The sequence below is a fragment of the Streptomyces sp. NPDC051320 genome, from assembly GCF_040682175.1.
Lineage (GTDB): Bacteria > Actinomycetota > Actinomycetes > Streptomycetales > Streptomycetaceae > Streptomyces.
The window spans coordinates 567,080-681,010 of sequence record NZ_JBFBAL010000001.1 but is presented as its reverse complement, the minus strand read 5'-3'; the positions used below and the strand labels follow the sequence as shown (position 1 = coordinate 681,010).

General features: G+C 70.3%; 102 protein-coding genes, 2 tRNA genes, 3 pseudogenes and 1 riboswitch (1 of these 108 running past the window's edge). Of the genes and pseudogenes, 72 read left to right on the top strand and 35 right to left on the bottom strand.

The features are described 5' to 3' along the window. The 10 genes from AB0M87_RS03265 to AB0M87_RS03220 all read left to right on the top strand — a co-directional run. Positions 1-263 carry the 3' portion of an ABC transporter substrate-binding protein gene (locus tag AB0M87_RS03265; protein ID WP_365849646.1) on the top strand. It extends 1,453 nt beyond the left edge of the window, so 263 of the gene's 1,716 nt are visible here — the last part of the coding sequence; its start codon lies off the left edge, out of view; its stop codon occupies positions 261-263. Between the two features lie 2 nt (positions 264-265). Then, positions 266-1,258: an ABC transporter permease gene (locus tag AB0M87_RS03260; RefSeq protein WP_365849644.1), complete on the top strand. Its 993-nt coding sequence runs from the start codon at positions 266-268 to the stop codon at positions 1,256-1,258. After that, positions 1,255-2,244, top strand: a complete 990-nt coding sequence (locus AB0M87_RS03255) for an ABC transporter permease (protein WP_365849643.1) — start codon at positions 1,255-1,257, stop codon at positions 2,242-2,244. Before AB0M87_RS03260 ends, AB0M87_RS03255 begins: the two co-directional genes overlap by 4 nt. Before the next feature lie 16 nt (positions 2,245-2,260). Then, positions 2,261-3,877 (top strand): ABC transporter ATP-binding protein, encoded by a 1,617-nt coding sequence (locus AB0M87_RS03250; RefSeq protein WP_365849641.1) that lies wholly within the window; start codon positions 2,261-2,263, stop codon positions 3,875-3,877. Between the two features lie 191 nt (positions 3,878-4,068). After that, positions 4,069-5,724: a DUF3492 domain-containing protein gene (locus AB0M87_RS03245; protein WP_365849639.1), complete on the top strand. Its 1,656-nt coding sequence runs from the start codon at positions 4,069-4,071 to the stop codon at positions 5,722-5,724. Beyond that, the gene (locus tag AB0M87_RS03240; RefSeq protein WP_365849638.1) at positions 5,721-6,779 is read left to right on the top strand and encodes a hypothetical protein; all 1,059 of its coding nucleotides are present in this window, start codon (positions 5,721-5,723) and stop codon (positions 6,777-6,779) included. Before AB0M87_RS03245 ends, AB0M87_RS03240 begins: the two co-directional genes overlap by 4 nt. Before the next feature lie 154 nt (positions 6,780-6,933). Beyond that, positions 6,934-7,896 carry an NAD-dependent epimerase/dehydratase family protein gene (locus AB0M87_RS03235; protein ID WP_365849637.1) on the top strand — a complete coding sequence of 321 codons (963 nt, stop codon included), beginning with the start codon at positions 6,934-6,936 and terminating at the stop codon, positions 7,894-7,896. Then, on the top strand, positions 7,884-8,723 hold the full coding sequence (locus AB0M87_RS03230; RefSeq protein ID WP_365849635.1) for a spherulation-specific family 4 protein: 840 nt from the start codon (positions 7,884-7,886) through the stop codon (positions 8,721-8,723). The genes AB0M87_RS03235 and AB0M87_RS03230 overlap by 13 nt, the downstream gene beginning before the upstream one ends. A 63-nt stretch (positions 8,724-8,786) precedes the next feature. After that, positions 8,787-9,965 (top strand): adenylyltransferase/sulfurtransferase MoeZ, encoded by a 1,179-nt coding sequence (moeZ, locus tag AB0M87_RS03225; protein WP_365849634.1) that lies wholly within the window; start codon positions 8,787-8,789, stop codon positions 9,963-9,965. A 219-nt stretch (positions 9,966-10,184) separates the two neighbouring features. Further along, on the top strand, positions 10,185-10,640 hold the full coding sequence (locus AB0M87_RS03220; RefSeq protein WP_365849633.1) for a hypothetical protein: 456 nt from the start codon (positions 10,185-10,187) through the stop codon (positions 10,638-10,640). A gap of 16 nt (positions 10,641-10,656) precedes the next feature. Here the strand turns inward: AB0M87_RS03220 and AB0M87_RS03215 are convergent, their stop codons facing one another. After that, on the bottom strand, positions 10,657-13,401 hold the full coding sequence (locus AB0M87_RS03215; RefSeq protein WP_365849894.1) for a lysylphosphatidylglycerol synthase transmembrane domain-containing protein: 2,745 nt from the start codon (positions 13,399-13,401) through the stop codon (positions 10,657-10,659). A 299-nt stretch (positions 13,402-13,700) separates the two neighbouring features. Here AB0M87_RS03215 and AB0M87_RS03210 point away from each other — a divergent pair, with 299 nt between their 5' ends. The 5 genes from AB0M87_RS03210 to nudC all read left to right on the top strand — a co-directional run bounded on the left by AB0M87_RS03210 (position 13,701) and on the right by nudC (position 23,443). Then, entirely contained in the window at positions 13,701-14,069 is a 369-nt protein-coding gene (locus AB0M87_RS03210; protein ID WP_365849632.1) for an MGMT family protein, read from the top strand. A 183-nt stretch (positions 14,070-14,252) separates the two neighbouring features. Next, on the top strand, positions 14,253-17,594 hold the full coding sequence (locus tag AB0M87_RS03205) for an ATP-dependent DNA helicase (RefSeq protein WP_365849893.1): 3,342 nt from the start codon (positions 14,253-14,255) through the stop codon (positions 17,592-17,594). Between the two features lie 73 nt (positions 17,595-17,667). Continuing rightward, positions 17,668-20,982, top strand: coding sequence for a UvrD-helicase domain-containing protein (locus AB0M87_RS03200; RefSeq protein ID WP_365849631.1), 3,315 nt, complete (start codon positions 17,668-17,670; stop codon positions 20,980-20,982). A 10-nt stretch (positions 20,983-20,992) separates the two neighbouring features. Continuing rightward, positions 20,993-22,396, top strand: a complete 1,404-nt coding sequence (locus AB0M87_RS03195; RefSeq protein ID WP_365849629.1) for a dipeptidase — start codon at positions 20,993-20,995, stop codon at positions 22,394-22,396. A gap of 141 nt (positions 22,397-22,537) precedes the next feature. After that, complete coding sequence (gene nudC, locus AB0M87_RS03190; protein ID WP_365849891.1) at positions 22,538-23,443, top strand: NAD(+) diphosphatase; 906 nt, start codon at positions 22,538-22,540, stop codon at positions 23,441-23,443. 105 nt (positions 23,444-23,548) lie between these two features. Here the strand turns inward: nudC and AB0M87_RS03185 are convergent, their stop codons facing one another. Continuing rightward, a complete protein-coding gene (locus tag AB0M87_RS03185; protein ID WP_365849628.1) occupies positions 23,549-23,887 on the bottom strand; it encodes a trypco2 family protein in 339 nt (112 codons plus the stop codon). A gap of 59 nt (positions 23,888-23,946) precedes the next feature. On the opposite strand from AB0M87_RS03185, the gene AB0M87_RS03180 reads away from it, so the two are divergent. The 5 genes from AB0M87_RS03180 to AB0M87_RS03160 are packed head-to-tail and all read left to right on the top strand — an operon-like array spanning position 23,947 to position 31,730. Then, positions 23,947-25,653: a serine protease gene (locus AB0M87_RS03180; protein ID WP_365849626.1), complete on the top strand. Its 1,707-nt coding sequence runs from the start codon at positions 23,947-23,949 to the stop codon at positions 25,651-25,653. Beyond that, on the top strand, positions 25,650-27,929 hold the full coding sequence (locus AB0M87_RS03175) for a tetratricopeptide repeat protein (RefSeq protein WP_365849624.1): 2,280 nt from the start codon (positions 25,650-25,652) through the stop codon (positions 27,927-27,929). Before AB0M87_RS03180 ends, AB0M87_RS03175 begins: the two co-directional genes overlap by 4 nt. Then, positions 27,863-29,257 (top strand): vWA domain-containing protein, encoded by a 1,395-nt coding sequence (locus tag AB0M87_RS03170; RefSeq protein WP_365849623.1) that lies wholly within the window; start codon positions 27,863-27,865, stop codon positions 29,255-29,257. The genes AB0M87_RS03175 and AB0M87_RS03170 overlap by 67 nt, the downstream gene beginning before the upstream one ends. Further along, positions 29,254-30,462 carry a hypothetical protein gene (locus tag AB0M87_RS03165; protein ID WP_365849621.1) on the top strand — a complete coding sequence of 403 codons (1,209 nt, stop codon included), beginning with the start codon at positions 29,254-29,256 and terminating at the stop codon, positions 30,460-30,462. The genes AB0M87_RS03170 and AB0M87_RS03165 overlap by 4 nt, the downstream gene beginning before the upstream one ends. Then, a complete protein-coding gene (locus AB0M87_RS03160) occupies positions 30,459-31,730 on the top strand; it encodes an extracellular solute-binding protein (protein WP_365849620.1) in 1,272 nt (423 codons plus the stop codon). The genes AB0M87_RS03165 and AB0M87_RS03160 overlap by 4 nt, the downstream gene beginning before the upstream one ends. A gap of 114 nt (positions 31,731-31,844) precedes the next feature. On the opposite strand, the gene AB0M87_RS03155 is transcribed toward AB0M87_RS03160, so the two are convergent. Then, on the bottom strand, positions 31,845-32,099 hold the full coding sequence (locus tag AB0M87_RS03155) for a glutaredoxin domain-containing protein (RefSeq protein WP_365849618.1): 255 nt from the start codon (positions 32,097-32,099) through the stop codon (positions 31,845-31,847). A gap of 147 nt (positions 32,100-32,246) precedes the next feature. Between AB0M87_RS03155 and AB0M87_RS03150 the strand changes: the two genes are divergently transcribed. The 4 genes from AB0M87_RS03150 to AB0M87_RS03135 all read left to right on the top strand — a co-directional run bounded on the left by AB0M87_RS03150 (position 32,247) and on the right by AB0M87_RS03135 (position 35,748). Continuing rightward, complete coding sequence (locus tag AB0M87_RS03150; RefSeq protein ID WP_365849617.1) at positions 32,247-34,442, top strand: ATP-dependent DNA helicase UvrD2; 2,196 nt, start codon at positions 32,247-32,249, stop codon at positions 34,440-34,442. 183 nt (positions 34,443-34,625) lie between these two features. Beyond that, a complete protein-coding gene (locus AB0M87_RS03145) occupies positions 34,626-34,922 on the top strand; it encodes a hypothetical protein (RefSeq protein ID WP_365849889.1) in 297 nt (98 codons plus the stop codon). A gap of 131 nt (positions 34,923-35,053) precedes the next feature. Beyond that, a complete protein-coding gene (locus AB0M87_RS03140) occupies positions 35,054-35,422 on the top strand; it encodes a WhiB family transcriptional regulator (protein WP_365849615.1) in 369 nt (122 codons plus the stop codon). Beyond that, positions 35,419-35,748: a hypothetical protein gene (locus tag AB0M87_RS03135; protein ID WP_365849614.1), complete on the top strand. Its 330-nt coding sequence runs from the start codon at positions 35,419-35,421 to the stop codon at positions 35,746-35,748. Before AB0M87_RS03140 ends, AB0M87_RS03135 begins: the two co-directional genes overlap by 4 nt. A gap of 107 nt (positions 35,749-35,855) precedes the next feature. Here the strand turns inward: AB0M87_RS03135 and AB0M87_RS03130 are convergent, their stop codons facing one another. Beyond that, entirely contained in the window at positions 35,856-37,247 is a 1,392-nt protein-coding gene (locus AB0M87_RS03130; protein WP_365849612.1) for an AarF/UbiB family protein, read from the bottom strand. A gap of 41 nt (positions 37,248-37,288) precedes the next feature. Continuing rightward, on the bottom strand, positions 37,289-38,443 hold the full coding sequence (locus AB0M87_RS03125; RefSeq protein WP_365849611.1) for a ThiF family adenylyltransferase: 1,155 nt from the start codon (positions 38,441-38,443) through the stop codon (positions 37,289-37,291). Between the two features lie 197 nt (positions 38,444-38,640). On the opposite strand from AB0M87_RS03125, the gene AB0M87_RS03120 reads away from it, so the two are divergent. The 4 genes from AB0M87_RS03120 (at position 38,641) to AB0M87_RS03105 (ending at position 42,425) form a co-directional block, all read left to right on the top strand. Next, a complete protein-coding gene (locus tag AB0M87_RS03120; RefSeq protein WP_365849609.1) occupies positions 38,641-39,237 on the top strand; it encodes a M48 family metallopeptidase in 597 nt (198 codons plus the stop codon). A 119-nt stretch (positions 39,238-39,356) separates the two neighbouring features. After that, positions 39,357-40,961, top strand: a complete 1,605-nt coding sequence (locus tag AB0M87_RS03115; protein WP_365849607.1) for a TerD family protein — start codon at positions 39,357-39,359, stop codon at positions 40,959-40,961. A gap of 11 nt (positions 40,962-40,972) precedes the next feature. After that, positions 40,973-41,653: an AIM24 family protein gene (locus AB0M87_RS03110; protein WP_365849606.1), complete on the top strand. Its 681-nt coding sequence runs from the start codon at positions 40,973-40,975 to the stop codon at positions 41,651-41,653. A gap of 16 nt (positions 41,654-41,669) precedes the next feature. After that, positions 41,670-42,425: an AIM24 family protein gene (locus AB0M87_RS03105; protein ID WP_365849604.1), complete on the top strand. Its 756-nt coding sequence runs from the start codon at positions 41,670-41,672 to the stop codon at positions 42,423-42,425. Between the two features lie 93 nt (positions 42,426-42,518). Here the strand turns inward: AB0M87_RS03105 and AB0M87_RS03100 are convergent, their stop codons facing one another. Both AB0M87_RS03100 and AB0M87_RS03095 read right to left on the bottom strand, forming a co-directional pair. Further along, the gene (locus tag AB0M87_RS03100) at positions 42,519-43,058 is read right to left on the bottom strand and encodes an NUDIX domain-containing protein (protein ID WP_365849603.1); all 540 of its coding nucleotides are present in this window, start codon (positions 43,056-43,058) and stop codon (positions 42,519-42,521) included. Further along, positions 43,055-44,512: a zinc-dependent metalloprotease gene (locus AB0M87_RS03095; protein WP_365849601.1), complete on the bottom strand. Its 1,458-nt coding sequence runs from the start codon at positions 44,510-44,512 to the stop codon at positions 43,055-43,057. The genes AB0M87_RS03100 and AB0M87_RS03095 overlap by 4 nt, the downstream gene beginning before the upstream one ends. Before the next feature lie 242 nt (positions 44,513-44,754). Between AB0M87_RS03095 and AB0M87_RS03090 the strand changes: the two genes are divergently transcribed. The 4 genes from AB0M87_RS03090 to AB0M87_RS03075 all read left to right on the top strand — a co-directional run bounded on the left by AB0M87_RS03090 (position 44,755) and on the right by AB0M87_RS03075 (position 47,978). Next, positions 44,755-45,867, top strand: coding sequence for an SDR family oxidoreductase (locus AB0M87_RS03090; RefSeq protein ID WP_365849600.1), 1,113 nt, complete (start codon positions 44,755-44,757; stop codon positions 45,865-45,867). 123 nt (positions 45,868-45,990) lie between these two features. After that, a complete protein-coding gene (locus tag AB0M87_RS03085) occupies positions 45,991-46,449 on the top strand; it encodes a molybdenum cofactor biosynthesis protein MoaE (RefSeq protein ID WP_365849599.1) in 459 nt (152 codons plus the stop codon). Between the two features lie 178 nt (positions 46,450-46,627). Beyond that, positions 46,628-46,798: a hypothetical protein gene (locus AB0M87_RS03080; RefSeq protein WP_365849597.1), complete on the top strand. Its 171-nt coding sequence runs from the start codon at positions 46,628-46,630 to the stop codon at positions 46,796-46,798. Positions 46,799-46,883: 85 nt separating this feature from the next. Beyond that, complete coding sequence (locus tag AB0M87_RS03075) at positions 46,884-47,978, top strand: PDZ domain-containing protein (RefSeq protein WP_365849596.1); 1,095 nt, start codon at positions 46,884-46,886, stop codon at positions 47,976-47,978. Positions 47,979-48,034: 56 nt separating this feature from the next. Here the strand turns inward: AB0M87_RS03075 and AB0M87_RS03070 are convergent, their stop codons facing one another. Beyond that, a complete protein-coding gene (locus AB0M87_RS03070) occupies positions 48,035-48,595 on the bottom strand; it encodes a PPA1309 family protein (RefSeq protein ID WP_365849594.1) in 561 nt (186 codons plus the stop codon). 136 nt (positions 48,596-48,731) lie between these two features. Here AB0M87_RS03070 and AB0M87_RS03065 point away from each other — a divergent pair, with 136 nt between their 5' ends. The 4 genes from AB0M87_RS03065 (at position 48,732) to AB0M87_RS03050 (ending at position 53,980) form a co-directional block, all read left to right on the top strand. Further along, a complete protein-coding gene (locus AB0M87_RS03065; protein WP_365849888.1) occupies positions 48,732-51,608 on the top strand; it encodes a UPF0182 family protein in 2,877 nt (958 codons plus the stop codon). Between the two features lie 95 nt (positions 51,609-51,703). Continuing rightward, positions 51,704-51,777, top strand: a tRNA-Met gene (locus AB0M87_RS03060). 246 nt (positions 51,778-52,023) lie between these two features. Continuing rightward, entirely contained in the window at positions 52,024-53,829 is a 1,806-nt protein-coding gene (locus AB0M87_RS03055) for a tetratricopeptide repeat protein (protein ID WP_365849592.1), read from the top strand. Between the two features lie 77 nt (positions 53,830-53,906). Then, positions 53,907-53,980: transfer RNA gene (locus tag AB0M87_RS03050), tRNA-Met, on the top strand. Between the two features lie 104 nt (positions 53,981-54,084). On the opposite strand, the gene AB0M87_RS03045 is transcribed toward AB0M87_RS03050, so the two are convergent. Next, complete coding sequence (locus AB0M87_RS03045; RefSeq protein WP_365849591.1) at positions 54,085-54,501, bottom strand: Fur family transcriptional regulator; 417 nt, start codon at positions 54,499-54,501, stop codon at positions 54,085-54,087. 143 nt (positions 54,502-54,644) lie between these two features. On the opposite strand from AB0M87_RS03045, the gene AB0M87_RS03040 reads away from it, so the two are divergent. Next, positions 54,645-56,096 (top strand): catalase, encoded by a 1,452-nt coding sequence (locus tag AB0M87_RS03040; protein WP_365849589.1) that lies wholly within the window; start codon positions 54,645-54,647, stop codon positions 56,094-56,096. 75 nt (positions 56,097-56,171) lie between these two features. Here the strand turns inward: AB0M87_RS03040 and AB0M87_RS03035 are convergent, their stop codons facing one another. Both AB0M87_RS03035 and hisN read right to left on the bottom strand, forming a co-directional pair. Next, positions 56,172-56,570 carry a CBS domain-containing protein gene (locus AB0M87_RS03035; RefSeq protein ID WP_365849588.1) on the bottom strand — a complete coding sequence of 133 codons (399 nt, stop codon included), beginning with the start codon at positions 56,568-56,570 and terminating at the stop codon, positions 56,172-56,174. A 152-nt stretch (positions 56,571-56,722) separates the two neighbouring features. Further along, positions 56,723-57,523, bottom strand: coding sequence for a histidinol-phosphatase (gene hisN / locus AB0M87_RS03030; protein WP_365849587.1), 801 nt, complete (start codon positions 57,521-57,523; stop codon positions 56,723-56,725). Between the two features lie 131 nt (positions 57,524-57,654). Between hisN and AB0M87_RS03025 the strand changes: the two genes are divergently transcribed. Then, complete coding sequence (locus AB0M87_RS03025; RefSeq protein ID WP_365849586.1) at positions 57,655-58,239, top strand: TetR/AcrR family transcriptional regulator; 585 nt, start codon at positions 57,655-57,657, stop codon at positions 58,237-58,239. Positions 58,240-58,266: 27 nt separating this feature from the next. Here AB0M87_RS03025 and AB0M87_RS03020 read toward each other — a convergent pair whose 3' ends face one another. From AB0M87_RS03020 to AB0M87_RS03005, 4 genes are all read right to left on the bottom strand, one after another. After that, positions 58,267-58,590, bottom strand: coding sequence for a multidrug efflux SMR transporter (locus AB0M87_RS03020; RefSeq protein ID WP_365849585.1), 324 nt, complete (start codon positions 58,588-58,590; stop codon positions 58,267-58,269). 86 nt (positions 58,591-58,676) lie between these two features. Continuing rightward, on the bottom strand, positions 58,677-59,687 hold the full coding sequence (gene rsgA, locus AB0M87_RS03015; protein WP_365849583.1) for a ribosome small subunit-dependent GTPase A: 1,011 nt from the start codon (positions 59,685-59,687) through the stop codon (positions 58,677-58,679). A 4-nt stretch (positions 59,688-59,691) separates the two neighbouring features. Next, a complete protein-coding gene (gene aroA / locus AB0M87_RS03010) occupies positions 59,692-61,050 on the bottom strand; it encodes a 3-phosphoshikimate 1-carboxyvinyltransferase (protein ID WP_365849582.1) in 1,359 nt (452 codons plus the stop codon). Positions 61,051-61,107: 57 nt separating this feature from the next. Next, positions 61,108-61,794 (bottom strand): M50 family metallopeptidase, encoded by a 687-nt coding sequence (locus AB0M87_RS03005; RefSeq protein ID WP_365849581.1) that lies wholly within the window; start codon positions 61,792-61,794, stop codon positions 61,108-61,110. Between the two features lie 76 nt (positions 61,795-61,870). Here AB0M87_RS03005 and AB0M87_RS03000 point away from each other — a divergent pair, with 76 nt between their 5' ends. The 8 genes from AB0M87_RS03000 to def all read left to right on the top strand — a co-directional run bounded on the left by AB0M87_RS03000 (position 61,871) and on the right by def (position 69,215). Continuing rightward, on the top strand, positions 61,871-62,692 hold the full coding sequence (locus tag AB0M87_RS03000) for an SOS response-associated peptidase (RefSeq protein ID WP_365849580.1): 822 nt from the start codon (positions 61,871-61,873) through the stop codon (positions 62,690-62,692). A 16-nt stretch (positions 62,693-62,708) separates the two neighbouring features. Beyond that, positions 62,709-63,350, top strand: coding sequence for an alpha/beta family hydrolase (locus tag AB0M87_RS02995; RefSeq protein WP_365849578.1), 642 nt, complete (start codon positions 62,709-62,711; stop codon positions 63,348-63,350). A gap of 230 nt (positions 63,351-63,580) precedes the next feature. Next, positions 63,581-64,237, top strand: a complete 657-nt coding sequence (locus AB0M87_RS02990; protein ID WP_250297961.1) for a sigma-70 family RNA polymerase sigma factor — start codon at positions 63,581-63,583, stop codon at positions 64,235-64,237. After that, positions 64,234-64,548 (top strand): mycothiol system anti-sigma-R factor, encoded by a 315-nt coding sequence (rsrA, locus tag AB0M87_RS02985; protein ID WP_365849576.1) that lies wholly within the window; start codon positions 64,234-64,236, stop codon positions 64,546-64,548. The genes AB0M87_RS02990 and rsrA overlap by 4 nt, the downstream gene beginning before the upstream one ends. Before the next feature lie 182 nt (positions 64,549-64,730). Further along, complete coding sequence (locus tag AB0M87_RS02980; RefSeq protein WP_365849574.1) at positions 64,731-66,065, top strand: HD-GYP domain-containing protein; 1,335 nt, start codon at positions 64,731-64,733, stop codon at positions 66,063-66,065. Positions 66,066-66,124: 59 nt separating this feature from the next. Next, complete coding sequence (locus AB0M87_RS02975; protein WP_365849886.1) at positions 66,125-67,345, top strand: HDOD domain-containing protein; 1,221 nt, start codon at positions 66,125-66,127, stop codon at positions 67,343-67,345. A gap of 163 nt (positions 67,346-67,508) precedes the next feature. Continuing rightward, positions 67,509-68,492 (top strand): hypothetical protein, encoded by a 984-nt coding sequence (locus tag AB0M87_RS02970; RefSeq protein ID WP_365849572.1) that lies wholly within the window; start codon positions 67,509-67,511, stop codon positions 68,490-68,492. Positions 68,493-68,585: 93 nt separating this feature from the next. After that, positions 68,586-69,215, top strand: a complete 630-nt coding sequence (gene def / locus AB0M87_RS02965) for a peptide deformylase (protein ID WP_365849571.1) — start codon at positions 68,586-68,588, stop codon at positions 69,213-69,215. Here def and AB0M87_RS02960 read toward each other — a convergent pair whose 3' ends face one another. Beyond that, positions 69,216-70,181 (bottom strand): helix-turn-helix domain-containing protein, encoded by a 966-nt coding sequence (locus AB0M87_RS02960; protein WP_365849570.1) that lies wholly within the window; start codon positions 70,179-70,181, stop codon positions 69,216-69,218. 82 nt (positions 70,182-70,263) lie between these two features. Between AB0M87_RS02960 and AB0M87_RS02955 the strand changes: the two genes are divergently transcribed. Continuing rightward, positions 70,264-70,458, top strand: coding sequence for a hypothetical protein (locus AB0M87_RS02955; protein WP_365849568.1), 195 nt, complete (start codon positions 70,264-70,266; stop codon positions 70,456-70,458). Positions 70,459-70,515: 57 nt separating this feature from the next. Continuing rightward, entirely contained in the window at positions 70,516-71,292 is a 777-nt protein-coding gene (locus AB0M87_RS02950) for a hypothetical protein (protein WP_365849566.1), read from the top strand. Positions 71,293-71,345: 53 nt separating this feature from the next. Here the strand turns inward: AB0M87_RS02950 and AB0M87_RS02945 are convergent, their stop codons facing one another. The 5 genes and pseudogenes from AB0M87_RS02945 to AB0M87_RS02925 form a co-directional block, all read right to left on the bottom strand. Next, positions 71,346-72,377: a ribonucleotide-diphosphate reductase subunit beta gene (locus AB0M87_RS02945; protein ID WP_365849564.1), complete on the bottom strand. Its 1,032-nt coding sequence runs from the start codon at positions 72,375-72,377 to the stop codon at positions 71,346-71,348. Beyond that, a complete protein-coding gene (locus tag AB0M87_RS02940) occupies positions 72,377-74,737 on the bottom strand; it encodes a ribonucleoside-diphosphate reductase subunit alpha (RefSeq protein ID WP_365849562.1) in 2,361 nt (786 codons plus the stop codon). The genes AB0M87_RS02945 and AB0M87_RS02940 overlap by 1 nt, the downstream gene beginning before the upstream one ends. 132 nt (positions 74,738-74,869) lie before the next feature. Then, positions 74,870-75,005, bottom strand: a riboswitch (cobalamin riboswitch). A gap of 56 nt (positions 75,006-75,061) precedes the next feature. Next, positions 75,062-75,561: pseudogene (locus AB0M87_RS02935) on the bottom strand (GNAT family N-acetyltransferase). A gap of 131 nt (positions 75,562-75,692) precedes the next feature. After that, positions 75,693-77,324 (bottom strand): monocarboxylate uptake permease MctP, encoded by a 1,632-nt coding sequence (gene mctP, locus AB0M87_RS02930; RefSeq protein WP_365849560.1) that lies wholly within the window; start codon positions 77,322-77,324, stop codon positions 75,693-75,695. Further along, on the bottom strand, positions 77,321-77,563 hold the full coding sequence (locus AB0M87_RS02925) for a DUF3311 domain-containing protein (protein WP_365849558.1): 243 nt from the start codon (positions 77,561-77,563) through the stop codon (positions 77,321-77,323). Before AB0M87_RS02925 ends, mctP begins: the two co-directional genes overlap by 4 nt. Before the next feature lie 586 nt (positions 77,564-78,149). On the opposite strand from AB0M87_RS02925, the gene AB0M87_RS02920 reads away from it, so the two are divergent. From AB0M87_RS02920 to AB0M87_RS02895, 6 genes are all read left to right on the top strand, one after another. Next, positions 78,150-79,214 carry a phytanoyl-CoA dioxygenase family protein gene (locus tag AB0M87_RS02920; protein ID WP_365849557.1) on the top strand — a complete coding sequence of 355 codons (1,065 nt, stop codon included), beginning with the start codon at positions 78,150-78,152 and terminating at the stop codon, positions 79,212-79,214. Then, positions 79,196-80,500, top strand: a complete 1,305-nt coding sequence (locus tag AB0M87_RS02915) for a DUF6271 family protein (RefSeq protein WP_365849555.1) — start codon at positions 79,196-79,198, stop codon at positions 80,498-80,500. The genes AB0M87_RS02920 and AB0M87_RS02915 overlap by 19 nt, the downstream gene beginning before the upstream one ends. An 8-nt stretch (positions 80,501-80,508) precedes the next feature. Next, positions 80,509-81,678, top strand: a complete 1,170-nt coding sequence (locus tag AB0M87_RS02910; protein ID WP_365849554.1) for a type III PLP-dependent enzyme — start codon at positions 80,509-80,511, stop codon at positions 81,676-81,678. Then, positions 81,679-82,176, top strand: a complete 498-nt coding sequence (locus AB0M87_RS02905) for a GNAT family N-acetyltransferase (protein WP_365849552.1) — start codon at positions 81,679-81,681, stop codon at positions 82,174-82,176. It begins immediately after the preceding gene. Beyond that, the gene (locus tag AB0M87_RS02900) at positions 82,173-83,357 is read left to right on the top strand and encodes an MFS transporter (RefSeq protein ID WP_365849551.1); all 1,185 of its coding nucleotides are present in this window, start codon (positions 82,173-82,175) and stop codon (positions 83,355-83,357) included. Before AB0M87_RS02905 ends, AB0M87_RS02900 begins: the two co-directional genes overlap by 4 nt. Positions 83,358-83,629: 272 nt before the next feature. Beyond that, positions 83,630-85,138: a glycoside hydrolase family 3 N-terminal domain-containing protein gene (locus tag AB0M87_RS02895; RefSeq protein WP_365849549.1), complete on the top strand. Its 1,509-nt coding sequence runs from the start codon at positions 83,630-83,632 to the stop codon at positions 85,136-85,138. A 32-nt stretch (positions 85,139-85,170) separates the two neighbouring features. Here AB0M87_RS02895 and AB0M87_RS02890 read toward each other — a convergent pair whose 3' ends face one another. Then, positions 85,171-85,935, bottom strand: a complete 765-nt coding sequence (locus AB0M87_RS02890) for a GntR family transcriptional regulator (protein WP_365849885.1) — start codon at positions 85,933-85,935, stop codon at positions 85,171-85,173. Between the two features lie 290 nt (positions 85,936-86,225). Between AB0M87_RS02890 and AB0M87_RS02885 the strand changes: the two genes are divergently transcribed. The 4 genes from AB0M87_RS02885 to AB0M87_RS02870 all read left to right on the top strand — a co-directional run bounded on the left by AB0M87_RS02885 (position 86,226) and on the right by AB0M87_RS02870 (position 90,951). Continuing rightward, positions 86,226-87,488 (top strand): extracellular solute-binding protein, encoded by a 1,263-nt coding sequence (locus AB0M87_RS02885; protein ID WP_365849547.1) that lies wholly within the window; start codon positions 86,226-86,228, stop codon positions 87,486-87,488. An 86-nt stretch (positions 87,489-87,574) separates the two neighbouring features. Next, a complete protein-coding gene (locus tag AB0M87_RS02880; protein WP_365849546.1) occupies positions 87,575-88,570 on the top strand; it encodes a sugar ABC transporter permease in 996 nt (331 codons plus the stop codon). Continuing rightward, on the top strand, positions 88,567-89,427 hold the full coding sequence (locus AB0M87_RS02875; RefSeq protein ID WP_365849544.1) for a carbohydrate ABC transporter permease: 861 nt from the start codon (positions 88,567-88,569) through the stop codon (positions 89,425-89,427). Before AB0M87_RS02880 ends, AB0M87_RS02875 begins: the two co-directional genes overlap by 4 nt. Before the next feature lie 9 nt (positions 89,428-89,436). Next, positions 89,437-90,951, top strand: coding sequence for a glycoside hydrolase family 3 protein (locus tag AB0M87_RS02870; RefSeq protein WP_365849542.1), 1,515 nt, complete (start codon positions 89,437-89,439; stop codon positions 90,949-90,951). A gap of 71 nt (positions 90,952-91,022) precedes the next feature. On the opposite strand, the gene nagB is transcribed toward AB0M87_RS02870, so the two are convergent. Further along, complete coding sequence (nagB, locus tag AB0M87_RS02865; RefSeq protein ID WP_365849541.1) at positions 91,023-91,808, bottom strand: glucosamine-6-phosphate deaminase; 786 nt, start codon at positions 91,806-91,808, stop codon at positions 91,023-91,025. Between the two features lie 435 nt (positions 91,809-92,243). Here nagB and AB0M87_RS02860 point away from each other — a divergent pair, with 435 nt between their 5' ends. Continuing rightward, positions 92,244-93,710 carry a histidine kinase N-terminal domain-containing protein gene (locus AB0M87_RS02860; protein ID WP_365849883.1) on the top strand — a complete coding sequence of 489 codons (1,467 nt, stop codon included), beginning with the start codon at positions 92,244-92,246 and terminating at the stop codon, positions 93,708-93,710. Positions 93,711-93,906: 196 nt separating this feature from the next. Here the strand turns inward: AB0M87_RS02860 and AB0M87_RS02855 are convergent, their stop codons facing one another. Both AB0M87_RS02855 and AB0M87_RS02850 read right to left on the bottom strand, forming a co-directional pair. Continuing rightward, complete coding sequence (locus AB0M87_RS02855) at positions 93,907-94,164, bottom strand: WhiB family transcriptional regulator (protein ID WP_004937597.1); 258 nt, start codon at positions 94,162-94,164, stop codon at positions 93,907-93,909. A 313-nt stretch (positions 94,165-94,477) separates the two neighbouring features. Then, on the bottom strand, positions 94,478-95,446 hold the full coding sequence (locus AB0M87_RS02850) for a diacylglycerol kinase family protein (protein ID WP_365849539.1): 969 nt from the start codon (positions 95,444-95,446) through the stop codon (positions 94,478-94,480). Positions 95,447-95,526: 80 nt separating this feature from the next. On the opposite strand from AB0M87_RS02850, the gene AB0M87_RS02845 reads away from it, so the two are divergent. Beyond that, on the top strand, positions 95,527-95,949 hold the full coding sequence (locus AB0M87_RS02845) for a hypothetical protein (RefSeq protein ID WP_365849537.1): 423 nt from the start codon (positions 95,527-95,529) through the stop codon (positions 95,947-95,949). 35 nt (positions 95,950-95,984) lie between these two features. Here the strand turns inward: AB0M87_RS02845 and AB0M87_RS02840 are convergent, their stop codons facing one another. From AB0M87_RS02840 to AB0M87_RS02830, 3 genes are all read right to left on the bottom strand, one after another. Continuing rightward, positions 95,985-96,890, bottom strand: a complete 906-nt coding sequence (locus tag AB0M87_RS02840) for an RNA polymerase sigma factor SigF (RefSeq protein WP_365849882.1) — start codon at positions 96,888-96,890, stop codon at positions 95,985-95,987. Between the two features lie 14 nt (positions 96,891-96,904). After that, the gene (locus AB0M87_RS02835; protein WP_365849536.1) at positions 96,905-97,318 is read right to left on the bottom strand and encodes an anti-sigma regulatory factor; all 414 of its coding nucleotides are present in this window, start codon (positions 97,316-97,318) and stop codon (positions 96,905-96,907) included. Positions 97,319-97,581: 263 nt separating this feature from the next. Then, on the bottom strand, positions 97,582-97,842 hold the full coding sequence (locus AB0M87_RS02830) for a UBP-type zinc finger domain-containing protein (protein WP_365849534.1): 261 nt from the start codon (positions 97,840-97,842) through the stop codon (positions 97,582-97,584). A 44-nt stretch (positions 97,843-97,886) separates the two neighbouring features. Between AB0M87_RS02830 and AB0M87_RS02825 the strand changes: the two genes are divergently transcribed. Further along, positions 97,887-99,482: a Na+/H+ antiporter gene (locus tag AB0M87_RS02825; RefSeq protein ID WP_365849533.1), complete on the top strand. Its 1,596-nt coding sequence runs from the start codon at positions 97,887-97,889 to the stop codon at positions 99,480-99,482. On the opposite strand, the gene AB0M87_RS02820 is transcribed toward AB0M87_RS02825, so the two are convergent. Both AB0M87_RS02820 and AB0M87_RS02815 read right to left on the bottom strand, forming a co-directional pair. Continuing rightward, positions 99,461-100,366 (bottom strand): pyridoxal-phosphate dependent enzyme, encoded by a 906-nt coding sequence (locus AB0M87_RS02820; RefSeq protein ID WP_365849531.1) that lies wholly within the window; start codon positions 100,364-100,366, stop codon positions 99,461-99,463. The genes AB0M87_RS02825 and AB0M87_RS02820 overlap by 22 nt on opposite strands. A 20-nt stretch (positions 100,367-100,386) precedes the next feature. Next, positions 100,387-100,971: pseudogene (locus AB0M87_RS02815) on the bottom strand (hemin transporter); the annotation flags it as partial. 136 nt (positions 100,972-101,107) lie between these two features. On the opposite strand from AB0M87_RS02815, the gene AB0M87_RS02810 reads away from it, so the two are divergent. The 4 genes from AB0M87_RS02810 (at position 101,108) to AB0M87_RS02795 (ending at position 104,914) form a co-directional block, all read left to right on the top strand. Beyond that, entirely contained in the window at positions 101,108-102,514 is a 1,407-nt protein-coding gene (locus AB0M87_RS02810) for a family 2B encapsulin nanocompartment shell protein (protein ID WP_365849530.1), read from the top strand. 127 nt (positions 102,515-102,641) lie between these two features. Next, positions 102,642-103,685 carry a family 2 encapsulin nanocompartment cargo protein polyprenyl transferase gene (locus tag AB0M87_RS02805; RefSeq protein WP_365849528.1) on the top strand — a complete coding sequence of 348 codons (1,044 nt, stop codon included), beginning with the start codon at positions 102,642-102,644 and terminating at the stop codon, positions 103,683-103,685. Between the two features lie 85 nt (positions 103,686-103,770). Next, the gene (locus AB0M87_RS02800) at positions 103,771-104,364 is read left to right on the top strand and encodes a GNAT family N-acetyltransferase (RefSeq protein ID WP_365849526.1); all 594 of its coding nucleotides are present in this window, start codon (positions 103,771-103,773) and stop codon (positions 104,362-104,364) included. Between the two features lie 121 nt (positions 104,365-104,485). Beyond that, entirely contained in the window at positions 104,486-104,914 is a 429-nt protein-coding gene (locus tag AB0M87_RS02795) for a DUF6304 family protein (RefSeq protein WP_365849524.1), read from the top strand. A 63-nt stretch (positions 104,915-104,977) separates the two neighbouring features. On the opposite strand, the gene AB0M87_RS02790 is transcribed toward AB0M87_RS02795, so the two are convergent. Both AB0M87_RS02790 and AB0M87_RS02785 read right to left on the bottom strand, forming a co-directional pair. After that, positions 104,978-105,322 carry a glyoxalase/bleomycin resistance/extradiol dioxygenase family protein gene (locus AB0M87_RS02790; RefSeq protein WP_365849522.1) on the bottom strand — a complete coding sequence of 115 codons (345 nt, stop codon included), beginning with the start codon at positions 105,320-105,322 and terminating at the stop codon, positions 104,978-104,980. Between the two features lie 141 nt (positions 105,323-105,463). Next, on the bottom strand, positions 105,464-105,835 hold the full coding sequence (locus AB0M87_RS02785; RefSeq protein ID WP_365849520.1) for a DUF2809 domain-containing protein: 372 nt from the start codon (positions 105,833-105,835) through the stop codon (positions 105,464-105,466). Between the two features lie 79 nt (positions 105,836-105,914). Here AB0M87_RS02785 and AB0M87_RS02780 point away from each other — a divergent pair, with 79 nt between their 5' ends. The 4 genes and pseudogenes from AB0M87_RS02780 to AB0M87_RS02765 all read left to right on the top strand — a co-directional run bounded on the left by AB0M87_RS02780 (position 105,915) and on the right by AB0M87_RS02765 (position 108,458). Then, the gene (locus AB0M87_RS02780; RefSeq protein ID WP_365849518.1) at positions 105,915-106,916 is read left to right on the top strand and encodes an NAD-dependent epimerase/dehydratase family protein; all 1,002 of its coding nucleotides are present in this window, start codon (positions 105,915-105,917) and stop codon (positions 106,914-106,916) included. A 206-nt stretch (positions 106,917-107,122) separates the two neighbouring features. Beyond that, complete coding sequence (locus tag AB0M87_RS02775; protein ID WP_365849880.1) at positions 107,123-107,521, top strand: carboxymuconolactone decarboxylase family protein; 399 nt, start codon at positions 107,123-107,125, stop codon at positions 107,519-107,521. 25 nt (positions 107,522-107,546) lie between these two features. After that, positions 107,547-107,870 (top strand): annotated as a pseudogene (locus AB0M87_RS02770) (DUF952 domain-containing protein); the annotation flags it as partial. After that, positions 107,862-108,458, top strand: coding sequence for a DUF1349 domain-containing protein (locus AB0M87_RS02765; protein ID WP_365849879.1), 597 nt, complete (start codon positions 107,862-107,864; stop codon positions 108,456-108,458). The pseudogene AB0M87_RS02770 and the gene AB0M87_RS02765, both read left to right, overlap by 9 nt. 17 nt (positions 108,459-108,475) lie before the next feature. Here AB0M87_RS02765 and AB0M87_RS02760 read toward each other — a convergent pair whose 3' ends face one another. Continuing rightward, positions 108,476-109,405, bottom strand: coding sequence for a LysR substrate-binding domain-containing protein (locus AB0M87_RS02760; RefSeq protein WP_365849516.1), 930 nt, complete (start codon positions 109,403-109,405; stop codon positions 108,476-108,478). A 39-nt stretch (positions 109,406-109,444) separates the two neighbouring features. Between AB0M87_RS02760 and AB0M87_RS02755 the strand changes: the two genes are divergently transcribed. Further along, the gene (locus tag AB0M87_RS02755) at positions 109,445-110,623 is read left to right on the top strand and encodes a putative sulfate exporter family transporter (RefSeq protein ID WP_365849514.1); all 1,179 of its coding nucleotides are present in this window, start codon (positions 109,445-109,447) and stop codon (positions 110,621-110,623) included. 225 nt (positions 110,624-110,848) lie between these two features. On the opposite strand, the gene AB0M87_RS02750 is transcribed toward AB0M87_RS02755, so the two are convergent. After that, entirely contained in the window at positions 110,849-111,451 is a 603-nt protein-coding gene (locus tag AB0M87_RS02750; protein ID WP_365849512.1) for a TetR/AcrR family transcriptional regulator, read from the bottom strand. A 78-nt stretch (positions 111,452-111,529) separates the two neighbouring features. Here AB0M87_RS02750 and AB0M87_RS02745 point away from each other — a divergent pair, with 78 nt between their 5' ends. Continuing rightward, on the top strand, positions 111,530-112,348 hold the full coding sequence (locus tag AB0M87_RS02745; RefSeq protein WP_365849510.1) for an NAD(P)H-binding protein: 819 nt from the start codon (positions 111,530-111,532) through the stop codon (positions 112,346-112,348). 97 nt (positions 112,349-112,445) lie between these two features. Here AB0M87_RS02745 and AB0M87_RS02740 read toward each other — a convergent pair whose 3' ends face one another. After that, on the bottom strand, positions 112,446-112,982 hold the full coding sequence (locus AB0M87_RS02740) for a hypothetical protein (RefSeq protein WP_365849508.1): 537 nt from the start codon (positions 112,980-112,982) through the stop codon (positions 112,446-112,448). A gap of 436 nt (positions 112,983-113,418) precedes the next feature. Here AB0M87_RS02740 and AB0M87_RS02735 point away from each other — a divergent pair, with 436 nt between their 5' ends. Then, positions 113,419-113,664 (top strand): helix-turn-helix transcriptional regulator, encoded by a 246-nt coding sequence (locus tag AB0M87_RS02735; RefSeq protein WP_365849507.1) that lies wholly within the window; start codon positions 113,419-113,421, stop codon positions 113,662-113,664. Positions 113,665-113,931: the final 267 nt, after the last annotated feature.

The window sequence follows — 113,931 nt, the reverse complement described above, 5'->3', positions numbered from 1 at the left end:
TCGTCAAGGACGGCGCCAACTTCAACACCGGTTTCCTGAACGACCCCTCGGTCAACCAGGAGATCGACGCGATCAACAAGCTGACCGATCTGAACGCCGCCGCACAGCGCTGGGGCGCGCTCGACAAGAAGATCGGTGCGCAGGCGCTGACCGTGCCGCTGTTCCACCCGGTCTACAAGCGGCTCTACGGCGCGGACATCAAGAATGTCGTGATCAGCGACTGGACCGGGGTGCTCGACGTCTCCCAGGTGGCGGTCAAGTAACCATGTCCGAAGCCTTGTTGGCCCAAGAGGCGGGGGCGGTCACGGCCGTGCCCGCCTCCGCGGGCCGTCAGTTCTGGCGGCGGCTGCGCGGACAGCGCGCCGCCGTCGTCGCGGCGTGCGTCGTCGCCCTGCTCGTCCTGATCGCACTCGGCGCGCCGCTGCTCACCGCGCTGGAGGGCCAGGACCCCAACGCCTACCACCCCGGCCTCATCGACTCCGCCCGCGGCGGCGTCCCGGTCGGCCGGTTCGGCGGGATGAGCGCCCACCACTGGCTGGGCCTCGAGCCGCAGACCGGCCGTGACCTCTTCGCCCGGCTGGTGTACGGGGCACGGGTCTCCCTCTCCGTCGCGTTCGCCGCGACACTCGTACAGGTGGCGCTCGGCGTCGCCTTCGGGGTGGCCGCCGCGCTCGGCAACAAACTCGTCGACAACGTGCTGAGCCGGATCACCGACGTGGTGGTCGCCCTGCCGCTGATGATCCTTTCGCTGGCGCTGATGGCGATCGTGCCGGACACCTTCCCGCGGCCGGTGCTCGTCGCGCTGGTCATCGGCCTGATCGCCTGGGGCGGTACCGCGAAGATCGTGCGCGCCCAGACCCTGAGCCTGAAGTCGCTCGACCATGTGGCGGCTGCTCGGCTCAGTGGCTGGGGCACCTGGAGCATCGCCCGGCGCGAGCTGCTGCCGGCGCTGGCCGCACCCGTCATCACCTATGCCGCACTGCTCTTCCCGGCCAACATCTCCACCGAGGCGGCGCTGTCCTTCCTCGGCGTCGGCGTGAAGCCGCCCACCCCGTCCTGGGGGCAGATGCTCACCGCGGCGGACGTCTGGTACCAAGCTGCGCCGCAGTACCTGCTGCTGCCGGCCGGGGCGCTGTTCGTCACGGTGCTCGCGCTGACCGTGCTGGGCGACGGGGTACGGACCGCGCTCGACCCGCGGGCCGCGTCCCGGCTGCGGATCGGCACCGGACGCAAGCGGGAGAAGAGGGCCGCGGCATGACCGGATTCCTGCTGCGCCGCCTCGTCGGCGCTGCCATCACCCTGCTCGCCATCTCGGTGATCATCTACGCGGTGTTCTACGTGGCGCCGGGCAACGTCGCGCAGATCACCTGCGGGCCGCGCTGCTCGCCGTTCCAGGTCAAGCAGGTCAGCGACCAACTGCAGCTCGGCGACCCCGTGTATGTGCAGTACTGGCACTTCCTGCAGGGCATCTTCGTGGGCCGCGACTTCTCCACCGGTACCTCGGTGGAGCACTGCGCCGCGCCCTGCCTCGGCCAGTCGTACCGAACCGACCAGCAGGTCACCGACCTGATCGTCGGCAAGCTGCCGGTGACCGCGTCGCTCGCGCTCGGCGCGATGGTGATGTGGCTGATCCTCGGGGTGGGCACCGGCGTGCTGTCCGCCTGGCGGCGCGGCCGGCCCACCGAGCGGGTGCTCACCGGCCTCACCCTGGCCGGCAACGCCACCCCCGTCTTCGTCATCGGCCTGGTGCTGATGATCGTGGTCTGCGGAACGCTGGGCTGGCTGCCCTACCCCCAGTACGTGCCGTTCTCCGACGATCCGCAGCAGTGGGCCTGGAACCTGCTGCTGCCCTGGCTGTCCCTCGCCCTGATCGAATCGGCCAAGTACGCCCGGCTGACCCGGGCCTCGATGCTGGAGACGCTCGCCGACGACCACGTGCGGACCTTCCGCGCGTACGGCGTGAGCGAGCGCGCCATCATCGGACGGCACGCGCTGCGCGGGGCGATCGCCCCGGTCATCGCGCTCAACGCCAACGACTTCGGGTCGATGTTCGGCGGGGCGGTACTCACCGAGTCGCTGTTCGGGCTTCCCGGGCTCGGCCGTGAACTCGTCCACGCGGTGACCGTCGTGGACCTGCCGGTGGTGGTGGGCATGGTGCTGGTCACCGGTTTCTTCGTGGTGCTCGCCAATGCCGTCGCGGACGTGCTGTACGCGGTGGCCGACCGACGGGTGGTCCTGTCATGAGTCCGGTGGTTCTGTCATGAGTCTGGTCGAGGTCAACGATCTGGCGATCACCTTCGACGGTTCGCTGCGGGCCGTCGACGGACTGTCCTTCGCCCTGGACGCCGGCGAGGCGCTCGGTATCGTCGGCGAGTCCGGTTCCGGCAAGAGCGCCTCCGCGAATGCCCTGCTGGGGCTGCACCGGGGGAGCGGCGCGCAGGTCAGCGGATCGGTCTCGGTGGCCGGGATGGACGTGCAGTCGGCGTCCGACGCGGAGTTGCGGCGGCTGCGGGGCGGACTGGCCGCGATCGTCTTCCAGGACCCGCTGTCCTCGCTGGACCCCTACTACGCGATCGGTGACCAGATCGCCGAGGTGTACCGGGTGCACACGAAGGCCTCCCGCCGGGCCGCCGGGGCCCGGGCGGTGCAGGTGCTCGACCGGGTGGGCATCCCGGACGCCACCCGGCGTGCACGGTCGCGGCCGCACGAGTTCAGCGGCGGGATGCGGCAGCGCGCACTGATCGCGATGGCGCTGGCCTGCGAACCGCGGCTGCTGATCGCGGACGAGCCGACCACGGCGCTGGACGTCACCGTCCAGGCCCAGATCCTCGACCTGCTGCACGATCTGCGACGCGAGACGGGGATGGGTTTGCTGCTGGTCACCCATGACGTGGGGGTGGCGGCCGAGTCGGTGGACGACGTGCTGGTGATGCGGGCGGGGCGAGCGGTGGAGCGGGGGCCGGTGGCTGAGGTGCTCGGCTCACCTCGCGAGGAGTACACGAGGGCATTGCTGGCGGCTGTGCCGCGGGTTGATGCCCGGAGGGTGCTTGCACGGGGGCTCCGCCCCCGGACCCCCGCTCCTCAAGAGCCGGAGGGGCCTGATGTTGCCCCGCCGCTTGTTGACGCTGTTGCGCTGCGACAGGTGTTCGGGCGGGGGAAGTCCGCGGTGGCGGCCGTGGACGGCGTGAGCCTCAGCGTGCGCCGGGGCGAGACCCTGGGTGTCGTCGGTGAGAGCGGGAGCGGCAAGACCACGCTCGGGCGGATGCTGGTGGGGCTTCTGGAGCCCACCTCCGGTCGGCTCAGCCGGGAGGGCCGGGTGCAGATGGTCTTCCAGGACCCGGTCTCCTCGCTCAACCCCCGCCGCTCCGTGGGCGAGTCCGTCGCCGACCCGCTGCGGGCCCGTGGGGAACGCGACGAGGCCGTGATCCGGGCCCGGGTCGGGGAGTTGCTGGAGCGAGTGGGGCTCGATGCGGGGCAGTACGCCCGCTATCCGCACGAGTTCAGCGGCGGCCAGCGTCAGCGCGTCGGTATCGCCAGGGCGCTCGCCGCCGAGCCCGAGCTGATCGTCTGCGACGAGGCGGTGTCCGCGCTCGATGTGACGACGCAGGCCCAGGTCACCGCGCTGCTCGCGGAGTTGCAGCGGGAACTCGGTCTGGCACTGGTCTTCATCGCCCACGACCTCGCCGTCGTACGGCAGGTCAGTGACCGGATCGTGGTCATGCGGCAGGGCCGGATCGTCGAGGAGGGCGATGTGGACACCGTGTACGGCGACCCGCAGGATCCGTACACCAAGCAGCTGCTGGCGGCCGTCCCCGCGCTCGACCCGGCGCTCGCCGCGGTGCGCCGCGCGGCCCGGAAGGAGATGGCCGCAACCTGACCCACCGTAGCCGCTCGGCACCGTAGCGCGACGGAACGCGACCGGTACCGGAAAGTTACGACGATTCACCCCTTCCGGTGGCGCGATGGACAACCGTCCGTCGCGCCACCTGTGTACCGGCTTACGGTCTTTCCGCTGTGGGTCGCCGACATTCAACGGCGGCCGTTCGGAAGGAGACCGGGGGTGTACTCGTGCGGACAGGACTGCTCACGGACGGTGGCTATCCGTATGCGACCGGTGAGTCGCGGCTCTGGTGCGACCGGCTGGTGCGCGGGCTCGACGGGCACGAGTTCGACGTCTACGCCCTGAGCCGCAGCGCCCATCAGGAGGAGTGCGGCTGGCTCGCTCTGCCGCCCCAGGTGGTGCGGGTGCACACGGCTCCGCTCTGGACCCCGGCCGACGGCGGTGGGGACGACCGGACGTACGGCCGCCGCGACCGCAACCGTTTCGCCGGCCACTTCAAGGAGCTGGCAGCCGCCGTCTGCGGCGACGGTACGGACTTCGCCGCCGGTCTCTACGGCCTGGCCGAACTCGCCGGGGAACGCGGCGGGCTGTCCGCCGCGCTGCGCTCCGAAGCCGCGGTGCGCATCCTGGAGTCCGCCTGTCGCGCGCCCGGCGCCAACCGCACCGTGCAGTCGGCCCGGGTCTCCGACCACCTCGCCTTCGCCGACCTGCTCGAGCGTGCGCTGCGGGCGCTCTCGCTCGACTGGTACACCGAGGAGAACCTCGGCGCGGTGGACCTCTGCCACGCCACCGCCGGCGGAACGGCCGCGCTGCCCGGCCTGTTGGCCAAACGCTTCTTCGGCGTTCCGCTGCTGGTCACGGAGTACGGCGTCCAGCTGCGCTCGCACTACATCGCGGGCGGCACGCACCGGGCCCCGGTACGCGCGCTGCTCGCCGCCTTCCACGGCCGGCTGGCCGCCGAGGTGTACGAGCAGGCCGCGGTCATCACCCCCGGCAACACGCACGCCCGCCGCTGGCAGCAGAAGTGCGGCGCGGACCGCGCCAAGCTGCGCACCGTCTATCCCGGGATGGAGGCCGAGCGCTTCGCCGCGGTCGGGGAGGGAACGGACACCGGCGACCCGGACACCCTGGTGTGGGTCGGGCGCATCGAACCGGCCAAGGACCTGATCTCGCTGCTGCACGCCTTCGCCGAGATCCGCCGGGCGGAGCCCGCCGCCCAGTTGCGGATCGTCGGTGCCCCCGCCGAAGGGCCGGACGGCGCGGCCTATCTCGCCCACTGCCGGGCGCTCGCCGCGCAACTGTTCCCGGACGAGGCGACCGACGCCCATGCCGTCGGCAGCAACCCGGTGGCCTTCGAGGAGATCGGGGGCCCGGACGCACCCGAGCTGGCCGACGCCTATGCGGGCGGCGCGGTCGTGGTGCTGTCCAGTGTGGTGGAGGGCTTCCCGGTGAGCCTGGTCGAAGCCATGTTCTGCGGCCGCGCGACGGTCTCCACCGATGTGGGCGCCGTCGTCGAGGTCATCGGCGGTACCGGTCTGGTGGTGCCGCCGCGCAACCCCCGCGCGCTGGCCGATGCCTGCCTGGCGCTGCTGAGTGACCCGCAGCGCCGGGCCCGGCTCGGCGCCGCGGCGCGGGCCCGGGCGCTCGAACTGTTCACCGTCGAGCAGAACCTCACGGCATTTCACGGCATTTACCTGGACCTGATCGCGCATGGCCCGATCCGGCGTACGCCGGTGGACGACACCGGCGACATCCACCCGTTCGCGCACCCGGCGGAGACCCGGGTGGCAGCTGGTTGGGCGGCGCCGGCCGCTGACCGTACGCCGAGTTGGGCGGCGAGCGACTCCGCATCGCCCCGGCCGGACCGAGAGGTCGTCGTATGAGCATCCCCCGAACCACCGAGTCGGCGCCGACGCCTGCGCCGGCGCGCAAGCCCCCGCGGGGCACCGCCGACCCGGTACGCGCGCTGATGCACCGTCACCGCGAACTGTGCGAGCGCGCGGTGGACCCCCTGGAGATCGCCGCCGGACTCGAGGCGCACGGAATCACCGATCGCACCGCCGCCCGGTTCCGGCACCGGGATGTCTTCTCGCTGGCCGAGGAGCTCTATGCCAGGGTGCCCCGAGGCGCGGAGACCGAGGCGGACGAGCCCGCGCCGGAGCTCGCGCCGCGCGCCCCGCTGTTCGGGCTGCTGCCCGGCGGCTGCGCCCTTGCCACGGCGGTGGCGGCCGGTGTGACACACGGCCAGGGGCGGCTCGTCGCCGTCGTCGTCGGGACGCTCGGCACCTGCGGCGCGCTGGGAATCACCCTCCGCCGCGGGCCGCTGAGCGGCAGACGGCGAGTGGTACCCGCCGCGCGGCTCGCGGTGTGCTGGCTGCTGGTCTACGCGGCCTGCGGCGACGGTCTGCTCGACCAGCTGCTGCGCGGCGGCCCGGACGGGCCGTGGCCGGTCACCGCCACTCCGCTGGTGGGACTCGCGCTGACCGTCGCACCGGCGGCCTGGTGCGCGCGGCTCTTCTCGCTGCTGGCCCGGCGCAAGCTCGCGGACAGCCGGAGCACCGCGGAGTTCGCCGCGCACACCAGGCCGCTCGTCCTGGTCGTCACCGCCCTGTTCGCGCTCGCCCCGGCCGCCCTGCTCCTGGCGCCGGGATTCACCGTGGGAGCCGCTGCCCTGGGCGTGTCGCTCTTCGTCGCCAGGCTGCTCAATGTGCACGGCTTTCACCGGGCTGCCGCCCTCACCCTGTCCGCCGCCTGCGCCGCCGAGGCTCTCGCTGCCGCCTGCGTCCTGGTGGGCCGGCTCCCCGGCTGCCGCCTCGTCGCCGTACCGGTCGAGGCGCTGGGCGCGGCGGCCGTTCCCGCCCTCGCCTGCGGAGCCGCCGCACTCACGCTGCTGATCCGGGCCACCGCCGCGCTCTCCCGCGCATCGGCACACACCTGAGCCGTACCCCCACGGTGGCGCCTCGATCGCCACCACCGCAGACTCCCGCGGAGCCGACGCCGCGGGTCCACCCACCGGTAACACCAGAAGGAGAACGACACATGAGCCCCGAACCTTCAGCCCCGGCCCGTCGGTATGGAGAGGTGGCCGCGCGATGAGGGTGCTGCTGCTCGGAGCCAACGGCTATCTCGGCCGTTATGTGGCGGACCGCCTGCTCGCCGATCCCGCCGTGCATCTCACGGCCCTCGGACGCGGTGACGACGCCGACGTCCGGTTCGACCTCGCCAGCGGCAGCCCGGGAGCACTGACCCGCTTCCTGGACGCCGTACACCCGGGGGTGGTCATCAACTGTGCGGGGGCCACCCGAGGCGGTGCCCGCGACCTGACCCGGCACAACACCGTCGCCGTCGCCTCGGTCTGCGAGGCCATGCGGCGCAGCAGCTGCAGTGCCCGGCTGGTCCAGCTGGGCTGCGCAGCCGAGTACGGGCCCAGTCAGCAGGGCTCGTCCACCGCGGAGGACGCGCTGCCCCGCCCCGGCGGCCCCTACGGGGTGTCCAAGCTCGCCGCCACCGAACTGGTCCTCAACTCGGGTCTGGACGCCCTGGTGCTCAGAGTCTTCTCCCCGGTCGGCCCGGGCACACCGGCCGGTTCCCCGCTCGGCCGTCTCGCCGAGGCGATGCGGCGCGCCATGCAGAACGGCGACAACGAGCTGAAACTCTCCGGGCTGGGCGTCCAGCGGGACTTCGTCGATGTACGGGACGTGGCGCGCGCCGTGCACGCGGCTTCCCTCTCGGCTGCTCAGGGCGTCGTGAACATCGGCACCGGACGAGCGGTGAAGCTGCGTGACACCGCCGCCGTACTGGCCAGGGTGGCCGGCTTCGCCGGGACGCTGCACGAGATCGACGGCCCGCAGCACCGGCACGGCGGCCTGGTCGCCCAGCGCCCCGCTGAACCGGTGCTGGAACACCTCGCCGCGCCCTCCCCTTACCCCGACGGCTGCGGCAACTGGCAGCAGGCCGACGTCCGCACCGCGCGGGACCGCCTCGGCTGGCGCCCGCGGATCAACCTCGAGGAGTCCCTCGCCGACATCTGGATGGAGGCGGCATGCCGCATCTGACGACCCCGGACACCGCACGGACCGGCACCGCCGAGATCGGCTTCGGGGTACCCGGATACGCGCACCCCCTGGTCGCTCCGGTCGAATGGGCCGAACTGACCCGCCCCGGAACGCCGCTGCACTGGGTGGTGCTCAACGTCTCGGGCGGCCCCGGAGACCGCCCCGACCCGCGCTGCCTGGAAGCGGCGGGTCGCCTGCGCAACGCAGGAACCCGGGTGCTCGGCCACCTCGACCTGGCCCACGGCGAGCGGGACTTCGGCGAGCTGATCGCGGAGGCCCACCGTTTCGCCGACTGGTACCAGGTGGACGGTTTCTGTCTCGACCGCGCCCCGGCCGACCGGGGAAGTCTCCCGGAGACCCGCCGGATCACCACCGCCCTGCGCGGCCTCGGCATCCCCGGCTGCCATCTGGTGCTCGGCCACGGCTGCCACCCGTACCCCGGCTACGCCGAGGCGGCCGACCAGCTGGTCACCTTCAACGGACCGTGGGCCGAGTACCGCTGGTCGCAGGTGGCGGAGTGGACGGCCGATTACCCGGCCGAGCACTTCTGCCACTTCGTGCACGGTGTTCCGCGGACCCACCTGGAGGAGGCCATCCGGATCGCCCGCTGGCAGGGAGCCGGCACGATCTTCTTCACCGACCGCACCAACCGAATGGACCGCACGAACCGCACCGACCGAACCAACCGCACCGACCGAACGAACGACACCGACCGGACGCACCGCACCGGCTCATCGGCGTATGTCGGACAGACCGACCCATTCGAGGCGCTGCCCGGCTACTGGGACGAAATCGTCTCGCGGATCGGACCGGGTATCTCGGAATGAGAAGGGGCGTGGCAGTGTTACGAAAAGAACCATCGTACGTAGATACCGACCAACGGAGTCCCCGTGTCGCTGCCACCCCTGGTCGAGCCAGCTGCTGAACTCACCGTCGACGAGGTCCGCAGGTACTCCCGCCACCTGATCATCCCCGATGTCGGGATGGACGGGCAGAAGCGCCTGAAGAACGCCAAGGTACTCGCCGTCGGCGCGGGAGGCCTCGGCTCGCCCGCCCTGATGTACCTGGCCGCCGCCGGCGTGGGCACGCTGGGCATTGTGGAGTTCGACGAGGTCGACGAGTCGAATCTGCAGCGCCAGATCATTCACAGCCAGTCCGACATCGGCCGCTCCAAGGCCCAGTCCGCCAAGGAAACCATCCAGGGGATCAACCCGCTGGTGAATGTGGTCCTGCACGAAGAGCGGCTCGAAGCCGAGAACGTGATGGACCTCTTCTCCCAGTACGACCTGATCGTGGACGGCACGGACAACTTCGCCACCCGCTATCTCGTCAACGACGCGTGCGTGCTGCTCAACAAGCCGTACATCTGGGGCTCGATCTACCGCTTCGACGGCCAGGCGTCCGTCTTCTGGTCCGAGCACGGCCCCTGCTACCGCTGCCTCTACCCGGAGCCCCCGCCCCCCGGCATGGTCCCCTCCTGCTCCGAGGGCGGCGTGCTCGGCGTGCTCTGCGCGTCGATCGGCTCCATCCAGACCAACGAGGCCATCAAGCTGCTCGCGGGCATCGGTGAGCCGCTGGTCGGCCGCCTGATGATCTACGACGCGCTGGAGATGACCTACCGCACGGTCAAGGTCCGCAAGGACCCGGACTGCGCCGTCTGCGGCGAGAACCCCACGGTCACCGAACTCATCGACTACGAGGCCTTCTGTGGCGTCGTCTCCGAGGAGGCCCAGGAGGCGGCGTCCGGTTCGACGATCACTCCGAAGCAGCTCAAGGAGTGGATCGACGCCGACGAGAAGATCGAGATCATCGACGTCCGCGAGCCGAACGAGTACGAGATCGTCTCGATCCCCGGCGCGAAGCTGATCCCGAAGAACGAGTTCCTCATGGGCACCGCGCTGTCGGACCTCCCGCAGGACAAGAAGATCGTCCTGCATTGCAAGACGGGTGTCCGCTCCGCGGAAGTCCTCGCGGTCCTGAAGTCCGCGGGCTTCGCCGACGCGGTCCACGTGGGCGGCGGCGTGATCGGCTGGGTCAACCAGATCGAGCCCGAGAAGCCGGTGTACTAGTGCCGCTCCCGGCACTAGCCGGCGGTAGGTGAGTGAAGAGGGATGGCCGGCACAGTGTGTGCCGGCCATCCCTCTCTCCTTTGGCTGTCTCTCTTCGGCTGCGCGCGGGTGCGCGGGACATTTGTCCTGCCGGAGTGCGGACGCTTCGCTCTGCCGCCCGGGGTGGTCCGGGCGAGAAGCTTCTGGTGTCGCAAACACCGAGCACCAGGGGGCACCGAAATGACCGCAGTGACCGCAGTGAGCATCGAGAAGCCGGCCTTCGCCGAGGGATTGCGGCAGGAGGTGGCTCCGGCGGTCAAGGGACTCCCCACCTGGTACTTCCCCATCGTCGGTGCCTTCGCCGGTGTCTTCGACATCGCCCGGGCCTACCCGGTGGCGTACTGGCTGATCCCGGTCGTGGCGGCGGTGAACCTGACGCTGTCGCTCACCGTGCTGCGCACCCGGATGCGCTTCATGAAGGCGCTCTGGAAGAACAAGCGCACCCGGCTCCTCGCCGTCGGCCTGCTCGCCGTGCGGTTCGCGGTGCGCGGCGCGCTGGGGATGGCCGGATTCGCGATGGGGGCGGCGACCGGTGGTGTCGTCGTCGGCGTGCTGATGGCCGTGCTCGGCACGGCGATGGCCTGGGGCGACCAGTGGCTGATCCTGCGCACGCTGGAGCGCAGCAGGAGCCTGTGACGCACCGGGCGGGCTCCTACAGCTCGCCCCGCCGGGTCAGATAGTTGAAGCACAGCCAGCCGGGCAGCACCGGCAGCCAGAAGGTCAGCAGCCGGAAGAGCAGTACGGCCGCGGCAGCGGTCGCGTAGGGCAGTCCGGCGATCACCAGGGCGCCGGTGAGGGAGGCCTCGACCGCGCCGACGCCACCCGGGGTCGGCACCGCGGAACCCACCGCGTTGGCGGTCAGGAAGACCACCGCGATGCTGGCGTAACTCAGGTTGTTGCCCTCGCCGAACGCCCGGATGGAAGCGTCCAGGCACATCACGAACGTTCCGGTCAGCAGCAGCATCCCGCCGATGCCGGTGAGCAGCTTCCGGGGCTGCTGCAGTACGTCGAGCATGCGCGGCACCACACCGGCGAAGAGCGAACGCACCCGGGTGACGATGAACTTCCGCAGGAACGGTACTGCGGTGATCACCAGAGCCAGCACAGCGGCCGCCAGCAGTCCGGCGATCACCGTGCGGGACGGGGTCAGGGACGGCGTCCGCTCGGTGCCCGTCACATAGCCGAAGATGGCGAGCAGGGTGATGTGGCTGGCGAGGCCGAAGAGCTGCGAGGCCCCCACGCTGGCCACCGCGAGCCCGGGCCGGACCCCCGCACGCTGCAGGAAGCGGGTGTTGAGCGCCACCCCGCCGACCGCCGCCGGTGCCACCAGCTTCACGAACGACCCGGCGACCTGCGCCAGCACCGTCCGGAAGAACGGCACCTTCTCCGGGACGAATCCGAGCAGGCTCATCGCAGCGGCCACGTAGCTCAGCGCGGAGAAGAGCACCGCACCCGCCACCCAGCCCCACTGCGTGTTGGTGAGCAGCTGGTGGAAGGGGATGTTCGCCATCTGCGAGAGCAGGAAGTACGCGGCGATGGCCCCGGCGATGACGCTGAGCAGGGTGCGCAGCTTGACGCGTTCGAGGCGGACCGGTTCGGCGTGTGCCTGCGGACGGATCAGCAGGACCTGGTGGCGGATCTGGGAGAGCAGGTCCTCCTCGCGGACGCCGCCCATCGCGTCGTCGATCGCCTCCTTCTCGGCCTTCCTGTCGGCCCGTGCGGTCCTGCGGCTGTCATGGGCCGCTCCGTGGGCTTCGGCCTTCGCCTGCCGTGCGGCGTCCGACGCCGCTATCACCGCTTCCCGCTCGCGCTCCGACCGTTCCCGGGCCAGCTGGCGCAGCGTCGACCGGGTCGAGCGGCTCAGCGCCAGCGGCTGGAGCAGCGGCAGGCTGTCGGCGACCGCGTCCGGGCCGAGTACCGCGACGGCGGCGGCCACCGAGCGTTCCGCACCGGCCCGCAGGCCCAGGGTGGTGAGCAACTGGGCGATGTCCATCCGCAGCACCAGGTCGGAGGCCGCGATCTCACCGCCGCGCAGCTCGGTGAGGATCACCGCACCGGCCCGGTCCACCAGGATCGCGTGCCCCACCAGGCGGCGGTGCGCGATCCGGCGGGACTGCAACGACTGCACCTGGCGCCAGGCGCTCCGCATCAGCTCGTCGGTGATCTCCGCGTCGGGAAGCGAGTCGAGTGGACGGCCCCCGGTGTGCTCGTACACCAGCATGACGGCGTCGGGGCCCAGCTCGGACGTGGCGATCAGCTTCGGTGCGTTGGCCCCCGCCGCGATGGCCGCGTACGCCAGCAGTGCCTCCTGCTCCAGGGCCTGGCGGAGCGACTGGATCGACCGGCCGGTGGAGATCGAACGCAGCGTCAGACGGCGCCAGGCGCGGTAGAAGAAGCCCTGCGCCTGCTGCTCGCGGTCGACGACGGTGACGTCCAGCGGGGCGCCGTCCTCCAGCGTGACGAAGTAGCGCCGCCCCCGGTCGCCCTGCTCGGCGGAGTCGGGGAGGTCCCCGGCGCGCATCGCGGTGACCGGGTTGAAGCCGACCTGTCGCAGACCGGCCAGCAGTTGCCGGCCGGTGGGGCGCACGTTGGGGGAGCCCACGGCGTACAGCGTGCCGTAGGCGACGGTCCAGCCGAGCAGGATGGTGACGACGATCGAGAAGGGGGTGGTCTGTCCGCCGACCAGCACGGCGAAGGAGTTGACCAGCAGCACCACCCAGAGCGCCACCCGCCAGCGCGGCCTGCGGGCCATGCCGACGGCCGTCATGTAGGCGATGACCGGCGCGAGGTAGCCGTGCACCGGATCGGTCAGGTTCCCGTTCGTCATCGGATGGGTCAGCGCGTCGGTGATCGACCGTGGGGCGGCCCTGGTGACCCAGAGGTCGGTGGCGAGCGCCACGCCGTGCGCCAGTACCGCGGCGAGCACCCCGTCGGCGATCCGCAGCCCGTCGCGCTTCACCAGCCGCTCGATCGCGAAGCCGACCGGGAGGATGAGTATGGCGATCGAAGAGAAAAGACCGGTGAGCTTGATCACCAGGTCCGGTGCCTGCCCCGTGCCGTTGTTGATGTCCTGTTCCAGGCCCGACGTGGTGCCGTGGGCGAAGGCCGAGATGGCGAGTACCAGCGCGATGGCCAGGATGCCGGTGAGCAGCCGCAGCAGGTCGGAGGGGCGGTGCACGCGAGCGGCGAGCAGGGGTTCGTCACCGGAGACCCGGTCGACGGGACCCGCGTCCGTGCAGCCGGTGCCGGATGCGGAGTCGGACGCCGTGGCGGGGTGCGCGCCGGTCGGGCCGGACACCTTCGCGTGCTCCGCGGCGGACTTCGCTGCTGGCTCGGCGGTGGGCTTCGCGGTGGGTTCCTCGGCGGGTTTCTTCCCGGGCTCTGCGCCGGTCTCCATGTCCGATGCCTGCCCGTTTTCCGGCTGGTTTCCCCCACCGTGATCACCGGGATCACCGGACGGCGGCTCGGCGGCGGCCGCGGTCGCCGCCGTCGGTGGCTGCTGCACGCCTGGCCCCTCCGTCGTGTCCTTCCGATCGCGCCGCCCCCGGTGGCCGCGCGTCACGGCGCCGTGCCTCGCGGTACGGCGCCCGGATGATGGTGGCATGTCGGGGCGACCGAGGCGGGCATCAGAGCCCGATTGTGATGAACCGGCCTTTCCGCACGGGACCCGGCCCGCTGTCGGAGGCGTAGTGCAGGATGGGTCGGGTGAGTGCCGAACCGGCCGAGCTTCCGGCGTACGCGGAGCAGGTCCTCGAGGTGGCGGACCGGATCCCACCGGGACGCGTCATGACGTACGGCGACATCGCCGAATGGCTGGGCGAAGGCGGCCCGCGCCAGGTCGGACGGGTGATGGCGCTCTACGGCGGCACCGCGCCGTGGTGGCGTGTGGTGCGTGCGGACGGCGCTCTGCTGCCCGGCCACGAGCTGCGTGCGCTGGAGCATTACCGGGCGGAGTCCACCCCGCTGAAGGAGTCGTCGTCGGCCGCCCGGGAAGCCGCCGGCCACATACCGCGCCTCGACATGAGACGGGCGCGCTGGGACGGCGGCGACGGGGCTCATGTCTGACAGCTTCCGCCATCCGATGGTCCCGCGGGTGGTCTGAGGACCGTACGGGGGACGCACCGGGGCCGTGGGCGGACCGGCTGCAGCCGCGATGTCCGCAGGCGTAGCGTCAGCGGGGCACCGCGGACGCACCTCCGTTCCCGCACCCACCACCCGCACCCGCACGCACAACCCCCAGGACCGGCGATCCACGTGAGCTCCTCCACCTTCCACCCGGTACGGCAACGGCCGCCCGGCGCGTACCGGCTGGTGCGCACCCCACCGGGCACCGTTGATCCACCTGTACTGGACGCACAGCAGCGTGCGGTGGTTGACCACGGGACCGGACCGCTGCTGGTGCTGGCCGGGCCGGGCACCGGGAAATCGACCACGCTGGTGGAGGCGGTGGCCCGGCGCATCACCGAGGGGATGGATCCGGAGCGCATCCTGGTCCTGACCTTCAGCCGCAAGGCCGCGGTGGAACTGCGCGACCGGATGGCCGTGCGGCTGGGCGGGGTGCACGGGCCGCAGGCGACCACCTTCCACTCCTTCTGTTATGCACTGGTCCGCGCCCACCAGGACATGGACCTCTTCGCGGAGCCGCTGCGGCTGCTCTCGGGCCCCGAGCAGGACGTGGCGGTGCGCGAGCTGCTCGCCGGGCAGCTGGAGCTCGGCCACATCCGGTGGCCGGACGAGCTGCGCGCCTGCCTGACCACCCGTGGCTTCGCCGACGAGGTGCGGGCGGTGCTCGCCCGCAGCCGGGAACTCGGCCTCGGACCGGACACGCTGGCCGCGTTCGCACGGCGCACCGGCCGGCCCGACTGGGGCGCGGCCGCCGACTTCCTCGCCGAGTACCTGGATGTACTCGACGCGCAGGGTGTCCTCGACTACGCCGAACTGGTGCACCGCGCCGTGCCGCTGGCCGAGCGGGTGGACCTGCGGTACGACGCGGTGTTCGTCGACGAGTACCAGGACACCGACCCGGCACAGGTCCGCCTGCTGCACGCGCTGGCGGGCGGCGGGCGCACCCTGGTCGCCTTCGGGGACCCGGACCAGTCGATCTACGCGTTCCGGGGCGCCGACGTCGGCGGCATCCTGGACTTCCCGGATGCCTTCCCGCGGAGCGACGGCGCGCCCGCCCGGGTCGAGGTGCTCACCAGGTCACGCCGCTCCTCGGTGTCCCTGCTGGCCGCCACCCGGCTGCTGACCCAGCGGATGCCGCTGCCCCGGCTGCCCGCGGACAAGGTGCGGGCACACCGCGGACTGTCGGCGGTACGGGCCGGGGGCCGGGTGGAGGCGTACACGTACCCCACGGCGGGCACCGAGCTCGACAACATCGCGGACATCCTGCGCCGGGCCCACCTGGAGGAGGGGGTGCCGTGGCAGGACATGGCGGTACTGGTCCGGGCCGGCGGCCGCAGTATCCCCGCGGTCCGCCGGGCGCTCACCTCGGCGGGCGTGCCGCTGGACATCGCGGGGGACGATGTCGCGCTGCGCCACGAACCCGCGGTGGCCCCGCTGCTGACCGCGCTGCGCGCGGTGGCGGAGGCGGCGCTGGGCGGACCGGACCTGCCGGGCGCTCCGACGGCCGATCCGGGGACCGACGGGGCCGACGGGTCCGCGCCCGCACCCACGTCCGAGTCCGCGCACGCGCCGGAGGCGGCGCCCCGGCCCGCACCCTGGCTCCGTACCGACATCGCGCTCACCCTCCTGGCCTCCCCGCTCGGCGGCATGGACGCGGCCGACCTCCGTCGCGTGGGGCGCGCGCTCCGCGACGAGGAGCGGGCCGGTGGCAACCCGCTGCCCGCGCCGTCCGACGAACTGCTCGCCCGGGCGCTCGCCGAGCCCGAGCGGCTCGTCGTGCACGCCGGTTACGCCCGAGGAGCGCAGCAGCTCGGTGCGCTGCTGGCCACCGCGCGCAAGGTGCTGGCCGACGGCGGCACCGCGGAGCAGGCACTGTGGACGCTGTGGAACGGCACCGGCTGGCCCCGGCGGCTCGAGCGAGCCGCGCTGCGCGGCGGCGCCGGGGGGCGCAACGCCGACCGGGACCTGGACGCCGTCTGCGCGCTCTTCGACACCGCCGCCCGCGCCGAGGAACGCACCGGCGGACGCGGCGCGCTCAACTTCCTGGAGGAGCTCGACGCCCAGGACATCGCCGCCGACACGCTTTCCCAGCGGCCCGTACGGCCCGACGCGGTACGGCTGATGACCGCACACCGCGCCAAGGGCCTGGAGTGGGGCCTGGTCGTCGTCGCGGGGGTACAGGAAGGGCTGTGGCCGGACCTCAGACGGCGCGGGTCACTGCTCGAGGCGGACAGGATCGGGCGGGACGGACTCGCCGAGCCACTGACCCCCGGCGCGCTGCTCGCCGAGGAGCGCCGGCTCTTCTATGTCGCGGCCACCCGTGCCCGCGACCGCCTGGTCGTCACCGCGGTCAAGGCCCCGGCCGACGACGGCGACCAGCCCTCACGTTTCCTCACCGAGCTCGGAGTGGAACCGAAGGACATCACCGGACGACCGCGAAGGCCCCTGGCGGTCGCCCCGCTCGTCGCCGAACTGCGCGCCACCGTCGTGGACCCGCGGTCGTCCGCCGAACTGCGCGAGGCCGCCGCCCATCGGCTGGCCGGACTCGCCGCCCTCGCCGACGACGAGAGCCGGCCGCTGGTGCCCGCAGCGCACCCGTACCGCTGGTGGGGCCTGTACGAGCCGACGCACAGCAAGGTCCCGCTGCGTGACCGGGAGCAGCCGGTCGCGTTGTCCGGAAGCGCCCTCGACCAGTTGGCCAACACCTGCTCACTGCAGTGGTTCCTGGGCCGCGAGGTGAAGGCGGACGCACCCGCGACCGCCGCCCAGGGCTTCGGCAACGTGGTGCACGTGCTGGCCGACGAAGTCGCCTCCGGACGCACCCCGGCCGACCTGGCGGTCCTCATGGAGCGCCTGGACTCGGTCTGGGACTCGCTGGCCTTCGACGCACCCTGGAAATCCGCCCAGGAGAAGGAACACGCGCGGGTGGCGCTGGAACGCTTCCTGCGCTGGCATGTGATGGACCGCGCGGGCCGCAGCGCGGCCGCCACCGAGCACGGCTTCGACGTGACCCTCGCAGCGGGCGAGTACGAGGTCCGGATCCGTGGCTCCATGGACCGCGTCGAGGAGGACCGGGACGGCCGGGCCTACGTCGTCGACTTCAAGACCGGCAAGGCGGCCCCCACCAGGGACGAGGTCGCCCACCATCCGCAGCTCGCGGTCTACCAGCTCGCGGTGCGCGAAGGGGCGGTCGACGAGGTCTTCGGCGGCCGGCGCCCCGAACCCGGCGGCGCCGAACTCGTCCAGCTGCGGCAGGCGGCGGCCCGGAAGGAGGGCGGCGACGCCCTCCCGAAGATCCAGGCGCAGGAACCGCTGGCGGGGGAGTGGGTCGGTGACCTGCTGGCCACGGCGGCCGGCAAGGTGCTGGACGAGCGCTTCACGCCCACCACCGGGAGCCACTGCTCGAACTGTGCGTTCCGCGCCTCCTGCAGCGCGCTGCCGGAAGGCCGGCACGTCGTCGAGTGACCCGTGCGGTCATGCGGTCATCGCTGGATCGGTCATTCGGTCGATGTCGGAGGGCGCCGTTAGCCTCTGCGATGTGACCCCGCGCCTCACCGACCCCGAGCAGCTCAAGGAGCTCCTCGGCATCCCCTTCACCCCGGAGCAGACGGCCTGCATCACCGCGCCGCCCGCCCCGCAGGTCATCGTGGCCGGAGCCGGGTCGGGGAAGACGACGGTGATGGCCGCACGGGTGGTGTGGCTGGTGGGCACCGGACAGGTCGCGCCCGAGCAGGTACTGGGGCTGACCTTCACGAACAAGGCAGCCGGCGAGCTCGCCGAGCGGGTCCGCAAGGCGCTGGTCCGCGCCGGTGTCACCGACCCGGACGTCATGGATCCGGAGAACCCTCCCGGCGAGCCCCGCATCTCCACCTACCACGCCTTCGCCGGGCAACTGCTCACCGACCACGGGCTGCGGATAGGCCTCGAACCGAGCGCCCGGCTGCTCGCCGACGCCACCCGCTACCAGCTGGCAGCACGGGTGCTCAAGGAGGCGCCCGGCCCCTACCCGGCGCTGACCCGATCGTTCTCCTCGCTGGTCAGCGACCTGCTGGCGCTCGACGGCGAACTGGCCGAACACCTCGTGCCGCCCGATCGGCTGCGTGCCCACGACACCGCACTGCTGCACACCCTGGAGGGCGCCAAGCTCTCCAACGCCGATCTGCGCAAGGTCCCGGAGGCGGCGGCAGCCCGCCGAGAACTGCTCGACCTGGTGGATCGTTACCGCGAGGCCAAGCGGGGCCGTGACCTGCTCGACTTCGGCGACCAGATCGCCCTCTCCGCCGAGCTGGCGCTGACCAGGCCCGAGGTCGGGACCATCCTGCGCGACGAGTTCCGGGTGGTGCTGCTCGACGAGTACCAGGACACTTCGGTGGCGCAGCGGCTGCTGCTCTCCGGGCTCTTCGGCGGCGGCACCGGGCACCCGGTCACCGCGGTCGGTGACCCCTGCCAGGCCATCTACGGCTGGCGCGGTGCTTCCGTGGCCAACCTGGACGACTTCCCCGAGCACTTCGCCCGCGCGGACGGCCACCCGGCCGCCCGCTTCTCGCTCAGCGAGAACCGCCGCAGCGGCGGCCGGCTGCTCGACCTGGCCAACGGTCTCGCCACTCCGCTGCGGGCGATGCACGCCGGCGTCGAGGCGCTGCGGCCCGCGCCGGGCGCCGAGCGGGACGGCATGGTGCGGTGCGCCCTGCTCCGTACCCACCGGGAGGAGATCGGCTGGCTGGCCGACTCGATCGCCCACCTGGTGCGTACCGGCAAGGAACCGGCCGGGATCGCGGTGCTCTGCCGTACCGCGGGCGACTTCGCGGAGATCCAGGGCGCGCTGGTGGAGCGCGATGTGCCGGTCGAGGTGGTCGGGCTCTCCGGGCTGCTGCACCTGCCCGAGGTCGCCGACCTGGTGGCGGTCTGCGAGGTGCTCCAGGACCCGGGGGCGAACGCCTCGCTGGTCCGGCTGCTGACCGGCCCGCGCTGGCGGATCGGCCCGCGCGACCTGGCACTGCTCGGACGCCGGGCCCGGCTGCTCGTACGGCACGACAGGGCCGGGGACGAGGACCCGGACCGGCGGCTGGCCGAGGCCGTCGAAGGGGTCGACCCGGCCGAAGTGGTCTCGCTCGCCGATGCGCTCGACACCTTCCTGGACAGCGGCGCGGAGGACGACGGCCTGCCGTTCTCCGCCGACGCCCGGGTCCGCTTCGCGCGTCTCGCCGCCGAGCTGCGCGAACTGCGGCGGTCGCTGGCTGATCCGCTGATGGACGTGCTGCACCGGGTGCTGGCCACCACCGGCCTGGAGGTCGAGCTCTCCGCGTCACCGCACGCCCTGGCCGCCCGGCGCCGGGAGACGCTGTCCGGCTTCCTGGACACCGCGGCCGGCTTCGCGTCCCTCGACGGCGAGGCGAGCCTGCTGGCCTTCCTGGGCTTCCTGCGGACCGCCGCCCAGTACGAGAAGGGCCTGGACCATGCGCTGCCCGGCGGCGAGAACACCGTGAAGGTGCTCACCGCGCACAAGTCCAAAGGCCTGGAGTGGGACGTGGTCGCGGTCCCCGGCCTGGTGGCCAAGCAGTTCCCGGGCGAGCAGTCCCGTGACGCGTGGACGGCTCAGCCCAAGGTCCTGCCGCATGCCCTGCGCGGGGACGCGGCGACCCTGCCCGACGTCGCTGACTGGGACGCGAAGGGACTGGCGGCTTTCAAGGCGGCGATGAAGTCCCACCAGCACACCGAGGAGCTGCGCCTCGGCTATGTCACCTTCACCCGCCCCCGCTCGCTGCTGCTCGGTTCCGGCCACTGGTGGGGCCCGAGCCAGAAACGGCCGCGCGGCCCCTCCGAGTTCCTGCTCGCGCTGAACGAGCACTGCGCGCAGGGCTTCGGCGAGACGGAGGCCTGGGCCGACCCACCGGAACCGGACGAGGAGAACCCCGCGCTGCGCACGGACGCGGCGGACCTCGCATGGCCGCTCCCGCTGGACGAGGCGGCGCTGGAGCGCCGACGGGCCGCGGCGAACATCGTGCTGGCCGAGCTCGACGCGCTCGCTGTCGTGCCGGAACCGGCCGCTGCCACCGTGCCGCACGCCCGTGCCGCGCCCGACGCCGAAGAGGCAGGCGCGGAACAGCCGGTCCCCGGAGCACCCGGCGCCCACCCCCTGACCCCCGAGGACGCGCGGACCATCGCCTCCTGGGACCGCGACCTGGGCGCACTGACCGCCGAACTCCTGCGCGCCCAGCAGACCGTCCGGGACGTCCCCGTCCCCCCCACGCTCACCGCCACCCAGCTGCTGCGCCTCGCCGAGGACCCCGACGGGTTCGCGCGAGAACTGGCCCGCCCCATGCCGCGCCCGCCGCAGCCGGCGGCCCGCCGAGGCACCCGGTTCCACGCCTGGGTGGAGTCCCGCTTCGAAGAGCTGCCCCTGCCCATGCTCGGGCCCGACGAGCTTCCCGGCGGGGACGACGACGAACCGGAGATCGCCGACGAGCGCGATCTGGCCGGGCTCAAGGAGGCCTTCGAGCGCACCCCGTACGCCCGCCGCACCCCGTACCGCATCGAGGCGCCGTTCACGCTCACCCTGGCGGGCCGGCTGATCCGCGGCCGGATGGACGCGGTGTACCGCACCTCGCGGCACACCTACGAGATCGTCGACTGGAAGACCCATCACGCCCACACCGCAGACCCGCTCCAGCTCGCCGTCTACCGCTTGGCCTGGGCCGAGCAGCACGGGATCCCGCTCAGCGACGTCGATGCCGCGTTCCTCTACGTACGCACCGGCGAAGTGATCCGCCCCACCCGGCTGCCGGGCCGCGCGGAACTGGAGCGCATCCTGCTGGGTGAACCTCCGGACCGGCCACCCGCACCGGCCGGTTAGGCTCGACGGCATGAGCGACACCCCGGACAGCGCTGTCCGTACGTACATAAAGCAGCACCGCGGGCCCTTTCTGGAGGATCTGGCCGATTGGCTGCGCATTCCCTCCGTGTCCGCGCAGCCGGACCATGACGTGGACGTACGCCGCAGCGCCGACTGGCTGGCCGCCAAACTCAAGGAGACCGGCTTCCCGGTCACCGAGATCATCGATACGCCCGGCGCGCCCGCGGTCTTCGCCGAATGGCCCTCCGGTGAGGAGAACGCCCCGACCGTGCTGGTCTACGGCCACCACGACGTGCAGCCCGCAGCGGTCGCCGACGGCTGGCACACCGACCCCTTCGAGCCGGTCGTCAAGGACGGCCGGATGTACGGAAGGGGTGCAGCCGACGACAAGGGCCAGGTGTTCTTCCACACACTCGGGGTCCGTGCCCACCTCGCGGCCACCGGCCGCACCGCGCCCGCCGTGAACCTCAAGCTGATCATCGAGGGCGAGGAGGAGTCCGGCTCCCCGCACTTCCGCACTCTGGTGGAGGAGCACGCCGAGCGACTGGCCGCCGACACCGTGATCGTCTCGGACACCGGGATGTGGTCCGAGACGACGCCCACCGTGTGCACCGGCATGCGCGGTCTCGCCGAGTGCGAGATCACCTTCCACGGCCCCGGCCAGGACATCCACTCCGGCTCCTTCGGCGGCGCCGTCCCCAACCCGGCCACCGAAATCGCCCGACTGGTCACCGCGCTGCACGATGCCGACGGGCGCGTCACCATTCCCGGCTTCTACGACGGCGTCGCCGAGCTCACCGCGGAGGAGCGGGCCCTCTTCTCCGAGCTGCCCTTCGACGAGGCCGAGTGGCTGGACACCGCGAAGTCCCGGGCCGCGGCGGGAGAGCGGGGCCACACCACCCTGGAGCGGATCTGGGCCCGTCCGACCGCCGAGGTCAACGGCATCGGCGGCGGCTATCAGGGCCCCGGCGGCAAGACGATCATCCCGACGTCCGCCCTGGTGAAGCTGTCCTTCCGGCTGGTCGCCGGACAGCACCCGGTCCGGGTCGAACAGCTGGTCACCGAGTGGGTGGCCGCTCGGGTGCCCGCCGGCATCCGTCATGAGATCTCCTTCAGCGCCGGCACCCGGCCGTGTCTGACACCGCTGGACCATCCGGCGCTCCAGTCGGTCGCACGGGCCATGGGCCGGGCGTTCGGCGAGAAGATCCGCTTCACCAGAGAGGGCGGCTCCGGCCCCGCCGCCGACCTCCAGGACGTGCTGGGCGCACCGGTCCTCTTCCTGGGGATCTCCGTACCGTCCGACGGCTGGCACGCGCCCAACGAGAAGGTCGAACTCGACCTGCTGTTCAAGGGCGTGGAGACCACAGCCCATCTGTGGGGCGAACTCGCCGCTGCCGGGCGCCAGGCCGCCTGAACCGCACCACCAGTCCACGAGGGGGAGTTGGAAGCACCTGTGAGTAACTTCAGCAGCGCCACCGGAAACCGTGCCACCGGAAGCAGCGCCACCGGAGCCGGCACCGCAGGGGCCCATGCCCCCGGCGATCCGCACCGGCCGATCGGTCTGACGGATCCGAGCGGTATCGACCGCGCCGCCCACCACCGCCTCGACGAGGCGTGGCTCGCGGCCGCCTGGAGTCACCCGACGACCCGCGTCTTCGTGGTTTCCGGCGCGCAGGCGCTGATCGACGAGACCCCGGACGGCCGCACCGAGCTCGTCATGACCCCGAGCTTCGAGGCGCCGCTCACCGAGGAGCACCGCTACTTCCTGGGCACTGACCAGGACGGGGTGCGCTACTTCGCGCTCCAGAAGGACAGCCTGCCCGGCCGGATGGACCAGTCGGCGCGTCCGGCCGGGCTGCGCGAGGCGGGGCTGCTGCTCTCGCCGCGCGACGCGGGCCTGCTGGTGCACGCGGTCGCGCTGGAGAACTGGCAGCGGCTGCACCGCTTCTGCTCGCGCTGCGGTGAGCGTACGGTCATCGCGGCCGCGGGCCACATCCGCCGCTGCCAGGCCTGTGGGGCCGAGCACTACCCGCGGACCGACCCGGCGGTGATCATGCTGGTCACCGACGAGCACGACCGAGCGCTGCTGGGCCGTCAGGTGCACTGGCCGGAAGGCAGGTTCTCCACCCTGGCGGGCTTCGTGGAGCCCGGCGAGTCCATCGAGCAGTCGGTGGCGCGCGAGGTACTGGAGGAGGTGGGTGTCACGGTCGGTGCCGTCCAGTACGTCGCCAGCCAGCCGTGGCCCTTCCCGTCCAGCCTGATGCTCGGCTTCATGGCGCGTGCCACCACGTCGGAGATCCAGGTGGACGGCGAGGAGATCAGCGAGGCGCGCTGGTTCTCGCGCGATGACCTGCGGACCGCGATCGAGTCCGGCGAGGTGCTGCCCCCGGCAGGCATCTCGATCGCCGCCCGGCTGGTGGAACTCTGGTACGGAAAGCCGCTGCCGAAGCCGCTGGACTGACCCGGACCGTCTGCGAGGCGGCCAAGCCGCCGGACCGGCCGAAGCAGGAATGTCCCGATTGGCCCGAAATGCCCGGCCCGGGATCGTCGGGCCGAGCCGGGGCCGTCAACCGGCCGGTGGCCCCGCCGGGGTGTCGTTGCGGCTCACCGGGATCCACTGCGGCTTGTGCTCGGCGTCCTGGATCTCCAGCTCGATCTGGATGCGGTGGGAGTTCTCGCGCGTCACCGAGCCGCCGCCCCCCGCGGTGACCACGCCCAGCCGAAGCTTCCCTGAACCACCGAGCTCCCGGCCCACCTGCACGGTGATCTCCAGGCCGACCTTCTGCACTCCGAGTCGCAGGTTGCTCGTTCCGACGCGCCGCTGCGCCTCCTCCAGTTCGGCCCGAACCTCGCTGATCAGATCCGCCAGACCGATCCCCGACGTGTCATTCGTCCCGTTCTCCATGCGTCTCCCTTGTGCGGCTCGGGCCCCATTGTCGCCCGCAGCGCCTACTCTGGGGAAGCATGGAGGGGGTAGCGGATCAGCTCAACAATGCCGTGGAACAACAGAGTTGGCGCCTTCGTCTGCGCGAGGAACTCTCCGGGGGAACGCCGGGAAGACTGCTCGGCGCCGGAGTGCTGCTCGGTACGGACCTGGTGCTGACCTGCGCCCATGTGATCCCGGGGCCGAAGTCGACGGTGCGGGTCGAATTCCCGTTGCTGACCGGCCCGTCGAAGGGCCAGTGGCGCACCGCGACCGTGCTCGAAGGCCACTGGGTGGAGCGCCACGGCAACGACGTGGGAGACCTCGCGCTGCTGCGGCTCACCGCATCGGCCCCGGTGAAATCGACGGTGGTGCTCGACCGCGACCCGGCTCCGTACGACACCCGCGTGGCGATCGACGGATTTCCCCGGGGCCGCTCGGGCGGCCTCTGGGTGGACGCGGTCCTCAAGGGGCCCGGCGGCCACGGTGACGACTGGGTGCAGATCAACCCGGTCGACTTCCACGAGCAGGACCCGCGGGGATTCAGCGGGGCCGGTGTCACCGAGACGGGGAGCGGCCGGCTGCTCGGCATCATGGTCGCCGTCTACGACACCCAGCCCGACTTCTTCCACTTCTACATGATCCCCGCTGCGACCATCGCCGGTCATCTCCCGCTGGTGGCCGGCCACATCAGCGGCCTCACGGTCATCCCCGACGACCTCCTGATCGCGCCCGACGGCGCCCGGACCGGCAGACCGCTGGGCGTCCAGCGCACGGTGACCCGCTGGCTGCACGGCGAACCCGGCACCTGGGACATCGAGACGGTCTTCGTCCGCGAGGACGACCGGGAGGCCGCGATCGCGTTGCGTACCACGCTCAATCTGGCCGACCGGGAGCGCTCGCCGGGGCTCTCCACCGCCGAGACCCGGCAGTCCGACGACGGGACGGTGCCCAGGCCCGGCTCCATCAGCCTCGCGGTGGCCGCGGCCGGAATGAACGCCGAACAGCTTGCGCAGGCCCTGAACCCGCAGTCGCCACGGCACCTCGCCGCGGTCGTGGTGTTCGCACCCGACCTGGCCGCGGCCGCCCCCGGCCGGGTCGGGGAACTGCTGCGCGCTCTCCACGGCCGGGGCACCCGGCTGTTACTCGTCCTGCACGGCCCGCAGCCCGCGCTCACCGGCGAGCTGCTGCCGTCCGACCGGGCCCTGCAGTGGCTCACCCGGCTCGGTGAACGGGCCGACCGCCTCTCGGAAACCGAACGCAGCGTCAGAGAGCTGCACCGGCGGCTGGCTCCCCGCGTCACCCCGCTCCCCGCCCCGCCTTCCCGGCACGGCGCCGCCGCCCAGCTGTGGACGGTGCAACTGGCCGCCGAACACAGGCGGGGCGGTGACATCCTGGAGAAGCTGTCGCACGCCGAGCAGGCCACCGAGGAGGCGCTGCTCCGGGCCGAACGGATCGAGCGCACGCTGCAGGCCGCCCTGGACACCATGCTGCGGCTGCGCGGCCTGCTCGGGGTCGCGCAGGCCCGGCTGGGCGTCCACGCGCAGGACGAACACCCGGACGCGGTGCGCGACTACACGGCGGCGCAACGACTCCTCACCGAGGGCCCCAGCGACCTCGGGAAGGCCGATCAGGCGGTGCGTACCTTCGTGCGGACCGTGCACCGGATCCTCGACGCGAAGCGGCCACCGGGTGCTGCGGGGTCGGCCGACACCGACCGGGCAGAAGGAAGGGACACGGACCGATGACCCCCTGCCCGCATCCCGGCTGCGGTAGCCCGGTCACCCCCGGAGGCTTCTGCCAGCGCACCGGGAAGCGCGTCGACCGTGACACCGGCCGGCACACGGACTCGGCCGGCACCGGGCCGTCCCGGCCCGTGGTGAGTGAGGTCCCCGAGGCCGCCCAGGTGCTGCCACCGCCGCAGGAGAAGGACGACGACCCGCTCGCCCTGCCCGAAGTACGACCGGTGGCGCGCCTCGTACAGCCCTCCGACGCGGCAGGCCTGCGAGGACTCGGCCTCGGCCCCGACCGTACGCTCGCCGGCCAGTACCGGGTGATCAGAAAGGTCGGCTACGGCGGTATGGGCGAGGTGTATCTCGCCGAGGACACCCGCCTCGAGAATCGACCGGTGGCCATCAAGATCCTGCACCAGCGCGACGGCCGGACGATGAGCAGCGGAGACCGGGAGCTGATCAGGCTCCGGGAGAAGACGATGACCAGCGAACGCCAGGAGCTGGTCGGCCTCAACCATCCCGACATCATCCGGGTGTTCAACTACGGACGGCACGAACCCGCCGGTGAGTTCCTGGTGCTGGAGTACGCCAACGGGCTGACCCTGGAGGAGGTCAGGGCCCGGGTCGTGCAGGACCCGGGAGCGTTCGGCGGTGCGCGGTTCCACGAGTTCGTACTGGCCTACGGCATCCGCATCCTGAACGCCCTCGGCTATCTCCACCACCAGAAGGGCAAGGTCTACGGCGACCTCAAACCGCACAACGTCATGCACTGCGGTACCGAGATAAAGATCGTCGACGTGGGGAGCGTCCGCCGGGAACGTGCCGAGGGCCCAACCACGGACGACTTCCGCGCCCCCGGCGTCGGTACGCGCGGCGAGACCCGTTTCCAGGACGACCTGTACAGCCTCGGAGTGACCCTGCGTGAACTCAGTGCCGCAGCCCCGCGTGCCAAGGGACTCGGCCCCGAATCGCTGCGCCGGGCCCTGCAGCGGGCCACCCACGAGGACCGCAGAGCCCGATTCGCCACCGCCGACGAGATGGCGCTGCAGTTGCGCGGGGTGCTGCGTGAACTGCGCTCCCTGCGGACCGAGCAGGAATCCTTCGAGCCGTCACCGCTCTTCGTCCAGTCGGCTCACGCCCTCGACGGCACCATCGGCTCACCGCCGCCCCTGAACAGCTGGGCGAGCGGTGCGTACGCCCCCACCTCGCCGGGGCTGGTGCCGCCCTCGCCCAGCGAGGTGGCGTGCGGACTTCCCGTACCGAGGAGCGACCCCTACGACCTGAACGCACCCCGACTGGACCGCCTCACCGAGGACGACGCGACGGCGCTGCTCCAGCGCATCGGCGGGTGGGACTCCTCCACCGAACTCCATCTGCTGCGCTGCCGCCTCCATATGGCACGCGCGGTCAACGACCACGACCCCCGGTCGATCCGGCTGGCGTACGCGGAGGTGAGCCGCGCCCGGCGCTCCATCGACCCGCGCTGGGCGCCGTACGACTGGCGGATCGACTGGCATCTGGGACTGCTCGCCCTGGCACGCGGCGACCTGACCGGCGCCCGCCGCCGTTTCGACGGCATCTACCAGGCCATTCCGGGCGAGTACGCGCCCAAACTCGTCCTCGGGTACTGCGCGGAAAAGGAACGGGAGTGGCCGCAGGCGCTGGAGTTCTACGATGCGGTGCGCCGGCGCAACCACTCCCTGGGCGGCGCCGCCTTCGGCTACGCCCGGGTGCGGCTGGGTTCCGTCAGGGCCGAGGGTCTGGCCGACGCGCTGGCCGCACTGGAACTCGTACCGGCGCATTCACGCCATCTGACCGCGGCCAGGACCGCCATCGTCCGTATCAAGGCTGCCCGGGCGCGCAACCCGCTGGACCCGGACGACGAGGCGCTCAAGGATGCCCTGCACCGGCTGGGTCCGCTCTTCCACGAGCACGGCCTCACCGATCCGCGGGCCCGGCGCCGGCTGGAGGCGGAACTCTGGGAGACGGTGCTGGAACGCGCGCCGTTCCGCAGCATCGGGGAACTCACCGCCGGCCTCGACGAGCGGCTCACCGCGCCCAGGGACCGCAAGGAACTGGAGGAGACCCTTTCGCTGCTCTACCGCGGCCTTGCGGAGCAGGCCAGACGCTCCGACCTCCCGGACAGCAACGAGATCGCGGACGCGCTCATCGACCGGGCCAACAAGGTCCGCCCGTTGGGCTTCCGCCACGACAGGAGACGCCCATGGCTGGGGAAGACGTACCGGCAGCGGCTGCGGGACGGGCTGAACTCACGGCCCTCCTCGAAGTGAGCCAGATCGCCGGACTCCCGGTGCCCGACGCGGGGACCACGGCCCGGATGTACGCGGTCGTCACGGTGACCGTCCAGCGCACCGCCGGGCGCGCCGTCGGCCCGCCCGCCGATGCAGGCGAACCGCCGCGGCACGCCGTGGTGTTCCTCATCGACCACTCCTCCTCGATGGTGAGTCCGCCCGCCCGGATGGCCGCCGCCAGGGACGCGGCAGCCGCGGCCGTGCACGCCCTGCCCGACGGCACCCGGTTCGCGGTCGTCGCCGGCCGCGACCGGGCGTCCGCCGTCTACCCGGTGCCGTCGCAGGCGGGGCCCGGCTCGGGAGTCATGGCGGTCGCCGACGACGCCACCCGGCGTGGAGCCGAGGAAGCCCTGCGCGCCTGTCACCCCGGCGGCGGCACCGCGATCGGCAGCTGGCTGGCGTATGCCCGAAAGCTCTTCGCGCGACTGCCCGGTGACGGCACCGGCTTCGTATGCCATGCCCTGCTGCTCACCGATGGCAGGAACGAGCCGGGCTACGAAACGCCCGAGGATCTGGCCGGCCATCTCGCCGACTGTGTCGACGAGTTCACCTGTGACGCGGTCGGTATCGGCGACGCCTGGGCCACCGAGGAACTACTGCTGATCACCGGACGGCTGCACGGCACCGCGCACGCCGTCGAGCGACTCGACCTGCTGACCGAGGAGTTACGCACCCTGACCCGGGAGGCCGCCGACCGCACGCTGACCGGCCTGCGGCTGCGCCTCTACGGGCGCACGGGAGTCGAACTGACCTCCATCGGCCAGGTCCACCCGACCCGGCAGGACCTACGGACGGTGGCGGAGAGCCCCTGCGTACGGGAGTTCGCCACGGCGCCCTGGGGGGAGGAGACCCGCTCGTACCTGCTGTCGCTGAGCGTCTCCCACGACGACGAACCACCGGGCTCGGAGCAGATGCTCACCGAGGTGGAACTGGCCCGCGACGAGGCCGCCCGCCCCACGGTCGCGCTGCCGCCTTCGGAGGCGGTCCTGGTCCGCTGGTCGGGTGACCACGGGCTCTACAGCAGGGTGCACCCCACCGTCGGCCACTATCTGCATCAGGAGGAACTGGTCAGAGTCTTCGAGGAGGGCTGTGCGGCCCTGCGTACCCGGAACCCCGAAACCGCCCGCCGGGCCTTCGGACGGGCCTGGCGGCTCGCCTGCCAGGTCGGTGACGACGCCATGAAGGAACACCTGGCGAAACTGATCACGCCCGGTGACGACGGTGAGGCCGAACTCCTGGACCGTATCCGGCCGTTCGACATCGAGGCGGCCAGGATCCGCACCAGCCGAACGGTGTGGCACCGGTGAACAGCCCGGCCCGGCCCGTCGGCCCCGACATCGACAGCGACAGCGACAGCGACAGCGACATCGGCAATGACTTCGGCAAGGGCATCGGACCGGTCGTCGCGCAGGCCATCGGCAAGGGGCTGAAAGACGCGGGCGGCGTGCTGCGACGGTATCTCTGTCTGGCGCCGGTGAGCGAAGGGAGGACCGCGGACTTTCTCCGCGACCGGCTGGTCGTGCTGCCGCTGCTCACCGTGATCGCCTTCGGCGCGCTGTCGATGTCCTACGGAGGGGTGCACGGCGACTCCGCGCACGTCAGCGAAGAGAGCGCCCCCGCCCTGGTGGACCTGACCCGTGCCGAAGTCTCTCTGGCGCAGGCGCAGAAGGAGGCCGAATCGGCGCTCAGCGGCCCCTCGCTGGTCGGCCTCGACCAGAACTACCGGGGCCTGATCACCAGGGCCACCCAGAACCTCAACAAGGTCGCCCAGACCAGGGCGTTGAACGCCGCCCAGCGCCAGGGCCTGCAAGTCGTGTCCGGCCTGGTCATCGACTACAACGACTACGTCGGCCGGGCCGACCGCAGCAGGGCCGACTCCACGCTGAGCAGCGCCTACCTGCTGTACGCACTGAGCATGCTCTGCGAGACCACCGGCAGCACCCCGCAGACCGCACGGTGCACCGAGTCGACCGCCCGCGGCTACGAAGCGACCACCATCCAGGACCGGATCGACTCCCTGGAACGCAGCCTGCGCGCAGACCTGGCGGACGAGGCGGGCTGGGGAACCGGGCCGATGGTCCTCGCCGCGGTGGCAGGCGTCGCATGCGTGCTGCTCGCCATCGGTCTGCTCCGCACGCTCAACTTCCTGCGGATCAGATTCCGGCTGCTGAGCCTTCCGCTGGCGGCCGCCGTGCTGCCGCTGCTGGCGTTGCCGGTGCTGGTCCTCGGAACGGTGCAGACCCACCAGGGGCAGACAGCCGTACGACAGACCGTCGAGGGAGAACTGGCCCGGGTGAATCCGGCGAGCGTGACCCCGGTGGTGCCGGACCCCATCGACATCCTGCAGCGGTCGATCGACGATTCCATGCACCGGGCGCACAGCGCGGGGTGGGCCGCGGTGACGGGCTTCATCCTGCCGGTCGGGCTGCTGAGCGCGGCGACCACCGGCTGGGCGCTGCTCGCCTACCGGCGTGACTACGTCCGGGTACCGGGCCGGGAGGAGTTCCATTGATCCGCGATCGTCGCCCGTGGTGCTCCGGGGCCGGACTGCGCTCGCTGCTGTCCGCGACACTGCTGGTGCTCGCCGCCCTGAGCGGCGGCTGCTCGAGCCACGGCAAACAGACGGTGGTGGTACTCGGCCCGTGGACGGGGGACGAGGCGGCGGCCTTCACCCAAACCCTCGACCTGCTCGACAACGGCACCCCGTACACCTACACCTACCAGGGCACCCGTTCGCTGCGGGAGACACTGGTCGCACAGCTGGAGGCGGGCGCGCCGCCGGACGTGGCCATCCTCAACAGCCAGGGCGAGCTGTCCGAATACGCACACCAGGGCGTGCTGACCCCGCTGACCGGGGAGCTGGGCAGCAAGGCCTACCCGCCGTGGGCACCCGAACTGGTCGTCAACGGAAGCAGACACACCTACTGGGTGCCGCTGAAGGTGGACCTCAAAAGCCTGGTGTGGAGCAAACGGTCGCAGCCCGTCACACCGCACACCTGGTGCCTGGGCATGAGTTCACAGGCCACCACCGGCTGGCCCGGCACCGACTGGATCGAGGACATCCTGCTGCACCGCTCGGGGTGGCAGGTGTACGAGCAGTGGGCCAACGGCGAGCTCTCCTGGACCAGCGACGCGATGAAGGACGCCTGGCGCACCTGGGCCGCACTGATCGAGGGGCAGGACGGGCGGAGCGCTCTGGACACCTCGTACGAGGGGAAGGGCGGCACCGGACTGCTCGACACCGGCACCTGCACCCAGGAGCACGAGGGGTCGTTCATCCGTTACCTCTACGGCCCCGACACCGACTTCGAGCCGTCCGCCGACGCCGTCCCCCAGCTGCGCAGGAACCAGGACGCCTACGAAGTGTCGGCCGACATGGCCGCGGTGTTCCGCGACAGCCCGGCGGCGCTCGAACTGCTCAACCGGCTCTCCGGGACCAAGGGCCGCACCACCTGGATGAACCAGGCCAAGCAGAAGCTGAAGCCGAACTTCCCCAGCGCGGCGGACCCGCGGCCCGAGGACCGGGTGGGCAAGCGGGTCGCCACCACCCTCACCGGGGGCACCGGCAGCGTGCCGACCCGGCTGCTGTGCTTCGACGCGTCCGACACCATGCCGCCCACCCTGCGGGACGCCTTCCAGCACGCCGTCCTGCAGTTCCTGAGCGCGCCCCACCGAAGCCTGGCGGACGCGCCCCTGGGACAGCTGGAGGCCGAACGCAAGCGGCTCTCCGGCGCGGACTGGCTGCCCGCCACGAGTGTCTGCGGCAGCCCGGCCGGGTAAGGGGCCACGCCGGGCCGGCGGCGGGCGGCCGGGTCGGCCTGCGCGCAGCCGGGGTCGGGGCGGGGTGGCCGGGGTCGGGGCGGGGTGGCCGGGGTCGGGCCGGGGGCAGCCGAGTCAGGCTGCGAGTGCCTGCTTCACCTGGGCCAGCGAGGGGTTCGTCATGACCGACTCGGCGCCCGAGGAGCCGACGATCAGCAGGGTGGGCACGGTCTGGTTGCCGCCGTTCGCCTTCTCGACGAAGGCCGCGGAGTCCGGGTCGTGCTCGATGTTGATCTCGCTGTACGCAATGCCCTCGCGGTCCATCTGGCCCTTCAGCCGACGGCAGTAGCCGCACCACGTGGTGCTGTACATCGTCACAGTGCCCGGCATGTCTCTCGCGCTCCTCTGCTGTTTCGCTGCTTCTTCCGACGGGAGAACGCAGGCGGCGCTGCCGCCATTCCCGTATTCGTACGACTGCGAGGGGTGCCCTGTGGACAACTGACCCGTGCGCCTCCTGCGACCTGGCAGCATGGCGGGGTGACAGCAGCAACGCACTCCTCCCTCTTCCCGCAGGTCCCCGAATCGGCCGACGCGGTGCTCGACGGGCTCGACCCCGAGCAGCGCGAGGTCGCCACCGCCCTGCACGGACCGGTCTGCGTGCTGGCCGGGGCCGGCACGGGCAAGACCCGAGCGATCACCCACCGCATCGCCTACGGCGTGCGTGCGGGGATCCTGCAGCCCGCCACGGTGCTCGCCGTCACTTTCACCAACCGGGCCGCCGGCGAGATGCGCGGGCGGCTGCGGATGCTCGGCGCGGGCGGGGTCCAGGCGCGGACCTTCCACTCGGCCGCGCTGCGTCAGCTCCAGTTCTTCTGGCCGAAGGCGGTCGGTGGCACGGTTCCCCGGCTGCTCGAGCGCAAGGTCCAGGTGGTCGCCGAGGCGGCGGCGCGTTGCGGTGTCCGGCTCGACCGCACCGAGCTGCGGGATGTGACGGGCGAGATCGAATGGTGCAAGGTCACCCGGACGGTGCCCGCGGACTATCCGGCCGCGATCGCCAGGTCGGTCCGTGAGGCGCCGCGCAATCCCGCTGAGATCTCGCAGATCTACGCCATGTACGAACAGCTCAAGCACGACCGCGGAGTGATCGACTTCGAGGATGTGCTGCTGCTCACCGTCGGCATCCTCCAGGACCGTCATGACATCGCCGAACAGGTCCGCAGTCAGTACCAGCACTTCGTGGTGGACGAATACCAGGATGTGAGCCCGCTCCAGCAGCGGCTGCTGGACCTCTGGCTCGGTGACCGGAACGATCTCTGTGTCGTCGGCGACGCCAGTCAGACGATTTACTCCTTCACCGGCGCGACCCCGGAACACCTGCTGAACTTCCGGGTCCGCCACCCCGAGGCGACCCTGGTGAAGCTGGTCCGCGACTACCGGTCGACCCCCCAGGTCGTTCACCTGGCGAACGGTCTGCTCGGTCAGGCGAGCGGCCGCGCCGCCGAGCACCGTCTGGAGCTGGTCTCGCAGCGCGACCCCGGCCCCGATCCCGCTTACACCGAGTACCAGGACGAGCCGACCGAGGCGGAGGGCACCGCGCGCCGGATCCGCGATCTGATCGCCGCCGGGGTGCCCGCCTCGGAGATCGCCGTGCTGTTCCGCATCAACGCCCAGTCGGAGGTCTACGAACAGGCGCTGGCCGATGCCGGGGTGCCCTGCCAACTGCGCGGCGCCGAGCGTTTCTTCGAGCGTCCCGAAGTGCGGGAGGCGGGTGTCGCGCTGCGGGGGGCCGCGCGGGCCGGCGGCAACGACCCCCTGCTCGACGACGCCGTGGACCTGCCGTCCCAGGTGCGGGCGGTGCTCGGCACCAAGGGCTGGCGGTCCGAACCGCCCGCGGGTTCCGGGGCGGTCCGCGACCGGTGGGAGTCACTGGCGGCGCTGGTGCGTCTCGCCGAGGACTTCGCCCGGGCCAGGGCGGGGGCGACCCTCTCGGACCTCGTCGCCGAGCTGGATCAGCGCGCTGCGGCGCAGCATGCCCCGACCATCGAGGGCGTCACGCTGGCCTCGCTGCACGCGGCGAAGGGCCTGGAGTGGGACGCGGTGTTCCTGGTGGGGCTGACCGAGGGCATGATGCCGATCACCTACGCCAAAACCGATGAACAGGTCGAGGAGGAACGGCGACTGCTTTATGTGGGCGTCACCCGGGCGCGGCTGCACCTGACGCTCTCCTGGGCGCTGTCCCGGTCGCCCGGTGGCCGGGCCTCCCGCCGGCCCAGCCGCTTTCTGAACGGTCTGCGACCCGGCTCGGCGGCGTCGGGGAGCCTGCGCGGCAGCGCGGGTGGCGGCGGTGGTGGTGGCGCCGGTGGCATCGAGCGCGGCAGCACGGGCCGCCGCAGGCAGCGCGGGCCGGTGCGGTGCCGGGTGTGCGGCAGGACGCTGACCGACGCCGGTGAGATGAAGCTGATGCGCTGTGAGGACTGTCCCTCGGACATGGACGAGCGACTGTATGAGCGGCTCCTCGAGTGGCGTGCGGTCCAGGCCGGGAAGATCGGGCAGCCCGCGTTTTGTGTGTTCACCGACAAGACGCTGATGGCGATCGCCGAGGCCGTGCCGTCCACCGAGGGCGAGCTCACCGGCATCGCCGGCGTCGGTGCCCGCAAGATTGCCCGGTTCGGCGCCGACGTCCTGACGATGTGTGCAGGTCAGGAGCTTGTCGCTGAGGGCGGCGAAGACTGACCGAAACTCGTCGAAAAAATAGTTTGCGCGCGCCCCAGGAACCCCCTTAGGTTCTTAACCACGGGAACAGCGACTTCTCTGAAGCCCTGATTCTGTGCTGTAATTCATCCGAATACGTATGGGACGAGGCCCTCGGGCCGACTGTCCCCGAGACGCCGAGAGGAGGCGAGACCAGTGGCAACCATGACGAAGTTCACCAAAATGACCGACCGCTCGGTCGTCGCCACCTGCCTGCTCGGCGCCTCGCTCCCCGGGACCGGACTGTCCGGCATGTCTGCCGTCAGCTCTGTCTCCTTTGCGAGCCTTCCCGTCCGGGAGCGCAATGAGCGACCGACCGAGGCACCGGCAGCAGCAGTAGCGATCGTGGCGCCCGAGGGCTATGCGTTCGCGGCGACCGGTGCCGGACTCGGCAAGCAGGAAACGCAGCATCACACGATGTGGGCCTTCCGTGGGCTCGAACCCTGGAGTGATCCAGTCTGATACAGCATCAGGCAGGCGCCTTCAGGGCCGCGGAACCCCACCCGGGATCCGCGGCCCTTTTGTTTGTACTGGGCCACCAGACGACCTCCGGTCAAACAGACCGGAACAACCAGACGAGGAATGAAATCACCGTGCAAACCGAAGCACACGCCCCGTCCGTACCGCCCTCGCAGACGCTCCCGCCCCCTGATGCTCCGGAGGACCCCACCGTGTTCCCGCTCACCGCGCTGACCGTGCTCGACGACGCCATCGAGAACCTCGACGTGCCCGTGCCCTGCCGGGCCTACGACCCGGAGGTCTTCTTCGCCGAGACCCCCGCCGACGTCGAGTACGCCAAGTCCCTCTGTCGTACCTGCCCGCTCGTCGACGCCTGCCTCGCCGGCGCCAAGGAGCGGCGCGAGCCGTGGGGCGTCTGGGGTGGCGAGCTCTTCGTCCAGGGTGTCGTCGTCGCCCGCAAGCGGCCGCGTGGCCGTCCGCGCAAGAACCCGGTCGCGGCATGAAACTCAACGGCCTCGGAACGATTGACCGCCCCCACACGCACGATCCCCAGAAGCAGGACCCGATGACCTTTTCCACCAGTGAGCCGTCCGGCTCCGCAACCCCAGTCGTCACCACCATCGGCGCGACCGCGTCGCATCAGAACAGGACCCTTGAGATGCAACTCATCCCAGAAGCCATGGCTCGTGCTCATATGCACGAGCGCCGCCGGGAAGCCGACATGGAGCGCCAGGCGCTGCGCCTGCTGGCCGCCCGTCGGATGCAGCGCCGCGCCGAGCGCGTCTCGCTGCGAGCCCGTCGTGCGCTGGCCATGGCCGTCATGCAGTAAGCACCGGAAAGAGCTGTGAAGAAGAGCCAGGGGCCGGTCGCGATCGCGACCGGCCCCTTCGTGCTTCGCGGTGCTTGCCGGCGCTCGGGCTTCGCGTCGCGGAAGGATCAGACGCGCGCCTCGGCAGACGGGCATTCCTCTTCCTCTGCCTCCTCCTCGGCTTCCGGGGCCTCCTCCAGCAGGAACCCGGGCATCCACCTCTCGAGTTCGTCACGCAGCCGGACCGTGGCACCCAACTGGCACAGCACCCCGATAGTGCTCAGCGTCACCCGGTGTATCAGCAGATAGGAGGGCGGCAGATTGAGCTGTTTTCCCAACTGATGGGCAGGGGAGCGGAGATCGGCGATCCGGGCCGCCTGAGCGCGCATCCAGCCACGCGTGAAGGTGAACTCATCGACCTGCGCCGGTTCGATGATCGGCAGCAGATACTCCAGCACCGACTCCGGGTCGAGATCGATGGTCTCCTTGACGAACCCTTCCTCGCAGAGCAGTTCGTAGACGGCCTCGGCTTCCCCCTCGATGGTCATCCGCAGTGACCTGCCGATCGTGTCGGGCAGCCCGCCGGGCAGCCGGTCGACGGTCCCGAAGTCCAGCACACCCAGCCGCCAGTCCTCGCCGTCGGCCGTGGGCAGCAGGCGGAAATTGCCGGGGTGCGGATCCGCGTGCAGCAGACCGGTCCTGGCCGGTCCGGAGAAGAGGAAACGGGCAAGCAGCTGCCCGGCCCGGTCCCGCTCTCCGACCGTGCCCCCCGTGATCACATCGGCCAGCGGGATCCCGTCGATCCACTCGGTCACGAGCACTTGGTCGCTCTGATGCACCACCTCGGGGACCACCACGTCGGGGTCGTCCGCGAACTCCGCCGCATGTGCCTGCTGGGCCTCGGCCTCCAGCTCATAGTCCAGTTCTTCCGACACCCGGTCGCGCAACTCGGTGATGAGCGGCTTGATGTCCATGCCGGGGATCAGCGGACCCAGCAGCCGCGCGAAGCGGCTCAGTTGGGTGAGATCCGACAGCAGCGCCTCACCGGCGCCCGGATACTGCACCTTCACCGCGACGCTTCGCCGGTCGTGCCACACCGCCCGGTGCACCTGGCCGATGGAGGCGGCGGCGGACGGTTTGTCGTCGAACTCGACGAACAGCTCTCGCCACTCCGTGCCCAGCTGTTCCGCCAGCACGGCATGGACCGTGCTCACCGGCATGGGTGGAGCGGACTCCTGCAGCTTGGTGAGCGCGGCGCGGTAGGGGCCCGCGACCTCTTCGGGCAGTGCCGATTCGAAGACCGAGAGGGCCTGCCCGAATTTCATGGCCCCGCCTTTCAGCTCGCCCAGCACTCGGAAGAGCTGCTCCGCGGTGCGCTGCTGCAGCTCGCGCGCCACGATCTCCGCCGATTTACCGCCGATCCGCTTGCCGATGCCCCAGGTGGCACGTCCGGCGAAGCCCAGTGGGAGCGCGGCCAGCTTGGCCGTGCGGGTGACCGCTTTCCGGGGAAGATCAGACATGCGCCCCTCCAAATCCCAGACTGCCGTGGAGCGTACGGCGGTTACCCGGCCATTGTGTCGTGCGGAGCCCCGGCCTCCGAGAGGTACTCCCCTTCAGTGTGCCCGCCCGCACCGCAGGAGCAGTCGGCATGGGGGCCGATCCGGATCGAACGCCAGTCGAGCAGCGGCAGTGATGCCTCCCACCGGGTGCCCGTGGAGGCAGGCAGGTCTCCGTCGATGAACGTCAAGGCGTGCGCGGTGGCCAGCCCCGCCACCGTAGTGGCCAGCGCGAGATCGCAGGCCGGGGCGGGGCCGCGCCGCCCCGAGCGCCACTGTGCGACCATCCTGGGCCACCCCGGATCACGCTCCGCCCGTCCCAGGGCCAGGCACTGAGAACACGCCGTCCCGCCCGGCAGCACCAGCGGCCCGACCAAACCGGTGCCTTCGACGACCCCCGTATAGAGGTGTGGGATACCGGCGGAGATCCAGTCCGCAGCGCGGGACGGATCCGGGACATACGCCTCAAAACCATCCCGCGGTGCGACGACGATCAGGGAGATCCCGGCCTCGCCGTCCGTGCCGCTCGAGGCTGCCCCGCCGGCCCCGCATGTCCGGGGCGGTGGGGCCGGCGCGGCCCGCCGCACCAGCCGGCGGGCCGCGGCGTCCCTGCGATCGCCTGCCGACTCCTCGGGGAATCCGCCGGGTGCCAGGTCCCAGGTCTCGACGCAGCCGCCGTCCAGCACTTCGACGTGCCCGACACCGCAGGCGGAGAGCAGCGTCGCGAGCATGGCGCCGACCCGGCCCGCGCCCCGCACCTGTACCCGTATGGCGTGTCGGGCGGCGAGCTTGGCCGTACCGTCGCCCGGCTCGGGATGGACGAGGGAGAGCGAGGCCAGGTCCGGGCGCAGCCGGTCGACGACGGAGGCCCGTTTCCGCAGTGCCTCGGCCGCCGGTCCGCCGGCCGAGGCGTCGTCGATGAGTCCCGCGGCGGTCAGCCGGGCTACCAACTCGTCCGCTTGTCCCTCGGGCAGATGCAGCGCGCGGGCCTCCTGACGCAGCAGTTCCAGTCCGCGGGTCCCGTCGAACAGATCGAGCAGGCAACCGGTCGCCGTGTCGATGGGGCCGAGCACGACCGCCCGGTCCGGGGTGACCCCGAACTGCACGGACTGCCTGTCCCGCCATGCGCGTCGCAGCGCGGGCTTCACCATCGGATGCATCACTGTCCCCCGTTCGCTTCGGACGAGTCCTTGTCGCGCTCGCCTGTTGTCAGAATGGCGGGAGATCACAGACGGTGCGGAAAGTTATCCACAAGGGTGGTGTATTAGTACTTCGAATGGTGCACACCGTGGAATGGATCAAGCTCCCGCAGTCCGGGGGCGGGACTTCCCGCACTGACAGCGGGTAACGTCGAAGCGTGTCCGTCGACCCTCTGCACACCGCCGGAAGTCCACCGCGCCGCACGAAGAGCCAGCCTCCCCGCGGCCCGGCGACGAGCGCGGTCGAGGTGCGCAGAAGTGCCCGGCGCAGCAGGACGGTTTCCGCGTACCGGGAGGGCGACCGCACCATCGTGCTGATTCCGGCGCGCATGTCGGAAGCCGAGGAGCAGCGCTGGGTGACCGTGATGCTCGACAAGCTCGCTGCCCAGGAGAGCAAACGCGTCCTCGGTGATGCGGAGCTGACAGAGCGCGCCGACCGGCTGTCCGCCCAGTATTTCGAGGGCCGGGCCCGCCCCGACTCGGTGCGGTGGGTGAGCAATCAGAACACCAGGTGGGGCTCCTGCACCCCCGCCGAGGGAAGCATTCGGCTCTCGCACCGCCTGCAGGGCATGCCGGAGTACGTGGTCGACTATGTGCTCCTGCACGAGCTTGCCCATCTGCTGGTGCCGGGTCACGGCCCGCGTTTCTGGCAGCTCCTCGAGGCGTATCCGCGCACCGAGCGGGCCCGGGGTTATCTCGAAGGTGTGGCGGCGGCCGTGCGGCTCCCGCATGTGCCTGCCGCGCGCGACGAGTGACGCTGAGTGACTCTGTACCGTCTGCGTACCGGGTGGACACCGGCTCGTCCGGATGTCGGTGTTTGCCGTTAGCCTGGCTCGACGTAATCGCATTCCGGGATGGGGGACGGTCGTTTCGTATGGCCAGGGAATTCCAACGCGGCCACAAGGCCAAGATCAGTGACCTCACGGCGGGCACCGATCTGTACGTGGGTGTGCAGATCGCCGGCGCCGGACTGACCTTCGACATCAGCTGTTTCGGGCTCGACGCCGACGAACAGCTTTCGGACGACCGGTACTTCATCTTCTTCAACCAGCCGAAGTCCCCGGAGGAGTCGGTTCAGCTTCTCGGTGCCCAGGCCGGTGACACCGAGTCGTTCCGGGTGACACTCGACCGTATCCCCGCGAGCATCCACAAGCTCTCCTTCACCGCGACGATCGACGGCGCGGGCCAGATGTCGCAGATCGGCCCCGGCTACATCCGCATCGTCGCGGGCGGTGAAGAGGTCGTCCGCTATGCCTTCACGGGCTCGGAGTTCACCACCGAGCGCGCCGTCATGCTGGGGGACTTCTACCTCAAGGACGTCTGGCGCTTCGCCGCGATCGGTCAGGGTTTCGACGGCGGACTCGACGCGCTGTTGAAGAACTTCGGCGGCGAGGTGGCCGAGGAGGAGCCGGCGCCGCAACCGCAAGGTGCACCGCCCGCTTTCGGGGTGCCCGCCTCCGGCGCTCCCGCCACGCCCCCCGCTCCGGCCCCCTCCTTCGGTGCTCCGGCCGCGCCGCCCCCGGCCGCGCAACCGGCCCCCTCGTTCGGTGGCCCCGCCGGCCCCCCGCAGCCGCCCGCCCCCGCGCCGCCATCGGTGCACGCGGCGCCCACCATCGCCGCGCCGATGCAGATGCCGGGTGGGACGGTGCCGCCGCCCGCTCCCGCTCCCTACGGACAGCCGCCGCAGCAGCCGCAGTTCGGGCAGGTGCCCGGCCAGGCTCAGCCGCCGGGAGCCCCGGCCCCCTACGGACAGCCACCCCAGCAGCCGCAGTTCGGGCAGGCCGCTCCGTACGGTCAGCAGCAGCCACAGGCTGCGGGCCCCGGCCTGCACGCGGCCTTCGAGAAGTACCGCGAGACCGACACCGGGCAGCGGTGGACTCCGCAGAACAAATACCTCATGCGGGCCGATCTCACCGTCACCGGTAACCCGGTACTCGCCCGCCAGGGCAGCATGGTGATGTACCAGGGCAAGGTCGACTTCAGCTACAAGGGCGCCGGCTTCGCGGGGCGGATCGTGGGCAATGCCACCGGCCAGGAAATGCAGCTGATGCGCTGCACCGGCCGGGGCCAGGTCTTCTTCGCCGAGAACAGCTCCCATCTGCACCCCATCGAACTCCAGGGCGACGGGATCTGCGTCTCGGCGGAGAATGTGCTCGCCTTCGACGAGACCCTGCAGTACGAGGTGCGCAGGATCGAGGGCCATGGCATCCCCGGCGGCGCGTTGTTCACGATGCTTTTCCAGGGCACCGGCACCATCGTGGTGAAGACGCACGGCACCCCGGTGGTCCTGCCGGTCACACCGACGACCTTCGCCGACTGCAACGCGGTCGTCGCCTGGTCATCGGCCTCCCAGGTGATCGTTTCCAGCCAGGTACGGCTGCGACGCAACGCCTACCCGGGCGACACCGGCGAGAGCGTCAACCTCCAGTTCCGGGGCGCCCCCGGAAACTTCATCATCGTCCAGCCGTACGAGGTCTGAGGGAGCCCGTCATGAATCAGCAACTCGCGGGCTTCGCCCCGGCCCCGATCACGGCCCGCATGGAGAACCACGGCAGCAAGATGCTGAAGGTCGCCATGCAGACCGGTCAAGATCTCCTCGCGCGCACCGGGTCGATGGTCGCTTACGAGGGCTTCGTCCAGTACGAACCGAACCCGCCCGCGGTGCGCCAGATCGCCCGTGACTGGATCACCGGTGAAGGCGCGCCGCTGATGAAGTGTTCCGGTGACGGACTGCTCTACCTCGCCGACTACGGTGCGGATGTCGTCGTCATCAACCTCAACAACGACGCCCTCTCGGTCAACGGCACCAATCTGCTGGCCCTCGACGCGAGCCTCACCTGGGGGGTGGAGCGGGTCAAGGGCATGGCGAAGCTCGCCGGCCAAGGCCTGTGGAACATCCAGGTGTCGGGGACCGGCTGGGTCGCCATCACCTCGCGCGGCACCCCGCTGGTGGTGAACTGCGGCAGCGGCGAGGACGAGACCTACGTCGATCCGGATGCCCTGGTCGCCTGGTCCCCGAACCTCAAGGTGAAGGGGAAGCGCAGCTTCAAGGCCGCCTCACTCATCGGGCGGGGCAGTGGCGAGGCGTACCAGATGGCGTTCTCCGGACAGGGGATCGTCGTCGTGCAGCCGAGCGAGGACAGTACCGACCGCCTGCGGATCCGGCACTGAGGGGAGCCAGAACATCATGCAGAGCCCGCTTTTCAACTACACGGAACAGCAGACCCAGGAGCGGTACACCGCGCAGAATTCACAGCTGCTGCGGATCGCGCTGGCCGGGCACGACGACGTCCTCGCCCGCAAGGGATCGATGGTCGCCTACCAGGGCCTGATCGAATTCGATGCCGAGTATCAGTCGAACCACCAGCGCCGCGCGCGTGCGCACACCGGTGAGGGACTCGACCTGATGCGCTGTCACGGGCAGGGCACTGTCTATCTCGCCAATCTGGCGCAGCACGTGCACATCGTGGACGTCGACCACGAGGGCCTGACGGTGGACAGCGCTTATGTCCTGGCGATGGACTCCAGCCTCAGCTACACGGTCGTCGCGGTGGACAGCCAGTACGGCATCTCCGGCTCCGGCAAGTACCAGCTCGTCATCACCGGGCAGGGCAAGGTCGCGCTGATGACCTCGGGGCAGCCCCTGATGATGCAGGTCACACCGGACAAGTACGTCAATGCCGACGCCGACGCGATCGTCGCCTGGTCGTCGGGGCTGCGGGTGCAGATGCAGGCACAGACCCACTCGTCGAACGTACGGCGCCGACGCGGCGACACCGGTGAGGGCTGGGAGCTCAGCTTCCTCGGACAGGGCTTCGCGCTCGTCCAGCCCAGCGAGGTGATGCCGCCGCAGCACGCACAGATCGGGCAGGGACTGAGCGCGCAGTACGGCGTGGGCCAGCACGGGGCCCACGGGCAGAACCAGGGCAACGCCTGGAACTGACCGGGCACGGCTGAGGGGCGGCCCCGCGAGCGGGGCCGCCCCTCAGATCCGCTTCGACGCTGTCAGCGGCGGGTTCGTGCTGCCGGCCGCGGTTCAGAGTGCTGCCCGGGTGCGCTCCACCAGCCGCCGCACCGAGCTGTCGGCGACGTTCGCCACCTCGTCGTAATCGAACCAGCGGAGGTCCAGCGATTCGTCGCTGATCGTTTCCACCGCTCCGGGCGTGGCCAGCGCCGCGTACTGCACATCGAGGTGCCAGTTGCAGGGTGCCGGAATCGCATGCCGGTCCAGTGTCACCGGCCCCCCGGACAGCAGAGTCAGCCCCACGATCCCGGACTCCTCGGTGGCCTCGCGCAGCGCCGCCGCGGCGAGCGCGGTGTCTCCCGGTTCGCAGTGGCCGCCCATCTGCAGCCACCTCCGCAGCTTCCGGTGGAGGGTGAGCAGCACCCGGCCGCGCTCCGGATCCACCACCAGCGCGCTGGCCGTGATGTGCCCCGCCTCGCAGGACTTCCACATGCCGTCGGGGCGCGCGGCGAGGTGGTCCAGATAGCGCTGCCGCAGCTCCTCCTGGTCCGCGCCCTGCCGCTGCCCGTTGTAACTCTTGAGGACCCTGACCGCGTCGTTGTGCAGGCTCACTTGTCGGCGTCGTCCTCGTCGTCCTTGTCGCCCTTTGCCGGGCCGCCCTTTGCCGAGTCGCCCTTCTCCAGGTCCGGCTTGCCGGAACCGGGCCGGGGCGCGCCGCCGGCCGCTTCGCCGAGCATCTTGTCCAGCTCCGAGAAGTCCGCCGTCTCGTGGTGCACGAAACCGTCCGGGTCGTCCAGGTCGGAGGCGGTCGGCAGCATGTCCGGGTGCTCCCACAGCGCGTCCCGTCCGTCGACACCCCGGGCATCGGTCAGCGAGGCCCAGAGCCGTGAGGCGTCCCGCAGCCGGCGCGGACGGAGCTGCAGGCCGATCAGGGTGGCGAAGGTCTGTTCCGCGGGGCCGCCGGAGGCCCGACGCCTGCGCAGCGTCTCGCGCAGGGCGTCCGCCGAGGTCAGCCGGGTCTTCGCGGCCTCATGGACCACTGCGTCCACCCAGCCCTCGACCAGTGCGAGGGCCGTTTCCAGCCGGGCCAGGGCGCTCTTCTGCTCCGGGGTGTCCTCCGGCTGGAACATGCCCTGCTGGAGCGCCTCCTGCAGCTGCTCGGGGTGCGAGGGGTCGAGCTGGCCGACGACGTCCTCCAACTTCGAGGTGTCGACCTTGATCCCTCGGGCGTACCCCTCGACCGCACCGAACAGATGCGAGCGCAGCCACGGCACATGGGCGAAGAGCCGCTGGTGGGCGGCCTCGCGCAGGGCCAGATACAACCGGACCTCGTTCTTGTCGATGCCCAGGTCCTTGCCGAAGGCCTCGATGTTCAGCGGCAGCAGTGCGGCCTTGCCGGCCGGGCCGAGCGGCAGGCCGATATCGGTCGACCCGACGACCTCGCCGGCGAGCACGCCCACCGCCTGCCCGATCTGCTGGCCGAACATCGCTCCGCCCATGGACCGCATCATGCCGAGCAACGGGCCCGCCATGGCCTGCATCTCCTCGGGCAGTATGCCGCCCATCGCGGCACCGACCTGCTCGGCCACCGGGTCGACGAGTTCCTTCCACACCGGCAGGGTCGCCTCGACCCATTCGGCGCGGCTCCAGGCCACCGCGGTACCGGCCCCGGAGGGCAGCGAGGTCGCGCCGTCCAGCCAGAGGTCGGCGAGGCGTACGGCTTCCTCGACGGCGGAACGCTCGGCGGGGCCCACACTGGTGTCCTTGGTGCCGTCCGGGGTGCCCTGGGCGACCTGCTGGCGTGCGATGTCCTTGGCCATGTCCCAGTTGACCGGACCGCCCTCATAGCTGAGCATCTGGCCCAGCTGCTGGAAGGCCGCACCCAGATCGTTCGGGTTCATCGAGCCGAACATCGCCGCGAAGGGATTGTCGCCGCCGGTGCCGGGCCCGAACCCGAGCGGATTCATCGGGGACTGCCCGCCGCCCTGGCCGCCCTTGCTCTTGCCCTCGTCGCCGTCCTCCGGCTCCTCCGGCGGAAGGCCGAATCCGAATGGAGTGTCACTCACGGGTTTCCTCGGCTCGTAGGGCCGTCGGCCGACTGGCCGACAGCGATTGCCCGACAACACCACCCAGGGTAGAGGGTGAGGACCCGGTCAGGCCGGGTCCGACCGGGCGGTAGTCCACCTGACACTTTGGCCGGATGAGGGCTGAGTGCTTCGCCGGGGCGGGGCCTGCGGCAGGATGGACGCCACCTGGTCCGTACGTGTCAGTTCGCGTACGTACTGAAGACAACCGCTGGAGACGCCCGGTGAGTTCCCCAGATCCGCAGGTTCGCGCAGCGCGAAACCTCTCAACCAAGTCCCCCCGAGGACCCGTCGTCGCGGTGACCGGAGCCGCTTCAGGCGTGGGCGCGCTGCTCGCCCAGCGGCTGGCCGCGTCGGACGAGGTCAAGCAGGTGGTGGCCATAGACGAACGCCGCGGTGAGGTCGCCGCGGCGACCTGGCACATCCTGGACGTGCGCGACCCGGCCGTCGCCGAGAAGTTGCGGGGCGCGGACGTCGTGGTGCATCTGGCCCTCGACCTGGATCTGGAGACCGACGCGGCCGCCCGTACGGCCTACAACGTGCGCGGCACCCAGACGATCCTCACGGCGGCCGCTGCGGTCGGCGTGCACCGGGTCGTTCTGTGCACGTCCGCGATGGTGTACGGCGCGCAGCCCGACAACGACATCCCGCTCTCCGAGGACGCCGATCTGCGGGCCACCGCGGAGGCGACCGGGGTCGGGGATCTGCTGGAGATCGAACGGCTCGGCCGTCGTGCGCCGCGCGCTCATCCCGGCCTCAACGTCACGGTGGTCCGGCCCGCCGTCCTGGTCGGCGGCACCGACACCGCGCTCACCCGCTACTTCGAGTCGCCCCGGCTGCTCGTGGTCGCGGGGACCCGCCCGACCTGGCAGTTCTGCCATGTCGACGACCTGGTCAGCGCGCTGGAGTACGCCGCGCTGGAGAAGGTCGACGGCGAGTTCGCGGTCGGCTGTGACGGCTGGCTCGAGCAGGACGAGGTCGAGGCGCTGAGCGGTATCCGCCGGATGGAACTCCCGTCCGCCGTCGCGCTGGGCGCCGCGGCCCGGCTGCACCGGATCGGTCTGACCCCGTCCCCCGCCGGGGACCTGGCGTACACCATGCACCCCTGGGTGGTGAGCGTCGGCCGGCTGCACGACGCGGGGTGGCGACCCCAATGGACCAATGAGGAGGTGCTCGCGGAACTGCTGGAAGAGGTCGCCGGGCGGTACACCGTCGGCGGCCGCAGGCTGGGCCGCAAGGACGCCACGGCCGCGGGCGCCGCGGGCGCCACCGTCGCGCTGCTGGGCACAGCAGCGCTGGTCCGCCGGGCCCGCAAGGCGCGACGCGGCCGTATCTAGTGCCGCTGACCCCGCGAGGCGGGTGCGCCGGGCCCGCTCTGTAGGACGCTCCAACCGGCTGTCATCGGTGCCGGGCGAAAACGCTATTCCGCGCCGGCCTGCGGGTACGGCACCATGGGCGGCATGGCATCAACCAACGACCACCCGGGCGAGCAGGCGGCGCAGGACCCCATCCGGCTGCTGGCTGTTCGAGACACTCCGCTGAGCCTCGACGAGGTCTTCCGGGCCGTCGGCGACGACGCGGCCGGCGGCACCGCGCTGTTCGTCGGCACCGTGCGTGACCACGACGGCGGCAGCGACGTCGAAGCCCTCGGCTACTCCTGCCACCCCTCGGTGGAGGGGGAGATGCGACGTATCGCAGAGAAGGTCACCGGCCGGTTCCCGGTGCGGGCACTGGCCGCGGTCCACCGGGTGGGGGATCTCGCGGTGGGCGACCTCGCGGTCGTGGTCGCCGTCTCGTGTCCGCACCGTGGCGAGGCGTTCGAGGCGTGCCGCATGCTGATCGACGACCTGAAGCACGAAGTGCCGATCTGGAAGCACCAGACGTTCGCGGACGGTTCCGAGGAATGGGTGGGCGCGTAGCGCCGCCTTGCGGGCCGGGTGACTGGTGACGGGTTTGGGCGTAGCGCCCGCGTTGGGCCGATGATTCGTCCGATTGCCCGATTTGCGTAACCACCCCCCTACCGCGAGCGTTGACTCCGCAGACGGTTAATCTGTTGATCAGTCGGCACGCGGCTGTTCATGGGGTCGGGAGGTCGGGATGGCTGCACTCGCCTGGTTGCTGATTCCGTTTTTTGCCGCGGTCGGAGCGGCGGTGTGGGGCACCTGGGCCGCGAGGCATCGTGCGATCGGCGACGGCGCTGAACTCGCGGGCTATGCGCGGTTCCGCGACGCCATGGAGAAGGCCGGGTCCGGTTCGGACCTGCTCTGAGCACGGCGACCCGGATTTCGCCATGGGCCCCGGGACGAACCGGCCCCGACGAGGCACCGACAGAGCTGTCCCGTACTGTCGTTCCATGCCACGCCGCACCCTGACGCTGCTCACCTCGACGCTCGTGCTGATCGCGCTGCTGTGCGGCGGAGTGTTCTTCACGGTTCCTTACGGGGAGATGAGCCCGGGGCCGACGGTGAACACGCTCGGCAAGTCCGGCGGCAAGCCGGTGCTGCAGATCTCCGGGCACAAGACCTACCCGACGTCCGGGAATCTCAACATGGTGACCGTCCGGGTGACCACCGCCGACTACAACATGAACCTGGTCGAGGCGGTTTACGGCTGGCTCGCGCACGACACCCTGGTCGTTCCGCACAACACGCTCTACCCGCAGGGCACCACGGAGCAGGAGTCGACCCAGCAGAACGCCGAGGAGTTCAGCGAGTCCCAGGAGAGCGCCAAGGTCGCGGCCCTCACCGAGCTGGGGATTCCGGTGAAGTCCCGGATCGTGGTCTCCACCGTCGTCAAGGACAGCCCCGCCGAGGGCAAACTGCATGCGGGCGATCTCATCCGGGCCGTGGACGGCACTCCCGTCAAGGAGCCGACCGACGTGGCGAAGCTGGTCACCCGGCACAAGCCCGGCCAGGACGTCGTCTTCACGGTGATCCCCGCCAAGGCCGCGGCCGACGCCGCGAAGGCGGGTGAAGAGCCCAAGGGCAGCAAGAAGGTCACCATGACCACGGAAAAGGCCCCGGCCCCCGACGCCGACCGCGCGATCGTCGGCATCACGGCCGGCACCGACCACACCTTCCCCTTCGACATCAACATCAAGCTCGCCGATGTTGGCGGCCCGAGCGCCGGCCTGATGTTCTCCCTCGGCCTGGTCGACAAGCTGACGCCGGGCAGCCTGACCGGCGGCAAGTTCATCGCGGGTACCGGCACGATCGACGACAAGGGCGTGGTCGGTCCGATCGGCGGCATCGAGATGAAGCTCATCGCGGCGCGCAATGCGGGCGCCAGGTACTTCCTGACACCCGCCGACAACTGTTCGGCCGCGGCCGCCGACACACCGTCCGGCCTCACACTGGTGAAGGTGAAGACCATGGACGGCGCGAAGAAGGCGCTGGACGAGATCCGCACCGGGAACACCGCCTCGCTGTCGAGCTGCTCGGCGACGTAGCAGGCGCCGCGAACGCGGCGGGCCACGGCGCCCCCGTGCGGAGCGGCGCCGGTCGGTTACGTCTCGAAGGTCACCGACAGCGCCTCGGCGAGGCCCGGCACCAGTTCCGAGCCGGTGAGCACCTCGTTGGGGGAGTCCTTCGCGCGTAGCCGCAGCGCGGACTCGCGGGTGCCGTCACGGAGCACCGCGACCGTCATCCGTACCTCCTGGCGGTCCGGATGCTTGGCCACCCAGTCCGTCAGCTGCTTCTCGTCCATCCCTTCCGGTACGGAGGCCTCGGCGGACGGCGGCAGCATCAGCCGTTCCACCGTCATCGCACAGCCGGCCACCGCGTCCGGCCAGGCGATCGTGGCGAGGAATTCGTCGAGCGGAGTGGTGGACGGGATCTCGTCCTGCTCCACGGGGGTCAGCGAAGCGGTGGGTTCGTCGCTGTCGAGACCGAGCTGGGCGGCGAGGCCCGGCTCCTGGCTGCGCAGCTTCGCGGTGTCCACGAGTGCGAAGAGCCGCGCGGGCTGGTCCCAGCCGAGGCCGGACGCGTACTCGTCGATCTCCAGTACCGCCACTGTGAGCGGACTGGAGGCCATCGGAGGGCCTGAGGGTGAAGAAACGTTGGGCATGGGCAATATCCTGCCCTCTTCCACCCCGGAAGCGGGAACTGAGTAAACCCTCAGTAAGTTGCATGAGTGGGCTCTACGATCGCTGGGCCTGCTCCACACGACCGCGAACTTCGAGGTGCGCACGTTGGCTTTCCAGATGCCGGACCGCGGCGGAGGCCCGACCGGGCCACGGATCAGAGTGGGACGGCCGTCCCGCCGCGCCCGGACCCTGCTGTTGACATTGGGCGTGCTGGCCGTGCTGGCCATGGCATTCGTGATGTTCGCCGGGTTCTGGACCGACTGGCTCTGGTACCGCTCCGTCGACTACTCGTCCGTTTTCACCACCACCCTGTGGACGAAGATCGGGCTGTTCCTCGTGTTCGGCGTGCTGATGGCCGTGGCCGTCGGCGTCAACATCTGGCTGGCGCACCGGCTCCGGCCGCCGCTGAGCGCGATGTCACTGGAGCAGCAGAGCCTCGACCGTTACCGGATGGGCGTCGCGCCGTACAAGAAGTGGCTGCTGCTCGGCATCACCGCGCTGGTGGGGCTGATCGCGGGTGCCTCCGCCACCAGCCAGTGGCGTACCTGGCTGATGTTCGTCAACGGCGTGCCCTTCCACCAGAAGGATCCGCAGTTCAAGCTCGACGTGTCGTTCTACGCGTTCGATCTGCCCTGGTACCGCTTCCTGCTGGGCTTCGGTTTCGCGGCCGTCGTGCTGTCACTGATCGCCGCAGCGCTGGTGCACTATCTGTACGGCGGACTGCGGGTGACCAGCCCGGGTGCGCGTGCCACCTCGGCGGCCACCGGCCATCTGTCGGTGCTGCTCGGCGTGTTCGTCGCGCTGAAGGCGGTGGCCTACTGGCTCGACAGGTACGGGCTCGCCGTGAAGTCCAGCGACTTCAAAGCCACCGGTAACTGGACGGGCCTGCGGTATGTGGACGCCAACGCCTACCTCCCGGCGAAGACCATCCTGTTCTGCATCGCGGTCATCTGCGCCCTGCTGTTCTTCGCGACACTCTGGCGCCGCACCTGGCAGCTGCCGGTGATCGGCTTCGGTCTGATGGTGCTCTCGGCGATCCTGATCGGCGGGCTCTACCCGGCGATCGTGCAGAAGTTCACGGTCGAGCCGAACGAGCAGGCCAAAGAAGCGCCGTACATCCAGAAGAACATCAAGGCCACCCGCGACGCCTACGGCATCGCCGACACGGACGTCGACAACTACTCCGGCAAGAGCAGCACGAAGGACACCACCAAGCAGCGTGGCGACGCGAATTCGGCGGCCAGTTACCGCCTGATCGACCCCAACGTCGTCTCGCCGACCTTCCAGCAGGTGCAACAGAAGCGGAAGTACTACGGCTTCCCCGCGACGCTGGATGTGGACCGTTACAACGGCCAGGACACGGTGATCGGCCTGCGCGAGCTCAACATCGCTGGCATCCAGAAGCACAACTGGATCAACGACCACTTCACGTACACCCATGGCTATGGTGCGATCACGGCCAAGGGCACGGCCACCGACAGCAACGGCGCCCCGGTCTTCACCGAATCGGGGCTGCCCACCACGGGCAAGCTCCCGTCGTACCAGCAGCGGATCTACTACGGCGAGAAGACCACCCAGTACTCCATCGTCGGAGGCCCGCAGAAGGAACTCGACTACGAGGACAACGGTGAGAAGACCACCAGCTACGCGGGGAAGAGCGGGGTCGATCTCTCGAACCCGGTGAACCGCGCGGCGTACGCCGTGGCCTTCAGCGAGCCGCAGATCCTCTACTCGGGAGCCATCGGCGAGGGCTCGAGGATCCTCTACAACCGCACCCCGAAGCAGCGCGTCGAAGCCGTCGCCCCCTGGCTGACCATTGACGGCGACGCCTACCCGGCGGTGGTCGGCGGGAAGATCCAGTGGGTCGTGGACGCCTACACCACGAGCAACGGCTATCCCTACGCCTCCCGTACGACCCTGGGGGACACCACGGCCGACTCGCTGACCGACAACCAGCGTGCGGTGGTGGCCCAGCAGAACCAGGTCAACTACATCCGCAACTCGGTGAAGGCCACCGTCGACGCGTACACCGGGCAGGTCAAGCTCTACCAGTGGGACACCAAGGACCCGGTCCTGAAGACCTGGATGAAGGCGTTCCCGAACACGGTCAAGAAGAAGGCCGACATCCCGGCGGACCTGAAGGCGCATCTGCGTTATCCGCAGGACATGTTCAAGGTCCAGCGTGAGCTGCTCACCCGCTACCACGTGACGGACCCCAAGCAGTTCTACAGCGGCAGTGACGCCTGGCAGGTGCCCGACGACCCGACCACCAGGGACAACAGGGCTGTTCCGCCCTACTACCTGTCGATGAAGTTGCCCGGCCAGAAGGGGACGGGGCAGCAGTTCTCGCTCACCACCACCTTCACGCCGAGTGGACGTCCCAACCTCGGCGGCTTCATGGCGGTCGACGCGGACGCGGACAGTCCGAACTACGGGACCATAAGACTTCTGAGAGTCACCTCGGAGGTGCCGGGCCCCGAGCAGGTGCAGAACAAACTCAACAGCCTGCCCGATGTAGCCACCTTCGTGCGAGATATGAAGGGCGCCGACTCGGACATCGAGTACGGCAACCTGCTGACCGTGCCACTGGACGGCGGCTTCCTGTACGTCGAGCCGGTGTACGCCCAGGGGCGCAACTCGCACTACCCGCTGCTGAAGAAGGTGGCCGTCTCGTATGCGGACGCCGATTCCCCGGACGGGGACACCACGGCGTTCCGCAACACCCTGGGGGAGGCGTTGAACAAGGTCTTCGGGGGGGACGGCGAGCAGACCACGCCCCCGGACACGGGCACCACCACCCAACCACCGGCCACCGGGAACGACGCGTTGAAGAAGGCCATCGCGGACGCCCAGGACGCGTACGACGCCGGCCAGACCGCGCTGAAGAAGCAGGACTGGACTGCCTACGGCAAGGCCCAGAAGGACCTGCAGGACGCCCTTCAGCGGGCTGCCGACGCCGGCGCCAAGGCGAAGTCGAGTCAGAAGGGCGGCTGATCACCCCGTCTGATCAGGGCGAAAAGCCCTGATCAGACGGGGCCGGACGCTGGTGAAGCTCCGCCTCGCACCGTGATACGGTTGTCACACAACGGCGCGGGGTGGAGCAGCTCGGTAGCTCGCTGGGCTCATAACCCAGAGGTCGCAGGTTCAAATCCTGTCCCCGCTACTCAAGGCACAGTCGGTGAGCGTTCCGGCGAGGCCGCGAAGGCCCGGATCTCGAAAGAGGTCCGGGCCTTCGTCATACACCGGGCGGACTCGGATCGGTGAGCGACAGGTGAAATTCCCCTGCGCCTACCGGGAGTTGGCGCTCGTTCATGTTTCACTTATCTCTCTGTGGGCATGTCGACAAAACGCTGAAGTGACCTCCTGGCTGCGATATACCAGGTGTACGCGGGTTGCGGGTGGTGGGACGATGGGGTTTATGGGGGACAGGGCAACTCTGTTGGAGACAGGGCGGTTTGTGCACACGCACACCGAGCGTGCCGAGCACGGCGGAGACGTCGTCGGCGCGCAGGACACGGCTGACGCCGAGACCGAGGCGCGGCACCGACGTGGCGCCGAGAGCGGCGACGCCGCCTCGATGAGCGCACTGGGTGCGCTGCTGCTGCGCCGCGGCGATCTCGACGGCGCCGAGCGCTGGCTGCGTGCGGCCACTGCCCAGGGCGACCGGGCGGGCGCCAACAACCTGGGTGTCCTGCTGCACCAGCGGGGTTATGCCGACGAGGCGGCCGGCTGGTGGCGTATCGCCGCGGTCGCCGGTTCCGCCGCTGCCGCTCACGCGCTGGGCCGTCACTACCGGGAAAGGGGCGATGAGCCCGCCGCCGAGTACTGGCTGCGCCAGTCCGCCGAATCGGGCCACGCGCTGGGCGCCTACGCCCTGGCGGACCTGCTGGAGCACCGCAGCGATGTGGGTGCCGAGCGCTGGCTGCGCGCCGCTGCCGAGCAGGGCCACCGGGAAGCGGCCTATCGCCTGGCCCGCGCACTGGACCGGGCGGCCGCCGAGGAGTCACCGGCCGCCGAGGCCGAGCAGTGGTACCGACAGGCCGCGGCCCGCGGTCACCGGCGCGCAGCGCTGCACCTCGGGGTGATCCTGGAGAAGCGCGGTGACCTCAAGGAGGCCGGCCGCTGGTATCTGACCTCCGCGAAGGACGGTGAGGCCCGCGCCGCCTGCGCGCTCGGCTTCCTGCTGCGTGACGCGGGCGACGAGGAGAGCGCCGCCGTGTGGTGGCTGCGTGCTGCCCAGGAGGGTGACGGCAACGCCGCCAACGCGCTGGGCGCACTGCACGCGGCCAGGGGCGAGCAGCAGACAGCCGAGCGCTGGTACCGCACCGCCATGGACGCAGGTGACGTCAACGGCGCGTACAACCTCGCGCTGCTCTGCGCAGCCCAGGACCGTACGGCCCAGGCCGAGCAGTGGTACCGCCGCGCCGCCTACGCCGGTCACCGCGAGGCCGCCAACGCGCTCGCCGTCCTGCTCCTGCAGAACGGCGACCCGGCCGGCGCCGAGCCCTGGTTCTCCAAGGCGGCCGAGGCGGGCAGCGTGGACGCCGCCTTCAACCTGGGCATCCTGCACGCCGGCCGTGGCGACGACCGCCGGGCGTTCACCTGGTACGAGCGGGCGGCGGCCGCAGGCCACACCGAGGCGGCTCTGCAGGTCGGCATCGCCCTGCTCCGGGACGGTGAGGAGCACACCGCGGAGCGCCATCTGCGCTGTGCGGCGGGCGGTGGCAGCACCGAGGCGGCCTTCCGGCTCGGCGCCCTGCTCGACTCGCGGATGCCACCGCCGGGACCGCCGGTGCTCGGTGAGCCCGTCACGGACAAGAGCGAGTGCGAGGAGTGGTACGAGCGGGCCGCCGAGCACGGACACCGCCGCGCCCAGGTCCGCGTCGGCATGCTCGCCGCCTCCCGCAACGACATCGAGGCGGCGGCCCGCTGGTACCGGGAGGCCGCCGAGGCGGGCAGCCGCAACGGCGCCTTTAACCTCGGTCTGCTGCTCGCCCGGGAGGGCAACGAGCGGGAGGCCGGCTTCTGGTGGGCCAGGGCCGCGAACGCGGGGCACGGCCGCGCCGCCCTGCGCATCGCGCTGCTCGCCATCCGTCGTGGTGAGCTGGCCGAGGGACGGAAGTGGTGCGCCCAGGCCGTGGAGCTGGGGCCCGCCGAGGTCGCGGAGCGCGCCGCCAGGCTGTCCGAGGCACTGCGGCAGGAACTGAGCGCGTAGCAGTCGCACCCTCCCGGGACGCCGGTCATGGATTTGCGCTGGTCGACCGCGCCGTCGTAGAGTTGCCATCACAACGGCGCGGGGTGGAGCAGCTCGGTAGCTCGCTGGGCTCATAACCCAGAGGTCGCAGGTTCAAATCCTGTCCCCGCTACTGAAGACTGAGGGCCCGGACTCGAAAGAGTCCGGGCCCTCAGTCGTATGCCCGGCCATCTGCCGACGAACGCCCCACCCGCGGGGCGGGGGGTTCCCGTCGGATCAGGCGGAGGCGCAGGCCGGGCAGAGGCCCCGGTAGGTGACCTCGACGTCGGAGACGGTGAAGCCGAAACGCTCGGTGTCGGGGAGGTCGGTCAGCGGATTTCCGGCCGGGTGGACATCGCGGATCGCCCCGCACTGCGCACAGACCAGATGCTGGTGCGGCCGGTGGGCGTTCGGGTCGTACCGCTTGGCTCGGCGGTCCGTCGAGACCTCGATGACCTCACCGAGGACGACCATCTCGCCCAAGGTGTTGTAAACGGTCGCCCGGGAGATCTCGGGCAGTTTCGCCACGGCGCGGGCGTGTACCTCGTCGGCGGTCAGATGCACGTGGTCCCCGTCGAGGACCTCGGCCACGACGCGACGCTGGGCGGTCATCCGCCAGCCGCGTTCGCGCAGGCGTTCCAACAGGTCACTCATGGAGCCCAGCTTAACAGGGGAAAAGACCCCGCCCGGAACGGGTGTGACATTGGACTGTGGATTGACTTGGACAAAGTCCAATGTAGGATCGAATCGGTAACCACCCAGTGACAGGACTGGCGGGATCCACGCAGGAGGCGCACGTGACGCAGGGACCACTCACCACGGAAACCGGAGCTCCGGTAGCCGACAACCAGAACAGTGAGACGGCGGGCGTCGGTGGTCCGGTGCTGGTCCAGGACCAGCTCCTCCTCGAGAAACTTGCCCACTTCAACCGCGAGCGCATCCCGGAGCGGATCGTGCACGCCCGCGGCGCCGGCGCATACGGCACCTTCACGCTGACCCGCGACGTCTCCCGGTGGACCCGGGCGAAGTTCCTCTCCGAGGTCGGCAAGCAGACCGAGACCTTCGCCCGCTTCTCGACCGTGGCGGGCAACCTCGGCTCGGCCGACGCGGTGCGCGACCCACGGGGCTTCGCGCTGAAGTTCTACACCGAGGAGGGCAACTACGACCTCGTCGGGAACAACACGCCGGTGTTCTTCGTCAAGGACGCCATCAAGTTCCCGGACTTCATCCACACCCAGAAGCGCGACCCGTACACCGGCTCGCAGGAAGCCGACAACGTGTGGGACTTCTGGGGCCTCAGCCCCGAGTCCACCCACCAGGTGACCTGGCTCTTCGGTGACCGCGGCATCCCGGCCACGCTGCGCCACATGAACGGGTACGGCTCGCACACCTACCAGTGGAACAACGCGGCCGGCGAGGTGTTCTGGGTCAAGTACCACTTCAAGACCGACCAGGGCATCAAGAACCTCACCACCGAGGAGGCCGTCCGCCTCTCCGGTGTGGACCCGGACTCCCACCAGCGCGACCTGCGCGAGTCCATTGAGCGCGGTGACTTCCCGTCCTGGACCGTGCAGATCCAGGTCTTGCCCGCCGCCGAGGCGGCGAACTACCGCTTCAACCCGTTCGACCTGACCAAGGTCTGGCCGCACGCGGACTACCCGCCGATCGAGATCGGCAAGCTGGAGCTCAACCGCAACCCGGAGAACATCTTCGCCGAGGTCGAGCAGTCCGTCTTCTCGCCGGCCAACTTCGTACCGGGCATCGGTCCCTCGCCGGACAAGATGCTGCAGGGCCGTCTCTTCGCCTACGGCGACGCACACCGCTACCGCGTCGGCATCAACGCCGATCACCTGCCGGTGAACCGTCCGCGCGCGGCGGTGACCAACACCAACTACCGCGACGGCCATCTCTACGACGGCCGCCACAAGGGCGCCAAGAACTACGAGCCGAACAGCTTCGGCGGCCCGGCGCAGACGGACCGGGCGCTGTGGCAGTCCACCCCGGTCAGTGGTGGCACCGGTGACCACGAGGCGCCCAGCCACCCCGAGGACAACGACTTCGTCCAGCCGGGCCACCTCTACCGCATGATGGCGGAGGACGAGAAGAGCCGGCTCGTCGAAAATCTCGCCGGATTCATCGCGCAGGTCTCACGGGACGACATCGCCGAGCGGGCGGTCAACAACTTCCGCCAGGCCGACGGGGACTTCGGCAAGCGTCTCGATGCCGCGGTGCAGGAGCTGCGCGCCTGACGTCGGGCAATGGCAGAGAGGCACGGAGAGGACCGGTTCCCCGCACGGGGCCGGTCCTTCCGCCTGTGCGGGCGTTCAGGAGGTCAGCGCCGCCTCGGCCCTGGCGGGCGCCCAGCAGCGGATGATGTCGCGCACCGACACGACGCCGACCGGGCCCGCGTCGTCGAGCACGATCAGGTGACGGAAACCGCCATTGGACATCGCCTCGGCCGCTTCCTCCAGGGTCCAGGACGCCGCGGCGAAGACCACGTCGGTGGTGGTGTGCGCACCTGCCGTCTCCCGGTCGGGGTCGAGCCCCGCGCCCACCGCGTTGAGGATGTCGCGCTCGGTGAGAATGCCGAGCCCGCTGGTGTCGGGGTCGAGAACGACGGCCGCGCCGATACGGCGCGCGGACATCAGACAGGCGCACTGACGGAGGGTGTGTGCGGGACCGATGGTGAGAACCACCGTACTCATCGCGTCGCGGACGAACATGAAGGGTGCCACCTCCTGTGGGGGATCCCTGCTTGCGCTTCGGTTCACAAGTTCACAAGGGGATGCTCCCAGGGTCGCATCACGACGTGCGCACAGCAAGGTGCCGGACCTGACCGGCTCCGGCCGAAACCTGTCGCGGGACTGACGTGTCGTCAGTAGCGCTGGTTGAGATACCCGAGCATGTCCTGGTGCAGCAGGCCGTTGGAGGCGGCCGCATTCCCGCCCTCGACCCCGCGCACCCCGTCCAGGCTGGTGAATTCCCCACCGGCCTCCTGGACGACGATGGCGGTCGCCGCCATGTCCCAGAGGGAGAGCTCCGGCTCGGCGCAGATGTCGACCGAACCTTCGGCGACCATCATGTACGGCCAGAAGTCGCCGTATCCACGAGTGCGCCAGCAGTCCCGGGTGAGGTCCAGGAAGCCGTCGAGCCGCCCCTGTGACTCCCAGCCGGTCAGCGACGAGTACGCGAACGAGGCGTCCGCGATCCTGGAGACCTTGGAGACCTGCAAGCGGGTCGCCGAGGTCAGGCTGCGGCCCGTATAGGCGCCGCCGCCCTTCGCGGCCCACCACCGGCGGCCCAGCGCGGGCGCGGACACCACGCCGACCACCGGTTCATGACCGTCCTCGCCCGCCACCGCCAGGGAGACCAGCGTCGCCCACACCGGTACGCCGCGGACGTAGTTCTTGGTGCCGTCGATGGGATCGATGATCCACCGCCGCGGGCCGGTGCCCGAAAGGCCGTACTCCTCCCCGAGGATCGCGTCCCGCGGCCTGGCGCGCCGGAGCTGTCCGCGGATCAGCTCCTCGGCGTTCTTGTCGGCCTCGCTCACCGGGGTCATGTCCGGCTTCGTCTCGACCTTGAGGTCAAGGGCCTTGAACCGGTCCATCGTCGCCGCGTCGGCGGCATCCGCCAGGACGTGGGCGAGACGCAGATCATCGTGGTAATCGGACATGAGCGTCACAGTATCCACCGCGCGCTCGATCGGGCCACAGGCCCCTGCCCGGGCCCTGTCCGTGCCGCGGACCTTGACAGCCCGGTAGCTGCCGTCAACTCTGAGCGCAGAGCCGCACCCGGGAGGCAATGATGCCTGCAGCGCGCGAATTTCTGCTCGACTCGGCGCTCTCCGCCCTCGCCGGACTGCCCTGGTCCGGCGTCCGCATGGTGGATGTGGCGTCCGCCGCCGGGGTTTCCCGGCAGACCCTCTACAACGAGTTCGGTTCCAAGGACGGTCTGGCCCGCGCCCTGATGCGCCGCGAGGCCGACCGCTATCTGCTGGGCGTCGACCGGGCGCTCGCCGGGCCGGCCTCGTCCGGTGAGCGGCTGGTCGGCGTCGCCGAGTGGACGGTCACCGCGGCGCATTCGTATCCGCTGGTCCGGGCCCTGCTCACCGGCTGCTGGCCGGAGCGGTTGCCCAAGCCGGGCCCGGCGGTCGGGTCCGTCGGCTCGCACATCCCCGCTCAGCGCCGCGCCGACGCCGGCCCTCCCACCCCGGCCGAGCTGATCGCCGCGGTACGGCACCGGGCGGCGCTCGCGCCGGCCGCGGGCGGGAGCGAGGAGGAGACGACGGAATTCACCCGCCGCTGCGAGGTGGCGGTGCGCCTGGCGCTCTCCCATGTCGTCGCCCCGGGGGACCAGCGAGTGGATCGGCTGGTCCTCGGGTCGGTGTGACCCCGCGGCGCCGGCGGATTCGGCGGATCAGTGCGCCGAGCCCGACAGCTGCAGGCCTATCACGCCCACGATCACGAAGGAGATCGAGACCAGCTTGAGCACCGAGACGAGGTCCCCGAGGAAGACCATCCCGTAGATCGCCGTACCCGCCGCGCCGATGCCCGTCCAGACGGCGTAGGCCGGCCCCACGTCGAGCTTGCGCAGCGAGAGGGTCAGCAGGCCGAAACTGCCGAGTGCGAAACAGCAGAACGCGACCGTCGGCCAGAGCCTCGTGAAGCCGTGCGAGAGCTTGAGACATACCGCGAAACCCGTCTCAAGGACCCCCGCGACCACCACCAGCAGCCACGCCATTCAGTGCCTCCACATCGGTGACTGCTCCGTCATCACTTGGTGCGCCTATGCATTTACCAGGCCGGCCGGGCGGCAAACGCGCCGGATCAGTCGCCCTCGCGCCGCTCCCGCGTCGCGAGCAGTCTGCGCAGCGAGTCCAGCCGGGCCGGATCGGCGTGTCCCTCGGTCACCCAGGTGTCCAGCGCGCACTCCGCTTCGTCATGGCTGCAGCCTCGTGGACAGTCCTCGGTGCCCGGTACGAGATCCGGGAAGGCGAGGATGACACGGGAAGGGTCCACGTGGTGCAGGCCGAAGGAGCGTACTCCCGGGGTGTCGACCACCCAGCCGCGCTCGTCGGGGAGCGGCAGCGCCAGCGCCGAGGTCGTGGTGTGCCGGCCGCGGCCGGTCACCGCGTTGACATGTCCGACGCTGCGCCGTTTGTCCTGCGGAACCAGTGCGTTGACCAGAGTCGTCTTGCCGACGCCGGAGTGGCCGACGAAGGCGGTGACCTTGTCGTTGAGGAAGTCCCTGACCCGGTCGGCGGCCTCGCCGTCGGCCAGCTCGTCGCGGCTGGTGACGACGTACGGGATGTCGAGGGCCCCGTACGCCTCGAGGAGCTGGTCGGGCGGGGCCAGGTCGGACTTGGTGAGGACGAGCAACGGGGAGAGCCCGCCGTCGTAGGCGGCCACCAGGCAGCGGTCGATCATCCTCGGGCGCGGTTCCGGGTCGGCGAGCGCGGTGACGATCGCCAACTGGTCCGCGTTGGCGACGACCACCCGCTCGAACGGGTCGTCGTCGTCGGCGGTCCGGCGCAGCACGGACGTCCTGGGCTGGATGCGCACGATGCGCGCCAGCGTGTCCTTGGCGCCGGAGAGATCGCCGACGATCATGACCTGGTCGCCCACCACGGCGGCCTTGCGGCCCAGCTCGCGGGCCTTCATCGCGGTGATCGTGCGGCCGTCGACGAGGCAGGTGAGGCGCCCCCGGTCGACCGTCACCACCATGCCCTCGGCCGCCTCCTCGTGCTTGGGGCGGATGTTGGTGCGGGGGCGGTTGCCCTTGGGGTTGGGGCGGACCCGGATGTCGTCCTCGTCGGGGTTCTTGCCGTAGCGGCGCATGGCGTCAGACCCCGAGCATTTCGGTCCACATCCTGGGGAAGTCGGGGAGTGTTTTGGCGGTCGTCGCCACGTTCTCGATCTCGATGCCCTCGACGGTGAGGCCGATGACCGAACCCGCGGTGGCCATCCGGTGGTCGTCGTAGGTGTGGAAGACGCCGCCGTGCAGCGGACGAGGACGAATCCGCAGGCCGTCGGCGGTTTCGCTGACGTCCCCGCCGAGTTCGTTGATCTCCTTGGTGAGCGCGGCCAGCCGGTCGGTCTCGTGCAGCCGCAGGTGCGCGACACCGCGCAGCGTGGACGGCGAATCGGCGACCGCGGCGACGGCGGCGATGACCGGGGTGAGCTCGCCCACCTCACCGAGGTCGACATCGATGCCATGGACCCGGCCGGAGCCGGTGAAGACCAGGCCCTGCTGGGTCAGGGCGCAGGAGCCACCCATTTCGGTGAAGATCGTTCGCAGTGCGTCACCCGGCTGGGTGGTGGCCTCCGGCCAGTCCGGGATGGTGACCCGCCCCCCGGTGACCAGCGCGGCCGCCAGGAACGGCTGGGCGTTGGACAGATCGGGCTCGACGGTCAGATCGCGGCCCAGCACGGCGCTGGGGGAGACCCGCCAGACGTTCGGTTCACCGCCGGTCTCCGGCTCGTCGACCTGGGCACCGACCCTGCGCAGCATGTCGACGGTCATCCGGATGTGCGGCAGCGACGGCAGGGTGGCGCCGGTGTGCCGCACCTCCACGCCCTGGTTGAAGCGTGGCGCGGAGAGCAGCAGCGCCGAGATGAACTGCGACGAGGACGAGGCGTCGATCTCGACGGACCCGCCGTCCAGCGCGCCGCCGCCGTGCACCGTCAGCGGGAGTCCGCCGCGGCCCTCGTCCTCGATCCGGGCGCCGAGCACCCGCAGCGCGTCGATGACGCCGTGCAGCGGCCGCTCGTAGGAACGGGGATCGCCGTCGAAGCGGACCGGTCCGTCGGCGAGGGCCGCGACCGGCGGCAGGAACCGCATGACCGTGCCCGCGTTGCCGACGTCGAGGGTGGCGGGACCGTGCAGCCCGTACGGGATCACCCGCCAGGCCTCGCCGGCGCCTTCGGCTTCTGAGGCCACGCCGGGGTCACCGGTGGCCGATGAACTGGACGACACCGTCTCCTCGATCCGCACACCCAGCGCGCGCAGCGCATCGGCCATCAGCAGGGTGTCGCGGGAACGCAACGGGCGGCGCAGCCAGCCGGGCTCGGCGGCGAGGGCGGCCAGCACCAGGCCGCGGTTGGTGACCGACTTCGATCCGGGCACCGTGACCGTCGCGTCGACGGCCCCGGACGCGTAAGGGGCGGGCCAGCGGGCGGTGTGCACGGAGCTTTCGGTCATGCCCCTTACTTTACTGATGGTGCACAGGCCCGAAAGTCACTCGTGTCCCGGCTCGGGTCACAACCCGAGCAGCCAGCGCCCGCCGCCGATCAGTGAGCAGAGCGACACGACGTGGAACAGCAGCAGCCACACGGTCGGCGGGAGGTGTGTGAGTCTGCCCAGCTGGTCGGCGTCGGAGTCCCCCGCATGGCCGTGCAGCCGCTTGCGCTGAAGCTCGAACGCCGGCCGCACACCGCCGATGAGCAGAAACCAGACAGCGGTGTACGCGAACGCCGACTGGACCTGGGCGCTGGTCAGCCAGGAGATCAGCACGAAGGCCGCACCGGTGACGATCACCGTGAGCGCCCCGTACGCGTTGCGGATCATGATCAGCATGGCGAGCAGCAGCGCACAGGCCGCCCAGAGGAACAGCGTGATGTGGTCCGCGGCCAGCAGCCAGGCGCCGCCGAGGCCCAGCAGTGGCGGCGCGGTGTAGCCGGCTGCCGCGGTGAGGACCATGCCCGGGCCGCTCGGCCTGCCGCGGCTGACGGTCAGGCCGCTGGTGTCGGAGTGCAACCGGATGCCGTCCAGCCGCCGGCCGGTGAGCAGGGCGATCAGCCCGTGGCCGCCCTCGTGGGCGATGGTGACGGCGTTACGGCTGAGTCGCCATATTCGGTGCGGGACGACGGCCAGCAGCGCCACGACGGCGGTGACGATCACCAGCCACTCGTCGGGATCGGGCTGGGTGCCGAAGACGCGGTCCATGGGTGCGGGGACTCCTCGGTCGGACGGTGGCCGGGCTGCTGGCCGGGCGCTGGGTGGAAATGGCAGTCTGGCGCATATGTGCGGACGGTTTGCAGCGAGTCGTAAGCCCGAGGATCTCGTGGGCCTCTTCGGGATAGAGAAGTGGGACCCCACCGAGGCCGCGGTCCCCGACTGGAACGTGGCACCGACCAAGACGGTCCAGGTCGTTCTGGAGCGTCCGGTGAAAGACGCCGATCCGGGGCGTCCGGTTCGTCAGCTGCGGAATCTGACGTGGGGCCTGGTGCCCTCGTGGTCGAAATCACCGGAGGGCGCGGCCCGGATGATCAACGCGCGGGCGGAGACGATCCAGCAGAAGCCGTCGTTCCGCAGGGCCTTCGCCGCCCGGCGCTGCATCGTCCCCGCCGACGGTTACTACGAGTGGCTGACCGCCGCCGGGGAGCGGGAGCTGGAGGTCGAGGGCAGGAAGAAGCGGCCGCGTAAGCAGCCGTACTTCGTGACCCCCGCGGACGGGTCGGTGATGGGGTTCGCCGGACTGTACGAGTTCTGGCGGGACCCGGCGCTGCCCGGCGACCACCCGCAGGCCTGGTGGACGACCTGCACGATCGTCACGACCGAGGCCGAGAGCACGCCGCTCGCGGGCGGAGCGGACGGCGCCGAAGGTCCCGCTTCGCTGGCCGACATTCACCCCCGGATGCCGCTGATGCTGCCCCCGGACCGGTGGGATCCCTGGCTGGACCCTGCGCGCACGGAGCCGGCGGAAGTGACGGAACTCCTGGCACCGCCGCCCGCCGGGCTGGTCCGGGCGTACCCGGTGTCGACGGCGGTGAGCAATGTCCGCAACAACGGGCCGGAGCTGCTGACCGCACTGGAGGGGCCCGAGGAAGGCACACTCTTCTGATGTGACTGCTTCGGACATGACGACCGCTGTCGAGAGTGTCGACACCCCTGCCGGTGAGGCCCGCATCACCTGGCGTAACGCTGCCCGCCCGGGTCTGGTGCTCGCCGTGAGCCATGGCGCCGGCGGCGGTATCGAGGCCCGTGATCTGCGGGCCCTGGCCGATGCGCTGCCGCGGCTCGGGGTGACCGTCGCGCTGGTCGAGCAGCCCTGGCGGGTCGCCGGGAAGAAGGTCGCCCCCGCACCGAAAACCCTGGACTCGGGATGGCGCGCGGTGTGGCCGGCGCTGCTGAAGCCGGGCCTGCCGGTGATCGCGGGCGGCCGCAGCGCCGGGGCGCGGGTGGCCTGCAGAACGGCGGCGGAACTGGGCGCGCGCGGCGTCCTGGCACTGAGTTTTCCGCTGCACCCTCCGGGCAAGCCGGAGAAGTCCCGGCAGGACGAGCTGCTCGGGGCCGACGTGCCCACCCTCGTGGTGCAGGGCGGGAACGATCCGTTCGGAAAGCCGGCCGAGTTCCCGGCCGGCGCTTTCGAGCTGGTGGAAGTACCGTCCGCCGACCACGGCTTCGCGGTCCCCAAGCGCGCCGGGATCAGCCAGCAGGAAGCCCTGAGGGCCATCACCGACGCGGTCGCCGGGTGGGTCGGACCCATCCGGGAATGTTGAGCCCGGGGCCGCTGTTGTGCCGGACATCGATACACAAGCCTGGATGTGGAGAGGGAGTCCGTCGCATGGGTTCGACCATCTGCCCGCGCCGCCCGCAGACCGCTGAGCTGGAGTGGACGGTGTTCTCGACGGCCACCGGTGCTCCTTCCCGGGCGGCGGACGGACCGGATCGTCGTCTATCCTCCGATTCGAGTGGGTCCGGTTTCGGATCCGCCAAGGCGTTGGAGGAGGTGGGTCCGGTCACTGGGACCGACACAGGGACCGAAGACGGCCACGCGGAAGAGACGGCCGCGGAGCGCAACGCGCGCTTCGAGCGGGATGCCCTCGGCTATCTCGACCAGATGTACTCGGCCGCGCTGCGCATGACGCGCAATCCGGCCGATGCCGAGGACCTGGTGCAGGAGACCTACGCGAAGGCGTACGGCTCGTTCCACCAGTTCCGTGAGGGCACGAACCTCAAGGCGTGGATGTACCGCATCCTCACGAACACGTTCATCAACTCCTACCGCAAGAAGCAGCGGGAGCCTCAGCGCAGTGCCGCCGAGGAGATCGAGGACTGGCAGCTCGCACGCGCCGAGTCGCACATGTCCACCGGACTGCGCTCCGCCGAGTCGCAGGCGCTGGACCACCTGCCCGATTCGGACGTGAAGTCCGCGCTGCAGGCGATTCCCGAGGAGTTCCGCATCGCGGTCTATCTCGCCGACGTAGAGGGCTTTGCGTACAAGGAGATCGCGGACATCATGGGTACACCCATCGGGACGGTGATGTCCCGGTTGCACCGGGGCCGTCGTCAGCTGCGCGGCATGCTCGAGGACTACGCACGCGACCGCGGGCTGGTCCCTGCGGGTGCCGGAGAGTCGAACGAAGCGAAAGGTTCGGGCTCATGAGTTGCGGAGAGCCGCACGAAACGGACTGCTCCGAGGTTCTGGACCATCTCTACGAGTTCCTCGACCACGAGATGCCGGACAAGGACTGCACCAAGTTCGAAGTGCACTTCGAGGAGTGCTCCCCGTGCCTGGAGAAGTACGGCCTGGAACAGGCCGTCAAGAAGCTGGTGAAGCGCTGCTGCGGCAGCGATGACGTACCGGCTGATCTGCGGTCGAAGGTCATGGGCCGCATCGATCTGATCCGCTCCGGAGAGGCCGTCCCCGACCACGACGTGTCGGTCTCCGACCGGTCGCCCGCCGCTCAGGAGTAGCCCGGACGCCGGGACCTGCGACACCGGGACACCCGGGGCCTGCGCCGCGTGGCCGCAGGCCCCGGTTTGTCACCCGATGGTGCTGCGGATCCCCGGTTGCGGCACATCGCACGTACTCGCGCGCTTATCCTCCCGAATCTGTACGGACTCCGTAGCCGTACGGACCCGGAGAAGGAGGCCGCATGCGGGCACTGCCACCGGCCGCACGTGCGTGCATCGTCTGCGCGGTCCTGGCCGCCGCCGGTTGCGTGTTGCCCGCCGTCACCGCCCCCGGCACACCGTGGGTCACGTTCGGGCTGCTCGCCGTGGTCTGTGCCGGATGCGAGCTCGCCGGACGCAGGTCGTCCGGGGCCGGGTCGTTCTTCGCGGTACTGCTCGCCGCCGCCCTGCTGCTGCCCCCGGCCGTCGCGGCGCTGGTCGCCGTCCCCGGCGCGCTCGTCGGCCGGGTCGAGCACCGCCCGTACACGACGCGGCGGGTCTGGCACGCCGCCCAGCTCGCCCTCGCGGTACGGGCCGCGGCGGAGGTCGCGGCGTGGCTCGGCGGACCGCACCGGACGCCCGACTTTCCCTACGCGCTGCTGCCCGCGCTCGCCGCCGCCCTGGTGTTCTGCCTGGTCGTGACGGTGCTGGACGGGCTCGTGCTGGCCGCGGCGGACCGCGTACGGCTGCGCGTCGCCTGGCGTGGCCTGGCCCGGTCGGTGGCCCCGCACCTCGTGCACGGGCTGGCCGGGCTGATGATGGCGGTCCTCTGGCGCAGCCCCTTCGGGCCGCTCGCGGCGCTGTTCGTGCTGCTGCCCATGTACGTCTCCAGCTGGGTCTTCGCCCAGTACCACCGCGAGCGTGCCGCCCACCGGGCCACCATCCGGGCGCTGGTGCAGGCCGTCGACATCAAGGACCAGTACACCCGTGGGCACAGCGAACGGGTCGGTCAGGCGTCGGCGATGATCGCCGGTGAGCTCGGCATGGACGGTGACCGGCTCGAAGCGCTGCGCTTCGCCGGGATCCTGCATGACGTGGGGAAGCTCGGGGTGCCGACCAGACTGCTCAGGAAGGACGGGCCGCTGACGCCCCAGGAACGACGGGTCATCGAGCTGCATCCCGAGTACGGACACGAAATGGTCCGCGGCATCGGCTTCCTCGGCGAGGCCCGGTCAGCGATCCTGCACCACCACGAGCGGCTGGACGGTTCCGGCTATCCCTACGGGCTCTCCGGGCAGCAGATCCCGGAATTCGCCCGGGTGGTGGCCATCGCGGACGCCTTCGACGCCATGACGTCGACCCGCTCCTACCGACGGGCCAGACCCGTCGACGCCGCGCTGACCGAACTGCAGCGCTGCGCCGGGACCCAGTTCGACCCGCGCATGGTCCAGGCGTTCGTACGGGCCCTGGCGCAGCACGGCTGGCGCCCGGCGGTCACCGCGGACGAGCCGGACGCCCACGCGCTCGGTCCGGTCCCGCAGGCCCGGACCGGGGCGTCTCCCGCCGCGTCGGCCACCGACCGGGAGCGGCTCGGGTGAGCACGGGCACGCCGCGCACGGTCGCGCTGGTCCACGGCGCCGCCGTCCTGGTCGCCGCGATGGGCCTCGGCTGGACCTGCTGGCACGGCATCCGGGACGGCGGTACCGCGCTGATCTTCGGATTACTCGTCGCGGCCGGTGAGCTGGCCCGGCGTACCGGCCCCGGCAGTGAACGCGAGCCGGCGCCGCTCGGTGCGGCCGGAGCCCTCGCCTACGCGCTGCTGGGCCAGAACGGCGGCCACCCCAGCGGACACGGCGCCGCCCAGGTCGTCGCCGTCGTGGTGGCCGGCGCCCTGGCAGGGACGGCGCCCCATGTGGCACACGGCCGGGGGCCCACCGTCGATCACGTGGCCCGCCGGGTGCTCACCGTCGCCTTCGCCGCCGTCTGCTTCCAGCCGCTGTACACCTCCGGACGGCTGGACGCCTGGGGGGTGCGCGGCCCTTCGTACGCCGTGGGACTGTTGCTGCTGCTCGGGCTGACCGCCCTCTGCGACGCGGTCATCGCCGCCGCGATGACCCGGGCCCGCACGCTTCCGCACAGCTACAAACGCCGCGGAGGCGCTCCGCTGCCCTACGGACCGCTGGTCCGCGACGAACTCCGCGCACTGCTCGGTATCGGCTCCGCCGTCTGCGCCACCGGCGTGGTGATGGCCCTGGGAGTCGCCGTCGTCGGCCTGTGGTCGCTGCCCGTCTTCTCCGTACCGCTGCTGCTCACCCAGCTGTCGCTGCGCCGCCACGCGCTCGTCCGCACCACCTATGCGCAGACCATCACCTCGCTGGCCCGGGCCACCGAGGTCGCCGGATACACGCCGCACGGCCACGCCCGCAGAGTCGCCGTCCTCAGCCGGGCCGTGGGCCGCGAGCTGGGGCTCACCGAGTCGGCGCTGACCCTGCTGGAGTACGCGGCGCTCATGCACGACATCGGACAGCTGTCGCTCGTCGATCCGGTCCCGGACGGCGCGACCGCTCTGCTGCCCCTCGCCGAACAGCGCCGGATCGCCCTGCTCGGCGGAGCGGTGGTCCGCCAGACCGGGGTACCCGCCGAGGTCGCGTTGGTCGTCGAGAGCCAGGCGGACCCCTACCGCGAGCAGCCGCTGACGGCCCGGATAGTCCGGGCGGTCAATGCGTACGAGGACCTCTCGGGGGAACACGCAGGAGGCAGCGGTGCGGGCGGCCCGCTCAGCGCGCTGGAGCGGCTGCGGCTCGGCACCGGACGTGACTACCAGCCGGAGGTGGTGGAATCTCTGGCCCGGGTATTGTCCCGCGGTGGCCTCGCCTGACGGGGCAGAGCCGATGCCCGGTGGATGTGTGGTCCCTCACCTGGGTAACCAGTGGGTAATGAGCGAGGCCCCGACCGGGCATGGTTGGATGCGAAGAGAGGGTGTTCCGGGGGTATCGGAGCCCGGGAAGCAGAGACTTTTCAGCGACCGGCAGGCGGGAATCGTGAGGATCTTCGGGAAGGTACGGCACCGGCCCTCCGCCTCGTGGCGGCAGGCCACTGACCGCGCGTTCACGCTGATCGGCGACGGGCGGTACGACGACGCGGGGGCGCTGCTGACCCGCGCCGCCGACCTCGAGCCGTGGCTGTCCGAGTCCTGGTTCAACCTCGCTCTGCTGCACAAGTTCCGGCACGACTGGGACCGGGCCCGGACCGCCGGGCTGCGCGCGGTGGCGCTTCTCGACCGGGAGACCGGCGCCCCCGACTGGTGGAACGTCGGCATCGCGGCCACCGGCCTGCAGGACTGGCCGCTGGCCCGCCGCGCCTGGCAGGCCTACGGGCTGAAGGTGCCCGGCGAGGCCGCGTCCAGCGGCGAGCCGCTCGGCATGGAGCTCGGCTCGGCCGCCGTGCGGCTGTCGCCCGAGGGCGAGGCCGAGGTGGTCTGGGGCCGCCGCCTCGACCCGGCCCGGATAGAGGTGCTCTCCATCCCGCTGCCGTCCTCCGGTCGCCGCTGGGGCGAGGTGGTCCTCCACGACGGCGTCCCGCACGGCGAACGCGTCACCGCCGCGGGGCCCTCGTACCCGGTCTTCGACGAGATAGAGCTGTGGGCCCCCTCACCCGTGCCGACCTGGGTGGTCCTGCTGGAAGCAGCCACCGAATCGGACCGGGACGCGCTGGAAATACTGGCGGCCGATGCCGGATTCGCCGCCGAGGACTGGTCCTCCTCCGTACGGCTGCTCTGCCGGGCCTGCTCCGAGTCGCAGATGGAGAGCGACGAGGGCGACGGCCGACAGCGCCTGGACCCGCACGACCACAGCGAGCCGGGCCACCCCGGCCCGCTCGGCCATCGCACGGCGGGCGACCTGTGGGTCCCCGAGCGCGAATGCGGCATAGCCGCCCCCGACGGTCTGGTGCGGGGTCTCCTCGACGGATGGGTCGCCGACAGCCCGGACAGCCGTGAGTGGCGGGATCTCGAAGAAGTCTGCTGAGGGCACCGTGGACTGCCCGTAGGCTGTACGGGACCCATTGACGGCATCTCTTTCGGTGTTGTCGGAAGTTTTGATGGAAGGCGTACGGCGGACATGTCGCAGCAGGAGACGGACCAGCAGATCAATGACGGTTTCGTCGTGGACACCGAGGACTGCGAGGAGCGCGAGGCGGCCCACCGTGCCCGCGGCACCGTCCGTCCCATCACCGTCGTGGGCAATCCGGTGCTCCACAAGGAGTGCAAGAACGTCACCTCCTTCGACGGTGAGCTGGCCCAGCTGATCGACGACATGTTCGCCAGCCAGAAGGCCGCCGAAGGTGTCGGACTGGCCGCGAACCAGATCGGTGTCGACCTCAAGGTCTTCGTCTACGACTGCCCGGACGACGACGGCGTCCGCCACGTCGGGGCCATCTGCAACCCGGTCCTCGCCGAGATCCCGGCCGACCGCCGCAACCTCGACGACTCCAACGAGGGCTGCCTCTCGGTCCCGACGGCGTACGCGGCGCTGGCCCGCACCGACTACGCCGAGGTCTCCGGCCAGGACGCCGAGGGCAACCCGGTCAAGGTGCGCGGCACCGGCTACTTCGCCCGCTGCCTCCAGCACGAGACCGACCACTTGTACGGCTACCTGTACATCGACCGTCTCTCGAAGCGCGACCGCAAGGACGCGCTCCGGCAGATGGAGGAGGGCACCCCGCGCTACGAGACGGTGCCCAACCTCTGATCAGGCCGTGCCGACCGGGCCCCGGAAGGTCCGCCGGTAGGCGTTCGGGGTGGTGCCGAGCGTACGGAGAAAGTGGTGGCGCAGCCCCGCGGCCGTACCGAAGCCGACCCGGCCCGCGATCGCGTCGATCGTCTCGTCGGACGCCTCCAGCAGCTCCTGTGCCAGCAGCACCCGTTGACGCAGGAGCCAGCGGTAGGGCGTCGTCCCCGTCTCCTGCTGGAAGCGGCGGGCGAAGGTGCGCGGCGACATCAGGGCACGGGCCGCCAGCTGCTCCACGGTCTGCTCCTCGCCGAGGTGCTGCTCCATCCAGCCGAGCACGTCGGCGACGCTGTCCGCCCGTTCGGGGCTGACCGGGCGTTCGACGAACTGGGCCTGGCCGCCGTCGCGGTGCGGCGGGACCACCATCCGCCGGGCGATCCTGTTGGCGACGTGCGGTCCGTGTTCCTTGCGCACGATGTGCAGGCAGGCGTCGATGCCGGCGGCCGTGCCCGCCGATGTGATGACGGGCCCCTCGTCCACGTACAGCACATCGGGTTCGACCACGGCCAGCGGGAAGGTGCGGGCCAGCTCGTCCGCGTGGCGCCAGTGCGCGGCGCAGCGGCGGCCGTCGAGCAGCCCGGCGGCACCGAGAACGAAGACACCCGAGCAGACACTGAGCACCCGGGCGTCCCGGTCCACCGCCCGCCGCAGCGCGTCGAGCAGCGCCGGCGGGTAGTCGCGGTTCCCCCGGGATTCGGCGGCCGGTACCGCGATCAGGTCGGCCTCCTCCAGCCGTTCCAGGCCGTGCCCGGTGCTCAGCGTGAACCCGGCGTGCGTCTGCAGTACGGGACCCTCGGCGGACGCCACCGCGAAGTCGTACACCGGTAGTCCCTCATCACTCCGGTCGAGGCCGAACACCTCGCAGACCACGCCGAGTTCGAAAGGATTGACGCCGTCCATCAGGACCGCAGCGACGTTCTTCAGCATGAGCCCAGTGTGGCAGCAATTCGACGTTGCGTGTCAGTCCTGCCACTGATTTTCCCGGGCGGCCGGCGCCACAGTTGAAGGCATGAACACCTTCTTGAGCTACCTGACCGTCCTCGCCGTCTTCGTCCTCCTGGCCCTGCCCTCGCTGGTCGGCCAGGCCCAGGAGCGCCGCATCGACCGCGAGCTCGCCCAGCGCCCGCCGGATCCTGAACCGGTCGCTCCTGAGCGGGAGTCGAGGCGGCGGGCCGTCCTGCTGCCGGGTCATGCCCGGTGGTGAGCCCGGGGACCGTGCTGCTTACGCTGTGCCCCGTATACGAAGCACCAAGGAGGGGACATGCGCAGAACTGCGCTGTGGGCCGCGGCATCCGGTGTCGTGGCTCTGGTGGTACTGGGGGCTCCGGCGGCGCACGCCGAGGGCAAGGGTGACATCAGGGTCACCAAGACCGTGGTGAACAAGGGCGGCAACGTCATCGTGGGGGTACATGACGTCAAGACGTTTTCGGTCGTCTTCACGGTCAGGGACAACTCCGGGGTGAAGGGCATCAGCCACGCCGACGTCTTCAACACGGCGAACAACTACGGAGTCGCGGACCTCACCGGGAAGAGCTGCCGCAAGTCGAGCAGCACGACATCGGTCTGTACGGCGACCTTCAAGGCCGACCCGGCCTGGTTCAAGTCGTCGGTGGACATCGACCCGAACGCGCTCGCCGGGACCTGGCAGGTCAACGCCACCGTCCAGGCCCGCGACGGTGACTACTGGATCCATGACCGGCTCGCGCTCTTCGACTTCAAGCGGGCGTCGACCCTCACCACCAACGCCACGCCCGAACCCGTCCGCAAGGGCGGAAAGCTCACCGTCAGGGGCAAGCTCGCCCGTGCCAATTGGAACGACCTCAAGTACCACGGCTACAGCAAGCAGAACGTCAAGCTGCAGTTCAAGAAGTCCGGGGCGTCCTCGTACACCACGGTCAAGACGGTGAAGACCAACGCCACCGGCAACCTCAGCACCACGGTCACGGCGACCGCGTCGGGCTCCTGGCGCTGGAGCTTCTCCGGGACACACACCACCATGGCGATCACCGCGCCCGGCGACGCCGTGAAACTGCGCTAGGAAGGGAGCCGGGCGGGCGCTGTGCCCGCCCGGCTCGTGTGCCGGAGCCGCCTCTAGAACTCGTCGTCGAAGGAGACCGAGCCTTCGACCGCGATCTGGTACGCCGAAGGCCGCCGCTCGAAGAAGTTCGTCAGCTCCTGGACCCCCTGCAACTCCATGAAGGAGAACGGGTTCTCCGAGCCGTACACCGGCGCGAAACCCAGACGCGTGAGCCGCTGATCGGCGACGCACTGGAGATACTCGCGCATCGACTCGGTGTTCATCCCCGGCAGACCGTCTCCGCAGAGGTCACGGCCGAACTGCAGCTCCGCCTCGACCGCCTCCCGCATCATGTCGGTGACCTGCTGCCGCAGCGCGTCGTCGAAGAGCTCGGGCTCCTCCTTTCGGACCGTGTCGACGACCTCGAACGCGAAGTTCATGTGCATGGTCTCGTCCCGGAACACCCAGTTCGTGCCCGTCGCCAGACCGTGCAGCAGGCCACGCGAGCGGAACCAGTACACGTAGGCGAAGGCGCCGTAGAAGAAGAGCCCCTCGATGCAGGCCGCGAAGCAGATCAGGTTCAGCAGGAAGCGGCGGCGGTCGGCCCTGCTCTCCAGTCTGTCGATCTTCTCCACCGAGTCCATCCAGGTGAAGCAGAACTGCGCCTTCTCCCGGATGGACGGGATCTCCTCGACCGCGTCGAACGCCGCCGCCCGGTCGTCCGGGTCGGGCAGATAGGTGTCGAGCAGCGTCAGGTAGAACTGGACGTGCACGGCCTCCTCGAAGAGCTGACGGGAGAGATAGAGCCGCGCCTCCGGGGAGTTGATGTGCTTGTAGAGGGTGAGCACCAGGTTGTTGGAGACGATCGAGTCGCCCGTCGCGAAGAACGCGACCAGCCGTCCGATCATGTGCTGCTCGCCCGGTGAGAGCTTGGCCAGGTCGGTCACGTCCGAGTGCAGGTCGACCTCCTCCACCGTCCAGGTGTTCTTGATCGCGTCGCGGTAGCGCTCGTAGAAGTCCGGGTAGCGCATCGGACGCAGGGTCAGCTCGAAACCCGGGTCGAGCAGGTTCCTGCGCGACGCGGTCGTCTCCGGGTGGGTGGTCATTACTGGCAGGCCTCGCAGGATTCGGGGTTTTCGAGGGAGCAGGCGACGGCGTCCTCGTCGGGCGCCGGAGCCTGTACGGGGACGGTGGCGGCGGACGCGGCCCGCGCGATCCGGGTCGCCGGGCGCGAGCGCAGGTAGTACGTGGTCTTCAGGCCCTGCTTCCACGCGTAGGCGTACATCGAGCTGAGCTTGCCGATGGTCGGCGTCTCCAGGAACAGGTTCAGCGACTGGCTCTGGTCCAGGTACGGCGTACGGGCGGCCGCCATGTCGATCAGCCCCCGCTGCGGGATCTCCCATGCCGTCCGGTACAGGGCGCGGACATCCTCGGGGATCCAGCTGAAGCCCTGCACCGAGCCGCTGGCCTCGCGCAGCGCCTCCCGGGACTGTGCGTCCCAGACCCCCAGCCGTTTGAGCTCGTTGACCAGGTACGCGTTGACCTGAAGGAATTCACCGGACAGCGTCTCGCGCTTGAAGAGGTTCGAGACCTGCGGCTCGATGCACTCGTAGACGCCGGCGATCGAGGCGATGGTCGCGGTCGGCGCGATCGCGAGAAGCAGCGAGTTGCGCATGCCGCTGCGCGCGATACGGGCGCGCAGCGCTTCCCAGCGTTCCGGCCAGGCGGGAGCGGTGTCGTAGTGGTCCGGATGCAGCACGCCGCGGGCCGCACGGGTCCTCTCCCAGGCGGGCAACGGGCCACTGAGCTCCGCGAGCTCGCAGGACGTCTCGTAGGCGGCGAGCATGATCCGCTCGGCGATCCGGGTGGACAACTCCCGTGCACGGGGCGAGTCGAAGGGCAGCCGCAGGGTGAAGAAGACGTCCTGCAGACCCATGACGCCCAGGCCCACCGGACGCCACTTGGCGTTGGACCGGCCGGCCTGCTCGGTCGGGTAGAAGTTGATGTCCACCACCCGGTCGAGGAAGGTGACGGCGGTGCGGACGGTCTCGTCGAGCCGCTCCCAGTCGATGGAGTCGCCGGAGACGAAGGCGCCGACGTTGACCGAGCCGAGGTTGCAGACGGCGGTCTCGCCGTCGTCCGTGACCTCCAGGATCTCGGTGCACAGGTTCGACGAGTGGACGACGGCGCCGGGCTCGGCGGTCTGGTTGGCGGTGCGGTTCGAGGCGTCCTTGAAGGTCATCCAGCCGTTGCCGGTCTGCGCCAGGGTGCGCATCATCCGTCCGTACAGCTCCCGGGCGGGGATGGTGCGCCGGGCGAGCCCCGCCGCCTCCGCCTCGCGGTACGCCGCGTCGAACGCGTCGCCCCACAGGTCGGCCAGTTCGGGGACGTCGACGGGGGAGAAGAGCGACCAGTCGCCGTCCGCGTCGACCCGGCGCATGAACTCGTCGGGGATCCAGTGCGCCAGGTTCAGATTGTGCGTACGCCGCGCCTCCTCACCGGTGTTGTCGCGCAGTTCCAGGAACTCCTCGATGTCCGCGTGCCAGGTCTCGAGGTAGACGCAGGCCGCCCCCTTGCGCCGGCCGCCCTGGTTGACGGCGGCGACCGACGAGTCGAGGGTGCGCAGGAAGGGGACGATGCCGTTGGAGTGGCCGTTGGTGCCGCGGATGAGCGAACCCCGGGAGCGGATCCGGGAGTACGAGAGGCCGATTCCGCCGGCGTGCTTCGAGAGCCTGGCGACCTCGTGATAGCGACGGTAGATCGAGTCGAGCTCGTCCAGCGGCGAGTCGAGGAGATAGCAGGACGACATCTGGGGGTGCCGGGTGCCGGAGTTGAAGAGGGTGGGTGAGGAGGGGAGGTAGTCGAGCCGGCTCATCAGGCCGTACAGCGCGGCGACTTCGTCCACGGCGCGTTCCGACGCGTCATCGGCCAGCCCGCAGGCCACCCGGAGCATGAAGTGCTGCGGGGTCTCGATGACCTGGCGGGTGATCGGGTGGCGCAGCAGGTAGCGGCTGTAGAGGGTGCGCAGGCCGAAGTATCCGAAGCGGTCGTCGGCGCCGGTGTCGATGAGCGCGTCGAGGCGCGCCCCGTGCCGTCGTACGAAGTCCGCTGTGCGGTCCGCGATCAGGCCCTCGCGGTGGCCGACGCCCAACGAGGCGGAGAACGACACCGCGCCCTGCCCGGCCGCCTCTTCGGCGATGGTCCGGGTCAGCAGCCGCGCCGCCAGCTGTGAGTAGGCCGGGTCCTCCGAGATGAGTCCCGCGGCCGCCTCGGTGGCGAGCTCCCGCAACTCCGCCTCGTCCGACCCGGCGTGGCGACCGCGCAGCGCGGCGGCGGCGACCTTGCCGGGGTCGGTGTCGGGGAGGCCGGCTGTGAGGTCGGTCAGAAGCCGCAGCAGTGCGGTTCCCGGGGCGTCCGTCAGCCGTCCCCGGACTTCGGCGGCAGGTGCGGTGGGCGCGGTGGTCACGGTGCGCTCTCCCTCGCTCGGCCGGGCCGGGCGGAGGAGACGCGGGTGCGCACGGGTGCACCGCAGGGCAGCGCACCGCACAGCATCCGCCGGCCCAACCGCGAGGCCCGGACGGTTCCCATCCGGTTCGGTCGAGCCGGATGCGCCGTCGGCAGGTCCTCGGACTCCACGGTGCGCGAAAGCGCACTGTTCACACCGTTGCGGGACAGTTCCGGATTCGCACCGGATTCCCCTGCGGCGACAGCGAGCCTGAGCATACATGTGGTGGGCGTTGGTTGTGTCACCCCCCATATCTTGTGTCGCGGTGGTGTGCCGGGCCCTGTGTCAGAGTGTCAGGGCGTACGTCATCAGAGGGAGCCCCGGGACCGGCTCCCAGTCCCGCTCGGGGGTGCGCAGGAAGCCCAGCCCGGCGTATATCCGGTGCGCGCCGAGCATGGCCGGCTGGGTCGAGAGAACGAGCGCCGACACCCCCTCGGTAGCCTTGGCACGCTCGATACAGGCGCGCACCAGCGCCTCGCCGGCCCCCGCCGACGCGCCTTCCGGGCGACCGCCAACATCCGGAATTCGGCCTCGTCGGCCCGGGCTATGTCGGCCCATTCGCTCCCGGGCGGCGCGTAGGTCACCCCGCCGAGGATCCCGCCCTGGCCATCTGCCGCGACCAGCACTTCGGCGTCGGCGGCACGCCGTGCCACGGCGCGCAGCTCGGTCGGATACGGGTCGTCGGCGCCGAAGTCCAGCAAGCCGTCGCCGAGGTAGGCCTGCGCGGTGATGTCGCCGAGCTCCTCGTACTCCCCGGGGTCGGCCACTCTGATGGTGATGTCCATACGGCGAAGTCTGCCGCACGGGTCCGACAGCCGGAGGTGGCCGAAAGGCGAAGGCGGACGAAAGGCGGAGGGGCCGTACCGCTCACCACCGGTGAGCGGTACGGCCCCTCCGCAGGCGGGCCAACGGCGTGTCAGTGCCCGCCCGGCGCACCCGCCGTGGCCGGCGGGAGCTCCACCTGGACTCCGGGATCACCGGCGTCCGCCGTGTAGTCCTCCGGCGAGGTCTCGTCGATCCCCGCCGGTGCCTTGACGGCGTTGAGGACGAAGGTCAGCACCACCGTCACCACGACGTTCATGACGAAGGCGGTGAGACCGATGTAGCCGATCTCGCCGAGACCCGGGATCTCCTTGGAGGACCCGCCGAAGTGCTTCTGCGTGGGGCTGGCGACGCCGTAGGCGGCGAGTGTCCCGTAGACCATGCCGACCGCCCAGCCGGCCAGCAGCGCCCAGCGGTGGAACCACCGGGTGAAGAGGCCACCGACGAGTGCGGGCATCGTCTGGAGGATCCAGATGCCGCCGAGCAACTGGAAGTTGATCGCGACCGTCTTGTCCATGGAGAGGACGAAGATCAGCGCGCCGACCTTCACCACCAGCGAGACCAGCTTGGAGACCTTGGCTTCCTGCGCCGCTGTCGCGTCCGGCTTCAGGAAGTCCTTGTAGATGTTGCGGGTGAAGAGGTTCGCGGCGGCGATGGACATGATCGCCGCGGGGACCAGGGCACCGATGCCGATGGCGGCGAAGGCCACCCCGGCGAACCAGTCGGGGAACATGTTCTCGAACAGCTGCGGGATCGCCAGCTGGCCGTTCTTGACCTTGACGCCGGCCGCGATCGCCATGAAGCCGAGCAGCGCGAGCAGACCCAGCATCAGCGAGTACAGCGGGAGGATCGCGGTGTTGCGCCGGATCACGTTACGGCTGCGCGAGGAGAGCGTCGCCGTGATGGAGTGCGGATACATGAACAGCGCGAGCGCCGAGCCGAGCGCCAGCGTGGCGTAACCCCACTGACCGGCCACGCCCGGTACCAGCGCCCCGCGGGGTTTGCCGGTCGCCGGATTGGTCTGCGTGAAGGCATGACCGGCCTTGGCGAAGATGTCGTCGAAGCCGCCGAGCTTGATCGGGATGTAGATGATCGCCACGATGATGACGAGGTAGATCAGCCCGTCCTTGACGAAGGCGATCAGCGCGGGGGCCCGCAGCCCGGACGAGTAGGTGTACGCGGCGAGCACCGCGAAGGCGATCAGCAGCGGGAGGTCCTTGACGAACCAGTTGCCGCTCTCGCCGCCCACGCCCATCACGTCGAGCACCGCCTGGATGCCGACCAGCTGAAGGGCGATGTACGGCATCGTGGCGAGGATGCCGGTGACGGCGACCGCCAGCGAGAGTCCCTTGGAGCCGAAGCGACCGCGGACGAAGTCCGAGGTCGTCACGTAGCCGTGCTTGTGCGACACCGACCAGAGCCGCGGCAGGAAAGTGAAGATCAGCGGGTAGACCAGGATGGTGTACGGCACGGCGAAGAAGCCGGCCGCGCCCGCCGCGTAGATGGCCGCGGGCACGGCGACGAAGGTGTACGCCGTGTACAGGTCGCCGCCGAGCAGGAACCAGGTGACCCAGGTCCCGAACGAACGGCCGCCCAGGCCCCACTCGTCGAGACTCGCCGAGGTGTCGGCCCTGCGCCAGCGCGCGGCCATGAAGCCGATGACCGTGACGGCGACGAAGAAGAAGATGAAGACACCGAGAGCGATGCCGTTCACACCGTCCTTCATGCGGACGCACCTCCCTTGCGGGCGCGCTGGTCACGCTGCCACAGCTTGTACGCGAGCATCGTGAGTGCGGTCGAAATGAGCACCCAGAGCATCTGGTACCAGTAGAAGAAGGGGATGCCGATGAAGGTCGGGTCCACCTTGGCGTACGAGCTCACCCAGAGCATCGAAACGAAGGGCGCGATCAGGCATACCGCGATGACCACGCGCCCCGGCGTGATCAGCGGTCTTTTGTCCGGCATGGTGCGGTCCGTCCCCTCACTGAGCACCTGATAGAAGGCGCAGGGAAATCTAAGCGAGGCGGTCCGAGCAGCGGAACCCCTGTCCGCATATCGGTACGGCAACGCCCTGGGGTTCATCGGAACCTACGGTGCCGGAACTGTGCCGGGGCCCTGTCGTTCCTGCGCTTGACCCGAGGACGTTAGCGCAGGTGACGGCGGTAACGGCAGGCCTCGGCGTGGTCCGATGCGGGCGGGTTCCGACAACGCCCGCCGGATAGCCCCCGCACGCCCCCGCACGCCCCTGCGTGGCCTTCGCGCAGGCCGCCCCGTCGGCCGAGGGCAGCCCGGCTGCCCGATCGGGCAGAGCTGTCCCGGGTCGACGCACCACCCCAACGACGGCCTTGACAGGTCGAGTTGGTCTAGTCCAATGTTCTGGGAACGCTTGCTGAGCGCGGGGAAGCTCCTGCTGCGACTTCTTGCCGGGTGGGATCCCGAACCGCCGCACTGACGCCGTTCGGCGCCGTACCTCGGTGATGTGTCCCCGCGCTGGAACCGCCGGTGAGCGGCCGGTCCAGTCAGCGACACATCCGATCCCTGGAGTGGTTGCATGCCCCCACCTGCCCCCTATCTGTACCGAGCCTCTTCGGACATCCCCTACTTCAGCCCGGACGGTGAGGCGTATCTGGCGCAGACGCCGTTGCGGGACCTCAAGAAGTCACAGCCGCTTCGGGTGCTGTCCGAGGAGGACTTCGCCTTCTGGCAGACCTACGGCTATGTCGTGGTGAAAGAGGCGGTCCCCGCTTCGACGGCGGAGCGCCTGCTGGAATTCACCTGGGAATTCCAGGGCCTCGACCCGGCTCGGCCGGACGATTGGTACGCGGACCGTCCCTTTCGTACAGATCTGGACCGAGAGCTTCATGTCTACGGATTCGTCGAGGCGTACCACCACCAGCTCATGTGGGACAACCGTCAGACGCAGCGTGTCTACGACGCGTTCGTCGATGTGTGGGACTGCGAGGAGCTGTGGGTGACCCTGGACCGGCTCAATCTGAACCCGCCCAACATCAAGAACCGTGATCGCGCGCTCATCGCGCCCACGGACGAGGGCTTCGACATCGAACTCCACTGGGATGTCGACAGCACACTCGGCGTGCCGCCGCAGCGAGTCCAGGGCATCGTCGCGCTGACCGGCACCCAGCAGGACGAAGGCGGGTTCCAGTGCTCGCCCGAGCTGTTCCGCCGGTTCGACCGGTGGAAGGCGGCTCAGCCGGCCGATCGCGATCCGGTCCGGCCGGGGGCGGATCCGGCGGAGTTCCCCGTGGTCCGGCCGCAACTCGAGGCGGGTGACCTGCTGATCTGGAACGGTCTTCTCGCGCACGGGGTGGCGTCCAACACCTCGGAGAAGGGTGTCCGAGCAGTCCAGTACCTGTCCATGATGCCCGCACTGGAGACGCACCGGGAGATGCGGGAATCCAGGGTCGGCTCGTGGCGCAGCCTCAGCACACCGGACTGGAACAAGACGCTGGTCGGCGATGTGGCGCGGCACGAGTCCCTCAGGTACGGCACCGCCGAGCTCAATGACCTCGGCGAAAAGCTGTTGGGGCTCACATCCTGGAGCGGGCAGGAATCCGTACGGCCGACCGGAGAACCGGAATGCACAGAATCTGCCTGACCCTTCCCACGAACAGAGCGTGCGCCGCCACGATCTCGGCCATCAGCAAGGAGGCGGCCTACGCGGCCGAGCACTTCGCCGTGGAGGTGCACCTGCTGATTCTGGACTCCTCCGAGGAACACGAGTTCGCGGAGCATGCCAACGTTGTCAGCGACGTCGAGAGACCGGCCCATGTGGTGGTGCACCATCTGAACGAGGCGGCACAGCGGGATTACCTGCGGCGAGTGATCCACCGGGCCGACGTCGTCAAGCCCGATCTGATGCTGGACCTCATGCTCCCGGACGACGTCTCCTACGGCGCCTGCACCAATCGAGCGTTCCTGATCGGCAGTTCGCTCGGGTGCCGGTCCGTGCACCGCAGGGATTCGGACAGCAGCTATCAGGCCCTGAACGGTGAACTCGTCTTTCCCATCCACCACGAGCTCGGGTCACTCGGGAAGCGCGCGGCCGACGCGGTGCCTGGCGTGTCCGAGACCGCGCTGGACCCGGTCCACGCGGACAGGCCGGTGGTGCTGGTCGGTGGCTCCTTCGTGGGTGAACTGTCGGTCGACATCGGTGAGGTCCGGCGGATCGACCCCGACACCTACCGGGACATCGTCAGCCTGTGGGCCCCCGTCGGCTGGTCGGCGGAGGAGAAGCAGCAGTTGGCCGACGAATCGTTCAAGGGAGCCGGCGCCGTAGCGTTCAGCGGCGATCACTCGACCCTGACCATCGTCGATCCCATGCGGGTGGACATGTGCAACATCAGCTTCCAGCAGGTGTACGAGCGCGTGCCACTGCCGCCGGCGACGAACACCATCGGCAGCGACTACTTCCTGATGCACCTGGTCTCGGACGCCGGACTTCCCGGCGTCCTGCACAACCGCAACATCGTGAACTTCTACACCGCTGAACGGAGAACCGACTCCGGATTCATGGCCTACCAGATGCGGTTGACGAAATTCTTTCTTTCCATGCTCTACTTCAATTTCATCTACGGCAGGATGGCGGCAGCAGGCGACTCACTGCTCGATGACCGACATCGCGTCCACGCATCCACCGTCGTCGAATTCGTCAGGGAAAGTGCCCTGCTGGACACGGAGGAGAACGTACAGCGACTGAACAGTCTTGATCGTTCCTACCGGAAGCTGGGAGGCAGATATGCCGATTTCGCCGACGTCCTGGTGTCGCGAAGCCGCCGACTGCTCGACGAAGCCCGGCAGGACATCGAGGACTTCGCGCTGCTGATCGAGGCGTGGGAACCGCTGATGCAGGCGAGCAGGACCACAGCCGTGCACCGGTCATGAACACACTGATGCGCGCTGCGCTGGCAGCGGCCGCCGATGACCGGATCGTCTTCGATCTCGCAGGAATCGAAGGGCGATACACATCGCTGAAACGAGAACTGCCCGGTATCTCCGTCCGTTTCGCCATGAAAGCCTGTCCGGTGGACGAGGTACTTTCCTGCCTGGCGAACAAGGGTGCCGGCTTCGATGCGGCGAGCCCCCATGAGATCGCGCAGGCCGTCAGGACCGGCGTGCCGATGAACTTCATCCATTACGGCAACACCATCAAGTCCGACCGCAATATCGCCGACGCGTACCGTCTCGGTGTCCGGGACTTCGCGACGGACAGTGTCGAGGACGTGAAAGCGATCGCGGTGCATGCTCCCGGTGCCCGGGTGTTCTGCCGGCTCGCCACCACCGGCGACGGGGCGCTCTGGGGACTCAGCCAGAAGTTCGGATGCTCGGACACCGATGCGGTGCTGGTCATGGAGGCGGCCCGGGCCGCGGGCCTCACGCCGGCGGGTCTGTCCGTCCACGTCGGATCGCAGCAGATGACGGCCGAGGCGTGGACGGACGCCGTGGAGCGGATCGCCGATGTACTCGCAACCCTGAACCGGCGGGGGATCTTTCCGGACCACATCAATCTCGGCGGGGGTCTGCCCGCCCTCGGCTGTCTCGACGGACGGGGCAGGCCGCTGGATCCTCCGATGGACAAGATCTGGGCGGTGATCCGGGAAGGCGTGCAGAGGCTCCGCGAGGTGTCGGAAACCCCTCTGGACTTCGTCATGGAGCCCGGGCGCTACCTGGTCGCCGACCACGGCGCGATACGGGCACATGTGTCCCGGCTGTCCCACCGGCGGCAGCTGAACGGCGAACGCCAGTACTGGTTGTACCTGAGTTGTGGGAAATTCAACGGGCTCTACGAAATGGACGAGCTGCAGTACCGGCTCGAGTTCCCTTCTCATCGCGACTCCGCATGCGTACCGGCCGTTGTCGCGGGCCCCACCTGCGACACCGACGATGCCTATGCCCACGAGCACAACCTCGTTCAGGTGCCCGGCAAAGCGGCGTCAGGGGATCCCGTGTGGATCTTCTCTGCCGGTGCCTATGCCATCAGTTACACCACGCAAGGCTTCAATGGGTTCGCCCCGCTCCCGTACACGTGCATCAACGGCGAGGACACGGAAGGTGCGGAGTAGATGAGCCACGACATACGGATACGGCACATCTCCGAGACCGACTGGAGCGACATCGTGGCGCTCGAAGCCGGTGCCTACACCGACCACGCCCTGTCGGAGGGGCGGACCGCGCTCGAGTCCAGGGCCCGCCCGTCGCCGGACACGTGCTTCGTGCTGGATTGCGAACGGCGGACGGTGGGTTATGTGCTGGCGCTGCCCTATCCGAGGTTCCGATATCCGGATCCGACCCGAATCGAGGAGGGGCGGTTCGCGTCGCGCAACCTGCATCTGCACGACCTTGTCATCGCCGAAGGTTTCCGCGGCAGAGGCCTCGCGAAACAGCTCCTGCGCCACCTCACGGCAACGGCCGGAGCGAAGCGGTACGAACACATCTCCTTGGTCGCGGTTGCGGGCGGCGAGAGCTTCTGGTCGGCACGCGGATACCGGGCGCACCAGGAGGTAGCGCTCCCGAAGAGTTACGGCAAGGAAGCGGTGTACATGTCCAAGGAGGTGAAATGACGCCGAACCGGATTCTGCGCAGCAAGGACGGGTTCCGCCGGGCGCAGCTCGCGATCGCGGCACTCTTCTGCATTCTTGGCTTTCAGTACGGCACCTGGGCGTCCCGGCTCCCCGTGCTCAAGGCGAAACTGCACCTGACCGAGGCGGAGCTCGGCCTTCTGCTGATGGCCTGTGGGGTGGGCGCGGCCGTGTCCTTCCCACTCGTGACGATACTGATGAGACGGCTGGGCTCCCGGCGCCTCGCGGGTATGTCGGCCGTGGGCCTCGGCCTGCTGTTGCCGCTGCTGGCAATGGCCCCCGACTATCCGGTCGCCGTCCTGATCGTCGGTTGCGACGGTGTCGCCGTGGGATGCCTGAACGTGGCGATGAACGCACAAGGCGCCGCGCTCGAGGTCGCCTACCAGCGGACCGCCATGGCCAGATTCCATGCGACGTTCAGCGGCGGGGCTCTGGGCGCGGCGCTTCTCGCATCGGGCATGAACCTGGTGACCCCGTCGCTGGCCGCACACTTCGGGGTGGCCACCGTCCTCATCCTGCTGCTCGTCGCCTACGCCGGGCCGGGCCTGCTGACGGAGGAACGGCAGCAACCGGCTGAGGCCCCGCCACGGCAGACGGGCCGTCGCACCTTCACGATGCCGTCCCGGGTGACGCTATGGATGGGTGGCGCCATGGTGTTCGGCACCGTGACCGAAGGAGCCATGAACGACTGGTCGGCGCTCTATATGAAGGACGTCGTCAACGCGACGCCGGAACTGGCGCCGATGGGTATCGCGGTGGTCTCCGTCATGATGGTGCTGGCCCGGGTCTTCGCCGACGGCTGGCGCACCCGCTGGGGCGACGGCCGTATCGTGCGCGTCGGCAGTGCTCTGGCCGGTGCGGGGCTGGCGCTCGCTCTGCTGGCCGGTGGCGTGGTGCCGGCACTGATCGGCTTCGCCTGCGTCGGTCTCGGCATCGCCGCCGCGACGCCGTGCATCTACGTGGCGGCGGCACGGCAGGGCTCCGAGGCACTGGCACTGGTCGCCGCCATGGGGACGACCGGGCTGTTGGCCGGGCCCGCGATGATCGGCTTCATAGCGAGCGCCGGAAGCCTGGTCTGGGGCATGGGCGCTGTTGCCGTCTCGGCCCTCCTGGTGTCCCTGTGCACCACGCAGATCCGTTGGATGGCTCCGACCGACGCATGACCGGCCCAACGGCCGCGTCGCACGGGCCGCGTCCCACGGCCCTTGCCCCACGGCCCGTGTCGCACGGCCCTTGCCCCACGGCCCGTGTCGCACGGCCCAACGGCCTTGCCGCAAGGGCCGAATGCGGCTTTTCGAGCACCCCGGGGCTTCTTGACACCCCCAATTGGTCTACGCCAATATGGCGTTGGCCTGTACCTAGTGCCGGGAGCGGCACTAGTCTCCGCCGGTCGGACTCGGCCGGCTCTGCGCCCGTGCCCTTCGGAGGCCCCGCCATGAAGCCAAGCAGTCACCCGAATCTGGAGCGGATAGCTCTCTCCGTCCTCCAGCCGGGGTTCGTGGGGACCACCGCACCGGACTGGATCCGGCGAAGGATCGCCGACGGCCTCAGCTCCGTTGTGCTGTTCGGGCGGAACATCGTGAACCCGGAACAGGTCACCGAGCTCACCGGCTCGTTGCGCGCGGAGAATCCCGATCTCATCGTCGCCATCGACGAGGAGGCCGGGGACGTCACCCGGATCGAGGCGTGGACCGGAGCTTCCCGGCCGGGGAACCTCGCACTGGGGGCCGTTGACGACATCGATCTCACCGAGTCCGTCGCGCGCGACATCGGACGTGAACTCCACGCGGTGGGTGTCTCCCTGAACTACGCGCCGAGCGCGGACGTCAACTCCAACCCGCTGAACCCGGTGATCGGGGTGCGGTCCTTCGGGGAGCGGACCGACGTCGTATCGCGGCACACCGCTGCCTGGATCAGGGGCCTGCAAGAGGCGGGCGTCGCCGCCTGCGCGAAGCACTTCCCCGGGCACGGGGACACGGCGATCGACTCGCACCACGGACTGCCCCGGGTGTCGGCCGGGGCCGGGGAGATCGCCCGAACGGCGCTCCCGCCGTTCATCGCGGCGATGGAGGCCGGTGTCCGGGCGGTCATGACCGCTCACCTCCTCGTGCCGGCGTACGACGCGGAACTGCCCGCCACCCTCAGCCGCCGCATCCTGCGGGACCTGCTGCGGGACGAACTCGGCTTCGACGGCATGGTCGTGACGGACGGCATCGAGATGGGGGCGGTCTCGGGCCGCTACGGGATCGACGGGGCGACCGTCCGGGCCCTGGCCGGCGGTGCGGACGCCGTCTGCGTGGGGGGCGAGAGCGCCGAGGAGTCCACCGTCGACCTGCTCAGCGCCGCGCTCGTCGGAGCCGTAAGGGACGGCACCCTTCCCGAGGACCGGCTGGTGCAGGCGGCCACGCGGGTACGTGACTTCGCCGCCTGGTCCGGTGCGCGGGGGAGAGCGGTGGCGCGGGATCTCACCGGTTCCGACATCGGGCTGGTCGCGGCGAGGCGAGCGGTCCGGGTGCGCCGCGGGCCCGGGACCGGAAGTGCGCTGCCGGTCGGCGGCGCGGTGCATGTGGTCGAGCTGTCTCCGACGATGAGTCTCGCCATCGACGGCCGGACCCCCTGGGGAGTGGCCGGCCCGCTGAGCGACCTGATGCCCGGGACCACGTCCGTCCGTCTGACGGAGGCCGACCTGGACGGTTCGGACGACCTGCTCGATCGTGCCGTGCTGACAGCGGCCCGGGACCGGTCGCTCGTGGTCGTGGTGCGTGACGCCGCCCGGCACCGCTGGATGTCCGATGTCCTGACCCGCCTGCTGCGGGCCCGGCCCGACGCCCTTGTCGTGGAGATGGGCGTACCGGCGGGCGACGCGCTCGGCGCCGTCCACGTGGCCACGAACGGTGCGACCCGGGTTTCCGGCATCGCCGCCGCCGAAGTGCTGGTCGGCTGAGCGGCGGCCGCGCCGCTCAGCCGTCGCACCCGCTACTCGACCGGTCGCTTGAGGTTGGCCACGAACTTGTAGCGGTCGCCGCGGTAGACCGAGCGCACCCACTCCACGGGTTCACCGGCGCCGTCGACCGAGTGACGCGACAGCATCAGCATCGGCAGGCCGACGTCCGTGCCGAGCAGTCCGGCCTCGCGCGGGGTGGCGAGTGAGGTTTCGATGGTCTCCTCCGCCTCGGCGAGCCGGACGTCGTAGACCTCCGCCAGCGCGGTGTACAGCGAGGTGTACTTCACCAGCGAGCGGCGCAGCGCCGGGAAGCGCTTCGCCGACAGGTGGGTGGTCTCGATGGCCATCGGCTCACCGCTGGCGAGCCGGAGCCGCTCGATCCGCAGCACCCGGCCGCCGGCGGTGATGTCCAGCAGCCCGGCCAGCGTGTCGTCGGCGGTGACGTAACCGATGTCGAGCAACTGCGAGGTCGGCTCGAGGCCCTGAGCCCGCATGTCCTCGGTGTACGAGGTGAGCTGCAGCGCCTGCGAGACCTTGGGCTTGGCCACGAAGGTGCCCTTGCCCTGGATGCGCTCCAGCCGGCCTTCGACGACCAGTTCCTGGAGCGCCTGGCGCACCGTGGTGCGCGAGGTGTCGAACTCGGCGGCCAGTGTCCGCTCCGGCGGCACCGGCGTGCCGGGCGGCAGGGTCTCCGTCATGTCGAGCAGATGCCGCTTGAGCCGGTAGTACTTGGGCACGCGCGCGGTACGTCCCGGCGCCGCGTTCTCCGTATCGGTACTGCCCCCGTCGGTGCCCATCGCCTGCCTTCCCGAACGCTGTGCTGCTGCCGTCACCGGCTCCTCCGTCTGTCGCGGCTCACATGGTGGCACGGTCCGGTAGCGGGACGTCGCCCTCCCTCAGGTGTCGGTCCGATAACGGACACGACAGCCTTCTTATACACCCTTGACACCCCTATAGGTCTAGGCCAAGCTCCCGAGTACTGGTCTAAACCATTAAAGACCAGTACCCAGCCCCAAAGGCAGTACTAGCTCCTAGTGGCATGTCTTCGCGGTGGATGGGGGGTTGCAGCATCCCTGAGGAGGATGGCGTGAAGCGCAAGCTCATCGCGGCGATCGGCGTCGCGGGCATGATGGTCAGCATTGCGGCGTGTGGCGGCAGCAAGGCGGCCGAGCCCAAGTCGCTGACCGTGTGGCTCACGGTCGATGCGCAGAAGAACTGGCCCGACCTGGTCAAGGCAGCCGACGATGCCATCGTCGCGAAGCACCCCGGCCTGAAGATCAATCACGAGTACTACGGCTGGCCGGACAAGAACACCAAGCTCGACGCGGTCCTCGCCACGGACAAGGCTCCCGATGTGGTCGAGATGGGCAACACGGAGATGTTGCCGTACACCCTCAAGGGTGCCTTCGCCCCGGTCGACGCGTCGAAGTTCGACAACTCCGACCAGTGGCTCGACGGCCTGAAGGCCTCGGTCACCTACGACGGCAAGGTCTACGGTGTGCCGTACTACGCCGGTGGCCGGGTGGCGACATGGCGCAAGGACATAGCGGCCAAGGACGGCATCAAGGCGACGCCCAAGACCTACACCGAGCTCACCTCCGACCTGGACAAGATCCAGAAGAAGGAGGGCAACAAGTTCAGCGCCTGGTACCAGCCCTCCCGCGACTGGTACGCGGCGATGTCCTTCGTCTACGACGCCGGCGGCTCCATCGCCAAGGAGGACGGCGGTCAGTTCAAGGCGAACCTCTCCTCCGCTGAGTCCATCAAGGGCCTCAACGAGTACAAGCACGTGCTCGACGCCTACATGCACGGGGACAAGACCAAGGACGAGTCCGACCGTCCGATCGTCTACGGCCAGGGCAAGTCCGCCCTCATCTTCGGCGCCGGCTGGGAGGGCGGCACCGCGGCCCTCCCGGAGAACGACAAGGTCGGCAAGCTCGCCGACAAGCTCGAGACCTTCGTGATGCCCGGTCCCTCCGGCAGCGCCATGCCGGTGTTCCTCGGCGGTTCGGACCTGGCCATCCCGGTCAAGTCCAAGGCGCAGGGAGTGGCCGCCGAGTGGATCAACGCGTTCACCGGTGAGAAGGGTCAGCAGGGCCTGATCGCCAAGCAGAACCTGCCCAACAACAAGAAGGACCTCGCTCCCCTGAAGGCCGACGCGAAGACGACGGTCGCGGCCACCGCGGCCGAGAAGAGCTGGTTCGTCCCGATGGCCCCGGGCTGGGGCGCGGTGGAGAAGGCTCAGGTCCTGCAGACGATGCTGCAGTCCATCGGTACCGGCAAGGCGTCGGTCGAGGCTGCCGCGAAGACCGCGGACACCGCGATCGACAAGGTCATCAACACCAAGTGACCTGACGGGGCAGGGTCCTTCCGCTCCCAGGAGCGCAAGGACCCTGCCCGGCCCGTACCGAGAGAGGGACCGTTGAGGAGCACCTGATGAGTGCCGCAGAGACAACTACCGCAGAGCTGCCCTCGAAGCGGCGCTCACCGTCGCCGGCCACCGGGGCCGGCAGTCCCCAGAAACCGATCAGACCCCGGCGCAACGGCGGCGCCGCGGTGCCCTGGGCCCTGCTCGCTCCCTGCCTGCTCGTCCTCGCCCTGGTCCTCGGCTATCCGCTCTACCGGCTCGTCACTCTCTCGTTCCAGAAGTTCGGACAGCCGCAGCTGTGGGGGTTCAAGCCGGCGGAATGGGTAGGTCTCGACAACTTCCGCACGATCCTGAGTGACGGCGAGTTCTGGCGGGTCGTCCTGCGCACCGTGCTCTTCGCGGGTGCGGCGGTCGTGCTGACCATGGTGCTCGGCATGCTGATAGCGCTGCTCCTCCAGCAGGTCTCCGGCTGGGTCAAGACGCTCATCAATATCGCGCTCGTCGCGAGCTGGGGCATGCCCATCATCGTCGCCGTCACCATCTTCAAGTGGATGTTCGACTCCGACTACGGAGTCTTCAACTGGCTGCTCAGCCGGATCCCCGGGGTCGACATGATCGGCCACAACTGGTTCGCGAGCGGGCCCCAAGGACTCACCGTGATCATGCTCCTGGTGGTCTGGGGAGCCGTACCCTTCGTCGTCATCACACTCGGCGCCGGCCTCACCCAGGTACCCAAGGAGCTCGAGGAGGCCGCCCGCCTGGACGGCGCGAGTGGCTGGGGTGTCTTCCGCCATGTCACCGTGCCGATCCTCAAGCCGATCATCGTGATGCTCACGACCCTCTCGGTGATCTGGGACATGGGCGTGTTCCCGCAGGTCTTCGTGATGCGAAACGGCCACCCCGAGGCCGAGTTCCAACTGCTCACGACGTACTCGTACGACAAGGCCTTCGTGGTCAACGACTACTCCGGCGGCTCGGCCATCGCCTTCGTCACCGTGCTTCTGCTGCTCGGCGTGGTCGCTGTCTACATGCGTCAGATGCTCAAGATCGGAGAGGTGGAGTGACCACGACCGCAGCGGCTCCCGCCGCCACCCGCCCCCGCCGCAAGAAGCCGAAGCTGGGCTGGAACATCCTCGGCCTGCTCGTCTTCGTCACCATCGGCTTCCCCGTCTACTGGATGCTGAACACGGCATTCAAGCCGGCCAAGGACGCGATCGACCCGAACCCGCACTTCTTCCCCAGCGTGTTCACGCTGGACAACTTCCACCGGGCGCTCAAGGTCGCGGACTTCTGGGGCCCGATCGGGCGCAGCGCGATCGTCTCCCTCTCCGTGGTCGCCATCGGACTCGTCGTCGGCCTGCTGGCTGCGCTGGCGATCTCCCGGTTCGCCTTCCGGGGTCGCAAGATCGTGATCGTCGGCATCCTGGCGGTCCAGATGGTCCCGCTGGTCGCCATGATCATCCCGGTCTTCCTGCTGCTGAACGACCTCGGTCAGTACGACCAGCTCACCGGCTTGATCATCACCTACCTGACCTTCATCCTGCCCTTCACGGTATGGACGCTGCGCGGTTTCATCGTCAATATCCCGAAGGAGCTGGAGGAAGCGGCCATGGTCGACGGCTGCAGCCGCACCGGGGCCTTCATCCGGGTGGTCTTCCCGCTGCTCGCCCCCGGCATGGTCGCCACCTCCGTCTACGGATTCATCCAGGCGTGGAACGAGTATCTCTACGCTCTCATGCTGATGAGCCAGCAAAAGCAGACCGCTACCGTCTGGTTGAGCAATTTCACCACCCAGCACGGCACCGAGTACGCACCGATGATGGCCGGCTCCACGATGATGGCCGTCCCTGTCGTGCTTCTTTTCCTCCTTGTCCAGCGCAAGATGGCCGCAGGTCTGACGGCCGGCGCAGTGAAGGGATAACGCCGCCCCATGACCACCATCACCACCGGCACGGACACGCTCACCCGCGACGCACTCGCCGTGCTCCAGCCCGGATTCGCCGGTACCACCGCCCCCGACTGGCTGCTGCGCCGGATCGGGGAAGGACTGGCCTCCGTGGGCCTGTTCGGCCGCAACGTCGCCTCGCCCGGCCAGGTCGCCGCGCTCACCGCCCGGCTGCGGGCGGAGCGGGACGACCTGCTGGTCGCCATCGACGAGGAGAGCGGCGATGTGACCCGGCTCGAAGTGCGGACCGGCTCGTCCTTCCCCGGCAACCTCGCCCTCGGCGCGGTCGACGACACCGAGCTGACCAGGGACGTCGCCCGCGAACTGGGCCGCCGGCTCGCCGAGTGCGGGGTCAACCTCAACTGGGCGCCGTCCGCCGACGTCAACTCGAACCCGGACAACCCGGTCATCGGGGTGCGCTCCTTCGGCGCCGATACCGCGCTGGTCGCCCGGCACACCGCCGCGTACATCGAGGGCCTGCAGGCCGCCGGTGTGGCCGCCTGTACCAAGCACTTCCCGGGCCACGGCGACACCGCCGTCGACTCGCACCACGCACTGCCGCGTATCGACGCGGATCTGGCGACCCTGCACGCCCGCGAGCTGGTGCCGTTCAGAGCGGCCGTCGCGGCCGGTTCCAAGGCGGTCATGAGTGCGCATATCCTGCTCCCGGCACTCGACCGGGAGCGTCCCGCGACGCTCAGCCCGCAGATCATCACCGGCCTGCTCCGGCAGGAACTGGGGTACCAGGGGCTGATCGTCACCGACGGTATCGAGATGCGGGCCATCGCATCGACGTACGGCATCGAGCGGGGCAGCGTGCTCGCCGTCGCGGCCGGCGCCGACGCGATCTGTGTCGGCGGCGGGCTGTCCGACGAGGACACCGTGCTGCGGCTGCGCGACGCGCTGGTCGCGGCCGTACGGGCCGGCGAACTGCCGGAGGAACGGCTGGCGGACGCCGCCGCGCGCGTGCGAGCGCTCGCGGAATGGACCCGCCGGGCCAGGGGGGCTGCGGAGCCGGGCGCGGCGTCTCAGGAGGGGACCGCGCCCGGCACCGACATCGGACTCACCGCGGCCCGCCGGGCTCTGAAGATCACCGCAGGCGCCCGGCTGCCGCAGACCACGGCTCCGTATGTCGCCGCCTTCACCCCCGTCACCAACATCGCCGTCGGTCACGAGACCCCCTGGGGCATCGCCGTCGAGCTGACCGCGTTGCTGCCCGGGACCGAGACCGGTACCTACGACGCCGGTTCGTCGGTGGACGAGGTGCTGCGCGCAGCGGCCGCGCGCCGGATCGTCGCGGTCGTCCGCGACGTCCACCGCCACCCGTGGATGGCAGCCGCCCTCGACGGTCTGCTGGCGGCCCGCCCGGACACCGTGGTCGTGGAGATGGGCGTCCCGCGGGCGGCGCCCCGGGGCTCCCTGCACATCGCCACGCACGGCGCCGCGCGGGTCTGTGGCCGCGCGGCGGCAGAGGTCATCGCCGGAGCCGCTCCGGCGTAACGGCGCGCCCCGTACGCCGAAGGGCCGAGTCACCGAAAGGGTGACCCGGCCCTTCTCGCAGGAACGGAGGCCTACAGCCCCTGCCACTCCGGCTTCGCCGCGAAGGTCGCCCGGAAGTAGTCCGTCAGCTTCAGCTTCGCCGCGGCCGCCTCGTCGACGACCACCGTCGCGTGCGGATGCAGTTGCAGTGCCGAGGCCGGCACCAGCGCGGACACCGGCCCTTCGACGGTCTGCGCGACGGCCTCGGCCTTGCCCTCGCCGGTGGCCAGCAGCACCACGTGACGCGCCTCCAGGATCGTCCCGATGCCCTGGGTGATGACATGGTGCGGGACCTGGTCGATGTCACCGTCGAAGAAGCGGGCGTTGTCGATCCGGGTCTGCTCGGTCAGGGTCTTGATCCGGGTGCGGGAGGCGAGCGAGGAGCACGGCTCGTTGAAGCCGATGTGCCCGTCGGTGCCGATGCCGAGCAGCTGCAGATCGACACCGCCGGCCTCGGCGAGCGCCCTGTCGTAGGCCACGCAGGCCGCCGGAATGTCGTCGGCCGACCCGTTCGGGCCCATGAAGGACGCCTGGTCGAGCCCCAGCGGCTCGACGACCTCGCGCAGCACCACCGAGCGGTACGACTCGGGGTGCCCGGCGGGCAGCCCCACGTACTCGTCGAGCTGGCAGATGCGGGCCCGTCCGGCGTCGACCGCCCCGGCGCCGACCTTGGCGGTCAGGGCCTGGTAGACGGGAAGCGGGGTCGATCCGGTGGCGACACCGAGCAGCGCGTCGGGCTTGCGGCGCAGGAGAGCCGCCATGGCCTCCGCGATGACCTCGCCGCCTGCCTGGGCGTCCGGGACGATGACAACTTCCACGCTGGGCCTGCCGATCTGAAGAGTGCAAACGGGTGGTATAGACCAATCTAGCAGAGCGTCACCCTTCGGCCGGAGGTTCCCCGCTCTTTCATGTTCGGCCGGCGGCGTGCGAAACGCATACCCGGGCCGGGGCCGCCGAGGTGTCCCGCGGATCGGGCGATTCGGGCCGGAAACGACTGAGGCCGCGGCGCCAGAGCGGACAGGACCCTCGGCCTGTCCGGCCGGCACCGCAGCCCTCAGCTGCATCGACCGTCGGGTGTGCGGTTCCCGGCGGTCGCGGGGAGGCGGGGCGCAGTCAGGGCAGATCGCGCCGCGTGCCTCGTCTCCGCTCTCCTGTGCGGGGAGAGCGCACGGACATTGTGGACTAGACCATTAGCCGCTGTCCATGCGTACGGCAGGAAGAATCCGCCGGGTACGCTCGCTGCTGTGCCCTCCATGAACGATCTCGTACGCCAGCACACCGCTCTGAGCGACACCGACCTCGAGTGGCTGCACCTGCTGGTCTCGGAGTGGCAGCTGCTCTCCGACCTGTCCTTCGCCGACCTGGTGCTGTGGGTACCCACCCGGGACGGCACCCGCTATGTCTCGGTGGCGCAGATGCGGCCGAACACCGGCCCCACCTCCTATCAGGACGACATGGTCGGCCACCTCGTTCCGCGCGGGCGTCGCCCACTGCTGGACGCCGCGCTCGACGAGGGCCGGATCGTGCGGGAGGGGGACCCCGAGTGGCGCGAGGAGGTGCCGGTGCGCGTCGAGTCCATCCCGGTCCGCCGGGAGGGGCGGGTGCTCGGGGTGATCGCCCGCAACACCAACCTGCTCACGGTGCGTACCCCTTCGCGCCTCGAGCTCACCTATCTCCAGTCGGCGTCCGACCTGGCCCAGATGATCGCCGCCGGGTCCTTCCCGTTCCCCGGCCAGCAGGTCGACATGGACGCGTCGCCCCGGGTCGGCGACGGCATGATCCGGCTCGATGCGGACGGGGTGGTGCAGTACGCCAGCCCCAACGGGCTCTCCGCGTACCACCGGCTGGGTCTCGCGTCCGACCTCGTCGGCCAGCATCTCGGCCAGATCACCACCGACCTGGCACCGTCCAAGGGCCCGGTCGACGAGGCGATGGTCAAGCTGGCCAGTGGTTATGCGCCGCGGGAGACGGAAGTCGAGGGCAACGACGGGGTGATCCAGCTGCGGGCGATCCCGCTGTCGCCCAAGGGCACCCGGATCGGTTCACTGGTCCTGCTCCGGGACGTCACCGAACTGCGGCGTCGTGAGCGCGAGTTGATCACCAAGGACGCCACCATCCGGGAGATCCACCACCGGGTGAAGAACAACCTCCAGACGGTGGCCGCGCTGTTGCGACTGCAGGCCCGCCGGATGGATTCGAATCGCGGCAAGGACGCGCTCAACGAGGCGGTGCGGAGGGTCGGTTCGATCGCCATCGTGCACGAGACGCTGTCGCAGAACCTCGACGAGCGCGTCGAGTTCGACGAGATCGCCGACCGGGTCATCGCGATGGTCTCCGAGATCTCGCCCGGGAAGGTCGACTGCCGCCGTACCGGCCGGTTCGGCATTCTCGACGCCGAGGTGGCGACGCCGCTCTCGATGGTGCTGACCGAAGTGCTGCAGAACGCCCTGGAACATGCCTTCGCCCCGGGCGATCTGGGCACCGTCGAGGTCTCCGCGGTCCGCGGCGGACGGGGTGCTGACAGCCGCCTGCTGATCACGGTGCGCGACGACGGCCGCGGACTTCCCCCCGGCTTCGACGCGCAGACGGCTGGGAACCTCGGGCTGCAGATCGTACGAACCCTGGTCGAGGGGGAGTTGGGTGGCTCCTTCGACATGGTGCCGGCTCCGGACCGCGGTACCCAGGTGGTCCTGGACATACCGGTGCCGGCCGACAAGTAGCAGGACCGGCCCGACGCCTCGGGCTGTCCGGGGCCGCCCAGCAGTGAGCCCCGGACCGAAGGTGATTCGGTCCGGGGCTCACCGGCACTGTCCTACGTTTGCGCATCGGGGGTACTGCGCGCTGCGTTTCGGGGGCGACGGTGGGTGCGTACTCGCTGTACGCGCGCCGCCGGGCTGGGGCTCGTAACAGGGTGGGTCAGGCGGTCGCGTTGCGCGCCCGGTTGCGAGCGGCGCGGCGCTTCATCGCGCGGCGCTCGTCCTCGCTGAGGCCACCCCAGACGCCGGAGTCCTGGCCGGACTCGAGCGCCCACTGCAGGCACTGCTCCATGACGGGGCAGCGGCGGCAGACGGCCTTGGCTTCCTCGATCTGCAGCAGCGCGGGACCGGTGTTGCCGATGGGGAAGAACAGCTCCGGGTCTTCCTCACGACAAACGGCGTTGTGACGCCAGTCCATGGCTGCTACCTCTCTTAGGGTGTTACCTGCTTGTGAATGTGAACGCTTTCACGAATCCCCCCGCAACTGAAGGGCCGACTTCCAGAAGGGCTGGTTGTGGTCCTGTGATGTGAGGAGGGGTTCTGGCTTTCAGGGAGGCCGGTCTTGCGGGCCGTCCCGATCGCCATGTAGAGATTCGCAAACCTCGGCGGCGGATACAACCCCTTCCGGCAAGTTTTTTTTGATTCCTCGGTGTCGGCTAGGTCACAGCCGTACTTCTATGGGGTGGATCCGCGCCCAAACGTTCGAGTTAAAGGACTTTCGGGTGTTCCACTCACACAATCACACGCAGTGCACGACGTACGCCTGTGAACGTCACGCTCGTACGCAGTCCCAGGTGGTCGCCGTCCATCTGGAAGGGCAGCGGGGCCTTGGAATGCAAGGAGAAGTCCGTCAGGTCGTGCAGCGAAACTGCGTGCTTTCCGTGTGGCCCTTTTTCGGGCGTTGATGTCAGCAACTGGGTAGTGAAACGCGTCACAGCGGGAGTCGAGAGCCGATTCAGCCCGAGCACGTCGAGAGCGGTGTCGAAGGAGGCTTCGGGGGAGGCGTAGATCGGGCGATTGCCCAGGTAGGTATAGGGGGAGGTGTTGCAGACGATGGTCGCCACCAGGTCGCCGACCGGGTCCTCGCCGGGCTGTTCCAGGGTGATCACGCCGTGCCGGCGGTTGGGCTCGTCGAGGAACTGACGTACCACCTGGCGCACGTACAGCGCGTGTGTCGACTTCCGCCCGCGCTCCCGCTGCTGTTCGACCCGGCCGACCACGCCGGCGTCGAAGCCGAGTCCCGCGCAGAAGGTGAACCAGCGGGCGGGCACGCTCTCGTCCTCGGTACCGGGCGTGCCTGCCGCGTGCCCGAGGCCCACGGTGCGTACCCGGCGCTCACTCAGCGCGTCCAGAATCGCGCCGGTCGCCTCCACCGCGTCGTTCGGCAGGCCCAGCGCGCGGGCGAAGACATTGGTGGAGCCGCCGGGGACCACCGCGAGTCCGGGCAGGCCGTCGGGATCGGGGCCGTGCTGCAGCAGACCGTTGACGACCTCGTTGACGGTGCCGTCACCGCCGAGCGCGACGACCAGGTCGGTGTCACTGCTCTCCGCGGCCCGTCTGCCGAGGTCCTGGGCGTGACCCCGGTACTCGGTCGTCACCACCTCCAGCTTCATCTCGCTGGCGAGGGCGTGGATGAGGACGTCGCGAACGCGGGCACTGGTGGTGGTTGCTGCCGGATTGACCACGAGGAGTGCGCGCATGGGCAAAGGTTACCCAGTGCAGCGAGACCGACCCAGCCCGGCCTCGATCCTGATACGGCGCTCCCCGCTACCCTGCAGGGGTGAGTACCGAGCAGAGCGCCGAGTCCGCCGAACCCCGTCCCGCCCGCCTGACCGCCGCCGCGTCGCTGGCCGCGCTGGAGGGCGGCGCGCTGGCCGCCGGAGGTCTGTACGCGATCGGTACCGGACTCTTCGGTGACGGCAGCCGGGGCCAGGCCGCCATCACCGGCGTGACCCTCATCGTGCTCGCCCTCATCCCGCTCGTCGCCGCCCGCGGCCTGCTGGGGCGGCGGAGCTGGAGCCGGGGCCCGGCGATCATCACCCAGATCATCGCCCTGCCGGTGGCCTGGACGCTGCTGTCGGCGGCCGGCCTGCTGATCCCCGCCGGCGCGGTGCTGGCGGTGGTCGCGGTGACCGCGCTGGTACTCCTGGTCAACCCGACGACGGCGGAGGCGCTGGGCATCCGGGGGCCCCGGGGGGCGTAGCACGGCTTCCCCCGAGGCCTGATCCCGGAGCTTTCTTACTCCTCCACCAGCAGCCGCTCCCGCAGCTGTGCCAGGGTCCTGGCCAGCAGGCGCGAGACGTGCATCTGTGAGATGCCGACCTCCTGGGCGATCTGCGACTGGGTCATGTTCCCGAAGAAGCGCAACAGCAGAATCCGCTTCTCCCGCGGGGGCAGGTCCTCCAGCAGCGGTTTCAGCGACTCCCGGTACTCGACCCCTTCCAGGGCCTCGTCCTCCGAGCCCAGCGTGTCCGCGACCGCGGGGGACTCGTCGTCGGTGTCCGGGACGTCCAGGGAGAGCGTGGAGTACGCGTTCGCGGACTCCAGCCCCTCCAGTACCTCTTCCTCCGAGATGCCCAGCCGCTCCGCCAGCTCGTGCACCGTCGGCGCCCGTCCGTGCTGCTGGGAGAGCTCCGCGGTGGCCGTGGTCAGCGACAGGCGCAGTTCCTGGAGGCGTCGCGGCACTCGGACCGCCCAGCCCTTGTCACGGAAGTGGCGCTTGATCTCACCGACCACCGTGGGCGTCGCGTAGGTGGAGAACTCCACCCCCCGCTCGGGGTCGAACCGGTCGACCGACTTGATCAGGCCGATGGTGGCGACCTGGGTCAGATCGTCCAGCGGCTCACCGCGGTTGCGGAACCGCCGGGCCAGATGCTCGACCAGCGGAAGATGCATACGCACCAGGCTGTTGCGCAGTTCGGCTTTCTCCGGCGAACCGTCCGGGAGGGCGTGCAGCTCGATGAAGAGCGCCCGCGCCCCGTTTCGGTCCCGGGGGCTGTGGTGCTCGTGGTTCTCGTGTTGCTCGCTCATGAGGGCCGCCTGATCCGCCGACTCCAAAAGACCATCCACCGGGTGCGGCCGGGCCTGCTGTTCCGGGATGTCTCCCGTGCTCAGCGCCCGCGCGTCACGCTCGTCGTCCCGCACCGGTCCGTCCCCGCTCACGCCGGCCCAGGTCCCGCGCCGCGCTGTTTGTACAGGCTGATGCTGACCGTACGGTCGTCGGCGACCGTCGATTCGACCTTGCCGGCGAGTGCGGAGAGCACGGTCCAGGCGAAGGTGTCGCGCTCAGGCGCGCGGCCGTCGGTCGTGGGGGCGGACACCGTGACTTCGAGTGAATCCTCCACCAGCCGGAACACGCAGCTCAGTACGGAGCCGGGCACGGCCTGCTGGAGCAGGATCGCGCAGGCCTCGTCGACCGCGATGCGCAGGTCCTCGATCTCGTCGAGAGTGAAGTCCAAGCGTGCCGCGAGACCGGCCGTGGCCGTACGCAGCACAGACAGGTAGGCACCCGCAGCGGGCAGCCGGACTTCCACGAAGTCCTGGTTCCCGGGCTCGCCTGCGATCTGGGACACCCTCACCTCCAAGGTGGCACAAGCATTTGCATGGTCGGGAAGATCTTCTCCCGCAACCGTGCGTGACATGGTCGCTTCCTGACGTCGTGACGCTATCGCGATCCATGGTTCCCTGTCGCCAGGCCCCCCATCGATGGTGTCACTCATCGTAAGACCACATGTACGAACAGTCGCTAGGGGTGTGCACGTGCTATTGCGAAGACGAAGCCTGCCGGGAATGCCGCGCGCTTGCGGCCGGTTGCGGTCTTCCTGAGCGGAGCGGTTCAGACGATCAAGCTGTCGACAAAGCACCAACGCCAGTTCTCTCCCGGCTCGAAGCTTCGCATCACCGCGTGCCCGGTCTCCTTGAAATGCCCGGTCGCGTGCTGATGGGGTGAGGAGTCGCAGCAGCCGACGTGCCCGCACACCAGGCACAGCCGCAGCTGCACGGGGTGACTGCCGATCGCGAGGCACTCGCGGCAGGTGTCGCTCAACGGTGCAGGCTCGGGAAGCGGCAGTTCTCCAACATGCTGGCACTCACTCATGATTGCCAGGTTACGACGGACCAGGGACAAGGGCGGGCCGGTTGATGGATGCGTTGCCGCTGGTGGCACTGGTGGCCGGAAGCGCGGCGGTGGCGGGGGCGGCGCGCCGGACACCGGTGCCAGCACCCCTGCTGCTGGTGGCGGCCGGCCTCGCCGCCGCCTATCTGCCGGGGGTGCCGGAGTACACGCTGGACCCGGACGTCGTGCTGCCGCTGGTGCTTCCGCCCCTGCTCTACACGGCCGCGGTGGACTCCTCGTATCTCGATCTGCGGGCCAATCTGCGGCCGGTCGCCCTGCTGTCGGTCGGGTATGTGCTGTTCGCGACGCTGGCCGTGGGCTGGCTCGCGTACCTGGTGGTGCCGGACCTTCCGCTGACCGCGGCGCTTGTGCTGGGTGCGGTGGTCGCGCCGCCCGATGCGGTGGCGGCCACCGCGATCGCCCGGCGGCTCGGGCTGCCCGGCCGGATCACGACGGTCCTGCAGGGGGAGTCGCTGGTCAACGACGCCACCGCGATCACCGCGTACAAGGTGGCGCTGGCCGCCGCGGTCGGCGAGGGCGTGTCCTGGGCGGGCGGTGTCGCGGAATTCGCCCTGGCGTCGGTCGGCGGGATCGTGGTCGGACTGGTCCTGATGGTGCCCCTGCACTGGCTGCGCACCCATCTGCGGGAGGCCCTCCTGCAGAACACGCTCTCCTTGCTGATCCCCTTCATCGCCTACGCGGCGGCGGAACGCGTGCATGCCTCCGGGGTGCTCGCCGTGGTGGTCGTCGCGCTCTACCTCGGGCACCGCAACTGGCAGGTGGACTTCGCGACCCGGCTCCAGGAGGAGGCGGTCCGCAAGATGGTCTCGTTCATCCTGGAGTCGGCGGTCTTCGCCCTGATCGGACTGCAACTGCCCGTCGTGCTCCGGGGACTCGGCGCGTACGGCGGCTGGGAGGCCGCCTGGTATGCGCTGGCCGTCTTCGCGGCGGTGGTGGCGATGCGCTTCGTCTGGGTGTTCCCCGCGACGTTCCTGCCCCGGGTGCTGTCGAGCCGGATCCGCGCCCGGGAGTCCGACACGAACTGGACGGCGCCGGTCGTCGTCGGCTGGGCGGGGATGCGCGGCGTGGTCTCGCTGGCGATCGCCTTCTCCATCCCGCTGACCTCGCACGGCAGGGACTTTCCGGCCCGGAACCTGGTGCTCTTCCTGACCTTTACGACGGTGATCGCGACCCTCGTCGTCCAGGGGCTGTCGCTGCCGCCGCTCATCCGGCTGCTCAGGATCCCCGGGCGCGACACGCACGCCGAGACCCTGGCCGAGGCCCAGGCGCAGAACGAGGCGTCGCAGGCGTCCGAGGAACTGCTCGACAGGCTGCTCACCGATGAGTCCAACGCGCTGCCGCAGCCGCTGGCCGACCGGCTGCGCGCGGTGCTCGAACGGCGCCGCAACGCCGTCTGGGAGCGGCTCGGCACCGTCAACGAGGTGACCGGGGAGACGGCTGACGACACCTACCGGCGTCTCGCCCGGAACGTGATCGAGGCCGAGCGGACGGTTTTCGTGGAGCTGCGTGACCGGCGCCGGATCGACGACGAACTGCTGCGGACGCTGCTGCGCAGGCTGGATCTGGAGGAGGCGGCGGCCTACCGGGAGGAGACCGGCTGACCGGTGACCACTGCGGCGACCCGGGTGCCGGCCGGGAAACGGCCTTCGGTGGCCAGCGCGGTCAGCCCGTACAGCATCTTGGCCACGTACAACCGTTCCACCGGCAGTCCGTGCCGGTCCTCGAAGCCCGCGGCGAAGGATTCCAGCGCGGGGTTCACCCGGGCGTAGCCGCCGCAGTGGAAGCGGTCGTCGAGGTGCCAGTCGCCGGCCCTGCTGCCGAAGGCGGCCCGCTGGAGGGCCAGCACGTCATCGCCCAGGAAGCCGCCCCGGAGCACCGGGAAGCCGATGGCCCGCTGCCCCGGCGCCAGGCCGGCCGCCAGGCCCGCGAGGGTGCCTCCGGTGCCGACGGCCACGCCGACCGTGTCGGCGAGCCCGTGCAACTCCGTGCCGAGCGCCGCGCAGCCGTGCACGGCAGCCGTGTTGCTGCCGCCCTCGGGTAGCACGTACGTCTCTTCGCCGACCAGGCCGTCGTCGGTCAGCGCGGCAGGGAGCGTCTTGGCGCGGTACGCCCGCCGGTCCACGAAGTGCAGCCGCATTCCGTCCGCCGCGCATCTCGCGAGCGACGGATTGAGCGGCCGGCCGGCCAGTTCGTCGCCGCGGACCACTCCGATGGTGGGGAAACCGAGCAGCCGGCCCGCGGCCGCGGTGGCCCGCAGGTGGTTGGAGTAGGCGCCGCCGAAGGTGAGCACGGTGCGGCCGGCCGCCGCCGCCAGATTCGGGGCGAGTTTCCGCCACTTGTTGCCCGGCAGGTCCGGGTGGATCAGATCGTCGCGCTTGAGCAGCAGCTGTACGCCGTGGCGGGTGAAGCGCTCGTCGTCGACCGGCTGCAGCGGGGACGGCAGAGCCGGCTGCAGCCGGCCGGGGCCGGGAGCTCCAGGGGTCATGCGTCCCATTGTGCGGTGTGTCAGTTCTGCGCCAGCCAGAGGTCGGGGCCGAACACCTCGTAGTGGATGTCGGCCGCCGACACGCCCTTGGCCAGCAGCTGGGCGCGGACGGACCGCAAGAAGGGCAGCGGACCGCAGAGGTAGGCGCGGGTGCCCGAAGCGACCGGGAGCAGTTCCAGATCGACCAGGCCGGTGCGGTCGGCGGGGTGGCCGGGCTCCGGAAGCTCGTACCAGAAGTGCGCCACCGCATCCGGGAGCTTGCCGGTGAGCAGGGCGTGGTCGATGCGCAGGGCGTGGTCGGCGGGGGTGCGGTCGCCGTGCACGACGGTGACCGGGGAACGGTGGCCGGTGCCGGCGAGGTGTTCCAGCAGCGAGAGCATCGGGGTGCAGCCGATGCCTGCCGAGACCAGCAGCAGCGGAGCTTCGGTGTCGTCCAGCACGAGGTCGCCGTACGGCGCCGAGACGCGCAGCCGGTCACCGGCCTGTACGCGCGCGTGCAGGTACTGCGAGACCTCGCCGTCGGGGGCATCCGTGCCGCTCACCCGCTTGACGGTGATCGACCGGAGCTCCGAGCCCGGGGCGGAGGAGAGACTGTACTGGCGAATCTAGATGCGCCGCAGTGAGCGGCCGTGTGCCCAGCTCAGGGCCCCGTTAGTCGCACTCTTTTGTGTAATGGCGCGTCGGATCCTCCGCCTGGAAGTGTTCATCAGGCAGGTCAGCCCATGATCGAGAGGACGACAGATGTCCGTTGGTGAAGAGGTTCGCGACACGCAGGCACCGCCGCAGCAGAGCCTGGGCACGGCAGCTGCGCGGAACCTCGCGACGACCACCAAGTCCGCACCGCAGATGCAGGAGATCACCTCCCGGTGGCTGTTGAAGATGCTGCCCTGGGTCCAGGTGCAGGGCGGTACGTACCGGGTGAACCGGCGGCTGAGTTACTCGGTCGGCGATGGACGCGTGACGTTCGTGCAGACCGGCGGCCGGGTGCAGGTCATCCCCGCGGAGCTGGGTGAGCTGCCCGCACTCCGGGATTTCGGCGACGAGGCGGCACTCACCGAGCTGGCGCAGCGCTGCGCGCAGCGGGAGTTCGCGCCAGGGGATGTGCTGGCCGTGTCCGGTGAGGCCGCCGACCGGGTGTTCCTGCTGGCGCACGGACGTGTCGAAAAGATCGGCACCGGTCCCTACGGGGACGAGACGGTGCTCGGGGTACTGGCCGACGGGGCGTACTTCGGGGACCAGGCGCTGATCGAGGAGGGGGCCGCCTGGGAGTACACCGCCCGCGCCGCCACCGCCTGCGTCGCCCTGGAGCTGACCAGGGCCGACGTGCTGAACCTGGCGGAGCGCGCGGACTCACTGCGCGCGCATCTCGCCGGTCTGCTCTCCATTCCGCACCAGCGCACCAACAACTACGGCGAAGCACCGATCGATCTGTCCGCCGGCCATGTCGGCGAAGCCCTCGTACCGCACACCTACGTCGACTATGACGCGGCGCCGCGGGAGTACGAACTGAGCGTCGCGCAGACGGTGCTGAAGGTGCACAGCCGGGTCGCCGATCTCTACAACCAGCCGATGAACCAGACCGAGCAGCAGTTGCGGCTCACCGTCGAGGCGCTGCGCGAGCGCCAGGAGCACGAGCTGATCAACCACCGCGAGTTCGGGCTGCTCAACAACTGCGACTACGGGCAGCGGCTCCAGCCGCACGACGGCGTGCCCAGCCCCGACGACATGGACGAACTGCTGTCGCGCCGGCGCGGATCCAAGCTCTTCCTCGCGCACCCCAGGGCCATCGCCGCCTTCGGACGTGAGTGCAACAAGCGCGGCCTCGTACCGCAGAGCGTGGACGTCGGGGGACAACACGTGCCCGCCTGGCGCGGAGTGCCGATCTTCCCGTGCAACAAGATCCCCGTCAGCGACGCCCGCACCACATCGATCATCTGCATGAGGACCGGTGAGTCCGAGCAGGGCGTCATCGGACTCCAGCAGAGCGGCATCCCCGACGAGATCGAGCCGAGTCTCTCGGTCCGCTTCATGGGCATCGACGAGCAGGCGATCATCTCCTACCTGGTGACGGCCTACTACTCCGCCGCCGTACTGGTCCCCGACGCCCTCGGCGTCCTGGAAAACGTGGAGGTGAGCCGCTGGAGGTGACGCGATGCCCCGGACGGACCGGCCGGGCACCTCGGCCGTGGACGCCACCCGGCCGGTCCGTCCGGGGCCGCCGAAGACTTCGTACGCCTGCTGATGACTCCGTACGCCTACTGCTGAGGAAGTGACCGTGACCTTGACCCGTACGGACGCCGCGACCGAGGGGGGCCACGAGGCCGCGGCGCTCCTGGGACACACCCGAGCCCTGGTCGACCCGGAGCTGCGCTCCTGTGTCGGAAGCCTCCCCGGACCCCTGCGCCGTATCGCCATGTACCACTTCGGCTGGGAGCATGCCGACGGCTCCCCGGCCGTCGGACAGGCCGGCAAGGCGATCAGACCTGCCCTGGTCCTGGAGGCGGTCCGGGCATTCGGCGGGGAAGCACACCAGGCCGTGCGGGCGGCTGCCGCAGTGGAGCTGGTGCACAACTTCACGCTGCTGCACGACGATGTCATCGACCGGGACGCCACCCGCAGACACCGGGCCACCGCCTGGACCGTCTTCGGCATACCCGAGGCGATCATCGCCGGGGACGCGATGCAGGCGCTGGCCCTGCGGCTGCTCGCCGATGACGGCCACCCCGCCGCCCTGGCCGCGTCCGCCCGGCTCACGGCCTGTGTCATCGAACTCTGCGCGGGCCAGCAGGCGGACTCCGCCTTCGAGACCCGGACGGATGTGTCGCTGGCCGAGTGCCTGACCATGGCGGAGGCCAAGACCGGCGCGCTGCTCGGCTGTGCCTGCGCGACGGGTGCCCTCTACGCGGGCGCCGGACCGGCCGAAGCGGCGGCCCTGGACGCGTTCGGGCGCGAGGCGGGCCTGGCCTTCCAGCTGATCGACGACCTGATCGGCATCTGGGGGGAGCCATCGCGCACCGGCAAACCGGCCGGGGCCGACCTCGCCGCCCACAAGAAGTCCCTGCCGGTGGTCGCCGCCCTGGCCTCGGACACCCCGGCGGCCTCCGAGCTGGCGGAGCTGTACCGGGGTCCGTTGGACGCGGAGGGCATCCGGCGGGCCGCCGACGCGGTCGACCGGGCCGGCGGCCGGGACTGGGCCCAGACGGAGGCGGCCGACCGGATGGCCAAGGCCATCGGCCACCTCGCCCGCGCGCTGCCGGATCTCACGGCGGCGGACGGGCTGCTCTCCCTCGCCGAGTACGTCACCCGGCGAAGCCGCTGAGCCCCGGCCCACGGTCCGGGCCCAACTCACCTATCGTGTCGGCGGGTTAATGCGACGTGATCGGCGAGAGACAAGGGACCGGACCATGGGCGTGGCGATACGACGAGCGGGCGAGGCCGACCGCGAGGTGCTCGTAAGGCTGCTGGACGAGGCCTTTCTGCACGACCCCGTGAGCAGCTGGGTCTTCCCGGACGAAACGCACCGCAGAAAGGTGCACGGAAAGTTCCTGGGCGTCTTCGTCGATGTGACGCTCGCGGGGGGGAGGGCGGACCTGAGCGAGGACGGTTCGGCGATGGCGCTCTGGCTGGACGTCCCGGCCGGCCGGCCCGAGGAGGAGGACGACACCCCGGCCCGGATGCGGGAGGCCGCAGACCCCGACAACGAACGGGCCGAACAGGTCGGCCGGCTGATGGGCGAGATCCATCCGCACGACCGGGCGCACGCCTACCTGCTGATGATCGGAGTGGCCCCGGAGCGACAGGGGGAGGGGATCGGGACCTCGATGATGGCCCCGGTGCTTGAGCGTTGCGACCGCGAGGGCATGCCCGCCTACCTGGAGGCGAGCAGCGCACGCAGCCGGCGGCTCTACGAGCGGCTCGGCTTCGTGTTCATGGGCACCGCGGTCCAACTGCCCGAAGGCCCGCGGATGTGGCCGATGTGGCGCGAGCCGCGCGGCTGAGCCGGCGTCGAGCGCCCCTCCGAGAACGGGACGCTCGTGGCGAAGCGCGCCAGGAAGCAGTAATTCCGGACATGGTCACTCTTGGTGACGCCGGGCTGGTGGCACCGCTACAGTCGCGCTCATGACACCACAGTCATGGGCCGGCTGGTACCGGGACAGCCATGGATCAGATGCCCTTGTGATCAGCGCGATCGAGCAACAACTCCGCACCAGGATCAGGGGGGTCGACTACGCAGGAGCCTCCTTCGACTCGTTCGAACCGGTGAACGCGGACCGTTCGGCGGGCCTTGGGCCGCTGAGCGACTGCGTGCTGGAGTGGGACATGCCACTGCCTGTCGTCGCAGCCGACAGCACCACCCAACAGGCCACACTGAGCTGTCTGCTGGCGTTGCGGCGGCCGGCCACGGACCTCGGCGTGACGTTGCACTACGGCGGTACGAGCTACGTCTCCGGCAATGACCAGGGCGACTTCGGAGCGGCGCTCGCCCTCATCCAGGAGCAGCTCCCCTCCGGCACCACCCTGCGGGCCCCGTTCGCCGTCGGCGTGTAGGGCGTGGGCGTGTAGGGCGTGGGGTACGGCCGGGCCGCTCCGCATGTCCCGGCCGTTGCCGGGTCAGTAGGTCTGCAGCTCCAGCAGACGACCGTCGGGGTCGCGCAGATGCGCCGTCCGCAGGGTGGGTCCCCACCGCGGGCGGTCCTGCGCGGGTGCGGCGACGGTCGCACCCGCCTCGACGCACCGGGTGTCCGCCGCGTCCAGATCGTTCCGGTCGTCGATGTGGACCACGACGGAGAACAGGTCCTGGGCTTTCTCCCCGTCCACAAGCTCGCCCGTTCCCAGGGTCCGGGTCATGACGCGCCGGTCGAAGAGAGCGAAGACCGTGCGGCCGCCGTGGTCCCAGCCGGCGCATCCGGACGACTCGTCCCCGCGGGCGAGTTCGGCCCCGGTGAGCCCCGGCAACACATCGCGTTAGAAGCGGAAGGTCTCGGCGAAGCGGTCCACCAGCAAGCGTGTGTACGGCGCGGCCATGGCCTCGAACCTACGTGATCGAGTCGGCCCGGCGTCAAGGTTTCGGCCGTGGCCGCCGGTGCGGCCTGCCGGTCATGCCGCTGTCGTCCTGCGCGACGCGACTGCCCTGACCGAACCGGCCGTTACCGCCCAGCACAGGGCGGCCCCCACGGCGTACCAGAACAGATCGGGCGCGTTGAAGGTCGACCCCAGCAACGGCTGGAGCAGCGCGGGCACCCCCGCGATCTGCAGAAACTCCACGGCCCAGCTGAAGCCGAGAGCGATCCCGGCCGCGGTCACCGCCCTCAGCCGGGGCGCGACGATCACGACCACGAGGTAGACGAGGACCGTGTAGAGGGCGTCACCCGCGCACTTGGCGACCGCGCCGTCCGTCAGTGCGCGCACCCCGAGACCTGCGGCCACGGTCACCACCGCGGCCGCGCTCGCCCACCACCGTCTGCTCATCGGGGCACCCTACGCAGCGATTCTGCTGAGAGCATGCACGGGTTCCGGGCGGCGGACCACAACGGGCAGGGTTGGCCTCATGAGACTGCTGATGCTGGGTGGAACCGAATTCGTGGGCCGGGCCGTGACGGACCAGGCGCTCGGGCGTGGCTGGGACGTGACGGTCTTCCACCGCGGTACGAACGCGGCCCCGCCGGGTGCCGCAGTGCTGCGGGGCGACCGGACCGCTCCTGACGGTCTGGCAGCCCTGGCGCGTGGTGAGTGGGACGTGGTCGTGGACACCTGGACCGGAGCTCCCGCCGCCGTACGGCAGTCGGCCCGGCTGCTCGCCGGGCGCGTCCGCCGGTACGTCTACGTCTCCAGCCGCTCGGTGTACGCGTACCCGGCCCCGGCCGGTCTCCCGGAGGACGGCCCGCTGGTGGAGTCGGCGCCGGATCTCACCGGCGACGTCCCGTACGCGCAGGCCAAACGGGGCGGCGAGCTGGCGGCGGTCGAATCCTTCGGGGAGCGAGCACTGCTGGCCCGTGCGGGCCTGGTCATCGGACCGCACGAGAACGTGGGCCGGCTGCCCTGGTGGTTGCTGCGGATCGCCCGGGGCGGCCCCGTACTGGCGCCCGGACCGCGGGACCTCGCGCTGCAGTACATCGATGCCCGCGACCTCGCGGCCTGGGTCCTGGACGCAGCCGAGGCCGGCCTGTCCGGCGCGTACAACGTCGTGAGCCCGTCCGGGCACGCGACGATGGGCCAACTGCTCGACGCCTGCGTACGGGTCACCGGTTCGTCGGCCGAACTGCGCTGGACACCACCGGAAGGGATCCTCGAAGCCGGCATCGAACCCTGGTCACAGCTCCCGGTCTGGCTGCCGCCCGGTGAGACGCACGCCGCGATGCATCAGGGCAACACCGACAAGGCCCTGGCGGCCGGCCTGCGGTGCCGCCCCGTCGAGGACACGGTGCGGGACACCTGGGCGTGGCTCCGCTCGATCGGCGGCGTCGCCCCGCTGCGCCCGGACCGCCCGGCGGTCGGTCTGGACGAAGCGGTGGAGGCGAAGGTGCTCGGGGGCTCACTGCCTTCGTCGTGAAGGACTTGACCTTGAGTCCGCTCCAACAATTACGGTCACTCCTGATCAACGGCGGTGGCTCCTCGGCCCCTTCACGCACCGCCGCGTGGCTACTCGGCAAGGACGGAACAGAGATGACCAACGCCCACAGCACCCGGAACCAGACGGCCGGCACAGTCGGGACCACCGATGTCGCCGAAACCCGGCAGGACCGTTTCGAGCGGGGCATGGGTGTGCTCAACCGGGTGGACGGTGAGGGCGGTCGGCGGGTCGTCGACTCCTTGGCGGACATCTCGCCGGAACTGGGACACCAGGTGGTCGCCTGGGCCTTCGGTGACATCTACAACCGGCCCGGGCTCGATCCGCGCGACCGGCAGTTGGTCACCCTCGGCATGCTCACCGCGCTCGGCGGCTGCGAACCCCAGCTGGACGTCCACATCAACGCAGCCCTCAACGTCGGCCTCACCACCGAGGAGATAGTCGAGGCCTTGCTGCACTCCGCGGTGTACTGCGGCATGCCCAAGGCCCTCAACGCCACTTTCGTCGCCAAGAGGGTCTTCGCCGAGCGCGGACTCCTCCCGGACAGCAAGCAGCAGGCACCGGAGCAGCCCGACAGGGCTCGCTGAGTCACCTCGCGCATAGCGTGTGCTCATGACGGAACTGCTGCACATCACCGAGCAAGCACTCTGGGAAGCGGCCCGGGAGACCGGTAGCTACGAGATGTCCACCCGTGGCCGCACCCTGCACGACGAGGGATTCATCCACTGCTCGCTGCGTGGGCAACTCGTCGCGGTCGCCGATTTTCTGTACGGCGGGCCGGCGGCGGAGGTCGCCGGCGATCTGGTCGTCCTGGTCATCGACAGCGACCGGCTCTCCGTACCCGTGCGGTACGAGGCGCCCGCCGACGGCGCCGACGAGTTCCCGCACATCTACGGCCCCCTGCCGGTGGACGCCGTCGCCAAGGTCGTGCCCTGGCACGACGGTTACACCGTTGACTGGGCGGACGCCCACTGGCTGAACCCGCCCCGGGCAGCCGCCGTGGAGGGCCCCGATCTCCGGGTGACCACCCGCGCGAGGACCGATTTCTGGCGTACCACCAGCTACGGCTTCGTGCATGACGACGGCCACGCCCTGCTCACCGACCTGAGCGCCGGGTCGGCTGTCGAAGTGAGCTTCGTCGCCGACTTCCGGGCGCTGTACGACCAGGCCGGTGTGATGGTCCGTACCGACTCGGAGAACTGGATCAAAACAGGGATCGAACTGACCGACTCCGCGCCGCACCTGGGCGCCGTGGTCACCCGAGGAGTGTCGGACTGGTCGATGGCCCCCGTCCCCGAATGGGCCGGCCGGCAGGTCACCGTCCGGGCCAGCCGCACCGGCGACGCCGTGACGTGCAGGGCCCGCTGCGAGGACGGTCCCTGGCGGATGATCCGGCTGGCCCCGCTCGACACCCGCGCCCAGGCCTCGGCCGGGCCGTTCTGCTGTTCGCCGCTGAGCGAGGGCCTCGAAGTGCGTTTCACCCGGTTCGCGGTCGGCCCCGCGGACCGTCGGTTGCACGACTGACCCCGGCGTCGCGGCACTCACCGCCCCCGCACCGCGCGGAGCAGATGAAGCGCCGGTTCGGGGAGCTCGCGGCCCTTGGGCCAGACCGCGTGCAGGATGCGGTGCAGCCGGACCGCCGGGTCGACCTCGACCTCGACCAGGCGTCCGTTCTCCACGTCCTCGCGCACGGCGAGGGCGGAGAGCACGGCCGGGGCGAGCCCACGGGCGGCAGCGCTGCGCAGCGGCGCGGTGGAGCCCAGCTCCAGAACCGGAACGGCGATCCCGTCGTACGGACGCAGGGCCCGCTCCAGGGTCTCCCGGGTCCCGGAGCCGGCCTCCCGGAGCAGCAGGGGGGTGTCGGCCAGTTCCCGACCGGTCAGCGCGCTGCGGCGGTTCGCCCAGGGGTGGCCGGGGGAGACCACCACCGCGAGCCGGTCCCGGCCGACCGCCGAGCGGTGCAGGTCGTCGGGGACCCGTGGGCCCTCGACGAATCCCAGGTCGCATTCGGCGCGACGGAGTGCCTCGACGACACCCCAGCTGTTGGTCACGGTCAGCCCGACGTGGGCGTGCGGCGCGCTGTCCCGCAGGGTGACCAGCCAGCCGGGCATCAGTTCCTCCGCGATGGTCAGGCTGGCGGCGACATGCAGCCGGTCATCCTGCCGGGAGCGCAGCGCCGCGGCCCCCTCGACCAGCGCCGCGGCCTGCTCCAGCACCGCGCGCGCCCAGTCGGTGACCACCGCACCGGCGGGCGTGAGCCGGGAGCCGGCCGTCGAACGGTCCAGGAGGCGCAGGCCCAGATGGCGTTCCAGCGTGCGCATCCGGGCGCTCGCGGACGGCTGACTGATCAGCAGCCGGGAGGCCGCCCGGCCCAGGCTGCCGGTCTCCGCCACCGTGACGAGCAACTGCAACGACTGCAGGTCGGGCAGCGGGCGCAGCCCTGGTTCCGGACCATCGCCACGGTCACTCATCGGCGCGCCTTCTTCGGACATCCTTCATAGGGGAACCCTATGACCTGGCCACCGATTCGCGTCTACCGGGGCCGCCGGATCCCCCGCAGTCTGGTGATCATGGCCCTCAGTACGGAGCGCACCTCATCAGTCCGCGGCGATCGCATGCCGGCGCCGAAGCAGCTGTCGGAAAGCGGTACGCCCACGCCGGGCCCCGTGCGCCGTAACGCGCCCGGTGTGGCGCTCGCCGTCGCCGGTTTGGCACTCGCCGAGGGCGTGCACGCCCTGCTCCCCGCCGTGCCGATGCTGACCGCCGCCGTGGTGCTCGGCGTGGTGGCCGCGCACGTTCCCGGGCTGCACTCGCTCGTACGCGGCCGGGGGCGCCAGGGACTCTCGCTGGCCGGGAAGCACCTGATGCGGGCCGGCATCGTGCTGCTCGGACTGAAGCTCAGCATCGGCGACGTACTCGGGCTCGGCTGGGCCACCGTGGCCATGGTGCTCGGCGTGGTCCTGGCGACGTTCCTCGGGACCTGGTGGCTCGGCCGGAAGCTGGGCCTGCCCGGCGACCAGCCGCTGCTGGTCGCCACCGGCTATGCGATCTGCGGTGCCTCCGCCATCGCCGCGGTCAGTGGTGCGCTCGGCAAGGACGACGACGAGGAGCACGCATCGGACGTGGCCACCTCGATCGCCCTGGTGACGCTCTGCGGCACCCTCGCGATCGCGGTACTTCCGCTGCTCCACCACCCCCTGGGCCTGGACTCCGTCCAGTTCGGCCGCTGGGTCGGCGCCGGCGTTCACGATGTCGGCCAGGTCGTGGCCACCGCCCAGACGGCCGGACCGACCGCGCTCGGCGAGGCTGTGCTGGTCAAGCTGATCCGGGTGGCGATGCTCGCCCCGCTGGTCGCCGCGGTGGCGGTCGCCCACCGGCGCCGCCGCGCGTACGACGCGCAGGGCGGCCGGCCGTTGACGGATGGCCGCCGCCCGGCGCTGGTGCCGCTGTTCGTGATCGGGTTCCTGGCGATGACCGGCCTGCGCAGCACCGGCCTGCTACCCACCGCGGCCCTCACCGCGGCCGATACCGCCCAGCAACTCCTCCTCGCCGCCGCCCTGTTCGGCCTCGGCAGCGCCGTACATCTGCCCTCGCTTGCCAGGTCCGGCGCCAGGACGGCACTGCTCGGCCTGGCCGCCTGGATCGTGGTCGCCTCGGCGGCCTACGGGGGCGTGCTGCTCACCACGTGACCCGGCCGGGTCGAACTCTGCCCCCGCAGTCTTCCGGGACCTGTCGTCACTCGAGAACCACCGGCCGGCCGAGGCCGCAGTGCGGGCGGACGCCGGACGCTGGGCGCGCCCAGTTGAATCGCCCGGCCTCAAGCTTGCGTGGTGCCCGGCCCTCTGCTCCAGAGGGCCGGCAACCGGCCGGAGCGCGTACGGGTGCGTGAGCCCGGCCGAGGATCGGCCGCTTGGTCAGGGACTCTGGTCGGCGGCCTCCAGGGAGTCGAGCCAGCGGAGGAGGCGGGCGCCCTCGCGGGTCATGATGTCCGGGTCGCGCAGGGCGTTGGCCAGAAGCGACATGCCCTGGTAGGCGGCGACGAGGGTGACGGCAAGGCCGTTCGGGTCGGGCAGACCCAAGGCGCGGAACTGGTGTCCGGCCCAGTCGAGCAGCCGTCGGATCACGACGCCGGCCTCCGCATCGAGGGTGCCGTCGGCGCGCTTGTCGAGTTCGACGGCCAGGGTGCCGGTGGGGCAGCCGTAGCGCGCGGCGGTGTCGCGCCGGCTGACCCAGGCTTCGATCAGAGCCTTGAGGCGGTCGTGCGGGTTGGGCAACTGGTCAAGTGAGCCCGTCAGTTCGTCCAGGTGAGTGCTGTGCTCGGACAATGCCGCCCGGACCAGCTCGTCTTTGGTTTTGAAGTAGTAGTAGACGTTTCCGACGGGGACGTCCGCCGCGTGTGCGATGTCGGCGAGGGTGGTGCGCTCGACGCCCTGCTCGTGCAGGACCTGTGCCGCCGCGGCCGTGAGCCGTCGGCGCTTGTCGGCCGCTCGCGCCTTGGGCTTCTCCGAGTTAGTCACCTCGCCAACTGTAGATCCAGCCGGTGGGCCTGCTATCGTCACCACTAAGTCAGTCAACTAACTCACGTGGAGTCCCTCATGATCGCAGTGACTGGAGCTACCGGGAACGTCGGCCGCGAGCTGGTCCGCATCCTCGCCGGGGCAGGCGAGGCGGTGACAGCCGTCTCGCGCGGCGAGGCACGCGCTCTCCCCGTCGGCGTGCGTCACGTGCGGGCCGACCTCGCTGATCCCGACAGTCTGCGCCCCGCGCTCGACGGCGCCGACGCGCTGTTCCTGTTGGTGGCCGGCAACGACCCGCAGAGCGTCCTCGACGCCGCGAAGGCGGGCGGCGTCCGCCGGGTTGTCCTGGTCTCCTCTCTCGGCGTCGCCACCCGCCCGGACGCCTACCGGCACCCCGCTGCCTTCGAGGCCGCGCTCCTCGACTCCGGCCTCGACTGGACCGTGCTGCGCTGCGGCGGGCTGAACTCCAACGCCTTCGCCTGGGCTGAGTCGATCCGCGCCGACCGGGTGGCCGCCGCCCCGTTCGGTGACGTCGGCCTGCCGATGGTCGACCCGGCAGACGTCGCCGAGGTCGCCGCCGCCGCGCTGCTGCGGCCCGGCCACGCCGGCTCCGTGTACGAGCTCACCGGCCCCGTCCCGACCAGCCCGCGCGAGCGGGCCGCGGCGATCGGCGCCGCGATCGGCGAGCCTGTCCGCTTCGTCGAGCAGACCCGCCAGGAGGCCCGAGCGCAGATGCTCGCGTTCCTGCCCGAGCCGGTGGTGGATGGCACCCTCGCCATCCTCGGAGAGCCGCTTCCTGCCGAGCGCCGGGTGAGTCCCGACGTCGAGCGGGTGCTGGGCCGTGCGCCGAGGCCCTTCGCGGAATGGGCCGCCCGCAGCGCCGTCACCTTCCGCTGATCCGGCGGGGCGCAGCGCTCCCTCGACGCGCTCCCGGGAGAACCCGGATGCCGACCACTCCGTCCTCGACTCGACGATCGCGGGTTCGGCACAGGCCTCACCCGGCGATGCTCGCCTCGGCCGGCCGGGAGCGGCGTGCGGCGAGCTGCCGGTCCATTGCGGCCAGGTGGGTCACGACGTTGGCGTGGAAGCGGTCCACGGCCTCGTCGACACTGCGGATGAATCCGGAGGCGGCATTCCCACGAGTGGAGCCCATGGTCTTGAACAGGGACAGCCGGAAGCCAGTGATGGTGGCGCCGTCCTTCGGCAGCAGGTCGGCCGGCTCGGGTCGCAGCCGCTCCAAGGTGCCAGGGGGACCCCCTGAGCTGTCGACGAGAGTCTCGACGTGCAGGTCCGCAGGTGCTTCGGCCAGCGCCTTGACGATGCGTTTGACCGACGTGAGGGGATAACTTCCCTGCATGGTCGGCACATCGATGGACGTGCGGAGGCGGCCGGTCCGCAGGTCCGCCGTGATGGTGAGAACACCGGGTGTTCCGTCGATCCGCAGCGCGGCGGTCAGTCGGCCTTCCTCGCCTTCGCCGGACCGCGAGCGCGGTCCGGCGAAGGCGAGGCCCGGCCATTGCCGGACGGACAAAACCGCACCCGCTCCGCCATGGACGCCGTGTTCGGCGGCCTGCGGACCGGGTGCGGTCGGATGAGCGGTTCGACCTACGAAAGGTGCAGGTCCGGCCGTCCATCAGGCCTTCTTGGTCTCCCAGAAGATCTTGTCGATCAGCTGGCCTGCCTGACGTGCGAGATGCTGAGCAGGGAATATCCGCCTGACCAGCGCGTTCGCGATCCCCTTATCTAGCAATAGCTAGCACTATCTAGCATCTTAATGCAACTACTCCCCATGATCATCTCCCACGATCTCCCATTTCTCCCACGCGGGCGGCCGAGTTATGAAAAAGACCGCCCGCCCGCCGGGGGTGCTCGGCGAACGGACGGCCGTATCTCTGGCCGCCAGATGTGATCAATAGGCGACCGTTTGGGTACTGACACATGATCTTTTGGCCCGGACGGTTTGTCGAGTGCCAAGCCGCCGCAGCCCCTACCCCGCCTGGATCCACACCCGCCGCACGGAGCTCGGTCTCAGAATCGCCACACTCCGGCACCAAGCAGCGCTCTCTCAGGATCAGCTCGCCTCACGCGCCGGCATGGACCGCCGCAGCATCCAGCGCTACGAAGCAGCCGTCCGCGACCCGAGGTATGCCGATCTGCTGCTCATCGCGCACGCGCTCGAGGTACCGCTGACCGACCTCCTCCGTGAGGACTGAGCCCCGGTCGTCCGCCGCGGGGGCGAGCCGGACGACCGGGACCGGGCAACCCGCCCGCACCGGTCGGCGCGTGCTGCAGTACGAGCGGGCGGTCAGTGTCAGCGACGCTTGGGCGCCGGCTTACCCGGCTTGTTGTTCGGCCAGGTCTTCCCGGTCGGCCAGTGAGAATGCGGCCCCGGATGCGGCATGTCCGTGTTGAGGCAGTGGAAGGGAGTCCCAGGCATCTGGTCGTAGCAGTACCCGGCGAACCCGTGACGGTCGCCAGCC

Bases quoted from the DNA above. Each gene is read 5' to 3' on its own strand.
- AB0M87_RS02995 (WP_365849578.1), top strand. From the start codon at position 62,709: ATGACGACCGCTGTCGAGAGTGTCGACACCCCTGCCGGTGAGGCCCGC.
- AB0M87_RS03105 (WP_365849604.1), top strand. From the start codon at position 41,670: ATGCAGAGCCCGCTTTTCAACTACACGGAACAGCAGACCCAGGAGCGG.
- AB0M87_RS03065 (WP_365849888.1), top strand. From the start codon at position 48,732: ATGCCGGACCGCGGCGGAGGCCCGACCGGGCCACGGATCAGAGTGGGA.
- AB0M87_RS02975 (WP_365849886.1), top strand. From the start codon at position 66,125: ATGGGCCTCGGCTGGACCTGCTGGCACGGCATCCGGGACGGCGGTACC.
- AB0M87_RS02830 (WP_365849534.1), bottom strand. From the start codon at position 97,842: ATGAGTGAGTGCCAGCATGTTGGAGAACTGCCGCTTCCCGAGCCTGCA.
- AB0M87_RS03005 (WP_365849581.1), bottom strand. From the start codon at position 61,794: ATGGACCGCGTCTTCGGCACCCAGCCCGATCCCGACGAGTGGCTGGTG.
- AB0M87_RS02890 (WP_365849885.1), bottom strand. From the start codon at position 85,935: ATGGGCACCGACGGGGGCAGTACCGATACGGAGAACGCGGCGCCGGGA.
- AB0M87_RS03125 (WP_365849611.1), bottom strand. From the start codon at position 38,443: ATGCATCCGATGGTGAAGCCCGCGCTGCGACGCGCATGGCGGGACAGG.
- AB0M87_RS03220 (WP_365849633.1), top strand. From the start codon at position 10,185: ATGACCGCAGTGACCGCAGTGAGCATCGAGAAGCCGGCCTTCGCCGAG.
- AB0M87_RS02920 (WP_365849557.1), top strand. From the start codon at position 78,150: ATGCCCCCACCTGCCCCCTATCTGTACCGAGCCTCTTCGGACATCCCC.
- AB0M87_RS03070 (WP_365849594.1), bottom strand. From the start codon at position 48,595: ATGCCCAACGTTTCTTCACCCTCAGGCCCTCCGATGGCCTCCAGTCCG.
- AB0M87_RS03020 (WP_365849585.1), bottom strand. From the start codon at position 58,590: ATGGCGTGGCTGCTGGTGGTGGTCGCGGGGGTCCTTGAGACGGGTTTC.
- AB0M87_RS02825 (WP_365849533.1), top strand. From the start codon at position 97,887: ATGGATGCGTTGCCGCTGGTGGCACTGGTGGCCGGAAGCGCGGCGGTG.
- AB0M87_RS03180 (WP_365849626.1), top strand. From the start codon at position 23,947: ATGGAGGGGGTAGCGGATCAGCTCAACAATGCCGTGGAACAACAGAGT.
- AB0M87_RS02785 (WP_365849520.1), bottom strand. From the start codon at position 105,835: ATGAGCAGACGGTGGTGGGCGAGCGCGGCCGCGGTGGTGACCGTGGCC.
- AB0M87_RS03215 (WP_365849894.1), bottom strand. From the start codon at position 13,401: ATGGAGACCGGCGCAGAGCCCGGGAAGAAACCCGCCGAGGAACCCACC.
- AB0M87_RS02800 (WP_365849526.1), top strand. From the start codon at position 103,771: ATGGGCGTGGCGATACGACGAGCGGGCGAGGCCGACCGCGAGGTGCTC.
- rsrA (WP_365849576.1), top strand. From the start codon at position 64,234: ATGAGTTGCGGAGAGCCGCACGAAACGGACTGCTCCGAGGTTCTGGAC.
- AB0M87_RS02880 (WP_365849546.1), top strand. From the start codon at position 87,575: ATGAGTGCCGCAGAGACAACTACCGCAGAGCTGCCCTCGAAGCGGCGC.
- AB0M87_RS03240 (WP_365849638.1), top strand. From the start codon at position 5,721: ATGAGCATCCCCCGAACCACCGAGTCGGCGCCGACGCCTGCGCCGGCG.
- AB0M87_RS03210 (WP_365849632.1), top strand. From the start codon at position 13,701: ATGGGTCGGGTGAGTGCCGAACCGGCCGAGCTTCCGGCGTACGCGGAG.
- AB0M87_RS03115 (WP_365849607.1), top strand. From the start codon at position 39,357: ATGGCCAGGGAATTCCAACGCGGCCACAAGGCCAAGATCAGTGACCTC.
- AB0M87_RS03110 (WP_365849606.1), top strand. From the start codon at position 40,973: ATGAATCAGCAACTCGCGGGCTTCGCCCCGGCCCCGATCACGGCCCGC.
- AB0M87_RS03255 (WP_365849643.1), top strand. From the start codon at position 1,255: ATGACCGGATTCCTGCTGCGCCGCCTCGTCGGCGCTGCCATCACCCTG.
- AB0M87_RS02895 (WP_365849549.1), top strand. From the start codon at position 83,630: ATGAAGCCAAGCAGTCACCCGAATCTGGAGCGGATAGCTCTCTCCGTC.
- def (WP_365849571.1), top strand. From the start codon at position 68,586: ATGTCGCAGCAGGAGACGGACCAGCAGATCAATGACGGTTTCGTCGTG.
- AB0M87_RS02905 (WP_365849552.1), top strand. From the start codon at position 81,679: ATGAGCCACGACATACGGATACGGCACATCTCCGAGACCGACTGGAGC.
- AB0M87_RS02745 (WP_365849510.1), top strand. From the start codon at position 111,530: ATGATCGCAGTGACTGGAGCTACCGGGAACGTCGGCCGCGAGCTGGTC.
- AB0M87_RS03085 (WP_365849599.1), top strand. From the start codon at position 45,991: ATGGCATCAACCAACGACCACCCGGGCGAGCAGGCGGCGCAGGACCCC.
- aroA (WP_365849582.1), bottom strand. From the start codon at position 61,050: ATGACCGAAAGCTCCGTGCACACCGCCCGCTGGCCCGCCCCTTACGCG.
- AB0M87_RS02945 (WP_365849564.1), bottom strand. From the start codon at position 72,377: ATGACCACCCACCCGGAGACGACCGCGTCGCGCAGGAACCTGCTCGAC.
- AB0M87_RS02820 (WP_365849531.1), bottom strand. From the start codon at position 100,366: ATGACCCCTGGAGCTCCCGGCCCCGGCCGGCTGCAGCCGGCTCTGCCG.
- AB0M87_RS03185 (WP_365849628.1), bottom strand. From the start codon at position 23,887: ATGGAGAACGGGACGAATGACACGTCGGGGATCGGTCTGGCGGATCTG.
- AB0M87_RS03145 (WP_365849889.1), top strand. From the start codon at position 34,626: ATGACGAAGTTCACCAAAATGACCGACCGCTCGGTCGTCGCCACCTGC.
- rsgA (WP_365849583.1), bottom strand. From the start codon at position 59,687: ATGCGCCGCTACGGCAAGAACCCCGACGAGGACGACATCCGGGTCCGC.
- AB0M87_RS02910 (WP_365849554.1), top strand. From the start codon at position 80,509: ATGCGCGCTGCGCTGGCAGCGGCCGCCGATGACCGGATCGTCTTCGAT.
- AB0M87_RS02950 (WP_365849566.1), top strand. From the start codon at position 70,516: ATGCGCAGAACTGCGCTGTGGGCCGCGGCATCCGGTGTCGTGGCTCTG.
- AB0M87_RS02775 (WP_365849880.1), top strand. From the start codon at position 107,123: ATGGGTGTGCTCAACCGGGTGGACGGTGAGGGCGGTCGGCGGGTCGTC.
- AB0M87_RS03170 (WP_365849623.1), top strand. From the start codon at position 27,863: ATGGCTGGGGAAGACGTACCGGCAGCGGCTGCGGGACGGGCTGAACTC.
- mctP (WP_365849560.1), bottom strand. From the start codon at position 77,324: ATGAAGGACGGTGTGAACGGCATCGCTCTCGGTGTCTTCATCTTCTTC.
- AB0M87_RS03080 (WP_365849597.1), top strand. From the start codon at position 46,628: ATGGCTGCACTCGCCTGGTTGCTGATTCCGTTTTTTGCCGCGGTCGGA.
- AB0M87_RS03035 (WP_365849588.1), bottom strand. From the start codon at position 56,570: ATGTTCGTCCGCGACGCGATGAGTACGGTGGTTCTCACCATCGGTCCC.
- AB0M87_RS02980 (WP_365849574.1), top strand. From the start codon at position 64,731: ATGCGGGCACTGCCACCGGCCGCACGTGCGTGCATCGTCTGCGCGGTC.
- AB0M87_RS03025 (WP_365849586.1), top strand. From the start codon at position 57,655: ATGCCTGCAGCGCGCGAATTTCTGCTCGACTCGGCGCTCTCCGCCCTC.
- AB0M87_RS02870 (WP_365849542.1), top strand. From the start codon at position 89,437: ATGACCACCATCACCACCGGCACGGACACGCTCACCCGCGACGCACTC.
- AB0M87_RS02855 (WP_004937597.1), bottom strand. From the start codon at position 94,164: ATGGACTGGCGTCACAACGCCGTTTGTCGTGAGGAAGACCCGGAGCTG.
- AB0M87_RS03195 (WP_365849629.1), top strand. From the start codon at position 20,993: ATGAGCGACACCCCGGACAGCGCTGTCCGTACGTACATAAAGCAGCAC.
- AB0M87_RS03075 (WP_365849596.1), top strand. From the start codon at position 46,884: ATGCCACGCCGCACCCTGACGCTGCTCACCTCGACGCTCGTGCTGATC.
- AB0M87_RS03135 (WP_365849614.1), top strand. From the start codon at position 35,419: ATGAAACTCAACGGCCTCGGAACGATTGACCGCCCCCACACGCACGAT.
- AB0M87_RS03250 (WP_365849641.1), top strand. From the start codon at position 2,261: ATGAGTCTGGTCGAGGTCAACGATCTGGCGATCACCTTCGACGGTTCG.
- AB0M87_RS02925 (WP_365849558.1), bottom strand. From the start codon at position 77,563: ATGCCGGACAAAAGACCGCTGATCACGCCGGGGCGCGTGGTCATCGCG.
- AB0M87_RS03175 (WP_365849624.1), top strand. From the start codon at position 25,650: ATGACCCCCTGCCCGCATCCCGGCTGCGGTAGCCCGGTCACCCCCGGA.
- AB0M87_RS02900 (WP_365849551.1), top strand. From the start codon at position 82,173: ATGACGCCGAACCGGATTCTGCGCAGCAAGGACGGGTTCCGCCGGGCG.
- AB0M87_RS02755 (WP_365849514.1), top strand. From the start codon at position 109,445: ATGACCTGGCCACCGATTCGCGTCTACCGGGGCCGCCGGATCCCCCGC.
- AB0M87_RS03155 (WP_365849618.1), bottom strand. From the start codon at position 32,099: ATGCCGGGCACTGTGACGATGTACAGCACCACGTGGTGCGGCTACTGC.
- AB0M87_RS02780 (WP_365849518.1), top strand. From the start codon at position 105,915: ATGAGACTGCTGATGCTGGGTGGAACCGAATTCGTGGGCCGGGCCGTG.
- AB0M87_RS02810 (WP_365849530.1), top strand. From the start codon at position 101,108: ATGTCCGTTGGTGAAGAGGTTCGCGACACGCAGGCACCGCCGCAGCAG.
- AB0M87_RS03045 (WP_365849591.1), bottom strand. From the start codon at position 54,501: ATGAGTGACCTGTTGGAACGCCTGCGCGAACGCGGCTGGCGGATGACC.
- AB0M87_RS02860 (WP_365849883.1), top strand. From the start codon at position 92,244: ATGAACGATCTCGTACGCCAGCACACCGCTCTGAGCGACACCGACCTC.
- AB0M87_RS02795 (WP_365849524.1), top strand. From the start codon at position 104,486: ATGACACCACAGTCATGGGCCGGCTGGTACCGGGACAGCCATGGATCA.
- AB0M87_RS03260 (WP_365849644.1), top strand. From the start codon at position 266: ATGTCCGAAGCCTTGTTGGCCCAAGAGGCGGGGGCGGTCACGGCCGTG.
- hisN (WP_365849587.1), bottom strand. From the start codon at position 57,523: ATGTCCGATTACCACGATGATCTGCGTCTCGCCCACGTCCTGGCGGAT.
- AB0M87_RS02955 (WP_365849568.1), top strand. From the start codon at position 70,264: ATGAACACCTTCTTGAGCTACCTGACCGTCCTCGCCGTCTTCGTCCTC.
- AB0M87_RS02960 (WP_365849570.1), bottom strand. From the start codon at position 70,181: ATGCTGAAGAACGTCGCTGCGGTCCTGATGGACGGCGTCAATCCTTTC.
- AB0M87_RS03235 (WP_365849637.1), top strand. From the start codon at position 6,934: ATGAGGGTGCTGCTGCTCGGAGCCAACGGCTATCTCGGCCGTTATGTG.
- AB0M87_RS03230 (WP_365849635.1), top strand. From the start codon at position 7,884: ATGCCGCATCTGACGACCCCGGACACCGCACGGACCGGCACCGCCGAG.
- AB0M87_RS02915 (WP_365849555.1), top strand. From the start codon at position 79,196: ATGCACAGAATCTGCCTGACCCTTCCCACGAACAGAGCGTGCGCCGCC.
- AB0M87_RS03130 (WP_365849612.1), bottom strand. From the start codon at position 37,247: ATGTCTGATCTTCCCCGGAAAGCGGTCACCCGCACGGCCAAGCTGGCC.
- AB0M87_RS03000 (WP_365849580.1), top strand. From the start codon at position 61,871: ATGTGCGGACGGTTTGCAGCGAGTCGTAAGCCCGAGGATCTCGTGGGC.
- AB0M87_RS02850 (WP_365849539.1), bottom strand. From the start codon at position 95,446: ATGCGCGCACTCCTCGTGGTCAATCCGGCAGCAACCACCACCAGTGCC.
- AB0M87_RS02760 (WP_365849516.1), bottom strand. From the start codon at position 109,405: ATGAGTGACCGTGGCGATGGTCCGGAACCAGGGCTGCGCCCGCTGCCC.
- AB0M87_RS03055 (WP_365849592.1), top strand. From the start codon at position 52,024: ATGGGGTTTATGGGGGACAGGGCAACTCTGTTGGAGACAGGGCGGTTT.